The organism is Paenibacillus sp. E222, assembly GCF_013401555.1.
In the GTDB taxonomy this organism is placed as follows: Bacteria; Bacillota; Bacilli; order Paenibacillales; family Paenibacillaceae; genus Paenibacillus.
In genome coordinates, this window is sequence record NZ_CP058552.1 from 2364526 (window position 1) to 2479868 (window position 115343).

Consider the following 115343-nt stretch of genomic DNA (forward strand, 5'->3'; position numbering starts at 1 on the left):
TGCCACTTCTTCCGATGCTTTGGATGCTTCATTCGCCACATCAGCGGAAGCTTTTCTTACGGAGTCCATAACGTCATTACGTCCTTGGTTTACCGTTTTTGCAATATCAGAAGTTTTGGAAGAGACCGTTTTAGCCAGTTCGGAAGCTTTATCACCAACAACCGCTGCAACTTCTTTTGTGCGATCTGTTACGATCCCCACTTTCTCGGAAAGGTCACCACGCAATTCGCGTCCTGGTTTAGGGGCAAAGAGTAGTGCTGCAGCTGCTCCCAGCAAACCTCCGATGAAAATTCCTTTGGCGAAAGTGGAACCGCTTTGTACAGGATATTGTTCTTCTGCTTTATTCATGTCAAATCACTCCTTCTTTAATTTAAGAAACGGATACGAAACAACGAACACCTTGTTAACCGATCAGGCAGCCTGTCTGAATAGTCTGGACACAAGCCCTAGCAAAAAGACAAAGACTGCTGTACCAATGATGGCAGGAATTACGGCAAAGTTACCGATGACTGGTCCCCAGTTACCAAGCAAGAGTGCTCCCAGCCAGGCTCCGGCAAATCCGGCAACCATTGCACCGATAATTCCTCCAGGCATGTTATGACCGGCAAGTGCATCACCGATTACACCGATAATGATGGCCATCACAATGCTGATAATAATACCCCACATAACAACCGCCTCCTTGTGCTTGATGTAGGATGGTGTCTGTTCGCGTTTGCTTACTTCGTATATAAACGCCGTGCTTCAAGGTGAAACAATCAATGTAGGGAGAGATGTACTGGAAATTGTAGGATAATATAATTCAGACGGAACGTTGAATCCCTTTTATCATGCAGAAGATCCAAGTCAGTCCAGCAGCAAATCCGGCGAAAACATCGGTTGGAAAATGTACACCCAGCATGATACGGCTAAGGCCGACCAGGAATATAAATATGATTCCGCAAAGGACAGGCAGAGCAACGGCAGACTCACGTTGATGTCGTTCAATCGCCCAGATGACAAAGAGCATGCCATAAAACCCCATTGAGATCATCGCATGACCACTTGGAAAACTATATCCATGAACAACGAGCAGATGTTCCAGCTCAGGTCTGCTGCGCCTGAATATTTCCTTCAATAAGGTGTTGAGAATCCACATCATGGCAAAACTGCTGAGTAACGCATATCCATATATGAGGAAACGGGGACGGCGCTGCCACAAGAATAGAATGGAAAAACCGATGGCTGCGATGGCAGAAAGTCTGAAAGAACCGAGCGCAGTAATGAATGAGATGAAAGGCAGCAGATGAAGACGTGAATCCGAGTTCAGATAAAATAACTGCTGGATACGGTCATCCAATGAAAGGACAGCATCGGTACCCAGCAGTGCTCCCAGAGCCGCCAGCAAGAAGACGACCGAAACGCTGGCTATAATTCCGACACCAGCCCAACTGAACAGTGGACGTACCGAAGTTTTGCGAGCTAACCCGGAAGTGGGGTAATGCGTTTTGCGCAACATAAATGAATATCTCCTTCAGTGATGGTAGTGGGTAGATAAAGATCGATAAAGGATTACCCGAAATGTCTGTCGAAAAAACTGTAAAAACGTCGCTTTTGTACTATACTATTTAAGATATCCCATGCGGCGTCGTGACGCAAAGCAGAGATGAATTCGGGAGTATAAAGGAGAGAACTCGCATGGAGAGTGCCCTGTTAATTAAAGAATACCGTGCGGGCGTCATGGAATGCGCCCATTACGGACACATAAGCATTACGGATGAGAACGGAAATGTTGTATATTCAGCCGGAGACCCTCATTTTAGAGCGTTTACCCGTTCATCCGCCAAGCCTTTTCAGGCCATTCCGGGGATTCGTGCTGGTATTGCCGGGCATTATGGTCTGACAGCCCAGGAGATTGCGATTATGTCTTCCTCGCACCGATCTGAACCGATGCATATTCAGGTGCTGGAACAGATCGAAAGCAAAATAGGATTGGGTGAAGGGTGCTTGATTTGCGCACCGAGTTACCCCCTCAATGAAGAAAGCCGAAATGAATGGCTGCGATCTCAAGGAGAGAAGCGTCGTATCCTCCACAACTGCTCTGGTAAACATCTGGGCGTTCTCGCATACACTCAGATGAAACAGGCCGATTTGGGAAGTTATGCAGAGCCAGAACATCCGGTACAGCGCGAAATTCTGGAGACCATGGCCTATATGGCAGGGATTGAGCAGCAAGAGATTAAACTTGGGACGGATGGCTGCGGCTTTCCGGTATTTTCGTTGCCATTGTCGGCATTGTCCAACGCATATCTGAAGCTGGCTTGCCCGGATCTGATCGAGGACCCGTCTACACGCTCCGCGGTAGAGACCATCACTGGAGCCATGAACGAATATCCGTTAATGGTAGGAGGAACGAAGCGTGTGGATTCCGTGCTGCTAGAAGATAGCAACATTGTAGCTAAGGGGGGCTTCAAGGGTGTGTTTGGTTTTGCCCTGAAAAAGGAACGCCTCGGAATTACGTTCAAAGTGCTTGACGGTTCAGAAGAAGAATGGGCCAATATTGCCCAATCCATTCTGGAGCAGATTGGCTATAGCAATCGGAAAACCATTGAACGACTGGCAGAAGTATATCCACCTGACATTCGGAACGACGCTGGTAAAATCGTAGGGCGGGCAGAGATTGAATTCAAGCTTCACTCACCTGAAGAAAGCGTATAACCATAAGCAAGGGGCGTGATTAGAATTCCCGGACCACGGGTAAAGATGACATACCAACTGGTATTGATCTATAGAATTCTAAATATACACGCAAGAACTGCTGCGATAATGCGGCAGCTCTAAACTCTTGGAGGTGGATGAACATGATTAAAGTAGTGACATCGGAAGAAAGGCACACGTCGGATCGAGGTTGGATACACAGTGAATTCAGCTTTTCCTTTGCGGACTATGATGATCCAAGCAATGCCCATTTTGGCTGTCTTCTGGCTCATAATGACAACACACTGATGCCGCAGGAAGGCTTTAAGCGACATCCACATCATGACTTGGAGATTGTTAGTTATGTCATATCAGGTACATTGAAACATACGGATAGCATGGGAACGGAGCAATTGTTGGAAGCGGGAACGGTTCAGGTCATGAGTGCGGGTACCGGGGTAGAGCATTCAGAGACTAACCCGTCCGAGGATGAACCGGTACGTTTCCTACAGATGTGGTTCCTGCCATCCCAGCGCATGCTGAAGCCCTCGTATACCAATCGTCGTGTAGAGGCTGAGGAGCATCTGAACCGTCTTTGCCCGATTGTATCGGGACAAGGGGGAGAAGGAGCAGAGGGAGCATTGCCAATTTCACAGGATGTAACTTGCTATCTATCCCACCTGGAATCCGGTAAAAAATTAATGTACCCTCAACATGAAGATCGGCGTACACATCTCTTCCTGATTAGTGGCCATATCGAGATTGTATGTTCAGACGGCAACTTCAATCTCAAGCCGGGTGATGCTGCACGAATCCGCAAAAGCTGTGATCTGCAAATTACAGGTACAGGCAGCGAGACAGCTGAATTTGTATTGGTGGATTTGCCTTGACGAAAAAAAATAGCTGCAAAAGGACCTGTTCTCCACTGTGATGTGGAGAACAGGTCCTTTTTGTACAGCTTGTGGTAGCTGCCTTCATAAAGGAGCCACTCAACGTTCCATGGGCGATGCAGCCCTAGGACTTGCGGAGATTACCCAGTTCGGAAGCGACGGCTTCCACTTCAGAGATACTCAGATGTTCCTTGCTTAGGACCATTTCATACAGGTCAAACAAATCTTCATACTTCTCAAGTGGGAAAGACGAAGCCTGCATGGCAGCTCCACTGGCCATCCGCAGTTTCGTTTTGATTGCTTCAATCATATATTCCATGTTGGCTGCGCTTGCTTGCGTTAAATCCATCGTTATGTCCATCCCTTCCGTATCGGAAACTGTTGTCATTGTATCATGATTGGACAGGCTCAGGCCAATGCTTTTGCGGCGAAATCAAGCATCGGGTAAAATGAGGAATATAACCATAGAGCCTCAGCAGGAAGTACATGTGTAAAGGAGGTAAGAGATTGGCAGTATATAAGCGGGAATTGGTTCGTCATCAAAGTAGGGAAGCCCGCCAAAATGTGCAGGGAGAAGACTTGGTTTTATTTTTCAAGCACATCTATAAGCTTCATTCACCGGATGAAATTACCTTTGTCTGTATCGGTACGGACCGTTCCACCGGAGATGCACTGGGCCCACTGACAGGCAGTCTGCTGCAGGAGGCCGGAGTGAATCACGTTGTAGGGACTCTGGCTTCTCCTTGTGATGCGGATACGTTGGAGAGGAGGCTGGCGCTTGTCCCGTCACATCATGCCATCATTGCTATAGATGCTTGTCTGGGTCCAAAACAGGCAACAGGTACATACTATCTTGCGGAGCATCCACTTATTCCGGCAAAATCGGTTGGAGGCAAGCTGCCGCCAGTTGGTCATTACAGCGTGGCTGCTGTAGTGAATGCTAATGGACCGAGACCTTATTCCATTCTACAGATGACGTCACTTCATTTCGTTATGGGCATGTCCCGAACGATTGCAGAGGCGGTCGCCGAAGCAGTGAAATACAGATAAACGTTTCATTAATGGTATGCAGGCTTAATAATATACAACTTGAATTAATTTAATTCGCGCAGAGAGAGGGATTTATATGGAAAAAGTGATGTGTGACGGAACGACGATTTGTTATGCCGAACAGGGTAAGGGAGAAGCGCTCATTTTGCTCCACGGATACTGCGGCAGTTCATCCTACTGGGATGAAGTAGTGCCTGAGCTTGCACGCAGCTATCGTTGCATCGTACCCGATCTGCGTGGACATGGCAAAACGGACGCGCCTGTAGGTAGTTATACGATTGATCAGATGGGGAATGACGTATTGCAATTAATGGATGAGCTAAAGGTGGACAAGGCTGTCCTGCTTGGTCACTCCATGGGCGGATATATCGCACTTTCTATTGCACAGCGCCACCCAGAACGATTGAATGCCTTCGGCTTGATTCATTCCACAGCGTATCCGGATAGTGAGGAGGGTAAGGAAAAACGCCTTCGCGCAGTATCCACCATCCAGACGGAAGGCATTGTTCACTTTGTAGATGGGCTGGTTCCCGGTTTGTTTGCACCAGAACATGTAGAATCGCTATCGGCGCAAGTGACACGTGTGAAGGAAATTGGTTATCAGACTGCTCCGCAAGGGGCAACTGGAGCTGCACTGGCTATGAGGGAACGTCCGGACCGCCGTGATGTATTGTCGGCGACACCACTTCCTGTCCTGCTGGTTGCCGGAGAGAAGGATGCTGTCATTCCGCCGGAACGTACATTTACAAGTGACAAGCCACATATTACACAAGCCGTGATTCCTGGGGCAGGACATATGAGCATGTACGAAGCACCGGAAGAATTAATTCAGGTCATTACATCATTTTTGACGGGATTATCGAAGTGATTTTAAAGGAACATAAATAGAGTATCCGATGATTTCGCCTCCTTGGCGGAGCGCCGATACCTTGCTAAACCCCTGCAACGTTCGTTCCAGAACGGCAGGGGTTTTATTTGTTCAGGGACAGAGCATGGGAGAGCCATTAAACCATGTTTTGGCTTTTTGTCATGGCATGAATTAAAATGATGAGAATGGATCATGCAAGTCAAAGTGGAATGTACATGATCGAACGATGAGGGGGCACATAGCATGTTCAGGAAAGATTATCTGCTCCGCATGATGGAGGAAATGACAGAAGCGATCGGCAAAGTATTTACACTCAAACAACAGCGAAAACATACGGAGGCCCTGTCCGAACTGGACGAGCTGCTGCGCAGGCAGTTTGGACTGAATTTATCTCTGCTGAACTCACTGCCGGCTGAAGACGTCATTGAAATGTTCCGTTTTCGCGGCGTCATTGAAGTGGACAATCTGCAACACGCCGCCAGGCTGATCGAAGAAGAGGCGTACATTTATAATGAAAAGGCCAAAGTAGAGGGCATAGATGACCAGGAAAAAATGGAGTCAGAGGATGAAGCACTCATTCGTCTGATGAGATCACTTCATTTTTACCTGTACGCACTGAATCATGGGGCTAATCCGAAGCTGCTGGATGCACCAGGTCGTGTGGAGGGAATATTGGAGCAGACGAAACTATATGAACTTCCGGCACGAACGGAAAAGCAGCTTGCCTTGTATCGTGAACAGCAGGGGCGTTATGATCAGGCTGAGAACAGCTGGTACAGATTGCTTCAGGTAGATGACAACCATCCCATTCATTACCGGGGTGAGGTACAGGCTTTCTATGAAAGGTTAAGACAACTGGAAGATGAGCAATTGCAGCAAGGTGGTTTGCCTCGTGAGGAAGTGGAAGAGGGGCTTGCCGAGCTGAATCGATAAACCAATTGAATACGCCGTTAACTTGGAGAGGGAACGGAATTGTGGTATGGTAACGGTTGACCAAACCAAATCGAAAGTGAGATGTACCCCCGTGGATTCATTGCGAAAGCTTATACAAGACATCTTTGAACAGAATTCGCTGATTACAGCGACCTGGAGCCAGCTGCGCAGACGGGACAATGTCTCGTATACCAAAGTGCAAGTCAAGCCGGTAACGCTCAAGAATCAGCTTCATTATCAATTCGCATTTCATTATACCAACAAAGTGCTGCACGAGAATTTGACTCCGGCTGAAGCGGCAGAACGCATGACTTTGCTGTGCGAAGAGACGTTTCGTCAAGGATTGCTCTGTACGACAGACGCAGACTATCAAATTTTGATCAGCAAAAAATATAAAGTGTCCATCCTGACCAAGTCGGCTTCCAAGACGGCGGTGGACCTCTCGCATAATCGCAAAAAGCAATATGTGCTGGAAGATGGAGTTCCCGTTTCATTCCTGGTCGAGCTGGGGATTATGAGCGAGGAAGGCCGCGTTTTGGCTCGCAAGTACGACAAGTTCAGACAGATCAACCGTTTCCTCGAAATGGTGCAGGACGTTATCCCCCATTTGCCAGAGGGGCGCCCACTCACCATAGTTGATTTTGGCTGTGGAAAATCATATCTGACTTTTGCTTTGTACCACTATTTGTCCGTACAACAGCGCAGATCGCTCAACATTATTGGCCTCGACTTAAAAGCCGATGTGATTGAACACTGTAATGATCTGGCAAACAAATTGCATTACGGTGACCTGAAGTTCCTCGTTGGAGACATCGCTGACTACGACGAGCTGAATGAAGTGGATATGGTCGTAACGCTGCATGCCTGTGATACAGCAACCGATGCTGCTTTGGAGAAAGCTGTTCGTTGGGGCGCTTCGGTCATTTTATCTGTACCATGCTGTCAGCACGAGCTGTTTGACCAGATTGAATCCAACGTGATGAATCCGTTATTGTCACACGGTATTCTGAAGGAACGCTTCTCCGCTTTGGCAACGGATGCCATTCGTGCCAAGCTGCTCGATCTGATGGGTTACAAAACGCAGCTGCTTGAATTTATCGACATGGAGCATACGCCGAAAAATATTTTAATCCGCGCCGTACGAGGCCAGGCTGGGCAGACGGCTGACATGTGGAACGAATATACCGCATTCCGTGATTTCATTCACGCAGATCCTTATTTGGAGCGGGCTTGTGCGGACTTGCTCCCAGGTGGCGGCAAGCTGAAAGAAGCTGCGGCGAACCTTGGGATAGATGCAAACCAAGAGAATTCAAAAGGGGAATCGATCAAAGATGCCACCCAAGATGCTAGCCACTGTGATCACTGTTGAAAGGGATAATGAAGAGTGATGCATAATGTTTCACGGCAGAATGGTAAAAAGGATGAATGCATGATTAAGTTGCTAATCGTTTGAGACGATGCAGTTCGTCTGCCATCGCCGTTGATGGGACATACTGGTAAGAGGGTCCCGTGAAAATATATATAATGTGCCAAAGGCATGAAATCAGGCAGAAGACCCTATTGGGGCTTCTGTCTTTTTTGGTTTGAAATTAATTAAGAAGAATATGGAGACGAGAGAGAGAGGAGGGAGAAGCATGAAGGGGGCGAGATCAGATAAGAAGGATAAGTGGAGTAAGTTAGATAATACAAATAGGCTGGACAAGGTGGACAAAGCAAATCAAGGGATAGTGTTCTCCGGATTATCAGGTTCGGTATTAACGGCAGTTCTTGGTTTAATTTCAGTGGCTTTACTGTTGGCAGGATGTCTATGTAGGGGATTGTTTTATGCTACGGACGTATATCCCATGGTATGGATGGCATCAGGAAGTGTGCTTATTTGGTTTGTTTTGTTCATTATGTGCTTCAATGCACCGAAGGCTAGAGGACAGCTAGGGATCGCTCAGTGGTTGGAATACCTCAAACGACTATATGCTGCCATTATGCAGCATGCTCATTTCCGCTGGATGTTTTGGCCCCTGGCTATGGCCGTCTGGTTCGGCCTGCATGTATGGATAGGCTCTGTCAGCGTACAGGGAAGCATGGATGAGATGCTGCGCTGGAGCCTTCTGGCGATATTTGCGTTGCTAACCGTTACGTTGGCCGCACGCGCGAACGGAGCGCGATGGTTTGCCTGTGGCTGGCAATTGGCAGGCGGCTTGCTTGTGCTAAGCGGCGTGCTTGCCGCGTGCGGTGTGCTGCCGCTGCCTTACGGGGTCATGCGAACCGCTGACCCGGAGATCAGCTCCGCCGGAGCCCGGCTCGGCGGATTGCTGCAGTACCCCAATGCGTACGGTGCCGTTGTTGGCATGTACGCATTGGAGCGGCTGGCTGCCGCCGCGCGCGCCATAGCCCGGCCGTTGTCGGCCGGACGGCTCATCGCGGCAGTGCTGCCGCTCATGCCCGCGCAAGCCGCGCTCCTGCTGAGCGAGTCGCGCGGCGCTTGGCTGGCGACCGGCTGCGCCGCGCTCACCGCCTTCGCTTTGCAGCGGCGCGGTGCCCGCCTGCCGCTGCTGCTGGCCACGGCCGCGCCCCTGGCGTGCGCGGCCTGGCTCTACCGCCAGCTGGCTGCGGCCCAGCTGGCGCCTGCACCCGTGCCCGGCCTGCTGGCACTGGCCGGGACATGGGCAGCTGCGCTGCTCGGCACGCTGCTGCTGTGCCGTTTGTGGCACAGCGGCGCTCGTACGCGCACCGCTGCCCTTACGGCCACAGTGCTGGCGGGGATCACCGCCAGCACTGTGGCCGTGGCCTCCACCGCCGACCGCATGGCGGCTGGTGTCGGCACAGGGCTGTCCCGCCTTCAGATCTGGCGGGACGCCCTGAAGCTCTGGACCGAGGCCGCATGGCTGGGCCACGGGGGAGAGACATGGCGCAACATGTTTCGCGCCATCCAATCCTCGCCTTATGTCGGAGGCGAGGTCCACAACGGCTTCCTCGATCTGGCCCTCGATACAGGTGTGATCGGGTTGCTGCTCATCGCCGAATGGTTCCTTTCCACGCTGCGAACGATGTGGAGGCATGCACCTCAGCTGCTGCCCTCGGTTATTGTTTTTGGCCTCCATGGCGCTATGGACTTTGACTGGAGCTTCACCTTCCTATGGATGATGTTCATTTGGCTTGGAGGTTGGGCTCTCTCGTCTCCGACTTTACAGGAATCCGCGGCTGACCCAAAACGCCCTCGCTTTTTCCTCCCAATAAGCCCGTGGCCTCAACGGATATTGACCGGACTGTTCGTCATGTTTTGGCTTGGCGGCACAGTCTGGCTTGCTGGACAACAAGTGGCAGCAGAACAACAATATCGTTTAGCCCTGTCAAAAAATACAGAAGGTGCTGAACGAAAGATGCTGCTTACTGCGGCGTACAAGTTTAACCCCTACAGGCCGGATATCGCCATCTCCCTGTCCCGCACGCTTCCAGCGGAAAAGGCTGAATCCATATTGGTGCATAGCCTGTCCTTTTCCCCTGCTTCACCCCAACTCTACGGAGAGCTGGGGCGGTTGGCCGCTCAATCGGGTAGGGGGGAATCGGCTGGGAACTATTTTGAACATGGCCTGGCCCTGAATCGCTTTGACGCGTCCAGCCAGTCCCAAGCCTTGTACTGGATGGAACAGGCATCACGGAGGGAACTGGCGTCAGGGTATGCTGAACGAGGAAGACAGACCGCTGCTGCTGGAGTAAGGATGTACGAACGCTATAGACAATTGGCTCAAGAAGTGGCAGCAGGGGAGGAGAGAAATGATCGGCGTTTTGGGCTTGGAGAAGAAGCATTACGTTATGGGAATCATTTGCGGCTCCTTGCTTTTGGTCCACTTGCTTCAGAAGTGACCAGAAAAAGTCCCTGAATATCTGACCTCATTCAACGCGGATGGTGAACGAGATTTATGAAATCGAATGATTCAACATTTAACGGCATGAATGATATCGCGTGGGTTCAACGAAAGTATTGGTTTACGACGCAGTTCGGGTTTATTCAAAATCGACCAATATGCATATGCTGCACCATAAGTTGTTCGTCTACCTGTCCAGTACTCCCAACCTACAGGCGATATCCGCCAAACGCATTCTTAAAGGCAGCTTGCAGCGGTTCTACCTCCACACCCCATAGAGTCGCAATCTCAGCGCTGACATCCGCGTTCCACCATTCGCATAATTTTTTGCGATTATCCCGATTTTCTCCGATCCAGAGCAGATTGGCGATGACCTTCCCATAATATAATTCCTCCGCCTGCTTCATCAGCTCGGGAGAGATATATACCTTTAGCTTTTTGGCTGTTCGATACAGCTCCTTGCTGCATGCTCTTCGGATCCCTCGGGCAGAAGGCAGCTTCTGGCCTGGGGTGTTATGTTTGACCGGGGGAGTACCGGGTGCTGATTTAAATGACATTTTCTCACGCTCCTCTCCCGATACCATATGCAAACGGCTGCCTGCGGGACACTATACCAGACGGGTGAAGTAGCAACAGCTAGAGGCCTGTGATAAAATAGGGACGAACATCCATGGTGCGGAAGGGCACTGCCAATCAGGATGAAGAAAGAGGGTCGAGATGGACGTTATTCATAACATTGTCAATCAATTATTCGATTGGATTCAGAGTCTTGGATACTTTGGAATTATGCTTGGACTAATGCTTGAAGTTATTCCGAGTGAAATTGTACTGGCATATGGAGGTTTTCTCGTTTCACAAGGCCATATTAATTTTTTCGGTGCATTGATTTTTGGTACCGTGGGCGGTGTCATAGCCCAGCTATTTATTTACTGGATTGGCCGTTATGGCGGAAGACCTGTACTTGAACGCTACGGAAAATACATACTGATCCAGAAAAAGCACATCGACCATTCCGAAGAGTGGTTCCGCAAGTATGGGACAGGGGTCATTTTCACGGCGCGTTTTGTTCCGGTCGTAAGGCATGCCATATCGATTCCTGCCGGCATATCCAAAATGCATACGGGTCGATTTATTTTGCTGACAACCCTCGCTGTTATACCTTGGTCTGCATTGTTTATATATTTAGGGATGATACTTGGAGATCAATGGCAACATATCAACGAGAAAGCGGCACCTTATATTATGCCGATTCTGCTCGTTGCTCTCGCACTTATGATTATTTATGTACTTATTAAATGGATGAATGCTCGTAAAAAGAAGGGAAGTGTCTAGATATGGGGAAACCAAACTTGTCTCACAAATTCGGTAAAGGTCTGCCACCGAAAGATTTCATTGAGAGCATGACGAAGAACCAAAGTGAGTTTCAGGCAAACTACGACAACTTTGCGTGGCCAAGTGAGGATGATCGTGAATTTTTCGAAAGCCTGAATCACCGCGATGATTTGCGTGTGTTAATTTTGGCTGCTGACTGGTGTGGCGACGTGGTACGCAATGTTCCGGTCGTGTTCCAGGCGCTGGAAATCTCCGGCATTCCGACAGAAGTTCTTATTTTGGAAAATCATCCTGAAGTGATGGATGAGTTCCTTACGATGGGCGGACGCTCTGTCCCAGTCGTTATTTTTGCAGATACAGGCGGACATGTACTGGGCCAATGGGGACCTCGTCCGCAACATGTGCAGGAAGTTATGGTTGAATTCAAACGTAACAACCCGGACCGTGAAGCAGCAGATTATCAGGATAATTTGGCTGTTGCACGTCAAGAGATTGGGAAACGTTATGGGGAAGGAACCGAGTCCAATGCAGCTATTATTCGTGAGTTGCGTGAACTGATTTCGGGTTACTGAGCCGATATGCTTAACATTCGTACGTTTTCATTAGGACCGCTCCAGACCAATGCGTATCTGTTGCAGGGGGATGATCCAGGTAAAGCCGTAATCATTGACCCTGGAATGAATCCGGGCCCATTACTCAAAGCCATTCAGGACCTGGAGATCGAAGCGATCCTGCTCACTCACGCGCATTTTGATCATATGGGCGGTGTGGATGAAATTCGCAAATTGAAAGGCTGTCCTGTTTATTTGCATGACTTGGAGAGTGATTGGCTCACAACGCCAAAATTAAATGGTTCTTTGAACTGGCCGCAGGCTACCCCGCCGCTTTCAACAGATCCAGCTGAATATGCCATGGACGAAGGACAGACTTTGAACTTTATTGGTCATACGTTCAAAGTGTATCATACACCAGGACACTCCCCAGGCAGTGTAAGTCTGTTATGTGGTGACGATCTGTTTGCTGGTGATGTTCTGTTCCGTATGGGTGTGGGCAGAACCGATCTGACCGGAGGCCGTGAACGGGATCTGATCGATTCAATCCAGAACAAGTTATACACCTTCTCCGATGAGGTCAAAGTGTATCCAGGTCATGGTCCCAAAACGACAATTGGTTATGAGAAGAAAAACAATCCTTACGTCTCTGCAAGATGATCCGACAATTTATGTGAAGAAAGTCTGGACAAGTGACAACTTTTTCATTAGAATAGCAATTAGTTGTTACAAGCGTTAAAGCACCATCTAACTGAAGCAATAAAAAGAAACACCCTAACTTGCGAAGCACGCAGACTGTGGTCTATACCCGGTTTGCGTTCTTTTTTTGTTTTCGGCCTCTTTTTTATCAAAGTTACATCCCGTTTAGTCCTACATACAGATCGTTGACAAGTATCTACAGAAGATCGTCTAATGAGAGCGAGGAATTAGAAGTGGAGAAAAAGCGAGTGATTCAGTTGGGACAACGTGCCGAGAACCTGATCATTGAAGAAAACCGACGAGCAATGGAAAGTGGCAGAATAGAAGCAGTTACCCAGCGTCCTCAACTACATAAACACATGAATAATGAGATGAATCCAATCAAGGATCAACAGCAGAATATATGGAGAAGGCGTTTATTAAGCAACGGAGCCCGCAACCAACCGTGGTTCGACAAACTGCAAGATTACCGAAATGAAGTCTGATTGCCCGGGAAATTGTCGGCTTCAGCTTTTTTCTGGATTGAATTGAACGTTTCTGCAGAGCCTGTCGTAATAACATAAGACTGAGCGGAGAGCAGGTGATGATTCAGATGGAGGCAGCCGAACTGGAAGAGGTACAGAGAGCGATACAGGGGGATGACAGTGCACTGGCAGAACTGCTGCAGCGTCACTACTCCTTTGTGTATAAGTATCTTGTCAAAGTAACGATGGACCCCAACGTTGCTGAGGAGACGGTGCAGGATACGATGATTCGATGTATGGAAAATATTCATAGGTACGATGGCTCGTCTGCCTTTTCGTCATGGATGATTACGATTGCCACCCGTATATATATCGACAAGACTAGGCGCAGGCGAAGAGAACAGATCTGGTTGGAAGCCATTCGTAATCAGGCTGTACGCAAATTGCGATGGCAATTTGAGAGCCGCAATGAAGAATGGACAGATGTCATGGATGCCATGACAAGGTTAACCCCAGAACATCGTATTGCCGTCCTGCTGAAGCATTATTATGGCTATGGCTATGATGAAATTGGTGAAATGCTGGGTATTCCATCCGGAACGGCGAAGTCTCGAACGGCCTATGGTCTTCGTCAATTGAGAAAGGAGCTGGAAGAGCGTGAGCAGATCTGAAGAACAGGATGAACAAGAAATTTTGATGCGGATGCAACAGCAGATGAAAGTGCTCGATGATGCGTATGAGCCTGTAAATATACCTTCATTAGCCTCCATTGAAGCCCAAGTCAAGGAACGAAGACAAATGAGACGACGAGCCAATCGGATCGAAATGATCTTGTTCTGGATTGTGGGACTGTTCATTATCGCTTTTGGTGTCTTGTTATTCCATTCGGCTCCAGCTCTATATTTGGGTATCCAGGCGATTAGCTTGTGCGCAGCGATTGCCGTGGTAATAATCTGGTCAGGGCGACGTCGGAAGGAGACTCGTCATGAATGATCTGCATTATTCTTTAAATGAAATTCCTCTCATATGGCTTATTCTGATTGCCATTCTTTTGCTGATACAAGGAACATGGATCTTTCAGGATGCACGCAGGCGTGGCCGTTTCCCCTGGTTATGGGGATTGTGGGGCATCACGGGATTTCCCACACCATTGATCGTATATTGGTTCATTGTGGTGCGAGTAGACCGCAAGCCCCCTAAGCAAACATCGGGTAAATGATAGAATTTACGGAATGAAAAAAAGATTTTGCACAAATGTTTTGTTTAATTCTAGTAATCGTAGACATCGCTATTCTTTTCTAGTAGACTATACAAATAATAAAAAGATAGACTACCAGGAGGTTAGACGATGCTGCGATTAGGAGAGAAGGTTGTCATCGTCGCGGATGCGTTTGAGCAGAATCTTCCTGTGGGGGAATATGGTTTCATCATCGCTTATGACCGGAATCCGGACAATGCGTTCGATTACGTGCTTCGAGTGCCGCAGGTGAATCGGAACTTTTTTGTTCCATCCGGCGACGTCGATCTAGAAGAGGTTCTGCTGAAGCAGGAAGCTGAGCGGGTCGAGCGAGAAGCGTTGATAGATTACGCCCTTGCGACACACAATGAGAAACTGTTTCATCATCTGATGAACGGAGATTTTCAAGCTGTGGAAGAGGAAGAGGAAACCGCGAACGATGTTATGTCACAGGCGGATTTTATAAAGCAGGTTAACCTGCGTGCATGGATTTAGAGTTTTAAGAGTCGGCTGATGCCGGCTCTTTTTTGATTTTTCGGAATCCTATTTCAGCAGACCAAGTCATTATGTTCAGAATCGGTTCAGAGACAATTGATAAAATACCTTGCGATGTAGAAGGGATTGCACCCTTCAAATTATACATAACAAGGAAGGTAGATATGAAGATGAGAAGGAGCTTTCGCAACGGAAAAAAATTCGTGATGATGTTGTTGGCCTGTCTGGTGATTCTGGGAGGCAACCCGATCTTTCAGATATGGGATATAAACCGCTCTTACGCCTCTGGTGGCGAAGAGTGGACACTATTGGGGGAAGCCGGTTTCTCGGCTGGAGAAGCTTCTGCTCCCAAGCTGGCTGTGGATCAATTAGGAACAACATATGTTGCTTATTCAGATAGGGGTGCTAATTCTAAAGTAACGGTGATGAAGTATAGTGAGTCCGGTGATTGGCAACTGGTAGGTGATAGAGGCCTATCGGTTGGATCAGCAAGCGGAATCACACTCGTGCTGGATCAAGCAGGCACTCCATATATTGGATATCAGGATAGCGGCGTTAGTGGTAAGGCTACGGTCATGAAATATAGTGAATCAGACGGTTGGGAATTAGTAGGAGAGGCAGGCTTTACTCCAGACAGGGCAAACTACCCTTCGCTCGCGCTGGATCAGGCGGGTAATCCTTATATTGCTTTTAAGGATGGAGCCAGTGGGAAAGCAAACGTAATGAGATACATCGAGCCAACGGGCTGGGAGCTGGTGGGCAGTGCTGACTTCTCCGAAGGAGAAGCAATCTCTTCCTTTTCATTGGTTCTCGATCAGGCGGATACACCTTATGTGGCTTTTCAGGATGAAGCCTACAAAGCCACCGTCATGATGTACAGTTCCAACGAATGGAAGGTGGTAGGCCAAGCAGGCTTTTCAGGAGGGTACGCAACCTCCCCATTACTTGTGATGAATCCATCAGGTCAACCCTATATTGTGTTTCAAGATGATACGAATAAAATGACGGTCATGACATATCGTGATGAGATATCAAGTTGGGAGAGGGTAGGTCAAGCTGGTTTCTCCCCAGGTTCTGCAAATTCTCCTTCGCTGGTTATGGATCAGACGGGTACACCTTATGTGGCTTTCAAGGATAGCGCAAATGGAAGCAAAGCAACCGTAATGAGATACAGCGAGCAAAATGGCTGGGAGTTTGTCGGTCAAGCCGGTTTCTCTGCTGGGGTGGTGTCTACACCTTCACTCGCATTGGACCAAAAAGGTACGCCGTATGTTGTTTATCAAGATGCATTCAATAGTTCAAAGGCGACGGTGATGAGATTTGGAGCGAAAGCTTCGTACACAGTCTCCTATGATGGTAATGGAGCTCAGTTGGGTAATGTACCAGTGGATAATCAACAATACAATGATCAAGCGGGAGCAATCATTTTAGGTAATACAGGCAATTTAGAAAAATTAGGTTATACATTCGCTGGCTGGAATACGGAAGCAGATGGAAGCGGAACGAGCTATAACGCAGGTGAGACGTTAATCATGAGTGCTGCTCATGTAACGTTGTATGCGAAGTGGACGCCATCCACGTCCAATGAGGATGAAACAGGAAAGTGGGAAGTTATTGGCGATGCAGGTTTCTCAGAGGGAATGACTTTTGACCAGGATCTTGCCCTTGATGCCCATGGCACGCCGTATGTCGTATATCAAGATGTATCCAATGGCTTTAAAGCAACAGTCATGAAATATAGCGAAGTGAGTGGATGGTCGGCAGTCGGACAACCAGGTTTTACTGAGAGTTATGCAACAAAAAACAAAATAGCAATAGACCAGAATGGATCAATATACGTTGCTTTTAGTGATGTAAATCATGTTGGCAGTGCAACCGTCATGAAGTATACGGAGCAGGATGGCTGGGATTTTGTAGGTTCCCCAGGTTTCTCTCCAGCTAATTTATCGAGTCTTGATTTGCAACTCGATGCAAACGGTGTGCCGTATGTTGCCTTAAATAGCAGTTATCGCCTCACGGTTATGAAATATAATGACCAGTCTGGAGAGTGGACGTCCATCGGCAATACCGAAAATATTCTGGGAGGCGCGGGAGGAAGTATATTGGCTATAGGGCCAGACGGTATCCCTTACGTTGCATTAAGCGATAATAGTGGAGGATTCAGATTGTCTGTTATCAGATATAACGAAGCGGATGATTCTTGGTCCTTCGTTGGCAATCGTGCCTTTTCACAAGAAAACGTAGCTGAGTTTGCGCTTGCAGTAGATCAGAACGAAACGGTATATATTGCTTATACCACTGGATTCAACGGACAAAAGGCAACAGTTATGAAATATACTGGCTCCGGAACGTGGATAACGGTTGGGGATGCTGAGTTCTCTGACGGAGCGGCAAATTTCGTCTCGATGGTGCTTGATCAAGATGGAAGTCCGTATGTGGCATATATGGATTCAGCAAATATGAACAAAGCAACAGTTATGAAATATACCGAGGCGGATGGCTGGAATGCGATCGGTGGGACTGGTTTCTCAGAGGGAATTGCACAGAACACTACGTTGGAGATTGACGCAGCAGGGAACCTTTACGTTTCTTTCAAAGATGGAAGTAACGGTAACAAAGCTACAGTCATGTCCTATGCACAACCGAAGAGATATCAGATCACTTACAACAGTAACGGAGCTGCATCAGGAGACGTGCCCTCAGACAACCAGGCGTATAAGCAACAAACGCTGGCTACAATTTTGGGTAACACAGGCAACCTGGTGAGGACTGGATATGATTTTTCAGGCTGGAACACGGCAGCTGACGGCAGCGGAGTAAACTATAGTGTGGGCGATACGCTACTTATAGGCACCTCTAATGTGACATTGTTCGCGAAGTGGCTTGTGTCGAATAACGGCGGAACAAACCCTCCAGATGGTTCCGACAACTCCAATGGTGGAAATGGCGGTAACGGTTCAAATCCTGGTGGTGGCAGTACTTCTGGGCCTGCAAGCGGAGCGGCAGGTACAGCGTCTTCGGGAGGAGGGGCGGTTAATTCCGGTGTTTCGATCTTGGTAAACGGGAAGCCGGAAACGGCAGGAACCTTGAAAACGTCTAAAGTGAATGGACAGAATGTGTTGACTCTGGCAGTCGACGAACGGGCTATCATGCAAAAGCTAGATGTAGAAGGCATGAACGCTGTAGTTACACTCCCCGTAAACAGTAGTCACAAAGATCGGGTAATCGGTGAGCTGACAGGGCGATTGGTGAAGTTCATGGCAGACAAGGAAGCCGTACTTGTGTTGCAAACGGAAGCCGCTACCTATTCCTTGCCTTCCCGACTGGTGGAAATCAATACGCTGGCACAACAACTTGGTGCTGAAGATCACCTCAAGGATATAGTCCTCCATTTGGAGATCGCACCTGCTTCTGCTGAAACGATATATGCGGCGGAAACAGTTGCTCATCAAAATGGTTTTGCCTTGATTGGTCCGATTTTTGATTTCAACATAACGGCCACATATGAAGGCAGATCTGTAAGTGTGGACCGGTTTAACAATTACGTCGAACGAGCAATTACTTTATCTGGTGAGGTTGATCCTTCCAAGGTAACGACTGGAGTTGTGGTTGAGAAGGACGGCGGCGTGCGCCATGTTCCGACCAAAATCACGCAAGTCAATGGAGTTTATCATGCGCAAATCAACAGTTTGACGAATAGTGCGTATGGTCTCGTTTGGAATCCCCAGACATTCGTAGACGTAGCCGGACATTGGGCAGAAACAGAAGTGAATGATATGGGCTCAAGAATGGTTGTCCGTGGAATATCGGATACGATCTATAATCCGGACGCGAGCATAACTCGCTCTGAATTTGCGGCCGTGATCGTGCGTGCACTGGGGCTTCAAACAGGTGAAGAAAACGACCGATTCAGCGATGTAAACCCGAGTGACTGGTATGCAGATGTAGTAATTGCTGCTTCCAACCTGGGTCTGATCGACGGTTATAAAGATGGCACATTCCGGCCAACACAGAAGATTACCCGTGAAGAAGCGATGATGATCATTAATCGGACGATGAAGCTTACCGGCTTGGATCGTAAGCTGGATATCGACACCGGCCAAGATCTCTCCCGCTATATAGATATGGATATGGTCTCGTATTGGGCAAAAGAAGCTGTCGACTTCAGTCTTCAATCAGGGCTTGTATCTGGTCGGAGTAACGCGACCATTGCTCCAAAATCCATGATCACTCGGGCAGAGACTGCGGCGCTTATTCGTCGGTTATTGCAGCATTCGGGCTTGATCTAAAGAATAACTAGTAATGTATACAGCAAAAAAGGCAGAGCGAATTCGCACTGCCTTTTTGCCAATTTAGACTAGGAGCAATAATTAATACAGTGAATTCTTAATAGCGATGAGGTACGCAGGAAGGATATCATTGCTCAGATGTCTGAAAAATCACTGGAACCCTTTTTCTACGTAATAGAAGTCAGTACAGTCCTATGCATTGAATTGTCGAACTATCTCACCTATAATGAAAAAAGTTATCTTGGGACTTTAGCCCGTTAAACGAACGATTCGTTTTCGGCGGTTTCAGGAATTAGAACGAATGAAGGAGGCATCCGGAAATGAGTATTTCGAATAATGACGTTCAGCATGTGGCCAAGCTGGCCCGGCTTAATTTGACTGCGGAAGAAGAGCAGACCCTGACAGGACAGCTGAACGCGATTTTAAAATATGCTGAGAAGCTCAATGAACTGGATACAGAGAACATTGAGCCGACCACTCACGTGCTGCACGTCAGCAATGTGATGCGTGAAGATGAGACGAGGGAAAGTCTGTCGATTGAACAGGTCATGCGCAATGCACCAGAAGAAGAAGACGGGCAATTCAAAGTGCCTGCTGTAATGGAATAACGGATAACCGGAAGGAGGACGAATTACGTGAGTTTATTTGAACAATCGTTGCCGGAGATACATAACAAGCTGCACGCCAAGGAGCTGTCGGTCAGCGATCTGGTGAATCAGGCATATCAGAACATTGGTGAACGGGATGAAAAGGTTAAGGCTTTTCTGGCACTGGATGAAGAACAGGCACGTGCTCGTGCACGTCAACTGGATGATCGACTCGTCAGCGGTGAGGAGAAAGGTTTGCTTTTCGGTCTACCAGTCGGCATTAAGGACAACATCGTTACGAACGGACTGCGCACAACATGTGGCAGCCAGTTTCTGCGCAATTTCGACCCGGTGTATGATGCAACCGTTGTCGAGAAGCTGAAAGCGGCGGATACCGTGACGATCGGGAAGTTGAACATGGACGAATTCGCCATGGGCGGCTCCAATGAAAATTCAAGCTTCTACCCTGTACGTAACCCTTGGGCACTCGATCGTGTTCCAGGCGGCTCCAGTGGTGGATCTGCTGCGGCTGTTGCGGCAGGAGAAGCTTATTTCACATTGGGATCAGATACAGGTGGCTCCATCAGACAGCCTGCTTCCTATTGCGGCGTTGTCGGTTTGAAACCTACCTACGGACTCGTTTCCCGCTTTGGTCTGGTTGCATTCGCATCTTCCCTGGATCAGATTGGACCTTTGACGAAAAATGTCGAGGATTCTGCCTATGTGCTGCAAGCCATTGCTGGTTATGACGCCAAAGATTCGACATCCGCGAAAGTGGATATCCCGGATTACTTGAGCGGACTGACCGGGGATGTCAAAGGACTTCGTATTGCTGTTCCGAAGGAATACATTGGTGAAGGCGTTGATCCTCAAGTTAAAGAAACCGTCCTGTCTGCCCTGAAAGTCCTCGAAGGACTCGGCGCAACTTGGGAGGAAGTATCTCTTCCGCATACCGAATATGCGGTAGCTACGTATTATCTGCTCGCTTCCTCGGAAGCTTCTTCGAACCTGGCTCGTTTCGACGGCGTGCGTTATGGTGTTCGTGCAGACAATCCGGAGAACTTGCTGGATCTGTACCACCAGTCCCGTAGTCAAGGTTTTGGTCCCGAAGTGAAACGACGCATCATGCTTGGAACCTATGCGCTCAGCTCGGGATACTACGATGCGTATTATTTGAAAGCTCAGAAGGTGCGTACGTTGATCAAACAGGATTTCGACGACGTATTTGCCAAATATGACGTCATCATCGGACCAACAGCGCCAACAACGGCATTTAAACTTGGTTCCCAAGTCGATGATCCACTTACGATGTATCTCAACGACATTCTGACTATCCCTGTCAGCCTGGCTGGTGTACCTGCAGTCAGCATCCCATGTGGATTCTCGGATGGACTGCCTGTCGGCATGCAGATTATCGGTAAAGCCTTTGATGAAACCACCGTACTGCGCGTAGCGCATGCGTTTGAACAAAATACGGAATTCCACAAGCAGCGTCCGCAGCTGTAGACTGCCCGGAACGGAGGAATATAGAAATGTCCGCATCTAAATATGAAACGGTCGTTGGACTTGAAGTCCATGTCGAGTTGCATACAAACTCCAAAATCTTTTGCGGCTGCTCCACTGCCTTTGGAGCTCCGCCCAATACACATACTTGTCCGGTCTGTCTCGGACATCCAGGTGTATTGCCTGTATTGAATCGCCAGGCTGTAGATTACGCGATGAAAGCAGCCATGGCTCTTAACTGCACCATTGCTGATGTCAGCAAGTTTGACCGCAAAAACTACTTCTACCCCGATTCTCCAAAAGCTTATCAGATCTCACAATTCGATCAACCGATCGGTGAGAATGGCTGGATCGATATTGAAGTCAACGGTGAAACGAAGCGAATTGGCATTACACGTCTTCATCTGGAAGAAGATGCAGGGAAGCTTACCCACGTTGACGGCGGCTATGCTTCATTGGTTGATTTTAACCGTGTGGGTACTCCGCTCGTGGAGATTGTCTCTGAGCCGGAGATTTCTTCTCCGGAGGAAGCTCGTGCATATCTGGAGAAATTGCGTGCGATCATGCAGTACTGTGATGTATCCGACGTGAAGATGGAAGAAGGTTCACTGCGCTGTGATGCCAACATTAGTTTGCGTCCGCATGGACAGGAGAAGCTGGGAACGAGAGCCGAACTGAAAAACATGAACTCCTTCCGTGGTGTTCAGCGTGGTCTGGAATATGAACAATTCCGCCAAGCGGAAATTTTGGACGACGGCGGCGAAGTCGTTCAGGAAACTCGTCGCTGGGATGAGGCTCAGGGGAAAACACTGTCGATGCGTGGTAAAGAGCAAGCGCATGACTATCGTTATTTCCCAGATCCTGACTTGGTGAAGCTGCATATCGATGCAGCCTGGAAAGAACGGATCAGAGCTTCTATACCGGAGCTTCCGGATGAGCGTAAAGCACGTTATACCGCTGATTATGGACTGCCTAGTTATGATGCCGAGGTTATTACCTCATCCAAAGCGGTCGCTGATCTTTTTGAAGACAGTCTGAAATACACCAAGGATGCCAAAGCCGTATCCAACTGGATTATGGGTGATTTGCTTGGTTATTTGAATACCAGCAACCTTGAATTGAATCAGGTGCCGCTGACTGGCCAAGGTCTGGGTGAGATGATTGGACTGCTTGAAAAAGGTACAATTAACAGTAAAATCGCCAAAACGGTATTTAAGGAAATGCTCGAGAGCGGCAAGCTTCCACAGCAAATCGTTGAAGAAAAAGGTCTGGTCCAGATTAGTGACTCAGGTGCCATTCTTGCCATTGTGGAGCAGGTTGTTGCGAACAACCCGCAATCCGTGGAAGACTACAAAGCTGGTAAACAGAAGGCCATTGGTTTCCTCGTTGGTCAAGTCATGAAAGAAAGCAAAGGCAAAGCCAATCCGGGACTAGCCAATCAACTGCTTACAGAAGTACTGAACCGCTAATCCATCCGGTGAAGCCGGACAGAAAGAGGCTCGTCCCTGTGACAGCCTCTTTTTGTTAAGGGCATAAGTTTGATTGTATTGTCTTGGTTTCAGTGACATACAAAGGAGATGAGGAATGCATGAAGATTCAAACTTTGTCATTGAGTGATGTGGAGACCGTAGGTCAGCTCTGGCGACTGCAGCATGTAGCTTATCGGCTTGAAGCCGAAATCATCGGTTTTCAGGAAATTCCGCCTTTAATGGATACGATGGAGGCGCTGCAAAACTGTGGAGAGACCTTTTATGGCTATGTGGACACGGATGGCGAGTTGCTTGGTGCGGTCGCAGTGGATGAGGAAGAGATCAATACGTTGACGATCACACGTATGATGGTGCATCCCGATCATTTTCGTAAAGGAATTGCTGCTGCTTTGATGACGCATGTGTTTGAACAATATCCCGATCTTCCACGTTATATTGTTTCTACAGGAACATTGAACCAGCCAGCCGTGAAATTATATACCAAATTCGGCTTTAAGCCCGTGGATGTTGTACAGATTGCACCAGGAGTGGAATTAACGACATTTCATAAGAATAAAGATTAATGATGTGAACAACTTGGAGGAGGACTACCGGCTTTGGGCAATCCCTGGTTGATAGATGAGTGGCACATTTTATTGCGATTATTACTGGCTATGCTGCTTGGAGGGCTTGTAGGCCTGGAGCGGGAGCGTTCCAATCATGCTGCCGGTCTGCGTACCCATATTCTGGTATGCCTTGGATCTGCACTGATTATGATGTTGTCTGTTTATGGTTTTAAAGATTTTGCAAATGAACTAAACGTAAGGATTGATCCGGCACGTCTGGCTACAGCCGTTATTACCGGCGTTGGGTTTCTCGGAGCGGGCACGATTCTTTTTACCGGCAAGTCGATTACCGGTCTGACAACGGCAGCTTCCATATGGGTTGTGGCAGCCATCGGACTGGCAACAGGCGCGGGATTCTTTTTTGCTTCCATCGTGTCAACCGTCTTGGTATTGCTTAACCTCTGGGTATTCAACAAGTTGGAGCTTAGGTATATACGGGGAAACAAACTGCATGTCGTTACACTTCATACCTTATCTGAGCCCGGTTTTCTGGAACAGGTATCTTCATTTATGGAACAGGAAAAGATCAAAATCCGTAAAATAACGGTTAATGAGCAGGATTTGGCTTATGCAGAAATGATATCGGTTGAACGCAAAATTGAAATTGTGCTGCATGTCTACATGCCACATGAATTGAGTGCAGTGCATCTCGTATCCAAGTTAAGACAGTGGGAACATGTAACGAAAGTGTCGGTCGAATAAATGAATTAAACCCTCTGAGGCCTTTAGTGCCGGAGGGTTTTTGCTCATAACCATATTTCTTCCAGTTACTCTCCTGGCTCTTTAGGGTACTATCTAACCAAATGCATGAAGAGCGGGAATGTCAGCCCGGAAGAAAGGAGTCGTTTATGAAACGGAAACGTCAGTCGAACAATACTTCCAGCGGAACGCGCGGAAAACCTGTCCGAAATCGGACTCACAAGTTTATTGCCGGATTGCTAAGTGCGGTTATTCCGGGTCTAGGTCATATTTATCTCCGATTATACATGAGAGGTCTGACATTCATGATGCTTGTGCTTTTGGATCTGTCAGCACTCTTGTATTTCTCAACGATTGGAATACAGATTAATGTACCATTGCTTATCCTGCTGGCGTTGTTTATTCCGGTAATTTACTTTTACAATGTATTCGACGTATTGCAATCTGCGGACTGGGTGATGATGCGCAGGAGAAGAGCGGTCACCTACAACACCTCGGACAAGCCCATCCCTAGCGAACGTTCTGCAAGGGAAGCTATGATGGTGTGGGAGAGGGGCATTTCGTTTGGATTGCTTCTGATTGTAGGAGGATCGCTGCTGGTATTGTTCTTTCGCAAACCGCGTTGGTTTAAAGAGCTAATCGCTGTGTATGGTGGATATACTTTTGCTGTTCTGATGATCGCAGGAGGACTTATCGTTTTCGGACGGGAAATCTGGGTCATGCTTCGCAAGAAGAAAATCTAGTGCAAACTATTCAAGGAGGGATAGCCATGAACCGTAAAGTCCGGGTCGGCCGCTATACGGCTGCCGCCTTAATCGTAGCTGTCGGTGTGCTGTTGATTTTGGATAAACGGTGGGGAACGGACTATGTATATGAGATGGTCGATTGGTGGCCCCTCTTGCTCGTTGTGTTAGGTGTGGAATACATACTGTTGTTTTTAGTGACACGTGGAAGAGGGAATGCAGCTTCAGACAACCAAGGTGAGAAAATGAAAATGCGCTTCAGACCCGATGCGAAAGGCATCCTGACGTCTCTTTTACTGACGGCTTCAGTATTTATCGTCACAGAGCAGGATCATTACATGCATTTGTGGAACCGGGTGAGTCTTAATCTGGGAGCGGCATCCATGGACTATAGTCAGGCAGCAGGATATATGGAAGATAAGGGCACGATTCGGGTGCCTGTAGGTATGGATACATCGGACCTCGTTGTTGAGGGAGTGAACGGGGATATCTCGGTACAGCGGGGGGACACGGAAGAGATTGAGGTGCGCACGGTAGTTTGGGTGGATCAGACAACTGAAGTGCAGGCCAAAGCAGTGGCGGACGCTTCCTTTGTTGAGGCAGACGGGACAAAAGTGATTCATATCAAGACTACAGGCAAAACGTATGGAGAGAACGAGAAAACACAGCCGCGGATGAATATCACCATAACGATCCCGGATGATCGTCGTTTTAATCTCGATATTCGAACGTCCAATGGAGCCATATTGTTGAATCGTCCGGAGGCCATCAGTACCATTTTGGCTGAGACCGGAAATGGACGTATACGAATTACGAATGCCGTGGGTGATATTTCAGGTAAAACGCTGAATGGTGATGTCGTTGTGGCAAATGCGATCGGAAATGTGGACTTGAACAGTAATCGAGGGGACATGAAGGCTCGCGGGGTTTCTGGAAATGTGAACCTGACCACGCAAGTCGGAAGTATCAGCATCACGGACTCTGTTGGAGAGATCACAGCGGATACCCGAAACGGAAATATCAATGTAGACGGCGCAAGTTTGGCAGTCAAAGCTCAATCCCTCAATGGCAGCATAAGTATTGTATCCGCCAAAGTAGGCGGTGACTGGGACGTTTATAGCGCTGTAGGGGCTATTAACATTTTGATTCCGGAGCGGGGGGATTATAGCCTCAGTGGTTCCAGCAGTTATGGAGATCTGCAAACGGATCTGCCGTTTAAAGTGAAGAATAAAACGATTGAAGGCCAGCTTGGTGAAGGAGAGTATACGGTCAAAGTTGAGGGAAACAGCGACCTCACGATTGATCGTAATCCTGTAGTGCCTCCTGTTGGAACGAATTCACTGGATTCGGAAGGTACAGACGATAACTTGGAACAAATGACCGAAGACGGACAGAATTCCCAAGATGAAACGTCCGAAGTTCAGTGACTGGCGCGTTGACAATAAACTTGCAATCGCCGTACAATAAATATAAACTGGCAAGGTTACATGGCAGGAATAATGTAAACACGTTGTTCCAGCCAAGATCAACTCTGAATGAGAGAAACATGTAATCATACATTTTGTCTCTGCAGAGTAATGAAAGGTAAGGCGGTGGGTTTTATGGCAACACGTGTCCAACATGCGTTGGAGCATCTGAAAACGACCGGTGTCCGTATTACACCCCAGCGTCATGCCATATTGAACTATCTGATGGAATCCATGGGGCATCCGACAGCCGATGAAATTTACCGTGCGCTTGAACCCCAGTTTCCCAGTATGAGCGTGGCGACTGTATATAACAATTTGAAGATGTTTCTGGAAGCGGGCATGGTCCGGGAGTTGACATACGGAGATAACTCAAGTCGCTTCGATGCCAATGTGACGGATCATTACCATGTTATCTGTGATAAATGCGGCAAGATTGAAGATTTTAGTTATCCTTCGCTAAAAAGCGTTGAGCTCCAGGCGGAGTCAAGTACAGGATTTGAAGTACATGGTCACCGATTGGAAGTTTATGGCGTATGTAAAAGTTGCAGGGATTAAGAGAGTTGAATTACAATATTAACGTGTAGAATTCAGTTTGGATTCTTCACGTTTTTTGTTTTTAGGACGATAGAATGTATATAGTCTTAGCAGGTTAGATATTTCATGATTCAGCATGATTAACGGAGGTAGACGTTTGAGTAGAAAAAGCAGATATACACGTCAGAAGCGTCGTTCATTCTGGCCTGGATTTTTGGCTGCCTGTGTTGTTGCAGGCGGGGCTTATTGGCTAATAACGAATGTTTGGCTTAATCAGATTCATGAAGACCCCGACTGGATTGGTATGAATCAACCTATTTTTGTGGACGGACAATTGATGGACGGCGAGGCGTCAGGAACGGGAGATCAGCTTAAATTGCCCGTATCGGTGCTGCAAGAGGCGATCGATCCCGGAATACGTTATGAAGCTGACACAGGTGATATCATTATTGCAACACCGCAGCGAGTACTCCATATGAAGGAAGGCAGTACGAAGGCGGAACTTAATCATCGGGATTATCCCATGACGGTTAAACCTGAGGTGGTTGGGGGAGAAGCTTATATTCCGCTCAAACCATTGAAAGAAGTATATGGGATCGCTATACAGGAAGATGCTACAACGGGTGCGGTGCTGCTGATGCGTGGAGGTGACACCATTCAGTATGCGGAGATTAATACTTTGTCTTCCAAGGCGGACAAAACGGTTCCGTTGTACAAGCGTGGGGGAGAATCTTCTCCCATCATTGCTGATATGGAGCAGGACGCACGAGTAAGGGTATGGCAGACTGGTGATGACCAGAGCTTCGTTCAGTTGGATAATGGGTATGCCGGTTATGTGGCTAATAAGTATGTCACTCTTACGGAGAAAAAGAAACTGGACAAGCCCAAATTCACCCTGACTGCGGCGGAGAGAAAGTGGCAGAATAAACCGGTCAATCTGGTTTGGGAAGCTGTATACAATCGACAGCCTGATGTGTCTTCAATCGGCAAGATGCCTGGAGTCAATGTGGTCAGCCCCACATGGTTCCATATTACAGATGGACAAGGTAACGTAAAAAGCAAAGGGGATAAAGCATACGTCAACTGGGCTCACCGTTCCGGCATGGAAGTGTGGGGTCTGATGGATAACAGCTTTGATCCGGATATTACGAAAGAAGCCGTCGCCTCATATGAGACACGTACGCATATTATTGAGCAGATGCTGGAGTATGCACAGACTTATCATTTGGACGGCATTAACATTGACTTTGAGAACGTCTATACAGACGATGGACCGAATATCACTCAATTTGTTCGCGAAATCAAAGCGATGGCACGCATTCATGGCTTGATGCTCTCGGTTGATGTAACACCGAAATCGAACAGCGAGATGTGGTCCGCTTTTCTGGATCGTCGCTCGTTAGGCTCTTTTGCCGATTATATTGTCGTTATGGCGTATGACGAGCATTGGGCTGCGAGTCCAAAAGCCGGTTCGGTTGCCTCGCTTCCTTGGACCGAGTCTTCTATGAGACGGATCCTGGAAGAGGATGAAGTACCTTCGAACAAGTTGATTATGGCTGTGCCGCTATATACTCGAATTTGGACGGAAGAGACTAATGATCAAGGCGAAGTGAAAGTGTCTTCCAAAGCGGTAGGTATGAGCACTGTAACAGACCTGATCAAGGAAAAGAAACTCAAACCTGTTCTGGATAAACAAAGCGGACAGAATTATGTGGAATATTCGGAGGATGGGGCCACCAAGAAAATTTGGATAGAAGACGCCGTTTCGCTTCAGGCACGCGTTGATTTGGTTGCTTCGTTGAAATTGGGTGGAGTAGCTGCATGGAATCGAAGCTTCGCTGATGCATCGGCATGGGAAACGCTAAAACAGGCAGGATATTCGAAATGAAATAAACATGAAATAGCTTATTGAACTTATATATTAATAAATTTTTAAAAGTCTTTCTGAAATTCAAAAAAGGTCCGGTGAAGATACCGGGCCTTTTTTCTGTCTCTGGGCTTTGATGAAGTACATCTCTAGCTGTTGGAACTTATGCCATGATCTGTGTCGGAAGGGGAAGGGGATTGAGGTGTGGAATGCGCTTTCAGTTGTGAACTGGTTGTATTGGCTTGATTAGGGTCCAGGGTAAGGATGGTATGACAGAACATACAACGATCCGTCTTGCCGAGCATTTTGGTTAACTTGCCACATTCCGGACAGTCTACTTGTACTGCGCTTGTGGAAAGCATACCAGCCCAGAAATAAATGGCCAGACTAGCCATCATGGCAATCAGGCCGATGACGAGTCCCACAGCGGCAAATACTTTGCCCGCGTGTCCCCAGAACACAATTCCGGCAGTTCCCAGTACCATTAGGCCCATGCCTAGCATGGTCAGTAGTAGTCCCCAAGTGCGAAAAGCATTAATTTTTGCTGATTTAAAAATCATGAAAAATGCTCCTATCGTATGAGTAGTATCGGACCTGGATAAGAAGGAAACTTCAGTCTGCATGTAGAATTACATTATAACTGACTTGGCGCTTATCTGCCATGAATTGTATGGAGGGAATCGTGGAACTAAAGAACCTTGCTTTTTTGTCCGAACAGTCGGAAGAGACAGGGGCAGTTGGGGCTATCGCTTATTCCCACCCGGGAGATCGATTCCACGGCTCCCTAATCCAGGATTTTGAATTGCTCGTACTTGTTGTTCATAATACCGACCAGTTGATATCCAAGGTTGGACACTACAAATATGGTGATCTTCGTTATCAAATGATCTATGTCAGCCGTCATGAGCTGCAGTGCAGTGTAATTACGGGGGATAACAATAACATCATGCAGTGCCTGATTGAAGGTGAGATCATTTGGGAAGCGGATAACGCTTTGAGCGCTTTGCGAGAGGAACTATCTGCTTTTGGAACCGAATTACGTGAGCAAAAGCTGCTGCATGAATTCGCCAGTTTTTTGAGAATGTATGTGGAAGCCAAACGTTACATTCAAGAGGGCCATGTTGTTGATGCCTATTACAATGTGCTAGAAGCTCTGGGGAACTGGGCTAGAATTGTACTTATTGAACAGGGTATATACCCGGATCATGCCGTCTGGACACATGTGCAGAGTTTGGATCGCGCCTTGTGGAAGCTCTATCAGGAACTTACAGTAAGCTCGGAGACGCTGGAACAGAGAGTCGAGCTTGTGCTGCTTGCTTGTGAATTCTCAGTGATGTCCAAAATGAGTGATTGTTCCGGCTTGCTTCTGCGTGTGCTGGGAAGTCGAAGGGAGCCGTGGGGTATGGATGAACTTGTCCATCATCCACAGTTGAGATTTGTACGGGAGGATTTACCGCTTATCCTTCGTAAGCTGGTGTTTCGTTCTATAGTAAAAGAATCGGCAGGGTGGCCATCCTTTATAGGAGGAGATGGACGAGAAATCCGCTATTGGATTGAGGCCTAATTATTCGTGAAGCCTGACGTTATATGGATTATAAAGTGGGAGGGGAAACCTTCCTTTTTTGTTTGTTTAATAATTTATAAAAAGAGGTTGACTCTTATTCAGGAAATATGATACATTATATTTCGTTCCTCAAACGAGCTTATCGTCAACAAATGATAAATTCTGCATAGGGAATTAGTGAAGAACTAAAAGCTTCAAAAAAGAAATTAAAAAAAGTTCTTGACGAAAATAAACGAAATGTGATACATTATTTAAGTCGCCGCCGAAAAAACGGTTGAGACGAAAAAGAGTAACACAAATCGAGTTTGATCTTTGAAAACTGAACAACGAGTGAGTAACGATCTTGCTTGCAAGATCGACGCTGAGAAATCGGTACAAGCCTTCGGGCTGTATGCTTTCAAAGCAAAATAAATGAGATTTTTAATCTCGTCAGTTTCAAAATGAGCTTATCGCTCTTTTCAATACTTTATTGGAGAGTTTGATCCTGGCTCAGGACGAACGCTGGCGGCATGCCTAATACATGCAAGTCGAGCGGACTTGATGAGAAGCTTGCTTCTCTGATGGTTAGCGGCGGACGGGTGAGTAACACGTAGGCAACCTGCCCTCAAGCTTGGGACAACTACCGGAAACGGTAGCTAATACCGAATAGTTGTTTTCTTCTCCTGAAGGAAACTGGAAAGACGGAGCAATCTGTCACTTGGGGATGGGCCTGCGGCGCATTAGCTAGTTGGTGGGGTAATGGCTCACCAAGGCGACGATGCGTAGCCGACCTGAGAGGGTGATCGGCCACACTGGGACTGAGACACGGCCCAGACTCCTACGGGAGGCAGCAGTAGGGAATCTTCCGCAATGGGCGAAAGCCTGACGGAGCAATGCCGCGTGAGTGATGAAGGTTTTCGGATCGTAAAGCTCTGTTGCCAGGGAAGAACGCTTGGGAGAGTAACTGCTCTCAAGGTGACGGTACCTGAGAAGAAAGCCCCGGCTAACTACGTGCCAGCAGCCGCGGTAATACGTAGGGGGCAAGCGTTGTCCGGAATTATTGGGCGTAAAGCGCGCGCAGGCGGTCATTTAAGTCTGGTGTTTAATCCCGGGGCTCAACCCCGGATCGCACTGGAAACTGGGTGACTTGAGTGCAGAAGAGGAGAGTGGAATTCCACGTGTAGCGGTGAAATGCGTAGATATGTGGAGGAACACCAGTGGCGAAGGCGACTCTCTGGGCTGTAACTGACGCTGAGGCGCGAAAGCGTGGGGAGCAAACAGGATTAGATACCCTGGTAGTCCACGCCGTAAACGATGAGTGCTAGGTGTTAGGGGTTTCGATACCCTTGGTGCCGAAGTTAACACATTAAGCACTCCGCCTGGGGAGTACGGTCGCAAGACTGAAACTCAAAGGAATTGACGGGGACCCGCACAAGCAGTGGAGTATGTGGTTTAATTCGAAGCAACGCGAAGAACCTTACCAGGTCTTGACATCCCTCTGACCGGTACAGAGATGTACCTTTCCTTCGGGACAGAGGAGACAGGTGGTGCATGGTTGTCGTCAGCTCGTGTCGTGAGATGTTGGGTTAAGTCCCGCAACGAGCGCAACCCTTGATCTTAGTTGCCAGCATTTCGGATGGGCACTCTAAGGTGACTGCCGGTGACAAACCGGAGGAAGGTGGGGATGACGTCAAATCATCATGCCCCTTATGACCTGGGCTACACACGTACTACAATGGCCGGTACAACGGGCTGTGAAGCCGCGAGGTGGAACGAATCCTAAAAAGCCGGTCTCAGTTCGGATTGCAGGCTGCAACTCGCCTGCATGAAGTCGGAATTGCTAGTAATCGCGGATCAGCATGCCGCGGTGAATACGTTCCCGGGTCTTGTACACACCGCCCGTCACACCACGAGAGTTTATAACACCCGAAGTCGGTGGGGTAACCGCAAGGAGCCAGCCGCCGAAGGTGGGATAGATGATTGGGGTGAAGTCGTAACAAGGTAGCCGTATCGGAAGGTGCGGCTGGATCACCTCCTTTCTATGGAGAATCGTTTCTTGTAACGGAAACATTCAAATACAAAATCTAGCCAGGTCGGCTAGTTACTCACTCGTTGCTCAGTTTTGAGAGCTCAAACTCTCAAACAGCTTGCTTTTGCATGGAGCTTGTTCTTTGAAAACTAGATATCGAAACGAAATTTTGCGATTTAGAACATTCCTTTAAGCTGATCTTGTGTAAACAAGTGAAGTGTTTATAAGGTAGACTGCTATTGCGATGGTATCGAATGGGAAGCGACTTTTGGCTTTGGACGTAGTCCAAAACAAGCGGGGCGCGCCATCGAAACCGGAGCAACTGGTTAAGCTACTAAGAGCACACGGAGGATGCCTAGGCGCTAGGAGCCGATGAAGGACGTGGCGAACAACGAAACTGCCTCGGGGAGCTGTAAGCAAGCTTTGATCCGGGGGTGTCCGAATGGGGAAACCCAGCTGGGGTAATTTCCAGTTACTCATAACTGAATACATAGGTTATGTAGAGGCATACCAGGGGAACTGAAACATCTAAGTACCCTGAGGAAGAGAAAACAATAGTGATTCCGTCAGTAGCGGCGAGCGAACGCGGAGAAGCCCAAACCAGAGAGCTTGCTCTTTGGGGTTGTGGGACATCTCACATGGAGTTACAAAGGAGCCGGTTAAACGAAGAGGTCTGGAAAGGCCCGCCAAAGAAGGTAAAAGCCCTGTAGTTGAAAGCCTGCTCTCTCCGAGATGTATCCCGAGTAGTGCGGGGCACGTGAAACCCCGTATGAATCCGGCAGGACCATCTGCCAAGGCTAAATACTTCCTAGCGACCGATAGTGAAGCAGTACCGTGAGGGAAAGGTGAAAAGCACCCCGGAAGGGGAGTGAAATAGAACCTGAAACCGTGTGCTTACAAAAAGTCAGAGCCCGTTTTAGGGGTGATGGCGTGCCTTTTGTAGAATGAACCGGCGAGTTACGTTCCCGTGCAAGGTTAAGGTGAAGAGCCGGAGCCGCAGCGAAAGCGAGTCTGAATAGGGCGATGTAGTACGTGGACGTAGACCCGAAACCGGGTGATCTACCCCTGTCCAGGGTGAAGGTGCGGTAACACGCACTGGAGGCCCGAACCCACGCACGTTGAAAAGTGCGGGGATGAGGTGGGGGTAGCGGAGAAATTCCAATCGAACTCGGAGATAGCTGGTTCTCCCCGAAATAGCTTTAGGGCTAGCCTCGGAAAACAGAGTCGTGGAGGTAGAGCACTGATTGGGTGCGGGGCCCGCAAGGGTTACCAAGCTCAGTCAAACTCCGAATGCCATAGACTTACTTCCGGGAGTCAGACAGTGAGTGCTAAGATCCATTGTCAAAAGGGAAACAGCCCAGACCATCAGCTAAGGTCCCCAAGTGTGTGTTAAGTGGGAAAGGATGTGGAGTTGCACAGACAACCAGGATGTTGGCTTAGAAGCAGCCACCATTGAAAGAGTGCGTAATAGCTCACTGGTCGAGTGACTCTGCGCCGAAAATGTAACGGGGCTAAACACACCACCGAAGCTATGGCTTGATGCTTGCATCAGGGGTAGGGGAGCGTTGTATAAGGGTTGAAGGTGTACCGTAAGGAGCGCTGGACATTATACAAGTGAGAATGCCGGTATGAGTAACGAAAAGATCAGTGAGAATCTGATCCGCCGAAAGCCTAAGGGTTCCTGAGGAAGGCTCGTCCGCTCAGGGTAAGTCGGGACCTAAGGCGAGGCCGAAAGGCGTAGTCGAAGGACAACAGGTCGAAATTCCTGTACCACCGTAAGCCGTTATGAGCAATGGGGGGACGCAGCAGGGTAGTGACGCGGACTGATGGATGTCCGTCTAAGCAGTGAGGCTGATGTGTAGGCAAATCCGCACATCGTAAGGCTGGACTGTGATGGGGAGCGAAAATTATAGTAGCGAAGGTCATGATCTCACACTGCCAAGAAAAGCCTCTAGCCAGGTGATGGTGCCCGTACCGCAAACCGACACAGGTAGGCGAGAAGAGAATTCTAAGGCGCGCGGAAGAACTCTCGTTAAGGAACTCGGCAAAATGACCCCGTAACTTCGGGAGAAGGGGTGCCCCGGTAGTGTGAATAGCACGAGGGGGCCGCAGTGAAAAGGCCCAAGCGACTGTTTAGCAAAAACACAGGTCTGTGCGAAGCCGTAAGGCGAAGTATACGGGCTGACGCCTGCCCGGTGCTGGAAGGTTAAGGGGAGCGGTTAGGAGCAATCCGAAGCTGTGAACCGAAGCCCCAGTAAACGGCGGCCGTAACTATAACGGTCCTAAGGTAGCGAAATTCCTTGTCAGGTAAATTCTGACCCGCACGAATGGCGTAACGACTTGGGCGCTGTCTCAACGAGAGATCCGGTGAAATTTTAATACCTGTGAAGATGCAGGTTACCCGCGACAAGACGGAAAGACCCCATGGAGCTTTACTGCAGCTTGATATTGAATTTGGGTACGATCTGTACAGGATAGGTGGGAGCCTTTGAAGCGTGAGCGCCAGCTTGCGTGGAGGCACCGTTGGGATACCACCCTGATCGTATCTAGGTTCTAACCTGGTACCGTAATCCGGTGCGGGGACAGTGTCAGGTGGGCAGTTTGACTGGGGCGGTCGCCTCCTAAAGAGTAACGGAGGCGCCCAAAGGTTCCCTCAGAATGGTTGGAAATCATTCGAAGAGTGCAAAGGCATAAGGGAGCTTGACTGCGAGACCTACAAGTCGAGCAGGGACGAAAGTCGGGCTTAGTGATCCGGTGGTACCGCATGGAAGGGCCATCGCTCAACGGATAAAAGCTACCCTGGGGATAACAGGCTTATCTCCCCCAAGAGTCCACATCGACGGGGAGGTTTGGCACCTCGATGTCGGCTCATCGCATCCTGGGGCTGAAGTAGGTCCCAAGGGTTGGGCTGTTCGCCCATTAAAGCGGTACGCGAGCTGGGTTCAGAACGTCGTGAGACAGTTCGGTCCCTATCTGTCGTGGGCGTAGGAAATTTGAGAGGAGCTGTCCTTAGTACGAGAGGACCGGGATGGACGTACCGCTGGTGTACCAGTTGTTCCGCCAGGAGCACCGCTGGGTAGCTATGTACGGAAGGGATAAGCGCTGAAAGCATCTAAGCGTGAAGCCCCCCTCAAGATGAGATTTCCCAGTATGTAAGACCCCTTGAAGACGACGAGGTAGATAGGCTGGGGGTGGAAGTGCAGCAATGCATGGAGCTGACCAGTACTAATCGGTCGAGGGCTTATCCAAGATATGCAGGTTGTAAGTCGCAAATTTCGTTTCGGATCTAGTTTTCAGAGAATAATCTCTGAAGCATATTCCCTGATAGCTCAGTTGGTAGAGCACTCGACTGTTAATCGAGTTGTCACAGGTTCGAGCCCTGTTCGGGGAGCCATATGGAGAGGTGTCCGAGTTGGCCGAAGGAGCACGATTGGAAATCGTGTAGGCGCCACAAGCGTCTCGAGGGTTCGAATCCCTCTCTCTCCGCCATAGTAAGGCCCGTTGGTCAAGGGGTTAAGACACCTCCCTTTCACGGAGGTAACAGGGGTTCGAATCCCCTACGGGTCATATTTAACTTCAAAAAAGAAGTTGATTTTCACAGCAGTTTTATGATAAGATCATAAATGTGTTGTTCGGAGGCTTAGCTCAGCTGGGAGAGCATCTGCCTTACAAGCAGAGGGTCGGGGGTTCGAACCCCTCAGCCTCCACCATATAACTTTTATAACGACGCGGGGTGGAGCAGCCCGGTAGCTCGTCGGGCTCATAACCCGAAGGCCGCAGGTTCAAATCCTGCCCCCGCAATTGTTCTTTCTTTCAAGAAAGTGATCTGGAACCGTGGTGTAGTTGGCCTAACATGCCTGCCTGTCACGCAGGAGATCGCGGGTTCGAATCCCGTCGGTTCCGCCATTTAATCTTTACATGAGGAAGCTGTTCACTAAATCTGCTATATGGCACCGAACGCCCTAGATAAAGTGCAACGTTTCAGGATTAAACTTTATTTTGGCTCGGTAGCTCAGTCGGTAGAGCAGAGGACTGAAAATCCTCGTGTCGGCGGTTCGATTCCGTCCCGAGCCACCATTTATTACAACTTAATACGCCGGTGTAGCTCAACTGGTAGAGCAACTGACTTGTAATCAGTAGGTTGGGGGTTCAAGTCCTCTCGCCGGCACCACTTATGGAGGATTAGCGAAGTGGCCAAACGCATCAGACTGTAAATCTGCTCCCGTACGGGTTCGGTGGTTCGAATCCATCATCCTCCACCAGTTTTTAGGGGCATAGTTTAAAGGTAGAACAACGGTCTCCAAAACCGTTGGTGTGGGTTCAATTCCTGCTGCCCCTGCCAATTAACTTTTAAGAACATATTGTATTATGGCGATCGTGGCGAAGTGGTTAACGCACCGGTTTGTGGATCCGGCATTCGGGGGTTCAATTCCCCTCGATCGCCCCTTTGTTTTTTTTGGGGATTAGCCAAGCGGTAAGGCAACGGACTTTGACTCCGTCATGCATAGGTTCAAATCCTATATCCCCAGCCATTATGCGGACGTGGCTCAGCGGTAGAGCATCGCCTTGCCAAGGCGAGGGTCGCGGGTTCGATTCCCGTCGTCCGCTCCAAAATATGGCGCCATAGCCAAGTGGTAAGGCACAGCTCTGCAAAAGCTTTATCCCCAGTTCGAATCTGGGTGGCGCCTCCAGTATATTTTTTGTAAAAATATGATATGCCGGCGTGGCGGAATGGCAGACGCGCTCGACTCAAAATCGAGTGGGAAACCGTGGAGGTTCGAGTCCTCTCGCCGGTATTCAAGCAAGTAAGGAAAAGCTCATTAGATGCAAAATCTAATGAGCTTTTTTTATTTAGTGGATTAAAAGATGAAGTACGGCAGTTAAGCAACAAGGCTCCTGAATGGATTTCGTAGGTCACCACAACACCATTACTGCAAGGGAATCCAACATGATGTGCTTGGGCAAATGACATTCTGGTATCTCTAAACTGTAAGTACCGCTTTACCTGTAAGCTGGCAATCTATCAGATGCTGTGCAATTACTCAATTGCAATCCCTAATCTCTGCACTTGGATTATGGCTTATAGAAGGAGATGGAATTACTTTTGTTTACGTATTGACTCATAACTTGAATGAGTATATTGTAGATATATAAAGTCTCTAATATTGCCTCGTTTAATTATGGATATTGTAGCTCTTTTAAATTCATATAAAAGATGCTTATCAAAACAAAATAATATCCTTTTTTCGAAATTATATTTTATAAAAGAAATGGAGTGAAGCAACATGTCTGAAGAAAAACATGTATCCAAGCATTCTGAAATTCTATTTGATCTATCTGTATGGGAAGAAGCGTGGAGGAATCAGTCCACAACTTCAAAATACAATATGAAGAGCACGGCGTTTGACGCGACAGCAGCATTTGAACGATGGGCTAGAGAATATCATCAACAGTCGTTTACTGAAGAGGGAAAGAAGCGATCCGAACGCATCATAGGCTGGATTGAAAATCAGGGAGTGAGTTTTGACGGGGTATCGATATTAGACATTGGGGCAGCATCAGGCATCTTTACAATTCTTTTTGCAACCAAAGGAGCGAACGTTACAGCTGTAGAGCCCTCTGAACTTTTAGTTTCATTAATGAAGGAGACAATTCCTGTATCCCTTACATCCAGTATTGATATTGTTTCGGAACGATTCGAGGACATATCGATTCAGGATAAGGGTTGGGAGAAGAAATATGATTTTGCATTTGCATCCATGTGCCCGGCAATGTCGAATTGGGAAACGATTGAACAGGCCATCAGCACTGCCCGAAAGTATGTCTATATCAGCACGATAGCTGGACCGAGAGAGCACACACTAATAGATGAGCTTAAAGAGGTACTAGGTGTCTATCCATCATACAACGCGGGAGATATGGGGTATATACAACAGCTGCTGTACTTGAAAGATTATTCTTACACCACCTTAATCACTAAAGAAACAAGTTTCATTGAGATACCTGTTGAGGAAGTCGTCGATAAGCTTCAGGAATGGCTTACTACGCACGAACTACCAACGGATGAGGGTTCGCTTGCCCTGGCTGAACAATATATCAGAGACACTTACAAGGATGGTGTGGTTACATTTTCACGCGGAGGGAAGTTTGGTAAAATTCTGATTCAACTGGAGCAACCGAACATGAAAGTGGTACGTCCAAGAAAACAGTAGACCTGTTTCAGTAGTAATATTAATTTAGATGAAGTGTTAGGGGAGCAAAGGGAGCAGTTAAACTGCTCCCTTTTTTATGGTCAGATACAAAAAACTTATTCTTTGACTAAATAACAAACGTTCTTCTATAGATAGAAATAGTTATAACCCTCGTACTTTATCCCCAAAAGAGCCGCTTACTGTTTTATGGATAGATCAGGCTTCTGCTTACGCTCCCTATACTGTCCAGGCGTAATCCCTTCCCATTTTCGAAAAGAACGGATAAAGTTCTGCGGGTTGTTATAACGAAGCCGTGCGGCGATATCCTTGACCGTTAGCTCGCTTTCGTCGAGCCACTTTTTAGCTATACTAAAGCGGTACTTCGTCAGATACTCACTGAATGCACAGCCTGTCTCTTTGCGGAACACACTACTCAGATAGTTCGCATTGTAATGAAGTCTGGATGCGCATTCCTCCAACGTCAGATCTTTATCGTATTCTTGTTGAATGATGGCAATCATTTTCTCGGATATGTGCTGATATTGGGCGTACTGTCTTTCCTTCAGAATGAGAATGATCGGTATGATGATATGATTGTGAAACCATTGCTCAACCTCAGCTGCATACTGTAGAGCATGAAGTTCATTGAAAATAGATCCATGGCCTTTGGAGATCTGTCCCAGTCGTATACCGGATTCCTGCATCATCTGCAAAATATGTGTTAACAATCGGGTAAATGCTACCTGATATTCTTCCGGTGTACACTCCATGCCGAACAGCACTTCAAGCAACTGATGGAGATGAGATGAGGCTTGGGCTGCATCGGCATTTTGGATGGCCTGTATCAGCGTATACTCCAGTGATTCGGGATATGGCAGTGCCCAATGGGATGTACGATTATCAATCGCCTCAAATTGAAAGATGATGCCTGCTCCCAGTTTCATTCGATGCTTGAGCGCTTCACGGGCCTCCGTATAAGCTTGCGGGATCTGAAATAGCGAGGCGTGAGGCTGACTGAAGCCAATGCTTACTTGGAGACTAAGGATCTCACTGATCTGATGTTGTAGTTGTTCCGTTAACGTATGCAGATGTTGTGAAAAACGAACATGATCTTGCTCAGAGGTACCGATAATGGTAACGACAGCCTGATCATATACTATAGGAAGTAACTGTTGTTCGGCATAAACACTCTCCTCCAGTATGTTCTGAACGGCAAATAGCAACAGATCACGATCCTTGGCATGGTATTTGGTGTGATTCATAAGATCAGCCTGAACTGCAATGACGGCTATTTGTTGCCACTCTTGAAGCTGTGAACCATAACCATTCTCTCTGAGTGTGTCATGAAGAGTGGATGGAGCATTTTTGCCCAGTAGCAGGTTGATTAGAAAATGAGTGCGGATCTGCAACTTATATTGATTCAATTTGCTTTCAAGCTGGGATTGAGAAGCAGATAGCTGTGAAACGCCAGCTCTGATTTGCTCAAATTCATCCATATGAAGCGTAGAATTGGTTTCCAAGTTACCTCTGAATAAGCGTTTATCACCAAGTTGTACAAGCAGCCTCCGTATGGGTATAACCATTCTTCTCGAGCCTGCCCATGAGACCAAAAGTGAAAGCAGTAGCATAGCGACACTGATATACATGGTGTGCAGCCCAATCTGAACATACTCATGAGTAAGAATATTCGTAGGCGAAATGAGAATATATGTCCACCCTTTTAGAGAAGAATGCGTATAGGACAGCGAGTAACGGGTATCTGCAATACGTACCTCCCGTTGCCCTGAAGAGGCAGCAAATCCACGGATAGATAACAACTCGCTAAAATTGGAACCCGATTCGCTATCTTTTATTCCTGCTGCAGCCAATGGCTGACCAATATATTCGGGATCAGGGTGGACCATGATGCGATGTTCACGATTCAAAATGATTAGTCCGGCTGTAGAGCTGCCCGGTGAATCCTCTTCCAGTGGTTTTTGCAGTGAACATGCAGGAATTCCCGCAATCAGGGCAGCGTCAGAAGAAACATTTACATCGGGTATCGATCTGGCGAGTGCAATATGGTAGATGCAGCCTGAGTTCACTGGGCGCTCATTATTGTTAAACACAGATGATGGTGTAAGCTGCCAACCGGATGTGAGTGTGTTTGATAATAAGTCTTTCATAGGCAGCGCCATTGGAAAATCAGTATTCAGGTACAGGCCAGCATGATCGATGAGCCAATCCTGGGTCTGATTAACGAGCGTAATATCCATTAGAGGCTCCCATGATCTCATATTATTAAATTCGTTCTGTAGCTTCTCAGCAAACAAAGGCCCAGTGTCTTGGATCGATGATGATGAAGTTAGCGAACGGAGCGTGTCCGGTGACCGAACGGCCTGATCGAGCATATAGCTTACGGTTGCAAGTTTGTGCTCCACATTGGTTTGCATTTGGATTAGCAATTGTTTATTGGCTTGAGCACGATGCAGCTCTGATTGTTTTGAAGAATAGATAAAAGCGGCGATTCCCGTCAACAGAATGGGCAGGGTACTTAACAAGATTCCGAAGACTATCATTTTATGTAGATAGCTGAATGATCGCACAGGTCCACTCCTGACTTTTGGATTAGTAACACTTTCTATTTTAGTAAACGCTTACATGTAGAACAATCTAAATTTTGTTTATTTGGATAAAAAAGTAATAAAAATTCATGTGGAAATTAAGATTATGTAATCGTCTAAATCATATTAGAAGTCGTTATAGCTTTAATGGAAGGCATATTGGGAAACGTCAGTCGGGGGAGAACGTAGATAAGAGGTATGGACGTCATATTCACACTGGGGAATCGGCGTTGAAGAAGGGCAATAAGGGATATCTAAGGCTGTTACTCGGTACAGTGGTCAATGGTCTGATCCAGGGACAGTCAAAGGTCCAACCCGATCCCCGACCTGAGTCTAGGATGAAAAACCGTCCACGGTCTGTTTTGAAAAGTCGCCGTTTCCCCTAGAATAAGGACATAAGGTTAAACAAGAAACAAATGAACAAACAAACACACATACCAAAATTAATGAACCGAAAGGGTGGTGAACAACAATTATGAGATGGAATAAAGGAAATGGCTGGGCGATTGTACTGATTGCATTGGGTGCACTCCTCCTCTTCGGAAAGTTAACTCCTCTACTGGGACATTTAATGGGTTATCTGATTCCGATCCTGATGATTGCACTTGGATACTACGGAGTTAAACGAGGAAATGTACTGCTTGGATGGATTGTTCTCTTCATCGGTATCCTCTCATTGCTGGGTAAACTGGCCTGGCTGATCGGACCGATCATCGCGATCGGGTTAATCATCTTCGGATTCTCCATGTTGAGTAATAATCGCAGTCGTCGTGGCCGTTACTAAGCTTTCACGATCTTGAAAAGGAGGACAGAACAAAATGAGTGTATTTCGTCGAATGCGGGATATTACCGTAGCTACTTTAAACGAACATCTGGAGCAAAGTCAGGATCCAGTCAAACTGATTGATCAGTTTCTGGTCTCGACCCGCCAAGACATCGGTGAAGCCGAGAAGCTTCGTCATCAATATGCTAGCCATACCAGACAAATGAAACAACAAGCCGATCAGGCCGCAGGTATGGTACACAAACGGGAAGAACAAGCTTCCATGGCTCTGAAAGCAGGCGAGGAGCACTTAGCGAAACTTGCTTTGCAGGAGAAAATTCTCCATGAGGAAAAAATGGAACAATATAATGAATTGTACGCACAAAGCAATGCGGCTTTACAGGAACTGGACGAACAGATCGACCAACTGAAAGTGGAGTATCAAAATGTATACAGCAAACGCCAATATTACTACGCTCGTATGCAGACGATTCAGTTACAGCAACGAATGAATCAGAGAGGTCACTACAACGGTCAGAATGTACCCCGTATGTTCAACCGACTGGACGATCAGGTTTCGGATCTCGAATATGAGGCACAGAGTCTCCGGGATTTGCGGCGGATGAGTCAGGATGGGTCAGGAACGTCTGGCACCATGTCATCCTCTACGCTGGACAAGGAACTGGAACGGCTGAAACAAAAGCTGAACAATGACAGAAAGGAGTAGACACATGAATAAACTTTACCGCTCATCGCGCAATCGAATGCTGACAGGTTTGATCGGCGGCATCTCTGAAAATCTTGGATTTAGTTCCACGCTGCTGCGTATCATTTTCTTCATCAGTATTTTCGCTACGGGGGGTACATCATTGCTGATCTACTTCATCGCTGCATTGGTAGTGCCAAAAGAACCCTATCACGCTGATCCATACACTTATGGTGCTGATCACGTAAGAGGATACAAGTAAACGAAAGGAGTAAGCACATGAGCAAATTATATCGCTCAACGCGTGACCGGATGCTGACAGGATTATGTGGCGGGATATCCGAGTCGATCGGCATGGATTCAACCTTGCTGCGTATCATCTTCGTCATCAGTATCTTCGTAACTGGCGGCACGTCGTTGTTAATCTACTTCATCGCAGCACTGGTGGTGCCAAAAGAGCCATATCCACCTTATGATCCATACGGCTATGGTCCGGGCCCTGGCGCTGGTAGAGGATACAACAACTTTGATCACGAGCCGCCAAGAGGTCCTTTCCAAAACAACCGTAATCAAGGTCCTGGAAACTTCGGTCCTGGCCCAGGATACAACAGCAGACCTCAGTCTGGCCCACGTTCTTACGACAATAACGCCTACGGAGCAGGGGCACAGCAAGAAAGTGAACTTGATTCCATGATGAAAGATATTGAGAAAAAAGCATTGAAAAAAGAAGTTGAAGAGCTTCGCCAAAAATTATCTCGTTACGAGAAGGGAGAAAAGTAAAATGGGAGTATTTAAACGGATTAAGGATATGACTAAAGCGTCGGTAAACGATATGTTGGATAAAGTGGAAGACCCGATTGTAATGTTGAACCAGTACTTGCGTGACATGGAGGCTGAAATTCACGAGGCAGAGGTAACAGTTGCCAAACAAATGGCGAATGAGCGTCGCATGAAACAGCGTCTGGACGAAGCAGAGCGTACATCGGTACAACGTGAGTCTCAGGCAGAGGCTGCACTGGCTAATGGTCAGGAAGAAGTGGCCCGTAAATTGCTGGAAGAGAAAATCTACTTCGATCAAAAAATTACGGAATACAGAGAACTTCATGCTCAATCCGAAGCTCAAGCCAAAGATTTGCTGCAACAGCTGCATGACATGAAGGATGAGTTCTACAAAATGCGTAACAAACGTAATGAACTTGTATCCCGTGCACAAATGGCAAAAGCCAAAAAACAAATGTCCCAAATTAACAGCTTGCACTCCATCGAGAGTGGTGGCGCATCCCTTGGATTCCACCGCATGGAAGAGAAAATCATGCAAATGGAAGCGGAAGCTGATGTGATCCGCGCACCTTATCGTAACACACAATCTACGTACACTAATCCTGTAGATACAGAGAAGCAATTCAAAGTAGATCAACAGCTGCAAGCTCTGAAAAACAAAATCGGCAATGGTGCGAAGAATGAAACGGGCGGTACTTCAAAAGAATAACTGTTCGCTCAGCAGACAATATGATATTCTATAAATCGTGAATAAAGAACGGTTTCTAGAACAAAGGTTAAGCCATACAGGTGTTCAAAGCCTGATATGGCTTTTCCGTCGAATTGGGAAGATCAACTTACAGAGGAGGTGCGGCATAGATGAATAAGAAGGGTCAATGGCTTGCTGTTGTAATCATTGTCATCGGCATGCTGATGTTACTGAACCGAAGTATTAACCTGCTGACCGTCGCCGCACTGATTCTGTTAACGATAGGTATGGTACAAGTTCGTAAGGGTGACACACACAAAGGTTATCGCTTCCTAGGGATCGGTGCCGCTCTGTTGTTGCTTGATAATCTAATGATTGTATTTTTGATTGTACTGGCTTCACTCGCCTATTTTTATTCCAAAAACAAAAAGATTCATCTAGACGGGCATGTCATGCGCAAGCAAAATTTCATGGCTCGTTACTATTGGGATCAGGCTCCATGGACACTGCGTAGCATGAGCCTATGGCATGCCTTGGGTGAGGTTAACGCAGATCTGTCCCTCTCCATTCCGGAGGATAAACAAACGATTGTGCTTCTGCAAGGTATAATGGGAAATGTTCGTCTGACGCTGCCTGAAGATTATGGTGTTGAGATTGAGGCGACGGTACTCTTTGGACGGATAAGTGTTAATGGGGAACAGGATAGTGGCATGATGAACAAATTGGTATGGAGAACTCCTGGATATGAGTCCAGTGAACATAAAGCAAAATTTGTCATTTCTTATATTGTTGGCGACCTAAACATCAGTAATCCGTAATAAGTTAAATAGGTGTAGAAGGAGGAGACCCGGATGAAGACAAAACGACATACCGATATGGTAACCCGAAGTATGGGTGAAGGGATCCTCCTTGTTTTCATTGTGCTCATTGTAATCTTGTATGTATTGTATACATATGGTTATCTTGCTCCGTTTGCAGGGTGGAGGCATCTGATTCAATCGGGTCTGGCGTTACTGCTGCTCTTGGTCGGTATGGGTGCAGCCTTCGGCTTCTATCAGAGCTACCGGGTCAAACGAAGGCTTGAACTGTTGCGAGAAACGCTGCTGCAATGGGAAAAGGGGTCACTCTCACGTACTGTGCCGGATCTCGGCATTGATGATGTCGGCCGATTAAGTGAGCAGCTTGGACGCATCGGCAAAAAGTGGGAAGATCAGGTCTCTTCTCTGCAAAGGCTGTCTACGAATAACGCGCAGTTGGCTGAACAGGCCAGAATAACGGCCATTGTGGAGGAACGACAAAGGCTGGCACGAGAATTGCATGATGCGGTATCACAGCAGCTATTTGCCATTTCCATGACCGCAACAGCGGTTGGACGAAGAATGGAAAAGGATTTTGCACGTGCCCAGCGGCAGGTGGCCCTAATTGAAGAGATGGCGTCTGTAGCTCAGTCTGAGATGCGGGCGTTACTATTGCATTTGCGACCTGTCTATCTGGAGGGTAAACATCTCGAGCAAGGTTTGCGCGATCTTGTGATGGAGTTGAAAACAAAAGTACCTATGGACATCGTACTCGAAATGGATGAAGACATTCATTTGATCAAAGGCATTGAGAATCATCTGTTCCGTATCATTCAGGAAGCGATGTCTAATACATTACGTCATGCGAAGGCGGAAAAGATGGAGATTCGACTTCAGCGCCGGATGGATGCCATTCGGGTACTGATTCGCGATGATGGTCAGGGATTTGATCTTGACGATCAGAAACAGGCCTCGTACGGTCTGGCCAATATGCGTGAACGTGTGACTGAAATTGGAGGAGCCATTCAATTTGTAACGGCGCCAGGCAAAGGAACACGAATTGAGATTACAATACCTTTGATGAACGATGAAAGCGAGGAAGAACATGTCAATGGAGACGGGAATAGAAACGGAGACGGAAGCGGAAACGTCGATCAAAGTGTTGCTCGTGGATGATCATGAAATGGTACGTATTGGCCTCGCTGCGGTGCTGGATACCGAAGATGGCATTGAAGTGGTGGGGGAAGCGGGCAGCGGTGAGGAAGGCATTCGGCTGGCACAGGAGTATAAACCTGATGTTGTCCTGATGGATCTCGTTATGGAAGGAATGGACGGGATTGAAGCCACCCGGCAGCTGCTTAAAATGTATCCGGAATGCAAGGTCATTGTGCTGACCAGTTATCTGGATGATGAAAAAATGTATCCGGTTATTGAGGCAGGGGCATTCAGTTACCTGCTGAAAACATCCAGAGCCAATGAGGTGGCAGATGCAATACGTGCTGCCGCTCGGGGGCAATCGGTTCTGGAATCACAAGTGGCGTCCAAAATGATGAATCGTTTCCGACAGCCGCAGGCAGTGGCACCGGCTCATGATGAATTGACTGATCGGGAGATGGATGTACTTCGGTTAGTCGCTAAAGGCAAGTCGAACCAGGACATCGCAGATGACCTGATTATTGGGATCAAGACGGTCAAATTCCATGTCACAAACATACTAGCAAAATTGGGCGTGGATGACCGTACACAGGCAGCCATCTATGCTTATAAGAATGGACTTGCGGAATAGAAAAAGAAGCGTGTGATGGTTTAGGCATGCACTATTGGTTTGTTGAATAGATAAGTGAAGTTAAGAAATCGGGGGGAGCACAATTTGAAAGTTTGTTCTGCCCATAAGATGATATAAGGTCCGATCAGCCATGAAGATGGTGGATAGGGCTTTTTTTGTATGCCAAAAAGAAGTTTAGCAAATGAGTAATGGGGGCATGCTGTTGATAGATTCATAGAATGCAAGAAAGAGCGGAGGATTCGAATGTTAAATCGATGGATGACAGCAGGCATACTCGCATTGGCAATCATTATACTTATAGGCATGACTCATGTGTACGCTGAGAAGACGGAATCCGAAGCAGGCAAGCTGGAACAATTGATGAAGACCGCAGATACAGCAATCGATCATGTGGAGCGTTTAGTCATTAAATGGCAAGGCGAAGGCCGTGGAGATGCAAAAGAGCAGGCGGAGCTGCTCGCTCATCGGCTGGGATTACAGCAGCCTGAACGCGTTGTACAGACGGGGCATGATGTGTATCGCAGTGAGATGGCTGCTGATGCTCAGCATGCAGGCATTCTGGTCAATGTTGTCGTGACGGGGGAAAAGGAATACTACACGATCATCCAATTATCAGGCAATGAACATACGGACCAACGTTTATTGATCACATTACATGAACAAGTATCCAAGTTGCTTAACGATTCGGGAATGAAAGCAACTTGGAATTTCGCTGTGCAGGGCACAGGTGCAACTGAAGAAAGTGGCGCCAGCAGTCAATTGCAGCAAATCGAGGAACAGCTGTCTGGAGATATGAATATGCAAGCGATAGAACGTTATACGGATAACAGCACTGCCAGCGTGTCATATGAGGCATCGGATCTGCCCATAGCGATTAAGAGCGGTACGCATCTCTTGAACATGCAGCTTGCAGTCCATAAGGATGACGAAAAGGGGACTAATCGAGTTACAGTAGGTTTCCCGGTGATCACGATTGAATATTAATGCAATATTCAAGCAGATTTATAAGTCTGATCATGAATTTTTATAGATGAAATTTCCATGAAATGTGGAAAAATATTGATAACATTTCTCAGGAAAATTAGTGCAACCCCTGGGGCTTTTATGCTAAAATGGCATCACATCCAAGAAGGAAATTTGCTGGTAATTGACGGTTGTATGTTGCGTATATAACACCATTACATAGCTCGGGGAGAGTGTGGAGATATCTTCCCGGAAAGAAAGAGGAGCCCATGGTCGAAAAACAAATGCAAGATGAAGTGCAGACACCAGGTGCAGTATTTTTCATTTTTGGAGCAACGGGTGATTTGGCCCGCCGGAAGCTGTTTCCGGCGATCTACAGTCTCTACCGCGAAGGCAAGTTAGCCGAAGACTTTGCGGTTATTGGTGTAGCGCGTCGTCCGAGGTCACCAGAAGAATTCCGGGAAGATATCTATGAATCCATTAAGGAGTTCTGCCGCTATCCGGCGGGGGAACCCGAAGAGTGGAACGCTTTTGTCGAACATTTTGAGTATAAATCACTAGATATCAATAACGTGGACGGTTTCAAAGAATTACGTGAGCAGACAGAGAGTCTAGAAGCGAAGTTTAACACACCGGGTAACCGGCTGTTCTATCTGGCGCTGGCACCTGAGCTCTTCGGCAGCGTCTCCTATAGTTTGCGTGATGGTGGAATGCTGGAGAGCCGCGGGTGGAATCGACTTGTAATTGAGAAGCCATTTGGATATGATCTGCAATCTGCGGAGCATCTGAATGAGCAGATCCGTGAAGTATTCCGTGAGGAAGAGATTTATCGGATTGACCACTATCTTGGCAAGGAAATGGTGCAGAATATCGAAGTCATTCGCTTTGGTAATGCCTTTTTCGAGCCGCTTTGGAACAATAAACATATTGCCAACGTTCAGATTACTCTGGGTGAGACGGTTGGTGTGGAAGAACGTGGTGGATACTACGATCATTCGGGAGCATTGCGCGATATGGGACAGAACCATATGCTGCAGATGCTGACGATGATTGCCATGGAGCCGCCAAGCCGTCTATTCCCGGAGGACATTCGGGATGAGAAGGTTAAGGTACTGCGTTCTCTGCGTGCTTTTACCTCTAATGAAGAAGTAAGCACTAACGTTGTGCGCGGGCAGTATACGGAAGGGGAGTATCGTGGTAAGCAGCTTCCCGGTTATCGTCAGGAGGACAAGGTTGATCCTGAATCCAATACGGAGACTTACTTTGCCGCACGTGTATTTGTAGATAATTTCCGCTGGGCAGGTGTGCCATTCTATATTCGGACAGGCAAGCGCCTTCCGGTGAAAACGACCGAGATTGTGGTTGAATTCAAATCCATGCCGAGTAACGTTTATCTGGGGAAAAAGTATAAACTGGAGCCAAATTTGCTCGTCATTCGGGTAAACCCGATGGAAGGAATTTATATTAAAATCAATGCCAAGAAGCCGGGTTCAGACTCCGAGATTCAGCCGCTGGCGATGGACTTCTGTCAGAGCTGCATGATTGGAATCAACTCGCCGGAGGCGTATGAACGTCTGCTGCATGATGCAGCAGAAGGAGACTCCACCTACTTTACCCGTTGGGATGAAGTGGCTACAGCATGGTCCTTCGTTGACCGGATTGCGGCGGCTTGGGCGGAAAATCACGGAGAGCTGCACACGTATCCGGCAGGTACGTGGGGTCCTGAAGCAACAGGCAAACTGCTGGAGCAGGACGGCTTCCACTGGTGGCCGGTGAATGGTCAGGACGAAGACAGTGTCGTCTGGCAAGTGAACAATTAATCATGGGCGTATCACTCATGAGTGGCAAGGATTTTGATTAGAGCGAAGTTATTTTAATGTATTGAGATGGGGCTTGCTCCTTTTATAAATAAGACTTGGGAAGAACGCAGCGATGCGATCTTTTCAGGTCTTTTTTTGCGGTGGAGAAGGTGGGGTGTAAAAATGTGCATATAATAAAATAAGTTATTGACAAAAAGTAAGTATATAACTTATACTCAATCAAGAGTTAAAGAGATTACGCAAAGATATACGGAACCCGATGACGAATCGGAAACGTACATCATTCATGAGATAAAATGTGAACCCGGTGAAGGGGTTACGAAATACATTCATGAGGAAAAAATTTTAGCATAATATCTTTAATCTAAGAATACTATTTTGTATATATTGAATGGAGGAAAAGAAAATGTTGGATGTTGGATTGTTGTTGATTCGTTTGGTGATTGGATTGTCGTTCATGGCGCACGGGGCTCAGAAATTGTTTGGATGGTTCGGGGGATACGGAATCAAGGGAACGGGCGGCTGGTTTGAATCAATGGGAATGAAGCCCGGCGCATTGGTAGCGCTGCTGGCAGGGCTGGCTGAATTCGGCGGTGGATTGCTGCTGGCTCTGGGTCTGCTCACACCGGTAGGCGGCATTCTGATTGCTCTGACTATGGTTATTGCCATTGTGAAGGTTCATGGTGCGAATGGATACTGGTCCACGCAAAACGGATTTGAATATAACCTTGCGATCCTGGTGATTGGTGTAGCAATAGCTTTGATAGGTGGAGGACAATATGCTCTGGACGCATTGATTTTCTAAGAGCGGCACGCGAAATGAATAATGAGTACCTGGACGCCATAAAGATGGCGGAAGGGTGCTCTTTTTTTGCAATCCGAAAAGAGAAGAATCTCTGCTGTACGTAATCGGTTATTTTCGGTAAAGATTATGGTACAATAGGAAAGTTGGATACTAAATCAGGTCTACGGCATGAATGGAAGCACAATGCTTAGGGAGGATGAACTCCGTTGTAAATGTGTAAAATTAACATAGGATGCTTAATTGCCTAATATGCGAAAATGCGAATGTACAATCAACCGGCATAGCCGGATTGCATAAAGATTGAATGGTAGACCGGCCTCGCCGGATTAACGTGAATGAACGGACGAAAGGGATAGAATCTATGAGCAAAGCTGCAGATAACATTCTTCAACAGGAAGTGGACAAACGCCGGACGTTTGCCATTATCTCTCACCCGGATGCGGGTAAAACGACATTGACCGAGAAACTGTTGCTGTTCGGGGGCGCGATTCGTCTTGCCGGTACAGTCAAAGCTCGGAAAGCAAGCAAACATGCAACAAGTGACTGGATGGAAATTGAGAAACAGCGGGGAATCTCGGTAACTTCTTCCGTAATGCAGTTTGATTACCTGGGTCATCGCATCAACATCTTGGATACACCGGGTCACCAAGACTTCAGTGAAGATACGTATCGTACACTGACCGCTGCCGATAGCGCAGTCATGTTGATTGACGTGGCCAAAGGTGTCGAGGCACAGACCATTAAATTGTTCCAGGTTTGTGCGAAGCGTGGTATTCCGATCTTTACGTTCATCAACAAGCTGGACCGTGAAGGACAAAGCCCGTTTGATCTGATGGAAGAACTCGAAAACGTACTGGGGATTCGCTCCGTACCGATGAACTGGCCGATTGGTACAGGTCGTGAGCTATGCGGTGTGTACGATCGGATGAAAAATCAAGTGGAATTGTTCCAAGGGGACGATCACTCGACAATTAAAGTACAAAAAGTAGATGGATACGAAGATCCAATCATTCGTGAGATGGCAGGAGATTATCTGCATGATCAGCTGTGTCAAGATCTAGAGCTTCTGGATGTTGCAGGAGACCAGTTCGACATGGAGAAGGTACAACGCGGTGAACTAACCCCCGTATTCTTCGGTAGTGCCATCAATAACTTTGGCGTGCAGACGTTCCTTGAGAACTTCCTGCAGCTCGCACCGAAACCGGAACCACGTCGCAGTACAGCAGGTGAGATTGAGCCAACGAATGAGAAATTCAGCGGTTATGTCTTCAAAATCCAGGCAAACATGAACCCGGCACACCGGGATCGTATTGCATTCCTGCGGATTGTGTCTGGTAAGTTCCAACGTGGTATGAGCGTGAAGCATAATCGTGTGGGCAAAGAAATCAAACTGTCGCAGCCTCAGCAATTCCTGGCACAGGATCGGGATATTGTAGAAGAGGCTTACGCAGGCGATATTATTGGTCTGTTTGATCCGGGTATCTTCCGGATTGGCGATTCATTGAGCCAAGGCAGCGAGGTTATTTTTGACGAACTGCCAACGTTCTCACCAGAGATTTTTGCCAAAGTTACGGTTAAAAATGCATTGAAACATAAACAATATCAAAAAGGGATTGACCAGTTGACCGAGGAAGGGACGATTCAGGTGTTCAACACCGTTAGCTTCGACGAGACTTTGCTCGGCGTCGTGGGTCAGCTCCAATTCGAGGTATTTGAATACCGGATGAAGGGCGAGTACGGGGTAGACGTGCAGCTCCAGCGCATGCCTTATCAATTTGCTCGCTGGATCGTGGACGAGAATCTGGACCCAAGTAAATTTCGGATCAACTCCGCTCTGGTGAAAGATAAAAAGGGCAATTATGTTGTCCTATTCGAAAATGAATACGCGATGAGAACCGCAATGGACAAAAATCCAACGGCGAAATTCCTGGAGACAGCTCCTTAAGCCGTTTCTTCCTAAAATAGTAAAGACAGCAGAAACAAATGACCTAAATCCCTGATCAGAGGGGTTTAGGTCATTTTTGTTGCTCCCAGCTTTTATATCTCATTAAGAATTCCGTCGCCTAGGCGAAAAGGGAAAATAACATTAGTCATCATTCAGTCTGCTCTCAGCAGCAACGGACGAGGATATCTTCGATCTGTTTGATCAGGTAGCTGAAATCATTGTAGTTGTATGATGATATTACATGCTTGAAGGAAATAGATCAGCCTTGTTAATCGGAGAGTCAGCTTCTAGTGATTAGTTACTGCCGTCTCGGGAAGCTGCATGTATATACACAAACAAGGTACAGCCTCCTGAGTTATGCTCAGTGACTGTACCTTGTTTGGTTGGGGGACCTAATTAGTCTGCGGGGGATGTAACTGCCTTGCTCTTTGGAGCAGGGCACCATCCAGACCAATGAGCCAAATCTTTTTTTGCAGACAGAACAACGTGATGATGGTACCTTTCCCTCCAAGGCTTCAGTTATCTGATGGGTTGAACGGGAATGGTGTGCAGATGCTCCTGCGCGATTTGAATTAATTCTTCCTGCTTCGCAGGTTCCGTGTTCTTCCAGATCATTTCGAAAATGGCACCAAGTCCGGGTAATGCTGCTTCCGGTCCATCTACAGAACCTTCGATCATCTCCCGGAGCTGATCATCACTTTTATCATGAACCTTATGAACAATCGCTTCACGCAGGCTTAATGTAATGGGCATCGCAAGTCCCTCCTCGTATATTCGGCTGCTCTAATACTGTTCCCTGGGAAGCGTGAGCGCATTCAAGTTTATTGGGCTTTGTGGTATACTACGAAGGATATTTAAGTAAACACTGACCCTTAATTGAAAAATGGACTACCAATAGATGCGTAATGCTGAAGTGCAGCGGGAGGTTAGACCCTAATGGCAAAAAAACAATATGCCGTCATTGGCATGGGACGGTTCGGATCAAGTGTAGCCAATGCCCTGAGCGGCATGGGATTCGACGTATTGGCAATTGATGCGGACGAGCAGCGGACTCAGGAAATGTCCAATATTGTGACTCATGCCGTATCGGCAGATTCGACGGACGAAGAAGCGCTGCGTGCGCTGGGCATACGGAATTTTGATGTCGTCGTTGTGGCGATTGGTGAAGACATTCAGTCGAGTATTCTCACGACCCTTATTCTGAAAGATATGGGTGTACCTGTTCTGATTGTAAAAGCACAAAATGAGCTTCATGGTAAAGTATTGCAGAAGATCGGTGCAGACAAGGTTATTTATCCTGAGCGGGATATGGGACTGCGTGTAGCCCATCATCTGACATCTCCAAACATTCTCGATTACATCGAGTTATCTGAGGATTACAGCATTTTGGAGATGAGAGCGTCTGAGCAAATGATCGGTAAAAATCTGCTGGAGCTAAATATTCGTGCACGTTTCGGTTGCAACGTGATGGCGATTCGCAGTGGGAATTCGATGAATATCTCTCCGTATGCGGAGGATCGGATTGCGGACGGGGATGTGCTGATCATCGTTGGTCACAAGGACCATTTGACGAAAATGGAGCTTGCGTATCCAAAGTGATAAGTATAATGACGGGATAAATGGAGCAATCTTTAGTCGGAAAATTTCAATTCGTCATGTAACATGTTGATAAAAAATCCCGCAGACGGAAGGATGGAAAGATGGATATTGTATCACCGCAAAATACACGTGTGAAGGAATGGGCACAGCTGCTGGAGAAAAAACACCGTACCCGTCAACATAAATATATTATTGAAGGCATTCATCTCGTAGAGGAAGCACTGCGCGCCGGGGCGGATCTGGAATGCATTGTTTACGATGGGGAGCAGGGTGTACCCAAGGAACTGGCTGGACTGGAGGCTCCACTTCAGCGCGTGGAATGGATTAGTGTATCCCCTGCGGTTATCGCCAAGTGTACGGATACGATGACACCCCAACCTGTTTTTGCCATTGTACATAAAGGTCGCGAGCTGCTTCAAAGTCTGTTGTCTTCTGCCAAGGGGTTTGTTGTGGTATTGGACAATGTTCAGGACCCGGGTAATGTGGGAACGATCATTCGCAGTGCGGATGCAGCGGGAGCGGCAGGTGTTGTACTCGGTGCTGGTTGTGCCGATGTCTATAATCCGAAAACGATCCGTTCAACGATGGGATCATTGTTTCATCTGCCAATCGTAGAAGGTCCGTTGGAATCGTTGCTGCCTGAAGCAAAGGCTGCGGGCGTAAAGTTGGTTAGTACGTCTTTGCAAGCGGAGTATTCGTGCTACAGTTATGATTTTACACAATCAGTATGGCTTGTGATCGGTAATGAGGGCAAGGGCATATCGGAATCTACTGCACAACTGGTGGACGATGCAATTACGATTCCGATGCAGGGACAGGCAGAGTCACTTAACGCGGCGATGGCGGCCACGATTTTGCTGTTTGAAGCGATGAGGCAGCGGATGGTTTAGCAGATGAATAATATACTTCATGTTTATATGAGGTAAGAGATATAAGCTTATTCCAACTCGAACGATGAGTGAGGAATGGGCTTTTTTGGTATGGCCCGGTGAAAGTTGAAATAAATAAATCGAACGATATGGAGCTGGTATGCCAATATATAGTGTAAGGAGGAAGGGGATGGATGATGAGTGAGGCAGAAAGGTACATAAAACTTGTGGAATTAACCCGGGCTGGTGATTACGAAGCATATGGGGAGTTATATGAGCTAACGGTGATGGATGTGTATCGCACTGTCCGTTTTCTGATTCGTGACTCATCTGACGCGGAAGATCTGGTACAGGAAATTTATATTCAGGCATACAGGTCCTTGGAGCGTTACGATTCGGAGAGAGCGTTTCGTCCCTGGTTAATGGGTGTGACGATGCGGCAGGTCCGAAGTTACCGGCGGAGACGATTGACGCAATTTCGTTTTAGCAAGCGGATGGAAAAGTCTGATACGGGGCTGGAGTATGATTTTTCCGGTGACTTAATCAACAAGTTGGCAAATCGTCCTCTGCTTGAGCAGGTACACCGATTGCCGTACAAGCTCCAGCAGGCCATCACTCTTCACTATTTGAACGAGTACACGCAAGAAGAGATTTCATGCATATTGGAAATTCCAATAGGAACGGTGAAATCGCGTATTCATGCGGCATTAACCAAGCTGAGGCAGAATCAGAAGTTGAACCTAGGTATTCGGGGAAAGGTGGAGGATTTGCATGAATCTCGATGAACAGCTGCGAACAGCCTACCAGGAAGAGACCAAAAACTGGACAATTTCTGATAGAACAAAACATAAAATCTTAAATGCTGTTCGACGTGAATCACGTCTCAAAAGACATCGGAAAAAATGGCTGGTTACTGTTCTGCTGGCTGCTGTGCTCATCATTCCTACTGGAGCCTATGCGGGGTATTCCTACTTGGCTAACGAAATGTATGGTTCACAGGAAAATATATCAGCGGTGGGTGGAACATCGGAGGATTATATGAGACTGGAAGCGAAGCTGCAGACAGCCAAAAAACATTTAAGTGAAGAGGAATTTATTCAATTTATGGATCTGATGAAGCAAATGGGGCAAATGGCTTTGAAGTATGCGGATCAACAGGGAGAGATGCACCCCGAGCAATGGAGTGTCACAGAACAGACGGAGTTTAATCGTCTTACTGCAGAACTGGAACCATTTTTCGAAAAGCTGGAAGCAGCAAGTGTAGACTCTCCCAAAGAACCTATGGACCAGGAGCAATTTTGGAAGGAACAGCTGGCAATGGCAGAGACGAAGTTTTCTGAGGAGCAGTACACCGAGTTCAAATCGTTATATGAACAGATGAAGCAGTATGAATCCTTAGTGTCGGATCAGGATGGGAACATCCATGAAGAACGATTGTCTGCGGAGCAGAAGGAAGAACTGAAGCAGGTACGTGAGCGCATTTTCCCCTTCTTGGAGAAGTTGGGTCTTGATGTTCGTAAACCGGGTGAGTAGCTTAGGTAGTGTTCAGGAGCTAAGGAGCGAAAGGGTGTCATTCCTTTTGCTCCTTTTCATTTTGTAGAAATGATTTCGTAGATAATCTTCTTATCTGCCTTGCACATTCAGCCGATACTGATGCGGAGTGGTGCCTGTTGCCTTGCGGAAAACTTTGCAAAAATAAGATGGGCTGGACATGCCTACACGGTGGCCTATTTCCGGAACAGTATGTGTGGTACTTGTGAGTAACACACAAGCATGACGAATACGAGTGGCCTGGGCGTAAGCAACGATGGTCGTGCCGGTAGCTTTTTTAAATATATGGGACAAATGATAAGGCGATAGATGCAGTGTATCTGCGATATCCTCCAGACGAAACGCTTCATTGTAGTGCTCTTCAATCCACTGCATGACAGTTTCGGCATGAGGGTGCAGAACGGGAGAGCCCGTTTGGAGCGTAGTAGAGCTGGGATACTGCCTGTCCTTCCAAAGGTAGCGAAGCTGTGCGAGAAGTCCAAGTAAAAAGAGTCGTGTATCCTCTTCCGCTTCATGTGGAAGTAATGTAGGCAGAATATCGGCAAATTGCTCCATCATCTGAACCAGTGGGGATGAAGTGGAAAGACAGATCGGTTGAAGCGGAGATCTTTGCTCGAGAAGGTCCATTGTAAAACGATTCGATACGGCAAATAGTCGAGAGTACGAGTTCAGCAGGTGCTGCTCATACATCAGGACACTGCGAATAAAGGGATGTTCTTTCGTGACTTGAATCTGGATCTGATGCAGCTGAAAAGGGCGGAATATCATCAGTGTACCCGGTTCAAGGGGGAATGCCTGCCCCTCGGTTATGAGTTGTCCATATCCATCATGGATATACGTGATCTCCATCTGTGAATGAGCGTGAAAAACCTCTCGGAACGCAGTCGTTGAGGTGCGATGGCATACCAGATTAAATTGATCCTCGGTGATTATGGGCATTAGGAATGCCTCCCCTTCAAAAGCGCAATATGGTTTCATTTTATCACAAGATGAACGCATAAAAGCGCTTTATTATTGTGTATTGTGAAGGGAATAAGGGAGGTATGCATTCATGTTAAATGTGGCCATTATTGGAGCAGGCGCAATCAGTGCAGCGCACATTACAGCGTATTTGGCATTTCCTGAACGATGCAAGATCGTAGCTGTGGTGGATATGTACGCGGAAAAAGCACAGAAACGAATTAACGAATACGGATTGGAGGGAGCGCAAGCTGTTACCGATTATCATGAATTGCTGGATCAAAACATTGACTTGGTTTCCGTATGTACCCCACCGTATACCCATGCACCGATCACATGTGATTTTCTGCATGCAGGTACACATGTGCTTGTCGAAAAACCAATGGCCTCTTCTTTACAAGAGGCGGATATGATGCTGGAAGCGGCGCAAAAAAGTGGTAAGTTGCTCTCGGTTGTGGCACAGAATCGTTTTACGACACCGATGATGAAACTAAAATATGTGCTGGACAGCAAACTTATGGGTCCCATTGTCCACGTACAGGTCGATTCATTCTGGTGGCGGGGCCATAATTATTATGATCTGTGGTGGCGTGGCACATGGGAAAAGGAAGGCGGAGGCTGTACACTTAATCATGCGGTCCATCATATTGATGCGATGCTTTGGATGATGGGTCCTCCGGTGGAATTACAGGCCATGATGGCGAATACGGCACATGATAATGCTGAAGTAGAGGATATTTCCATGGCAATGCTTCGTTTCCAAGAAGGAGCACTTGGTATGATTACCAGTTCAGTGGTACACCACGGAGAGGAGCAGCAGTTGATTTTTCAGGGTAAAGAGGCCAGGGTATCTGCGCCTTGGAAGGTCGTTGCTTCTACGGCACGAACGAATGGATTCCCAGAACCCAATCCAGATCTGGAACAGCAGATTCAGAAACTCGCTGACGACTTAGTGGATGTTATTCATGTGGGGCATGCTGGGCAAGTGGAGAATGTGCTAAACGCCATTGAGACAGAATCACCCCTTCTGGTGGATGGGAAGAGTGGTCGGAATACACTGGAACTCATTGTAGGCATCTATAAATCGGCCAGTACGGGGGAGAAGGTTACTTTTCCACTAAAGGCGGAGGATGCTTTCTATACAAGGGAAGGGATTATGCAACATGCGGTGCATTTTTATGAGAAAAAGACAGCCGTGGAGAACTTTGAGGATGTGGATATTACGTTAGGGAGAAAGTTGGAGTCTTAGTTAAATAACAAAAAAAGAGGCCAGTTCCACAGATATTGTGAGATCTGGCTTCATTTTATTGGAATCTTATTTATAAAACAAAATTAATACACTCGTTGGTTTCATCTATTTAATTTTGCGATGGCTTCTCTATTTAACCCTAAGAAGGTTATCTCATGGCCAAGGCAGAATCCGACGTAACTACGACATATTGGCAGGAAGTCATGCAGAAGCTGGAAAATAAATTGACAGAAATGAAAAAACATTGGAGATAAATATCCTCATTTTGCTGGTGATGATGGGAAGTATAATAACATCAACACCGATTAGAGGGTTTTAAGTTTCTGGACGGGTATGCTATGGATTATGTACAATATGACAGGAGAGGAAATCTACCGGCATATGGCATGGTCGTGGGATGAAACTTTGGAGCAATGGTTTATAAGACCAATCCCAGATCTTCATCACGATGTTGGCTTCCAGTCATTGGCATCAATGCGGAGAAGATGATGCATTGGATTGAAGACCACTACATAGATGAAATCAAATAAGATCATATGGTAAACAATATCCACTTATCCAAGTCTTATGCTTCCCGTATCTTTCAGCAAGAAACAGGAAGCAGTATTACGGACTAGGTCACAGCCCTAAGACTTAAGCAGGCTGATATCCTAAGCTGGAAACGACTACTCTGTCCGTTCAAGAGGTGGGCAGGCGGTATTCCGCAATGGATCTTATTTCGTTCAATTATTTCGCAAATCGACGGGAACAACTCCCGTACAGTATCGGCAACATTTTGAACACAGCAGCAGACATTAAATCACATGAGGGTAACTGCTGATGTTATTAAAAGTAGCGTCAGTACATTATCGTGATGAAATTTAAAGTGCTATTTTAAAATCACAATGTTTCGGAAATTAAAGTGAAAATGAAGTGTCGCCTCTTAATAGAATGAGAACCTATTCTTTACTCAAAAGTACGTGCTACAGCCACTTATCGGCCCACCGTTCGACGGCGCTTAAAGCGCGCCCCAGCTCTGTGCCTTTGCGGGACAACATATATTCTGTCCGAACAGGGCGTTCCGTAACCACATGACGTACGACCAGTCCCTCTTCCTCCAGTTCCTTCATCCGTTCATTAAGTACCCGTTTGCTCAGGTCCGGAATATAAGCGTGAATTTCACTGAATCGTTTGGGTTCTTCCATCAATGTATGAATAATGAGGGCTACCCATTTCCGGCCAATGATCTGATAAGACTGTTCCACCTTTTCGCATATTTGCTTGGCATTCTCATCATCGCTCATAATAGTACTCCTTTGATTTAGTTATGCTTATTATAGCACTAGTATACTTATTGTAACCTGAGTGTCCACAAGCCATATGTGTAAAATGTCACATACCAATTGTTCTTAATGTTACCACATAAAGCGTTAACATTAAATAAAAACCCTATAAACACTGGTGTTCACAGGTTAGACACGATTGTTGACGAATTGTGACGACAGGTGTAAGATGGGTAACGTCAATTCAATTGGTTACAATTTATAACCTTGATTAAGGTTGTGGAGAGAAGGAATGTTCCATGTTTAATTCAGGTCAGATACACAAGCGGAGGTAAGGCGGGGAACTCCCCCACTAATTCCGTCTTTTGTCATGCTTGGATTTGAACATTTTGCATCATCATATACTATACTGCACAGATCACAGGAGGCACTCCAATGGACGCAATGACATTTGTCCTCTTCGGGGCAACAGGCGATTTAGCCAAACGTAAGATTTACCCTGCATTATATAATTTGTACATTGATTCGAAAATGCCGAAATCCTTCTCCGTTATCGGTCTTGGACGGCGTGAATTGTCGGATGCTGACTTCCAGGCGAATGTTGAAAAGTCACTGCACACCTTCTCCCGTCAAACACCGGAGGAAGAAGCTCAGGTTCGCGACTTCATTGGAGCTTTCCGTTATTGTTCTTTAAATAATACGAAGCTTGAAGATTACACCAAATTGCTGGAACTGGTTCAGAAGCGTGAACAAGAGCTCAACATTCCTGAAAATCGCATGTTCTACATGTCGGTTGCACCGGAATTCTTTGAACCAATCGCACTGAATATTCAAGAAAGCGGCTTGGGTAACACCAAAGGCTGGAAGAAACTTATCATCGAAAAACCATTCGGACACGATCTGCAATCTGCACGTGAACTGAATGAGAAACTCAGCAATACCTTTGCGGAAGAAGAAATTTACCGTATTGACCATTTCCTTGGTAAACCGATGGTTCAAAATATTGAAACCCTCACTTATGCCAATCCGGTCATTCAGGCTTTGTGGTCCAACCGTTACATTGCCAACGTACAGATTACGGCAAGTGAAACGGTTGGTGTTGAAGAACGTGCCGCATATTATGACCAAAGCGGTGCCCTTCGTGACATGTTCCAAAACCATATGCTTCAATTGCTGATGATGATTGGTTTGCATTTGCCAAAACGCTGCACACCGGAAGAAATTCAATTCAAAAAGCAGAAGATCGCTGAGGCTCTTCGTCCATTGACGAAAGAGAATATTGCTTCCGAAGTCGTTCGTGCCCAATATGGAGCAGGCGAACTGCAAGGTGCTTCTGTTGTTGGATATCTGGACGAGCCTGACATTCCAGCTGGTTCTCAGAATGAGACATATGTTGCCGCAAGACTGTGGATCGATGATCCATTCTGGAGCGAGGTTCCATTTTACATTCGTACAGGCAAACGCCTGGCTGAAAAATCAACCAGAATTGTTGTTGAATTCAAGGCTCCACTGAAAACAGGTCATGAATCCGAAAATACAACAGAGCCTAACTTGCTCACGATCGAAATTGGTCCAAAAGAAAGCATCTCGCTTCAATTAAATGCGAAAAACCCACTCAACCAAGGCGAAGTGGAAGCAATGCATATGACCTTCAACTCAGGTGAACGCAACATTCCGGAAGCTTACGAAAACCTGATCTTTGACGCGATGCGTGGAGATTCTACATTCTTTGCTCACTGGAACGAAGTTGAACTGGCTTGGCAATGGGTACAGCCGATCTTGGAGGCATTCCAGGATGGCAGTGTGCCACTCGATACGTACAGCGCTGGTTCGCAAGGACCGGAGTCAGCAGATCGATTGGTTGCAGAGAACGGCTACCGTTGGTGGTAAAAGTAGTGTAAGGGCAGCATCAGAGAAGAGAGCACTACAGTCTGTTCTGCTCGATAAATATACAAATTTTTATGAAATACACCGTTCCAATTTTGCATAAGTCCTTCCGGTAATACCCGGAAGGCCGCGAAAATTTTTAAATATAGATGGCCGACGCACTTGATTTGCCTAAGTAGCGACGTAGTGTAGGGGACGGAATCGATTCTGTAGAAGCGAAGCTAAAAGCTTTCTGGAAGAAAGCTACTCCGGAAGCATATGCTTCGCCTTTGTATCCAAATTTCATCAATTTAAAGGTTGATGAAAAGAAATTTGGATACAACAGCGATCGAAAGAACGATCCGTAACCGGAACGGTTGCAGCGAAACGGGAATGTAGTCTGGTGCTCTGCAACAAAGATGAAATTTAAACATTGTTCATAACAGGAGGAACTAGCAATGAAACTTGGACTTATTGGATTAGGTAAAATGGGATTGAACCTGGGTAGAAACCTGATTGACCACAAACATGAAGTGGTTGCTTTTGACCTTAACGCTGAAGCTGTGAATGAAATGAAAGAATACGGCGCAACAGGCGTATCTTCTTATGCGGAAATGGTGGCTTCCCTTGAATCCCCACGTGTATTGTGGATCATGGTTCCTCATAACGTGGTTGACGCTGTATTGGCTGAAGTAAGCCCACTGTTGTCCAAAGGCGACATCATCATCGAAGCGGGTAACTCGCACTACAAAGAATCCATCCGTCGTTACGAGGAAATGAAAACTAAAGGCATTCACTACATGGATGCTGGTACATCCGGCGGTATGGAAGGCGCACGTAATGGCGCATGTTACATGATCGGTGGCGATCCTGAAGCTTGGGCAGTAGTTGAGCCAGCGTTCAAGGATACTTCCGTTGAAAATGGTTACCTGTATGCAGGTAAAGCAGGTAGCGGTCACTTCCTGAAAATGGTCCACAATGGTATCGAGTATGGTATGATGGCTTCCATCGGTGAAGGCTTCGACGTATTGGAGAAAAGCGGCTTCGATTTCGACTTCGAACAAGTTGCTCGTGTATGGAACAACGGTTCCGTTATCCGTTCTTGGTTGATGGAATTGACAGAGCGTGCATTCTCCAAAGATGCTAACCTGGATGAAATCAAAGGGGTTATGCATTCTTCCGGTGAAGGACGTTGGACGGTTGAAACAGCATTTGACCTGCAAACTGCTACACCGGTTATCGCGTTGTCCCTGTTGATGCGTTACCGCTCCCTGGAAACAGACACGTTCACAGGTAAAGTTGTCGCAGCATTGCGTAATGAATTTGGCGGTCACGCTGTAGAAAAAAATTAAATCATATATAACTGTTAACATATACGGATAATCGGGTAATGATGAGTATAGTTGTTTACAAAATTCATCAAGTGGAGGGAACATATCATGAAATTTTTCTTAGATACAGGTAATGTTGAAGAAATCAAACGGATCGAACGTCTTGGTCTGGTGGATGGAGTCACGACCAACCCGTCTTTGATTGCCAAAGAAGGTCGCGTATTTAAAGAAGTGATTCAGGAGATCTGTGGCGTTGTTAAAGGCCCGGTCAGTGCTGAAGTGATCGGACTGAAAGCCGAGGATATGTTGAAGGAAGCTTATGAAATTGCAGAGTGGGCACCGAATGTAGTGATTAAACTACCGATGACCGAAGATGGACTCTATGCTTGTCATGAACTGACGCAAAAAGGAATTAAAACCAATGTAACGCTGATCTTCTCCGCAGCACAGGGCCTGATGGCGGCGAAAGCTGGCGCAACGTACATCAGTCCATTTGTTGGCCGTCTGGATGATATTGCGGTGGATGGCATGAAGCTGATTCGCGATCTACGTCTCATTCTCGATACGTATGATTTGCCTTCCGAAATTATTGCAGCAAGCATCCGTAATATCAAACACGTGGAAGATGCAGCGCTTTCCGGTGCGCATATCGCAACCATTCCAGGTTCACTCCTGCCAACATTGTGGAAACACCCGCTGACAGACAGCGGCATTGAGCGCTTCCTGAAAGATTGGGAGTCCGTTCCGAAATAATGTGGACAGTAGTCTGATTCCTCAGACCTGTGTTCCATTTAAAAGCCTTTCGTCGTGCAGATAACATCTGCTGGCGGAAGGTTTTTTTTGTTGGATGTGATGATATCCACGTACGAGCAGGTGCTGTCCTTCTTTTTCGGGACAACGGTGCATAAGGATAGTTATATAGCCTATAGCTCATCCCGCAGGGGAGGGACGCCCGATGATGAGAAGACGATGGCGAAGCCGAAGACGCCGCAAGCCGCCAAGTGGCAGGCGCAAAATGTGGTTGATTATTTTATTGGTAACAGCATTTTGTTTGATGCAGGGTTTTGCCTATGTCGATAAGAAAATGAAACCGCCCATCATGCATCTGGCCAAAATCAGAGTGAAGCAGATTGCAACGGAAGCGATCAACAAGGCGATTACAGCGCAGGTTTCCGAAGGTAAATCCACCGAAGGGCTGATTGACTGGAAAACCGATACGGCTGGGAAAGTGTCCGGATTTATGCTGAATTATGATGAGCACATGCGGATCACTGCGAGTACGATGAACATCGTGCAATCCACTTTGCAGAACGTGCATATGTTAAAAGAAAAAATTCCGCTGGGGCAGGCGTTGGGCAGTCCGGTACTGGCATCCTTTGGTCCAAGTATACCGGTTCGTATTGAGCCTCAGGGAGCCGTCAAGGTGGATCTGAACACCCGTCAGCAGAATGCCGGTATAAACATGATTCTGGTTGAAGTGTACATTCACATCATTGCCGAAGTGGCGGTAGTGGTGCCCTTTGACATGGAACCTGAGACCGTCGATACGGAAATTCCGATATCTTACCTGTTAGTGGTCGGGGATGTGCCGATGTACTACTATGATAATCAGGGCAAGCCGGTGGGTAGCAACGGCAGCAATGCACCTGCAATTGCACTGCCATCGAGTCAGGCGGGTGTTTCGAGTGGTCATGGAAGAACGCCAAATGGAACCTCTCCCAATCAGCAGCAGGCTCCAGCAAACGGTCTGAACGGAAATGGACTGGAGGTTGAGCCGGATTTGTCTGATCCAAATGAGGGATTGCAGCTTGACGTGGATGGGAACCATTAATGAGTCCAAAGCAAATATCGAACAAAAAACGGGGCCTCTATGAATAGAGGTCCCGCTTTACATTAAAAATCATCACAATACTAAAGAGATACTTATTATCCCTCATCCAATTTAATTGTTTTGCCTTCAGTTGCCTTTGGCTTTTTTCTGTTTGCGTTCTTCCTGTTCCCAATGCTTCAGATGAGGGTATGGGTCGAACGACCATTCATTCAGCCCGCTGTCGCGATAAATGCCATAGTGCAGGTGAGGCGGAAACTTGCCTTGTGTACCTGGTTTTCCATACCCTGAACTGCCCACCCAGCCCAAAACCTGACCAGGGGTAACCACTTCGCCGATATGGGCGTTTTTGTCAAAGCCGGATAGATGAGCGTAATAGTGGTAATGGTTGTTCAGATCGCGAATGCCAATACGCCAGCCACCAAACGGATTCCAGCCTTTGATTTCAACGACACCGTAACAGGTACTGCGTACAGGCAGGCCATGCGGTGCAAAAATATCCGTGCCTTCGTGAATACGGTACCCACCCCAGCTGCGTTTGGTCCCCCAGGTACTACGGTACGAATAGTTGGTTCCGAGAGGGACGGGAAAAGCGTGACCAAAGAGATCGAGGCTGTCAAAATGCTCATATAATTTCGCAAATTGCTGAATACGCTGCACCGCCCGGGAGTTATGATAATATTCCCACAGAGCGATATTGAAGTCCTCCTGCTTGGTCCCATATTTCTGAATAATGGAAGCCATGCTGTAAAGTACGTCGAGGTCATTATTGGCATCTGCAACACCATCACCAGAACCATCTCGACCATACCCGTTGAAAAAGATAATGGAACCCGGGTGTTGATCCGTCTCATCCGGATTGAGCCAGCCTCTCCAGGCTGGAGGGGTCATGAATATACCGGTCAGCCGATCCGGATGTTTACGATCTTTTGGATGTGCACGCGAGATGGTTCGTTCATATTGATCAATTGCTGCGAGCCTGTACCATGGAATTTGGGTCATCTGACCAATGCTTTCATATAGATGCCGGCGCGAAGCGAAAATGTCCGCTGGTTTTTGCTCTACAGCCTGAGGTTTGGAATCAGCGGCGGTAGGTTCACCGTAAACATCAACAGGCAAGAATGGGAGAAGCAGTGTGCCTGCAAGCAATGTTTTGATCCAAAAGGAATACGTTAACCGCGATGTAAAGCGATCTTGCACAGGGAAGCAGCCCCCTTTCCAATAAGATGATGCACATGGTGCCCGGTGAACCAAGCTATAACCTAGCGTTCTTCAAAAGTCTTCATTTTATCCACCATGAATGAGATGTGACAAATGGGGGTTTTTCCAGCGCTTTCATGGTATAATATGTTCCGAGCAACAGCCTAACTTCAGTAGAAAGAAGGTTTATGCATTGGCTAAACGTGTTAAAGAACCGAAACCGGACTGGATTCGGATCAAATTGACAACCGGCGATAACTATCAGGAAATGAAAACGATGATGCGTTCCAAAACGCTGCATACAGTATGTGAGGAAGCACGGTGCCCGAATATTTACGAGTGTTGGGCCAATCGGACGGCTACTTTTATGATTTTGGGCGACATTTGCACACGGGCATGCCGTTTTTGTGCGGTAAATACCGGCTTGCCAACGGAACTTGATTTACAGGAACCAGAACGCGTGGCAGAAGCGGCAGAACAGATGAATCTGCAGCACTGCGTAATTACGAGCGTGGCGCGTGACGACCTGAAGGATGGAGGAGCGACGATCTTTGCGGAGACAGTGAAGGCCGTTCGTCGTCGTTTGCCTTTATGCAGTGTAGAAGTGCTGATTCCGGACTTTTTGGGTGACCGGGATTCCTTGCAGATTGTAATGGATGCCAAACCGGACATCCTGAATCATAACATCGAGACTGTAGAGCGATTATCGGACAAAGTCCGTGCCAAGGCCAAATACAAGCGTTCACTCGAACTGCTTGCTCGTGCCAAGGAAATGCAGCCAAATATTCCAACGAAATCGAGCATCATGCTTGGTGTGGGTGAGGAATATCATGAAATTTTGCAAACGATGGATGATCTGCGCGCTGTGGATTGTGACATTATGACGATTGGTCAATACTTGCAGCCATCCGAGAAACATCTGTTTGTAGAGAAGTATTATCCGCCAGAAGAGTTCGCATCATTGAAGCAGGAAGGACTGAAGCGTGGATTCAGCCACGTCGAATCCGGACCTATGGTCCGCAGCTCTTACCATGCGCATGAACAAGTAAAATCTGCTGCGAAAAATGCTGAACAGGCGGCATCTCACGCATGATGGAGGATACAGGATTGGAAGAAGAAAAAGGTTCAGAAGAGATTCAAGAATCGGTTCAGGAGCCAGTACAGGACAAACCCAAAGAACCGGTTATTGTTCAAATCGGCGGAAAAAATTATGAAATCGTGCAGAACCATAAAGAAGGCTGGAATCCTGAAGTTTTCCGTGACCGTTACAGCGAAGTGTTGGAACGGTACGATTACATTATTGGGGACTGGGGTTACAGCCAGCTGCGTTTGAAAGGTTTTTACCGGGACAACCATCCCAAAGCTACGAAGGATTCCACGATCTCCAGCATGGTGGACTATATCAATGAATACTGCAACTTTGGCTGTGCATACTTTGTGCTTCAGAAGAGCAAAGATCAGCCTCAAGCCAAAGCAAAAAGCGGTTCCTGAGAAGGACCGCTTTTTTGTTGCGTGTATTTAGTCCAAAAAAGCTGTGCGAACCCTGTTCCAAAACGGATAAGGCCGGAAACGGGCAAAACTGACCTTATGACGGGCCACTTGGCAGCGTACCGATATGAGATCTTCCACCATAATGTTTACGTGGTCAATGGTAAGCAACAACCGCTGATCCTTGCGTGAGAAGATATCACAGTGATGGTGCTTGGGCAAAATAACCGGTGAACCCAGCGTCCGATAGACGCGGTTATTGATTGAAGCAATCTCGGCGATCTGAATAGCCTCGATCGTTGGATGCACCATGGCGCCGCCAAGCGCCTTGTTGTATGCCGTACTGCCTGAAGGGGTCGATACACAGATGCCGTCTCCCCGGAACATCTCAAACGTCACGTCATTAATGTCAACCTGAGCAACGACTGTACCGTCTACACCTTTTAACGTAAATTCATTCAGTGCGATATAGGAGGTATTGCCCGACTTTTTACGAATCTCAAGCTCCAGCAGTGGATACTCCACAATTCGTGGTTTGAGTCGTTCCGGGTCGCCTTTGCCGCTCATCAATCGAACCAATTCACGTAATTCTTCCTTCTTCCAATCGGCATAAAAGCCGAGATGGCCTGTATGAACCCCAACAAAAGCAATATCCGGGATGCGGTCGATGAAATTGTGAAATGCTTGCAGCATCGTACCATCGCCTCCGATGGAGATGACAATCTCCGGCGATTCTGCATCCAGCTTAAACCCTTCCTCTTTGGCCAGCGCATGAAACTGCTGACTGAGATCAATCGATAACTGGTCTCCGCGGTCTTGAACATAGTATCTCAAGATGAAAGCTCCTTTGTGGTCATTATACTACCGATGATAATCAATTCCAGGGAAGAACACAACGTTGGATTGATATTCAGTTGAATATAAAGTCACAGGATGGCTTATTTTTTCATACGTCGAGGTAAGAAAAAGGGACTCATCAGAGAAAGCATCAGCAATAAAAGCAATACGCCCCCAAATATACCTATTCCCGAAAAAAGGATCTGTCCCCAATCTGGTGTATACGAAAATAATTCTGGCTTGGCACCCGTTTGGAACAATACAGGCCATTCTGAACCACCCATCATCGGCAGCCATAACAAAAGTACAAGTATGGGTGCAATGAGAGCGTGAATTGCTCTGGCAAACAGAAAGGGGCCGTACCTCATCGGTGTGTTGCTCAGGACACTCATAATCTGGGCATGAACGGATAATCCCCCCCAGGAGAGGACGAAGGCAGCAGCAGCGGCTTTGTAGACGAGCGGAATGGATATGCCAGCCCCTCCTGCTTCTTTGGCTCCCAAAGTGACTTCAAATAACCCGCCTACGAGGCTGTGGGATAAGGCTGGGGGGTATCCCATGTATAGAAGCATTTGTTCCGTAATGGCATATAATGCGCCTAACCATCCGGTTTGTACGAGTAACTCCATCATAACGGAGAAGAATACAACTAACCCTCCTACGATAATAATAAGGCGAAGGGATGAGGAGACAGCCTGGTGCAACAATTCACCAAATGCCCGTCCGTCAGCTTTCCTTGCCTCGTGCATGGCATAAATGGCTCGGACTAGTCTGCTTCTGTGTACCTCTTCAGATGCGGAGGGAGAGTTGATAATCGACGTTTTATCCTTTACGGAGACACTGCCATGGAACCGCATGAGCAGGCCCACAAGAAATGCGGCACCATAATGTGATGTGACCAGTATGGGAGCAATAGCTACATTATGAAAAAAACCGACCGATACGGCTCCAATCATAAAGATGGGATCGGATGATGTGGTGAAAGCAACGAGGCGTTCACCTTCTTCCCGAGTAACCAATTTTTGCTCCCACAACTGTGCAGTCAATTTGGCCCCAGTGGGATAACCGGAAGCGCAACTGACGGCAAACACAAAGCCACCGCTTCCGGGAACGCGAAATAGCGGACGCATCAATGGATTTAAGAGTGTACCCAAAAAATGAACAATGCCGAAGCCAAGAAGCAGCTCGGAAAGCACAAGAAAGGGAAAAAGGGAGGGGAAAAGCACGTCCCACCAAATGGATAGTCCACGTACACCAGCATGCCAGGTTTCCGCAGGAAACAGCACCATCAACACACACAGGATCAGGAGAGCTAGTGGGATCAGGACTTGGGTGATTCGTTGTGAAGCGGCCATGAATTCTTCTCCTTTATTTTTGGAATGGTGAGTGTGCAGCGGATCGCTGGTGCTTTTGCCATCAATATATGAGACAAAGCGGACAAACAGTACAAATTAATGTTTAGAAAGCGCTTGCAAAAGTGGCTGTGTTTTTAAGAGATGTATGCTAAAATGATAAAAACGCCTGAACGTCACCTAATTACCTAGAAGGTGGAATTAAATCGGATGGAGTGATGATTATGAGTCTTGTCACCGGAATCCTGGTTTGTGCTTTTGTTTATGTTATACGTGCCTCGCTTGTGCGCTCTGAAGAAGAGGACTGGCGAAGTTACTGATGAAATATTTGGTGCGCCAAACCTCTTGTTTGGCGCTTTTTTTGTGCCTTCAGTCTGAGATAGACCTGTGTGAGTCATGGCTATGTGGGACCATAACCCTTTCATGTTATATAGGACTTTTGGTTTTTTTTTGATAGAATGAAGACAAGGCGCTCGTGGCCTGTTCTTCATTCTCCTTTCATAATTAAGCATGGGAGTGTAATATATTTCAAAATTCGACATCTGAAAGGAGGGGAAAGCGGAATGAATCCTAGTTTGAGCATCTACGACAATCTTGGTGGAGAGGCAGGCGTTCGCGCACTGGTTGAAGCTTTTTATCCGATTGTTCAGCAGAATGAGAAGCTGGCTCCTCTTTTTCCGAAGGATATTCAGCCGGTAATTGACAAGCAATACATGTTTTTGTCTCAGTTCTTCGGTGGTCCTGCATTGTTTTCCGAGGCTTTTGGTCATCCGATGATGCGTGCCCGCCATATGCATTTTGAAGTGACGGTTGAACGGGCAGAAGCCTGGCTTGCATGTATGGATCAGGCGTTGACACAGGTCGGTGTGGAAGAGCCATTGCATTCTTTCGTCCTGCAGCGATTGTCGGGGCCAGCACATCATTTTGTGAATACACCTTAGTTCCGATTATAAGCTTTTGGGAGAGGGATGGAATGAGTGGAATTAGAGCCTCTGTATAAGGTAAAAGTGAAGTGTCATTATTGCGAGATCGAGTATGATACCTCACGTGTAAGACCAAGCTTGAAACGGCCATACCGGACGGATTCCGATTTTTGCGCTTATTACAAGCTGGAGAATCCGGATTTCTATGTTGTACGAATCTGTCCGGCGTGTGGATTCGCTTCGACGGAAAATTCAACGGAACAATTGAACGATAAACAGCGCAAGGCTTTCAAGGAGCAGATCGGCAATCGTTGGGTGAAACGAGACTATAGCGGAGCGCGGACACTGGAGCAGGCGATGGATTCATACAAGCTTGGACTGCTGTGCGCGCAGGTTATTCAGGAGAAAGATCGTGTCGTTGCAGGTCTGCTGCATCATATTGCCTGGCTGTATCGTTACATGGAGGATCATATTCAGGAAAACCGTTTTCTTGAATTTAGCCTTGAGGCTTACGTAAAGGTTTTTGAACGGGAAGGTACTGGCGGGAATGAAGCCAAGCTGTTGTATCTGCTGGGAGAGTTGAACCGCAGGGTAGGTCGATTCCATGAGGCTGTAAAATGGTTCGGCAGGGTCATTCATGACAAGCGCATTAGCGATGCTGCCATGATTCGTGCTTCGCGGGAGCAATGGGCATTGCTGCGGGAACAGATGATCTCGAGTAAGTTGGAGTTGCCGGCTGAGATGATTGAAGCAGACAAAGAGGCTGCGAAACGCAGCCCCATTTGATAAGTGAGAGTTGTTCTTTAATTGCGGACAGGACGACTGGATAGCAGGTAATCACTATCGTTGTCGATCACAGTCATGCTGGCATTACAACAAGGAAAGACCAGCAATTTCTTTTTGCCTTCGCGAATGCGTACAAGCTCCTTCGGTTTGAGCGGCAGCAGTACATTGTTTGCATGGCAGTACGGACATTGCTGTACATAAATGTCCCCCATTACAATATCGTAAGGCCAGCTGTTCTCAAAGGGAATCATTCTTGCTCGCCTTCCGTAGAGGCAGGTTTAGCCGCTTCTTCTTTGGCCAATTCGGCGATTTTCTGCATCAGGATATGCTGCGGCATATGCATCAGATGTTCGAGGGGAACACCCAGAGATTCTGCTAATTTGACGGCTGTGTCAGCCGAGACTTGTAAAGGTTTCATACGATTACCTCCTAAAATAGCTTAAACTATTTCTCTAGTATAGAGATATAGCGCTTATAAAACCAGTTCTAATTCAAGGTTAATTATCCATTCTACTGAGAGAGGTGCCTTATTTAAATGAAAACACCATTACAACCCGTCTGGGATCTGGAGTCCATTTTTAGTGGAGGTTCTGCCTCCGAGTCGTTTGCTGCGTATTTGATTGAGCTGGAGCAGGATGTACGCAAGCTGCAAGCCCTTTTGAAAGAAACACCTGCACCCAAGTCACTGGCAGAAACAAATGCGTTTGATCCGATTCTGGAACTGCTGCAGAGCTGTTATATCCGAATTTCGGAAGGGTCCGCATTTGTGTCCTGTCTTTCTTCACAAAACCAAAAGGATAAAAAGGCAGTTCAGCTTCAGGGCACCATTAGTTCTCTTGGCGCGATGTTGAACAGCAGCAAGTCCCAATTCGATAATACGCTTAGCCAGACGACAGACTCTGTATGGGAAGCATGGATTGCTCGGGAAGATATTCAGCCGCTTGCCTTTGTACTGAACGAGAGCCGCACACAGGCTCGTGAGAAACTGTCACCTGAGCTTGAAGGTCTTGCGCTGGATCTCGGCGTAGATGGTTACCATGGGTGGGGCAAATTCTATAACACCATTGTAAGCAAGGTTAACATTCCATTTGAACAAAATGGTGAAACGGTGATGTTGTCCGCAGGTCAGGCTGCCAATAAGCTGAGCGACAGTGACCGGAATGTCCGCGAGACTGTATTCGCTAATTGGGAACAGGCTTGGACGGATGTCGAAGACTTCTGCGCAGATACATTAAACCATCTTGCCGGTTTCCGTCTCAAATTGTATGAGAAGCGCGGCTGGGATGACATTCTTAAGGAACCTTTGGCGATCAACCGGATGTCGCGTCAGACGCTTGATACGATGTGGGACGTAATTAACGGTGCCAAACCTGCGTTGGTTCGATATTTGGAGCGCAAGGCGAAACTGCTTGGTGTAGAGAAACTCAGCTGGAGTGACGTTGATGCACCCGTAGGCAAGTCGGGTGGAAAAGTCACCTATGACGAGGCAGCCATCAATATTGTTGATCAATTCGCCAAGTTCAGTCCCAAACTTTCCAAGTTTGCAGAGATGGCTTTTGAGAAACGTTGGATCGAAGCAGAGGACCGTCCTGGCAAGCGTCCAGGGGGATTCTGTACGTCCTTGCCACTCAGCAAAGCAACACGTATTTTCATGACCTTCTCTGGGACGCCGTCGAATGTGTCGACACTTGCCCATGAACTTGGTCACGGATATCATCAGCACATTATGGAAGAACTGCCGGCCTTGAATCAACGCTATGCCATGAATGTAGCGGAGACGGCATCTACCTTTGCCGAGCTGATTGTAGCGGATGCATTGGTTCAGGGAGCAACGGATGAGCAGGAGAAGCTTGCTCTGCTTGAAGACAAGATTCAACGAAGCGTTGCGTTCTTCATGAATATTCACGCCCGTTTCCTGTTCGAAAATCGATTTTATGAGCAACGCAAACAAGGTTTGGTGAATGCAGATGAGTTGTCCAAACTGATGGTGGAAGCACAGCAAGAAGCGTTCTGTGGTGCGCTTGCATCGGATCATCCGCATTTCTGGGCATCCAAGCTGCATTTCTATCTGACAGGTGTACCATTCTACAACTTCCCGTATACGTTCGGATATATGTTCAGTGCAGGCATCTACGCCAAAGCGCAGGAGGAAGGCACGGCATTTGCCGATAAATACGATGATTTGCTGCGGGATACGGGCCGAATGACGGTTGAGGAACTGGCTCAGAAACATCTGGGTACAGATCTCACACAACCGGATTTCTGGCAAAATGCTGCGAACCTGGTCATTGCCGATATTGATCAATTTCTTGAGATGACAGAATCCGCAAAATAGTATTCCTATATATGAAATGTGGCTGCAATCCTGTGTAAATGCACACGGGGTTGCGGCCTTTTTTTGTGTTTCTAAAAGTTAGACACCCGCTAAATAATTTGTCGCAATTGAGAGAAATAACTCGCTAAAAGGACGCAAAATGGCAATTAATTGTGCAAATTATAGTTATAATTACCCAAGTTTGTTTTTCTTTGTTGAATGACCACATATGTTGTCATATAATGAGTCGTAAGTCCTTGTTTTGTAGGATGAAGTGCATAAAGGAGGAGCGTTATGGTAAAAATTGACCAGCTTTCATTAGCACGACAGTTGGATCTGGTGTTCAAAGAGCTTGATCATGAATTATCAGGGTTAGATTCAGGTGTAGTTTTTGTGCAAATACGAAATAATGTAATTGGGAAGTTTGGGATTCGACATAATCCGATAACCGGACGTGACGGTCAAATGGAAGTGGAGGACGGTGGATTAAATGAAAACCAGCGCTCTTCTTTCCGCGCAATGGCACTGGAGACTTTGAAATTCAAGCGAAATTGGACTCATGGAGAAATTGCATATGATTTTACAGTAAGACAAGGCATGATTCTGGTTGATGCCACGATGGAGTCCAACTATAATATGGCGAACATGATGATTCGTTATCCAAGAACCAATACATACATGGATTCAGGCATGGAGTCGTCTTCATAATTGCGATGAGCACACAGGAAAGCGGCACTTCCGAAGAAGGCCGCTTTTTGCTCTTGCATATACGAGCACAAATTACGAGCTTACGAACGACCCGATAATTGCTGCTCAGCGATTTGGACCAGACGTTTAGTGATGTAACCACCCAGAGAACCTGTCTCACGGGAAGTGTAGTTACCGTAGTAACCGTCTTGGGGAATTGTTACACCCAGCTCTTGTGCAGCTTCAATTTTCAATTGTTGCAAAGCTGCAGTTGCTTGAGGAACAACCAGATTGTTTGAAGAATTTCTGCTTCCTTGGTTTTGACCTCCGTACATGTGTGTCACCTCCTTATGGCTTGGTGATGTTAGTATGGTTAGAGAATGAGGAAATATGCATGATATGGCGTAAGGTAAAATTTGGACAAAAGAGAAGAGATATAACATGAAAAAAGCCGACCCAGTATGGATCGACTACGTAAAATAAAAGGAAAACAATAGGGGCTATGTCCCATAGAAGGCGTCTGAGAGTACAAGATTACTACTCGGTTGGCGGAACAATCTCAATACGTGTAAAAAGTTCAACGGGCTGTTCAGGTTCCAGACGGATTAGTCCCGTTTGCTCGTCTGTTAAATTCAAATTAGGTGCATCAGGAAGCCATGTGTAGGGTTCAATGCATAGAAATTGACCGGATTCGCCCTTGGTAAAGAGGACCCAATGTTTGAAATATGCTTCATCTGCTGAATATTTCAGCAAATATCCATCCTGTCTGCGCAAATGAGCTACAGCTGGTTGACCTTCGGCAGCTTTCAAAATGGTATCCCAGTTGCGTCCTTGCATGTTCATGCCTTCGTTCAAAGAGGACCATTCTCCGAGAGAGTCAATCTCACCTGTAGGCAGTTGTTCTTCATTCTGAGCGTAAATTCCCGACACAGGAAGTTGAAGCGTCCATTCGGCAGGTTTGCCGTCAAGCAGAAACCATGTATGATATCCCATTCCAAAAGGAGCAGGAGTGGAGCTCAGATTGGTCACACGCAGACGCTGGCTTAACACCGCGTTTTGTAATCTGAACGTCATCTCAAGCTTCAAAGGAATTGGAAATTGAGCCATCCAATGCTCTTCATTTTCAGTTAATAATTCCGTTGTAATTGCACAGCCATCTTCATCTTCTTCGATGTCGCTGACACACCAGGACTGGCTGCGGTGGAGACCGTGAATATGGTTGTCATTGGCCGTATTCTGATCGAATTGGTAATGAACTCCCTCATATTCGAATTGTCCTCGATGAATGCGGCCTGGCGGAACAAGAAGCGGAACGCCGAAGTGATACGGCTTCTGCAAATAAAAGGCAAGTTCATCTTCTTCCGGACTGCGAACGACATCGCGGCCCTGCACCAGATCGCGAATCGAGATAATATTATTTCCAAGACGCGGCAGCAGGGTAATCTCCAATTCACGGCTATGTAGGATATACGTGTCGTAACCATTCCATTGGCCTTTGGTCACTTGTTTCATATCGATGCTCCTTTTCCCACTTGAAATCTGTCTGCCAACGGCCATTCCGATCTGCCGTTGCAGGCGTGTCATTGTGTACATGCCACTTATCCCATCAGCATGCTGAATGAATGCTGGTGATTAAGATAAGCAATTCCATCATAACAGATTTCTGTGAAGTGGGTAAAAAAAGCTATTCCCATTTTGACATTCTGCTCCCTGCGGATTAAGATGGTATTCTGAACGATGGTTTTATCCACTGAATGATAATCAAAGCGATGACAGGGACAAGTAAGCCAAGAGAACTCTCCCCAGAAAGCCGGTGGGTGATGTGAACCGGTGTGAACTCTTTACCGAATGGACCCTTGAGTGCTGATTTGAACGGGCGGTGTCTGAAGCTTGGGCAACCCTTAGTAGAATCGGACGTATACTCCACGTTACGGAGAAATGAAGGCATTTCTTCTACATGATCTAATCAGGTCTAAAGGTATGGAGAAATGCGAATAAGGGTGGCACCACGGTCTCACGTCCCTTGCGGATGTGGGGCCTTTTTGCGTTCGCTGAGAATAGGAACAAACCAATAGGGAGGCGTTATGTGAAATGAAAACAGTACTTTCGGGAATTCAGCCGAGTGGCAAGCTCACATTGGGCAACTACATCGGAGCAATTAAAAACTTTGTGAAATTGCAGCATGACTACCAATGTCACTTTATGGTGGTTGATCTTCACGCTGTAACGGTAGCTCAAGAGCCAGCAGCGCTGCGTGAACAGTCTGAGGCGGTAGCTGCATTGTTCATCGCAGCTGGAATCGATCCTACGAAATCCAATGTGTTTCTGCAATCCCATGTACCGCAGCATGCTGAATTGGGCTGGTTGATGACTACACTGACTTCGATGGGTGAGCTCGAACGCATGACTCAGTTCAAGGACAAATCATCCGGTAAAGATTCCGTTGGCGCCGGACTGTTTGTCTATCCTTCATTAATGGCTGCTGATATTTTGCTGTATAATGCTGATCTTGTGCCTGTAGGCGAGGACCAAAAGCAGCATCTGGAACTCACACGCGATCTGGCAGGACGCTTTAACCACCGTTACGGTGAGTATTTCACGATTCCAGACCCTTATATTCCACAGGTGGGTGCTCGTGTAATGTCACTGGACGATGCAACTTCCAAAATGAGCAAAAGTAATCCCAATGCGGGCAGCTACATTGCCTTGCTTGATCCGCCAGATGTCATCCGCAAAAAAATTAGCCGTGCCACAACCGACTCCGGTCGTGAAGTTGTATATGATCCGGCAAACAAACCTGAAGTCAGCAATCTGATGAGTATCTACGCTGAATGCGCAGGTCTGACATTGAACGAAGTCGCGGAACGTTATGAAGGCAAAATGTACGGTCCGTTCAAAAAAGAACTGGCTGAAGTGGTGGTATCCGTTATTGAACCTTTACAGGAACGGTATCGTGAGATTCGAGAGTCTGGCGAATTGGCCGACATCCTGGAAACTTCAGCTCGTCGGGCAGAAGCGGTGGCTTCCCAGACCCTTAATGCGGTTAAAGAACGTATGGGGTTTGTTCCTAGACGTACGTTGAAATAGGGCGAGGCAAATAGCTTAAAGTAGATGAATTGTTCACATCATAAAGAGGAGCCCTGTGGCTCCTCTTTATTTCGTACTACCTATGAAGTAAAGTTTACCGGGTCAAGAGGCTGTTTCCGAGGTGGTACGTGCTTCACGACGCTCTTTCTTTGCGCGAATAACAAATCCCCAGCCGATGTTGGCAATGGACACGACAAACAGCAGCGTGGCCAACCAGCCGGAGTATGAGATCATGATCGCCGTAACCGCTAACAACATAATCGAAGAGAATGCAAACCATAGCGATAAACCTTTGCTCATTGGGAAAAACCTCCATATAGAAATTAGATAAAATTCCGTATAACCTGAAGCGCACGAGCCATAATAATCTTGCAAGCTTGCAATTACATTACAGACACAGATTGAAGGGAGATTTTAAATATGGCTCAAGGATCTCGTTCTAACAACTTGGTGGTACCTCAAGCAAACTCAGCATTGCAACAACTGAAAATTGAAGCTGCACAAGAACTGGGTGTAACTATCCCACAAGACGGTTACTACGGTAACTACACTTCCCGTGAGACAGGATCTCTGGGTGGGTACATCACCAAACGTCTGGTACAAATCGCTGAGCAGTCTCTGGCTGGGTCTGGCAAATAATTTATCATAACCAAAGAGCAACAAGCAGAAAGCCCGGAGCGGAAACGCTCCGGGCTTTCTCGCGCATGCGTTCCTATGTCTGATTGTGCCCTTCCATGCACCTTTCGTCAAGAGCGTGCGGATAAAAGTTTTTTATCCATTTTCTCATCGCTCAACCAGCCGACATAGGTATCAATCGTTTCAAAATTTCGATCCATAACAACTACAGCGACAAATGGATACTGTTTGCGGTGTCGATAACGTACATCGGCCCAGCGAACCTTGTACCCTGCTGGTAGTTCTTCGACCTCAGCGACAGCATAGGAGGTGAAGTACAGAAATGCAGTGACTTCAGGAGATTTGCGCGAGGCGGCAACAGCCGCGTGAGTGGACGATGAAGCATGGAGATTCCAGGTTAGGACGGAATGATCCATTTTGCCAATTTCATAACTGCCATCTTCATGTCTTTTCACCACATGCCATCGATTCCAGGATATCGTGGGGATCACCATGTAATGAGCCTCAGAATTATTTTTGTCCAGTCGCTTCACCTGTCTAACAGCCATAGCACGTGCTATGGTCCGCCATACATAATACAAGCCAATCAAAATATACAGTGAAACAAAGAGTGGAGCAGGGGCGATTAGATCAAAAGCCCATAACAAAATGGCCAGCACATGTGTGGTAAACAGAAACGGATCAAAAATATGAATGATGTTCCAGGCAATCCAGCGTTCTGTAAAAGGTCGTGCAGCCTGGGTTCCATAGGTATTGAACAAATCGGTAAAAACGTGAACGCCTACGGCGACAGCAGTCCAGGCCGCGACGTGTCCAATAGCGACACCTGGGAAGATCAATGCAATGACCCCAGTAATGAGCAGAACCCATAACAGAAGAAATGGCAGTGAGTGGGACATGCCCCGGTGATTCCGGATGTAAAGCGAGTTACTTTTGAGACGTAACGCAGTATCGATGTCAGGAGCCTGCGAGCCTGCAATAGTGCCAACCATGACCGCAGCTGCGAGCATGGGACTCGTCGCGACAACAGGATCGACATAAGCCAGACCGGCCAAACCAATCCCCATGACAAAATGTGTAGAAGTATCCATAAACGTCTCCTTTGTGTGGTGTATCGTTAATGCGAGTTGCTTCTCTATCTAGGTGATACCCATATATAGTGTATATTATCCGTCTAGCGAGAAGCAAAACATCCTAAATTCCAAAGATATGACAAGAACCTGCTCAATTGACAGCAATTGTACGAGCATTGTCAAACTCTTTTTCCTTTTCCTGTGATAAACTTTATATCGGAGGCAGAGAGAGAAACCTCCATAAGATCAAGAACAAGAAGAAGGGGGATTCACAAGTGTGGACAATCCATTGAGATACCAAGCTTCTTCCGATTCGGCAACACGATCTGCGCCTCCGATGAATTCAGGGACGTGGAAAGATTTTATCCATATTACGAAACCGGGCATTCTTCGAACCAACCTTATTGCGGTTTTTGGCGGCTTTTGGCTTGCATCCCAGTGGGACGTCAACTACGGCAAAATGCTGTTAACCTTGCTTGGAACGGTACTGATTATGGCTTCTTCTTGTGTATTTAACAATTACTTTGACCGTGAACTGGATCTCAAAATGGAACGTACCCGCAACAGGTCCTTACCTACAGGACGTTTAACACCCAAAGTTGTTCTATCCTATGCCATTATTTTGGGTGTGTTTGGATTATCCGTACTCTTTTCCTTTTCCGGGGCACTTGCCGGATTATGCGGCATTTTTGGCATGTTTGTCTATGTGATTATGTACACCCTTTGGTTAAAGCGTTCGTCGACATGGAGTACATCCATTGGCGGTTTGTCTGGTGCAATGCCGCCAGTCATCGGGTATGTCGCAGTAACCGGACGTATGGATCTTGGTGCATGGCTGCTTCTGGCCATGTTGTTCCTATGGCAGCCTCCACACTTCTGGGCGCTCGCGATCCGCAGGGTGGAAGATTATCGGGCTGGCGGATTTCCACTATTACCCGTTGTGAAGGGTATTGAACGGACCAAGCTTCAGATGATTCCTTATCTGGTTTTGCAAATCTTTGTCCCGGTCCTCATGTATGCTTACGGGTTCGCAGGAATTTTCTATCTTACCGTTTCACTGATACTTTCCGTGCTGTGGCTGTACTACGCACTGAAAGGCTTTCGTGCACAAGATACAGATGCCTGGGCCAAAAAAGTATTCCTTTACTCCATTAACTATCTATCCTTGAGTTTTATACTGATGATTCTGGATACAGTGCACAAGTAAGCAGCATGTCATGCTGTAATAAACATTAGATGGGCATGGGTCCATGGAACAGCTACAATAACATGGGAGCCCATGGCAGGTTGGGTTCTACGTATACATATGCATCACAGTGGTATGGGAATGAGGAAATGTCATTAAAAACACGATTCAGAGTTCATGAATGTGATCGAAAACCGTTAAAACCTTAATGTATGCGTATTCATATGATCTGATATCGGAAGGGACGATAATGATGCTGAAAAAGTATAAATGGACATGGATGCTGCTAGGGCTTGCGCTGATCATGGCGGTGTATTTAATGTGGGGCACCGTTTTTGCCAGCAAGGAAAAGTTACCCGAAATTCGGGAGATTCAATCCTTTTCGATGGAAAATGTGGATGGAAGCACAGTATCACTGGATGATACCAAAGGCAAGGTACGTTTGTTCTACTTTTATTTCACCAGTTGTCCGGATGTGTGCCCCATTACGACGTTTACGTTATCCCAGGTGCAGGATCTGTTGAAAGAGGACGATACCTTTGGCAAGGATGCCTCATTTGTGTCCATCTCGTTTGATCCGAAAGTGGATACCAAGGAGAAGATTAAGGAATTTGCAGATCGATTCCACGCGGATTATGATGGCTGGTACTTCCTGCGGGGGGATATGGATCAAACGAAGCAGCTCGCCAAGGAATCGTTCCAGATCCTCATTGAGGGTGAGAACAAGGACGATTTTGCCCATATGAACATGATTGGATTGGTGGATCGGAATAATCAATTGCGCAAGGTATACAATGCGTTTAATACAGAGGATGTTGAACCAGCAGTCATTGCGGAAGACATTCGCAATCTGATCAAGGAATAAAGATGCATTCATAATAATTTTCGCCAAATAAAGAGGCTGCTTCCTGGGTTGAATGGATACCCCGGCGAGCAGCCTCTTACGGTTTAGAACGATGGAAATTCAGGATATTGGATATACGATTCCAATCCGGCTTTCTCCAGCTGAGCGATGATGTATTCATCGGGAGTTCCCTCCACACCCGCATAACCGCGTCGTGTATACATCTGCACTGCGTCCGGGAAGGCATCTCGCAGCATACCCCTGATTTTTTTGCCCGAACTGTCATTATCCATAAATAAGTAGACCTCATCGTAACCAACCTGTTTGCGCAGCGACTCAAGCTTAAGGGAATTCAGTGTTCCAAACGTGCACAAAATGTTGATTTCGGGTCCTACAAGTCGTTTGAGTTTGCTGCGGTCATTTTTACCTTCCACAATGACATGAATAGGCATCATATTCACCTCTTGATCGAGAGCTTATGTCGACATTCCCCGGGAAATGTTGCAGCGAAAATCGACTGGATTATATAAAATGGACCTTCTGATTTTTACACGAGCGACTACACTGACAGAAACATCTTTGATTGCTAACTTCTTTTCCACATCAGAAATGAATGTCTAAGCAGCAGTGGCCGTTCCGATTACGGATCGTCCATTCCTAATGAGGATAGTTAAGAAGAAATCCGTAGATGAAGAAGTCACTTCGTTCGTGTGTAAATATCAGTCCATTTTATATAGTTTAGCTGTAAATGGGGGAATGATGCAAAGCCAAGAAAAATACAAGCCTTTCGGTTGTCAAAGGGGTTGGATATAGAACATCCTGATAAGGTCAACTCAGTATGCTTTTAGGATCAGACAGGGAAGCTTCCCGTCTGGCTGTGAAGTAAGGGAGCAGCATAATGCCGATCATCAATAATACAAAGGCAATGAAATACGGCGATAAACCCACACGAAGCTGTCCTGCTGTGATTGGGCCGATGAAAGAACCGATGGAGGTAGCAATGGATTGTAAAGAGAAGATACGACCCAGCTTGTTTCCGCCGCTTAAATGAATAAAGAGTGTTGCCATGGCTGGGAAAATAATGCCTTTGGACATCCCCAGAACGAAAAGCACGGAAGACAACGGAATTTGTGGTATCGCCGCCATAACAAAGAAACATAAAGACATCAGCAGCACGCCTGCAATCAACCGCAGTTTGGGGGAATAACGGTTGAGAAATAGCATGCTCAGAGTAAATAGTGCTCCAACACTGATAATGGAAAACAAAAGACCGGTAGACATCATGGACGAATGTCCGCCTCCACGCAGAGGCAGTTCAAAAAAAAGAATTCCTTGAGCACAAGCAATAACAAGGGGCAGAGCAAAGTATCGCCAGGATACGGGCAGGAATTTTCTTTTTTCTCCAGCCAGGTTGCTAGGCATGGCGGGCTCGGTCACTTTTTCGTGCTGAACCTCAGCGAGGCCTTTGGGCATGGATAACCATGCGATAACACCTGACAGAATGAGCAGATAACCGAGACTTGCAAAGGTGGCGGAAAATCCTAAAGCTCCGACGATCAATGCGCCTGCGGCGGGGGACACCACGGATGCCAGCGTATGTACGACGCCATGACCTGACATATACTTGCCTTGCTTAATTGGATCGCTTGATAGTTGCGCTAGCAGTGCGAGACAGGCCGGAGACAGAAAAGCAAGTACAAACCCGCTGACGGAGCGCAGGGCGAGCAGCTGCCATGGCGTATGGATTTGAGCCTGGATTAGCAAAATGATGCCTGCACCCAGCAAACTGAATACAATGTAACGACGGCTGCCATGTTTGTCGATTTGGGTTCCGGCAATCAGATTGCCTGGGAGATGAGTCAAGGAATAGATGCCCATCATCCAGCCGATGAAGGTCGGGGCCGCCCCGAGCGAGATAGCGAAAGGGGTCAAGATTGGATACTGCGCGTGCAGATCAAAAACAGCAAGGAACAAAAATAGATATAGCCAGATGGCCGTTTTCACATAAGCCCCTCCTTGTTAAGCGATGCATATTCAATTACTGGTCATGATGTGTTCCCCGTTCCTTGGACAGAACCTCATGGTACTACTTGTACGCCCGGCGGGACGAACTTAGACCGTTTATTTTTACATAGGAGGGCTTAGCTGACAGCAGCTTCGGAAATCATGTATAATATTCGGGAAGTGTTAATAATCAACTCTAATACGGAAGGTGTAGTCATGAACATAGAAGTAATTAAAGAGTTTGTGATGCAGAACTGGCTGGTGATTGTGGTTGCGTTGATCATTTTGTTCTTTGTTCTGAACGTGGTCAAAACCGTATTGAAATGGGCGATTGCCATCATCATTATTGCGGCTCTACTGATATACAGCGGCATCTCCATTGATCAGATCAAACAGACAGTTACTGACGTTCAATCGAGTACGATGGACACATTGAAGAAGGAAGCGACCAGCATGATGCTCAAAGAAGCTTCCAAAGCAACATACACCAAGGGACAGGATGGAGCATTTACCATCACAAGCCCCAATGTGGAGATTAAGGGTAGAACGAATTCGGATAAAGTCGATGTTACATTCCGGGGGATCTCAGTGGGTGAATGGAAGGTCGACAATGAAACGATACGAACTTTTGTCAAACAGGCACAGGAGAACGGAACAGCACCGTCTTCGTAGTAAAGGAGGAATGGATACGTGCTGCAAAGTTGGCTGGATAGTCTGAAAGAATTCAACGGCATAACGATTATGCTGCTGCTGATTGTGGCTGCTTCATTGCTTCAGGGGTGGTCCAGAGGTGCTTCGCGTTCGGCAGGAAGACTCTTTGGATTCCTCATGGATGGCATTATGGCGGTCATTGGTATTCTGTTATCCATCGGTTTAACCTTATGGCTTGCGCCATATGTTCAGCAATGGTTGTCTGTGCATGCGGCAGACATGCCGAACCGTGAATTGAACCGATGGGAGCAGATGTATTATACACTGATTACGGCCATTGCTGATTTTCCGCTGATGCGGTTTGCCGTGTTGTTTGTAATTAGTTATGGCTTCATCCGATTGGTTCTCGGATTGCTCTCTTCCCTTATTTTCAGCAGAAGATACAGTGCAGCAGAGCAAGAGAGCAGACCAAAAGGATTTTTCAGCCGCTTTACGGGTGCTGTGATTGGTACAGTTATTGGCTCCGTCCGCGGGATGATTGTGATTGCCGTGTTGTTCATGATTGTCAGTCTCTATCCGGGCAGCATGTTTAGTCGCTATGTAGAGGCTTCGCCCATTTATATGCAAGGGGCCAAATCGGTTATAGAGCCATTATCAGGTACTTTCATCAAAGACAAGCTGCCTGTATTTACGCAAGCCGTGCAAAAGGAACTTGGCGCGATCCTGCAACGCAAATATGAAGTCATTGACCATAACATTCCGGCGGATATTGAATCTGCGGCAAAAGAAATTGTGAAAGGTCAAACGACAGATGAAGCCAAAGCCAGGGCATTATATGACTGGGTAGGTTCTCGCATTCAATATGACTATGGCAAAGTGGATGACTATGAGCAAAAGGGCATATGGCACGAGCAGACGCCACAGAATACATTTGATACACGTCAAGGCGTATGTATCGATTACGCTCGTCTATATGCGGTTATGGCTCGTTCACAGGGGCTGGAAGTCAAAGTGGTTACAGGTCTTGGTTATAACGGGCAGGGTGGATATGGTCCGCATGCCTGGAATGAAATATATTTGAGTGATTCGGAAAGCTGGGTTCCGCTTGACCCTACTTGGGCAATCAGTGGCGATTGGTTCAATCCTCCTAACTTTGCCGATACCCATCTGAAAGATCAATCAGCTTAACATTACGCCGGACATGGGTCCGGGAGATGACGACGTTGCCAGGTTATCATGCCGAGGCTGTAAAGTCTGGACGGTATGCATCAAGTCATGAAAGAGGTAGGATGAATGAACAATCATTCAAAAGAGAAGGACGAACTTACGGACAAGCGGCGCTTCAGTTACCGAATGAACGTATTTTTCTTCGCTTCCTTTATTATTTTTAGCGTTATTATTGTACGGCTGGCATTTTTGCAATTCGTGGAAGGGCCTGAGCTCAGTCAGGAGGAAGCGAGCAACATTACCAAAGATGTACCGCTCGCTCCCGTGAGAGGAACGATCTATGATTCCACGGGCGAGGTCAAGCTGGCTTACTCCAAGCCAATTCAATCCTTGTATCTGACCTTATACAAAAATTATGGAGATGTAGATGGCAAACCCAATCCGAATATAGCGGAAGTGGAGGACATCGCCACCCGGCTGCATGATGTTTTTGAGCAGTATAAGAAAAAGGATTCCGAGGCCCTTACGGTCGATAACATCTTAGAAGCCATGGACCTCAATTCGCGTAAAGCGAACGGGTTCATGCCACGTCTGATCAAGAGTGACCTGTCCGATGAGGAAGTGGCTTATTTCTTGCAGCACAAGGATGAATTCAAGGGAATTCAGATTGTAGAGGAAAGTGTGCGTTATTATGATCCGGATACGGTAGCCGTTCAGACGATTGGTTATCTCAAAAAGTTCAAAAGCTCCAAATCGTTGAAAAAGTACCAAGAGATTGATGAGGCCAATAAAAAGCAAACGGACCCAGGGCTTGTATACACCGAGAATGAGTTTGTTGGCTTTGATGGACTGGAACTGCAATATCAGGATGTTCTGCGGGGCAAAAGCGGTTATAACTCCGTGGACGTTGACTTACGGAACTTGCCTGAAGGTGTAGCAGGCTCTACCCCACCCCAAAAAGGGTATGACCTGATTTCAACCATTAACAAAAATGTTCAGGTGAAAACGGAACAAGCGATACTGGATCAACTAAGCTGGCTGCATACACATCAGGTCTCCGGTAAGCTGCATCCCAATGCAAAAACAGGTTTTGCAGTCGCAATGGAAGTGGACACAGGGAAAATCGTTGCTGCTGCCAGTATGCCGGATTACGACACGAATGTGTGGAGAACTGGCGGTATAAGTACGGAAGATTACGATAGAATAAAATATATTTATCAAAATGGTACCATTCGTGGATTCCCGCCAGACGATTCAGGTAAACGGGCGGAATCGGTTGTATTGCTTGGTTCCACAATCAAACCACTTAGTGTATTAATTGGTTTGAAGGAAGGTTTCTTCACGACCAATTCCGTTTATTCGGACAGAGGATCTACGACATTTGGGGGGGACAACCGCAGAGTACAGAACTCTTCCGGTCACGTATATGGTCTGCTGACTCCTCATGATGCGATTCGTCATTCTTCCAACGTTTTCATGATTGATGAAATCGGCAAGAAGCTGTACTCCAAGTATGGCGCCAAGGGTATTGGCGTATGGGATAAGTACATGGAGCAATTCGGTCTTGGTGTGTCTACAGGAGTAGACTTGCCTAATGAGAAGTATGGTCTCAAAGAATATGAGAATGAATTGGAGAGTTCTTTAACACGTCTGGTATATGCTTCCTTTGGACAACAAGGGAAATATACAACGATGCAGCTGGCACAGTATGCTACGATGCTAGCGAATAAAGGAAAACGAATGCAGCCACAATTAGTCAGTGAGTTCCGTGATTCGGAAGGCAATGTGGTTGAGAAAATGAAACCGAAGGTGCTCAGCACAGTCGATTTTAATGATGCTTACTGGAATGAAGTACAGCGAGGCATGGCAACCGAAGTAACGGCGTTTAGTGGATTCCCTTATGACTTTGCCAGAAAAACAGGTACATCCACACAGTTAGTCGGAGGCAAATTGGTGGATAACGGGGTATTTATTGCTTACGCTCCACGCAACAATCCGAAGCTGGCTGTGGCTGTGGTCATCCCGGAAGGGGGCTTCGGCTCGAACAGTGCGGCTCCCGTAGCACGTGCGATCTTCGACGCGTATGACGAGGAGTTCGGTCTGGACGGTGTACCGAAAAAAAATCCGTAGTTCATTTATTTTAAGGCTGAATTAATATACTCCCAATAGTAGACATTATTAAATGGTCTACTCTTTGGGAGTATTTTTCATTTTAATTATGATATGTTCATGATTGAGTGAGATAGAATTAGATTATTCGTATACATGTTTTTTTAGTCATGGTTGAGATTATAAAGGATAAATGGTATAATATTCTTGTAATTACAAATTTGAATTTATTCGCAGAAGGAGTGTTCAGAATGAAAAAAAGTAAGATTCTATTAACTGGGTTAACTAGTGTTGTTTTTCTGTCGTTGGCCTCTCCTATTTTTGCTGATACTACTAATAACCTTGATTCAACTTTTAATGTTCCAGTAAGCAAAGATGTTATAAGTACTGTAAAACAAAATGACTTAATACAGGCCATGGGAACGACAAAAAACTATGCTTGGGGAGAGCTCAGCACAGATATTTATTTATCAGGAACAATGAAAATAACAACTTCGCCAGATAAAGCGCATGAAGGTATGAGAGGTAGTGTTTATGTAACTATATATAAACGAGGTGAACCCCAAGCAGTGCACTCATTTACATTGATGGATGGTGGTCTAGTAAATAATAATATTACTCTCAAAGGATATTATGGGTACCATTATATTGATGTTGTCTCAATGGAGACACCTATGTGGAAGGGAACTTACAATGTTACCTACTAGATAAAAAAATCGTTTAAACGGCTCAGTCCTATTCTACTAGGATGAGGCCGTTTTTTTGTGCGTCACGCATGCGTATAGAGCTAGAGGGTGCAAGTCCTCTATGGGGGTTGGTAATTGCCAAGCATTAGCCAAGAGCAAAATCTTCTATGTCAATATAGTATGTATGTTGTGTTTATACGGTGAGAAAGTATTAGGAATAGTTTAACGAAATTCTATTACATTTTATGAGAATATTTTAACTGAAATGCTTAAAGTTAGCCGGGTCGTACTGTTCTTGTTTGTTCGACAATGCATAAATACGTACCCAGTTGTTAGTTTGCTAAGGGACGTATCGCCATAATGGCTCCTTCCTTCTTTGCGTTTACGGATATCTAATTCTTTAACAACAACTAATGAAAGGAGAATTGGAGCATTAAATAAAAAAAATATTGCGTAACGTTACGCAATATTATATTATAAAATCATCCAGTAAAAACTGGAAATAATTCAGAGTGAGGTTTCCGAATATGGATGAATCAGTATACAAAGTACAAAGTTGGTTGAATTACACTTATGTTCACACTCCAGGTTTCGAACCAATTAATCAGGATGGGATTACAGGATGGAGTACTGTGAAGGCACTCATCCGAGCTTTGCAAGTTGAAATTGGAGTAGCACCTGATGGAGACTTTGGGCCCGGTACACTAGCTAAATGTCCTACGATCTCTTCGAACACAACTAATGAAAATCTGATTTTGATTCTACAAGGTGGACTGTATTGTAAGGGTTATAATCCTATCGGTTTTGATGGACAATTTGGTACTGGCACACAAAAAGCTGTTGCGTCTCTCCAAGCTGATGCAGGCTTACCCATGCCTACTGACGGTATTGCCACTCCTGTTATCCTAAAAGCCATTTTGAATATGGATGCGTTTGTCAATATGGGCGATGCAAAAATCAGGTCGATCCAACAATATTTGAATAACAAGTACTTTACTTATCTTGGACCTAAGCTCGGATTGATTCCTTGTGACGGTATTTATTCAAGTAAAACAAATCGAGCAGTCATTTATGGTTTACAGGTAGAACAAGGTAACACAAATCCAGATGGTGTTTTTGGTCCAACTACACTATCCTTGTGTCCAACACTGAATATTGGTAATACCAAAACAAATTTTATCGTTCTATTTCAATATGCTCTATATGTAAATGATTATAAGACTGTTCAATTTAACGGAGTTTATGACCAAACTTTGAAGAGTATTGTAACAGAATTTCAACGCTTCTCTGCTCTAGGTGCAGATGGCATTGCAGGTAAACAAACTTGGGCTTCCCTATTAGTAAGCACAGGGGATAGAAATCGAAAAGGAACGGCTTGTGACTGTGTAACGGAAATTACGCGTGCAAGGGCTCAGACATTGAAAGCAAACGGTTATACAACTATTGGTCGATACATCATTGGGGGAGACTGGAAAAGGTTGAAACCTAGAGAGCTTGATGTAATATTTGAAGCAGGCCTTAAAGTTTTTCCAATCTTCCAGACCTCAGGAAACAATGCCAAATACTTTAGAGAATCTCAGGGTAAAAAAGATGCTATTAGCGCTATGGAAGCAGCTGAACAATATGGATTTAAGAAAGACACCATTATCTACTTTGCCGTGGATTATGATGCTGTAGATCATGAAGTAACATCTAATATACTCCCTCATTTCAAAGGTATTTATGATAAAATCCAGGCACTCGGAGGGAAATATCGAGTAGGTATTTATGGACCACGCAATGTGTGCAGTCGTGTTGCTGCAGTTGGCTATGCGGTAACAAGTTTTGTTTGTGATATGTCTACAGGCTTTAGTGGAAACCTAGGTTATCCACTTCCAAAGAACTGGGCGTTTGATCAAATTTCAACGATTTCGATTGGTAGTGGGGATGGAAAAATTGAGATAGATAACAATATTGCTTCTGGCCGAGACACTGGAGTTAGTTCTGTTGATCCTGGAGTAACAGATAAGTATCTCAATGCTCAAAATGAACTCTTCTTCGAACAACTAGACAAAATTTTCGATTTGGCGATGGAGTACTCATCTAATAATGTTTATCGCTCGAACCAACTAGTACTACAATTCTATAGACACCGTAATTATGACGGAATTCTTTGGGATTTAACGGCGAATCCAATTGATGAAAAATTCATTGACTTTGTTAAGTCGAAAATTGCTGATTCCCAACTTGAGGTGATGTACGATCTAGATTCAAAAATTGTAATGGATGTACCACATATGATTGCTACAACCCATGGCTATACCGTACTGGTTGATAATTCTATAGTTGCTGAACTTGCTGGTTGGGCAGGAGATTTGATTACAGCTGCAGGAGACGTAAATGGAGGCGTACAACGGAATAAATATGCTTCTCCTTATGAGGCAGCTATTAACATTATTGGATCTTCCGTAAACGACTCCACCTTTGATTTTGATGATTTATTGGCGGATGTTGATGCCGTTTATCTTGCTAATCAATTAAATAACAATCCTTCTGCAAAGATTAATACTGTTATTAGAAACCGTTTTTCAGTAGCCACTCCACTTCGTGATAAGTTAAGCTACTTTGTTACAAATAAATTTGGTACTCTGGATAACTTACAAACTCAGGCAGAGTACATTTTAATTACCGATACTCCCGTTACGTATGCCCTTACTAGAGCAGCTTTTAAATCTAATTTTAAAAATACGTATGGAGACTCCATTTCATATACGGATGCGGAGGGGAAAGAGATTGCAAGAGGTTTCAGAGACGTGATTTCTCGCTTGATGAATTAACTTAACGCTGGGCACACAGCTATGCGGTATCTCTTTTACTGTACTTGGGAATATAAATAAATATAAAGCCTCAAACATAAGAAATTATAAATGTTTGGGGCTTTATACTTTGTTATTTGAGGTTTAGAGTAAGTTTTCCTTTATAGGTATCAAAACTAACTGTCTCTCTCGTCCATTCTGGAGCAGAGTAATTAAAAATATCTTCTTGGGAAAGATATAAGTCGTGTGGTTCTTCTATATTAACTTCCTTAGTCGTTAACTCAGTTAAGAATAAACCCCAAAATTTTGTTTGGTAGACACTATACTGTGTAATGCCTTGGTCTAATATATTAGCCCGATGTTCAACTATAACTTCACCATAATTTCCAGGAGCATTTAGATATTCGTAACTGTATGAATTAAATAATGGAGTTAATGAATTTTTAATCAGAAGAAGAAAAGAAAAAATAATTAAAATAACAAACAGAACTAGCTTTCTTCCTTTACTTTTGTAGACCAGCCCAAAAAATAAAATTATGTGTACTACAATAGGAATTATAAAGTTACTTTTTTTAAATATGGTAATATCATAATTTATGGTAGAAGAAAATAACCAAATTATATCTATAAATACTATCATTAAAATAAAAATATTTCGAAATTTCACGATAGAATTGTTCATGTTTATACCCAATCCTTTCGCTTCAGCGCCTAATGAGGCCATTTCTAATTGTCACAATATACATAACCAGATATCCCTGACGGAACTGGGTCGCCATCATACGACATTTGCTTTGAAGAAACGTTTGGGCATTTGGAACTGGATAAGGTGGTTTCCGATCGCGGAAAAAGTAAGGGTTATATGGTAACGTCTGTATACCCGTAAATGAAATGTCAGATAGAACGGCCTATTAATGAAGATCACCTCTGGCGTACTCTTCTGCTCATTATCCTACTAAAGCGTTTCGAGCTGCTATGGTAGACCGTGGCAAAAATTTCTCCTGTTACGGGGAACCCGGAACAAACGTACGACGTTTCAGTATAATTTTACCATCCAACTACTGCAAAAATCCGTCGATTTTCTGCTCTTTAATCATCTTTTTAATTCCTAACAAACAACATTAAAACCCCAAATAAAACACAACGTATCATAACAATATGTTATATAATGTAAAAAAACAATCATCTGAAAGAGGAGAATCTTTTGATATCAATATTGTAACCCTGAAAATCGAAACATATCATTCGTTTAATGGGTAAAAAATATACTCCTATGGAAATTTAACCCTTAACATAGGAACACATATTTGATGCAATGGATACACCAAGTACAGAAACGGTATTCAATTAAAAAAGGGGGGCCTTTATCTTATGTTAATGTATGAGAATCAATTTTCTGCAAACGGCTCCAATCTGTTCCCATTAGATGTAAAGCAACATATTATGGGGATCATAGATGCAAGTCCAACATCTCAAATTCATTTTCATGTAACAACTGAAATTCCTAATGTATATGTTTATCTCATCGAACACAATTCGTCAGAAGAGTATTCTCTTTTCCATGTTTTTTCGTGTGATCAAATTGGTGAAGATTATTCCTATCAATGTTTTTCTATCGACCAAATCCAAAGAATGCACGAATTGGTTTTACAGGCTAATCTTACTTAGCCTTTTTTTCCTTTATTATACGTTCGTATTCTTCTTCAATGGTCTTAGATAACAGTTCAGTTGCTGTCATATTCAGCTTTTTTGCAGCTGTAGCGAGTTGCTTTTTTATATACACAGGAACGTCATAATGGAATTTAACCTTATTTCCATATGCCATGGTCCACTCTCCTATTTCATAATTTCTTGGTATTTATTTTCGATAATTCGAATCAATAATTGAGTCGCTGATATCTCTTGTAACGCAGCAGCCTCAATTAGCTTTTCTTTAATTTCAGGCTGGAACTCATAGGGTAATTTCAACTTAGGTTCTACCATACGGCCGTCTAATGTCTTTTCAGCATCCAGAGCAAGTTTTACTAAAGCATCTAAGGACGAATCATTAGAAGCTTGCCTTCCATACTTGGGCAATACGCGTAATAAGTAATTTTTCAGCGCCTTTTGATTTTCCTTCGGTATTTCTATACCAAGATGCTCATCAATAATTTTAATATTACATTCAACAATAGATCCAAATAAATTGATACTATACTTCATATTTATCCTCCTTAGCTATGTATATTGTATAGCGTTTTGTAACCCCTCACAATATAATCATGCCTTTTTCTGTGAATAATTTTCATTTGAGATTGAACTCATACTTAGCAATTCGGAAAGAATAGCATTGTCTTTAGCTCTATGATTAGCTATTAAACTATGTTTAGAAAAAACAACTAGTTGTAATTAGGCTAAAGAAAGGAGTTTTTTTACTTATAGATATACAGATTGTTATTCTCGGAAACGTTGGATTCCCGATTACTCTTTCTCTAATGCCTCTTTAATAAACAACTGAATAGATTAGTGCGTGTCTCACAATTCGCTGAAGAACAGTTTTCACAGCCCTATCACACCTGCAGCGTCACTTCCCCTTGTCCTCCGACACGCCTGCGAAGAACTACCTAGCTTGTAACGAAGATTCGGCAAAGTTTGCCCTTTAGAGTTCTCAGACACGCCCTAAACATTTTTTAAATATATAAATGAGTGGATTCACTTTCAATAAACTGTAAAACACAAAAAAGACAAGTGAATCCTTGTGTTTAAAAGTAGTCATCACAAAACTTTTCCCGATTGTCTTATACCCATATCTTACCCAACATTTTGCCATACGCATTTTTTTTGGAGTTAATAGTATTTGTTTACGAAAATGTAACCAAAAATTGAAAGACGTGACAGCTAACCTTTGGTAGACTTGGTTGAGTAAGGACTCAATATCGGATTGAACACGTGCACAATGCAGATAGAACATTATTTTTATAGAGGAACGGGAGAGACTTGAAAATATGTTTAACCGATTGAAGAAGAAACCCATGGCTGAGGGAGACACGCCAGTCAACAATCCGTCTAGTGTAAGAATGAATATGTTTTTTTTCGCTGCGTTTGTGATATTCAGTATCCTCATCTTCAGGTTGGCCTTTGTGCAATTTGTCGAGGGACCTGAACTTACGTATATGGAGACCAGCCGCAATACCAAAGATATTCCGCTCGCCCCTGTTCGTGGGCCAATCTATGATGCGACAGGTAAAGTCGCACTGGCCTATTCGGAGCCTGTGCAGTCTCTCTATGTATTGTTGTATGAGGATTATCGAAATGATGACCGCAAACAGGAAGCGCAGGAACTTGCTGATGAACTGGCGGCTGTATTTAAACAGTTTAATCCGGGGGACAAAGAACAACCCGATGCAGAAGAGATCATGAAGCGACTGGATCTGGATTATCAGAAGACTTTTGGGTATGTACCAAGGTTGGTTAAATCCGATTTAACAACCAAAGAGATTGCCTATTTTATGGAGAAAAAAGCAGAGTTTCCAGGCATTATGGTCCTTGAGGAAAATGTCCGAAGATACGATCCAGATGGGGTAGCCGTTCAAGTGATTGGATATACAAGAGAATTCAAACGAGTGCCAACTACGTTGAAGCAATATAAAACGATCTTGGAATCTAATTCAACTCAGCGTGACCCAGGTCTTGTATATAATCAGGAAGAGAAGGTTGGCTTTGATGGATTGGAGCTCCAATATCAAGAAGAGCTTCGGGGACGAAGCGGCTACCAGTCCATTGATATTGATGCACGCAATTTGCCAGACGGAACGATGAATCTGACCCCACCTGAAAAGGGGTATAGTCTAATTACAACCATTAACAAGGAAATTCAGATGGTTGCACAACAAGCCATTACAGATGAATTGAGGAAGTTGCCTAATGCCATTACAGGATATGCTGTGGCAATGGAAATCGATACAGGTAACGTAGTAGCGATGGCCAGCATGCCGGATTATGATCCAAATGATAAATGGGATTACGACAAAATAAAATATGTATTCCGCAACGGAACCGCGGAGTCTTTCCCTCCCAATGAATCGGGTAAAAAGGCTGAATCCGTTGTTTTGTTGGGTTCTGTTATTAAGCCACTTAGTGTACTAATTGGATTGAAAGAGGGTCTGTTCAGTACAGGCCAAACCTACTATGACCAAGGGTACGCTACTTTAGGGAAAGACGGGAGAAAGGTTAGGAATTCACACTCAGCATTTAACGGCTCTATTACGGCGAGAAGAGCAATTGAGAAATCTTCCAATGCTTTTATGATCGATATGGTGGGCAAGGGGCTTTATAACAAATATGGTGCGACCAAGGGTGTAAAAGTGTGGGACGAACATATGAAAGAGTTTGGTTTAGGCGTGTCTACAGGAGTGGATTTGCCGAAAGAGTATCTAGGTACACTAGAATACAATAGTGATAATGACGAATCAGGTTTGACAAGGCTAGCGTTTGCTTCATTTGGACAGCAAGCAAAGTATACAACGCTTCAACTTGCGCAATATACCACGATGCTTGCCAATAAGGGCAAACGGATGGAGCCTCATTTAGTAAAGGAAATCCGTGACGCCGAGGGCAATGTGGTCAAGAAAATCAAACCAAAAGTGTTAAACGAGGTTGATTTTGCCGATGCATACTGGAATGAAGTGCATAAGGGTATGGTCACCAAAGTAAGTTCGTTTGACGGTTTCCCCTACGATTATGCGAGAAAAACAGGAACCTCGGAGCAGGGAACAGGGCCGAACAAGAAGGAAAACGGTGTATTTATCGCATTTGCACCACGGGATAATCCCAAGCTGGCTATAGCTGTTGTTGTACCCGAAGGTGGCTTTGGCTCGGTCAGTGCATCTCCAATTGCACGTAAAATTTTCGATGCTTACGATGAAGTGTATGGCCTCGATGGGACCCCAAAAGGGAAGAAAGATCAGGGGAAAGATACGGAGTAACGTGAATGAAGCAGCGCAAAAGAAAAAGAACAGAAGATAAGTGGAAAAGAAAACAGGCTGATTAAATCGCCAATATACTCTTTTGGACAGGCATGGGAAATTATCCCTTGCCTTTTTATTTTTCATCGGCTAAAATTTGCACAAGGGAAACATTATTAGACGAGTATAAGTTTTGATACCTTGTACAACAAAATTAGGCATGGACAATTATGTTAGGAGAGGGAAAGGGGCGATTGGAATTGTTGATGGTGAAGATGAGGAGCATACAGAGAGGATTAATGACGCTGGCAGCTGTTGTTCTGGTTATTGTGCTAACAGCATGCTCAGGTTCAGCGGAAACAGGAGTCAGTGAAGGGAAGGTACAAGTCACAGCCACAACAGGCATGATTGCGGATGTAGCACGTGAGGTCGGCGGGGCATATGTTGATGTGACCGGGCTGATGGGCCCAGGGGTTGATCCTCACTTGTACAAGGCTTCGCAGGGAGATATTCGGAAGCTGGAGCAAGCAAAGGTCATTTTCTATAACGGATTGCATCTTGAAGGCAAAATGACAGACATCTTGGAGAAAATGTCCAAGAGCAAAATAGTAACGGCTGTCTCGGAGAACATTCCGGTGGAGGAATTGCGTTCAGGAAAAGATACAGGCGGAACGGAATACGATCCACATGTCTGGTTTGACGTCAGCCACTGGATGCATGCCGCAGAGGCGGTGCGCGATACACTTGTGGAAGCAGACCCGGAACATGCAGAAGAGTACAAGACCCAGGCAGAGCAATATTTAATGAAACTGGAGGCATTGGATTCCGAGGTGCGGGAAAAAATCCAGGAGATACCGGAAGCCAGCCGGGTATTGGTTACGGCGCATGATGCCTTTGGATACTTCGGCCAAGCTTATGACATGAAAGTAATGGGGCTTCAAGGAATCAGTACAGCAGCAGAGTATGGTGCGAGGGATGTCAGTGAGTTGCGAGATTACCTTGTAGAAAACAATATCAAAGCGGTATTTGTAGAATCCAGCGTACCAGCAAAAGCGATGGAAGCAATTATTGCCGGGGCAGCCGAAAAAGGACATACCGTAAGCATTGGTGGTGAACTGTTCTCGGATGCGATGGGTGCTGAGGGAACAGAAGAAGGAACGTATATCGGTATGATCCGCCATAACACTCAGACAATTGTAGAAGCATTAAAATGATAAACGATATAAAGAGAGGAGTGGACAGAGAATGAGCGATACCATTTTATCCGAAAAATCTCAACTACAGCCCAATGCCAACCATCTGAAGGGAACACAGCCTACATCAGCTCCTCTTAGTGTGCGGGATCTGGCGGTGGCTTACCATAAAAAGCCGGTGCTTAGTGGAGTATCTTTTGACATCCCGGAAGGTCAGCTGATTGGTATCCTTGGTCCAAACGGGGCTGGGAAATCCACCTTGATTAAAGCCGTTCTGGGACTAGTGCCCAAAATGCACGGCGAGGTTAAAATTTTTGGCCAGTCCTACCGAGAACAGCGTCGCCGCATCGGCTACGTACCACAGCGTGAATCTGTTGATTGGGATTTCCCGACTCACGCACTTGATGTTGTCATGATGGGGCGTTATGGACATCTGGGCTGGTTCCGCCGTCCAGGCAAAAAAGAACGGGATCTGGCAGCTCACTGCCTGGAGCAAGTGGGCATGGGTGATTATATGTACCGCCAGATCAGTCAGCTGTCCGGCGGACAGCAGCAGCGTGTCTTTCTGGCACGGGCACTGGTACAGGATGCGGAATTGTACTTTATGGATGAGCCGTTTGCAGGTGTGGATGCCACAACGGAAAAAGCTATCATTTCACTGTTGGAACAGTTGAAGAAGCAAGGAAAGACCGTACTGGTTGTTCACCATGATCTGGCGACAGTGGAGGAATATTTCGACCATGTGTTACTGCTTAATGGACGGCTGGTTGCAGGTGGACCCACGAATGAAGTATTTGTACCAGATACTTTGCAAGAAACGTACGGAGGCCGGATCGCGATGATTGGAAGCCGGTCGGAGAAAGGCCAGGTGTAGTGCATGTGGAACTGGATAGTAGCCATCTTGTCCGATCCCAATACACGCTGGATATTGCTTGGCTGCTTGTTACTCGGATTCAGTAGTGGAATTATTGGCTCTTTCACATTTTTGCGTCGTCAGAGTCTCATGGGAGATACGCTGGCTCATGCAGCTCTGCCAGGAATTTGTATCGCGTTTATGTTGACTGAAACCAAATCAGTAGGATTATTTCTGTTCGGTGCGCTCGTGGCTGGAATCATTGCAACCTTCGGTATTTCGTGGATCACACGGTATTCCCGGATCAAGCAGGATGCGGCGATGGGGATTGTGCTGACTGTATTTTTCGGTATTGGCGTAGTGATGCTTACCCGGATTCAGCATGGTGCAAGCGGAAGTCAGAGTGGACTGGATAAATATTTGTTTGGTCAGGCCGCATCCATGGTGATGACGGATGTGTATGTTATGGGCGGTGTCTGTGTTGTATTATTGATCGCTTGTCTGGCATGGTTCAAGGAATTCAAGCTGGTGAGTTTTGACCCGGGATTCGCACGCGGCATGGGACTGCCCGTTGGCATGCTGGAACAACTGATTCTGCTATTGACCGTTATTGCGGTTGTTGCAGGAATTCAGGCGGTAGGTGTGGTGCTTGTCGCCGCTTTGCTGGTGACCCCTGCGGCAGCAGCTCGCTGCTGGACGGACTCGCTCTCGCTTATGGTACTGTTGGCCGGCATATTTGGAGCACTGAGCGGTGCGACAGGTACAATCTTCAGTACCTTGGTGCCTAATCTGCCGACAGGGCCTGTAACGGTACTGGCAGCGACAGTGCTATTTGCGGGTTCCGCATTGCTTGCTCCACGACGTGGACTGCTGGCACGGCGCTTGCGAAGTATACAGGCTAAATCCGCTTATTTGAGAGAAGAGCATGCCACGCTCCAGACACTCTCTGCACAGCGGGCACAGCAGGAACGGGGTGAGTTATAATGGCAACGTTTTGGATTATATTGACGGCGATCCTGGTATCCTCCGCCTGCGCCATTCTTGGCTGTTTTCTCATATTAAGGCGGATGGCCCTGGTTGGTGATGCGATAAGTCATGCCGTTCTTCCGGGTATTGTGATTGCTTTCCTGTGGAGCGGCTCACGTGATTCGTTATGGATGCTGCTCGGCGCAACGGTATTTGGATTACTGACGGTGTTCTTCATTCAAAGCTTGCAGGCTGGTGGACTATCATCGGATGCTTCCATCGGAATAGTGTTTACGGCACTCTTCGCAGTGGGTGTCATTCTGATCAGTCTGAATGCACAGCATATCGATCTGGATCTGGACTGCGTGCTGTTCGGTGAGATCGCCTATGTCCAGTGGGATACCCTAACGCTTGGAGGGACGGATGTAGGCCCAAGGGCGGTCTGGATGCTGGGCATCACCTTGCTGGTCATCCTCCTTGTCATCGGTTTGTTCTACAAGCAGTTCAAGTTGTGTGCTTTTGATCCGGCGTTGGCTGCGGCTTGTGGCATTCCGGTGGTACTGTTCCACTATCTGCTTATGGGGCTCGTTTCCATGACATCGGTGGCTTCATTTGAAAGTGTAGGGTCCATCCTCGTGGTAGGCATGCTGATTGTACCTGCAGCGACGGCGTACTTACTCACGGATCGATTGGGCAAAATGATTCTGTACAGCGTGCTCGTAGGAGCGGCTTCCTCGGTTGGAGGTTACATCATGGCTTATGCGCTGGATGCTTCCATTGCAGGTTGCATGGTAGCCGTAGCAGGAATTCTGTTTGTTCTGGCCCTGCTGCTGTCTCCAAAGCATGGTATTGTCTTCCGTTATGCTCGTCGCAAATTCGCGGCACGTTAATGGATAAAAAAGTAGCAGCCGCCTGCATTGCAGGCGGTTTTTTCATGGATACAGGTAAGTTTTATCTTATACCAGACTTTTACACGAATTGGAACAGTCGCCTGTTACTATGTTGCAAAGGTTCGCCCGCTTCGCGGGTTACTTTGTTGCAGGCAGACGATCTGTGGTAAAATGTCGTTAGCTGTGACGTCCGGAGCATCCGCCTACGCGGATGCCGGGCGATCTTTTTGTGAGAGTATGTTGAATAGATATAAAGAGCATATAAGTTGAACTGGAGATACATTGAAAAACGGAGTGGACAGAAGGGACCTGAAGAAGCGATTACTTGGTTTTATAAATTTTGTTTTTCCAAACAGGTATATTGGGTTTTATAAATAACAGGCGTAGTGGAGGGAACGGAATCGATCTGAAGAAGCGAAGCGTTCGCCTTTGTATCCAAATTACAACTATTAGAAAGTTGGTTCAAGAAAATTTGGATACAACAGCGATCGGAAGACGATCCGTCCCCGTAACGTTCACCCTGCAGACCCTTAGGAATACCAATGTTGTAGCTATAAAGGAAATATATAAAATCAAAGATAACAGCGATCGAAAGGTTTTCTGGCCACTTAGTGTCTAGATGTATATCCATGAGTTCAACTTGGAGAGAGACAACTGAGGAGGAAATACGGCATGAGTGAACTAAAATACAAATTGCTTGCATTGGATATGGATGGAACGCTGCTTAACGATAATCATGAAATCACACAGGAAACCGCCAAATGGATTCAGATTGCCATTCGTCGAGGAGTGCATGTGTGCCTTTCGACAGGAAGAGCTGTTTTTCATGCGATGCCTTATGCGGTACAGCTTGGGCTTGAGACCCCGATGATAACGGTCAATGGCAGTGAAGTCTGGAAAGCTCCGCATGATCTGCACATGCGTCATCTGATGGACCCGGCATTGATCCGCAAAATGCAGGAGATTGGCGAAAAATATAATAGCTGGTACTGGGCATACTCCGTGGAAGAGCTGTTCAACCGTGATCGCTGGACGGACAATATTGAAGGTCTGGAATGGCTGAAATTCGGATTCAATACTGAAGTGGATGAAGTGCGTCACCAGATTATGATGGAGCTGCAGCAAATGGGCGGCTTGCAAATGACGAACTCCTCACCTGTTAATATTGAGATTAACCCTGGTGGAGTATCCAAAGCTAGCGGTGTAGCTGAAGTCTGCAAGCTGCTGGGCATAGAGATGTCCGAAGTGGTTGCTGTTGGAGACAGCTTGAATGATCTGGCTGTTATTGAAGCTGTGGGTCTTGGTGTTGCCATGGGCAACGCGCAGGAGCAGGTGAAGGAAGCGGCTGACCTGATCGTAGCGAGCAACAACGAAGATGGCATTGTCGAAGTCATCCGTGATTATATTTTGAAGGGGGAATAACCTTTGCTCGCAACCGTTGGCTGGATTTTAATTGTACTGCTGTTTGCGGTGGGGATGGCTGGAACGGTATATCCCATACTGCCTGGTGCTATAGCGATTTTCTTCGCGTTTCTGGTCTATGGCTGGTTCTTCAGCTTTGATCCGTTTGGTGTATGGTTCTGGATTATTCAGATTTTGATCGTAGTGGTACTGTTTGTGGCTGATTATGTCGTCAGTGCCTGGGGTGTGAAGAAATTCGGCGGTTCCAAATTATCGACGACTCTCAGTACAATTGGTGTCATCATTGGCCCATTCGTCATTCCGGCCTTCGGACTCGTACTGGGGCCATTTATCGGTGCGTTTATCGGGGAACTGATCGGAGGGTCTTCACCTGCGAAAGCTTCTAAAGTCGGATTTGGTTCCGTGGTGGGGCTATTTACTAGCACCGTTATGAAAATTATTTTGCAAATCGTCATGATTGTTCTGTTTATTATCTGGGTGGTAAGATTCGCATAGACGTTAGGGAACGGCTTCATCTGGATGCACGTCGGTGTGGGGGAAAGAAGGGGAATTGGCTTGTCTAAGAAGGAAACATTCATTAGGGGTACGCTCATCTTGGCGGCAGCTGCGCTGATTGCGAGGGTACTCGGATTGGTTCAACGGGTGCCGCTGGAGCATATCCTCGGCGATATCGGTAACGCATCGTTTACCATCTCCAATACGGTATATTTAATGCTATTAACTGTAGCTACAGCAGGCATACCAAGTACACTGAGTAAAATGGTGTCGGAACGATATGCGCTGGGGCGCGCAGGTGAAGCACAACAAATCTACCGTGCAGCCCTGATCTTTGCGGCTGTAGCCGGGGTAATCATGTCTGCTTTATTGTGGTTCGCAGCACCTTATTATGCGACGTACGTATCCAAAGTACCGGAATCGGTGAGCGCCATTCGGGCCTTGGCACCAGCGCTGCTGCTCTTCCCAGCCATCGCAATGATGCGTGGATATTTCCAGGGTCGCGGCAATATGACAGCAGGCGGCATTTCACAGATTGTGGAGCAGTTTGCACGTGTAGGTACAGCGATTATCGTGGCGTTTGTGATGCTGCAATGGAATTATGATGATCAAACCATTGCGGCAGGGGCTTCATTTGGGGGCGTATTCGGAAGTATTGGCGCTTTTGCTGTCATGTTGTACTTCACCTTGAAGCTTCGCAAAAATGACCGTGCTGCGCAATTGAATTATGAGCGTGCGGAGCAATTGCCCATGCGGGGCATTTACAGTGATATTTTCAAACTTTCGATTCCAATCGTATTATCTTCACTCGCTGTTCCGGCAATTAACTTTATCGATTCATCGTTGGTAGTTCCACTGCTTAGCGGACGAATCGGACTGGAAGAAGCGACAGGAGTTCTTGCCATTCTTGGTGCCAAGGCCCAAAGTATTGCAGGCATTCCTCCGATTCTGGCTATCGCACTGAGTCAGTCGCTTGTGCCCGTCATTTCGGCAGCTTTTGCACGCAAGGATGAAGTTCATCTGAAAAATCAGGTGACGCTTGCTTTGCGCATTTCGATTCTGACAGGAATGCCAATCGTTATCGCTCTATGTGCGGCGGCATATTCCGTTAATGGTTTGCTGTTTACCAGCCCAGACGGAACACCGATCATTACATTGCTGACGTTCGGTACCATTTTCCAAATTACAATGATGACCACCAACTCCATTTTGCTTGGGGTAGGTAAACCACGGATTACAATGATCAGTGTAGCTGCGGGTATTGTGGTCAAACTCATAGCGAGTTTAATCCTGGCTCCGATTTTTGGCATCTACGGCATCATTATTGCGACAGCATTGTGTTTCCTGGTTATTACGTACCTCAATCTGCGGGTACTTCGAAAAATTGTTGATTTCTCGATCATGGGTGATCGCTGGAAAGGATTTATCATTACCGTACTGCTTGCAGCAGGTGTTGGTTTTGCGGCGAACTGGGCTGGCAACTCCATCTTTGATCTATTCCTGCCAGCACGTGTATCTTACCTTGTGACCTGTCTGTTTGTGGGGGCGCTTGTGGTTGTCGTGTACCTGGTGCTCATGGTTGTTCTACGTGTACTTCGACAAGACGAGCTGGGCAGTTACCCTCGTATTTTGCAAAAAATACTCCGCCCACTTATGCGTCTACAACGTGGAGCCGGGCAGCGTGGATAATCGATTTAACACACAATACACACTTCGTTATATTTGTTGAAAAATAAGTACAAGCTCTGTCTGCTTTCATAGCGGACAGGGCTTTTTTGTAAAATCTATATAAAGGTAGTCCATTATAGACTTCTAGACATTCCCTGGTAAGGCTCTATCCTTAATGCGTTAAGGTTTTGGCATCATGGGCCAATGCCGTTTTCAGCATGCCATACCGATGCTCATGACTCATCTCAAACAGCCAGGGGCGGCGCGGGATCGTGAGATGACCGAGGCAATCGCGATTTTGCAGCCAATCCTGCCTGGTAATCGGTTCATACGGAGTATCACCCCATACGGCCAGCAATTCTGGACTATATAACCGTTGTCCTTCCGCTAACCATTCTTGGTGCAGCAGCTCGTGACTATAGAGCTCAGCTTCTCCGGCTTCATCTTTATGTGCGGTGAACAGACCAGGCCAGTATTCAGCACGTGAGCCACGGTGGGGAACCGAGCGTGCAAACTCCAATACTTGTGTGTACACTTGTTCCACTCCAAACAGCATCGCATATAAGCCCTTGCCAAACATTATCCGCTCATCCAGCTTGCCAAAATGTTCAATAACCCGGCCTGCAAGACCTTTTTCCCGTCCGAGTGGAAATACGATATGATTCAGCCCAGCCAGATTATGCAGATGAAATGCGGGTTTGGACAGCACTTGTTTTTGAAAATAGGGATGCTGCACGACCCGGCTCTCAATATAGTTCTGCTCATTAATAATTAAGGCCACACTAAGCAGCGAGCTGCATCGCTCCAGCCAAAATCGTTCCCAAAATGGCGTCATGAACGCCGATACATGAAAATGGGACAACAAATGGAAACAGCTCCGGCCGATCCGCCGGCTATTCATATATAACAGAAGCTGGGGATAAGCATCCTGGAAAATGAGGGCATTGCATCGCTCCAGTAGTCGATACATGTGCTCACGGTCTGTTTGATTTTGCAGATTATGCATAAGGTCACTCTGAAGATCGGTCATGTGATATCCGCCGTTGCGGGATACCATATGGGCCAGCAGGGCCCAATGCAGCTCTGGATACTGTTCGTAACATTCCAGGTATGCTGCTGTGCGAGTGATGTTACTCCGGTTGTTTTCCTGCGTTAATGTTTTGATCTCTTCCAGAATAATGCAGTCCTCTTCACAGACCAGTGCACTGAGCGTATTTCGGGCAAAAGAACTTTCGTTTCCAGGCAATAGGCGCTCCACATCAGCTTGTAAGGTAGCAGCCATGTCAGAGTCCCAAGCCATATCACGCAAAGGATGACGAAGCTGTGCAGAGGCCTGCCAAGCCGCCTGTTTACCCCTCCATACTTCACGGGCGGCACCTGGGATGGACCGGACCATCTGCAATATCGACCCGTGATGGGCAGATTCGGAGGAATCCGTTTTAACGGAAGTCATGACATGACCTCCTTTCCTGATAATCTGATTATTGTTTTAGTTTAACAAGCTGTTGATATCAGTATGCGCCGAATATTTGACTTCCACTCCGCAATTTGCTTCACTAAGAGGATAAGACAAGGTATAGAAAGGAAGATGTTGTGATGGAAAAGATTACATCGAAATCGGAATTTGATGTGGCAATCCAATCTCCGCGTTTGACTGTAGCTGTATTTAAGGCAGATTGGTGTGGTGATTGCAAGTACATCGATCCGTTTATGCCTGAAGTTGAAGAGAAGTTTGCTCGTGAGCTGAAGTTGATTGAGGTCGACGTAGATCAGGTGGGTACAGTGAGCGAAGAGCAAAATATTCTGGGTATCCCCAGCTTTGTAGCTTACACGGATGGCCGGGAACTCGTTCGTTATGTGAACAAACTGCGCAAGTCGAGAGAAGAGATTGAGCAATTCCTGCAGCGTGCAGTTGAGGTGTATAACACGATTCATAAATAAAGCATGACAGGTTCACCATGTTAAAGGTTATAATTAAAGGAACGCCATTTCTCTTGAAATAGGGAAGTGGCGTTTGTATTTTTAACATTTTTCGGGGAAGCTAATGACGTACATAGCCTTGATCAATGGAGGGTCAACTTTTCGACAGACGTTAACATTTTGTCACAAAGCGCGGGCGTCAATGACACATTTATCCGGTATAATGAATTTAGTTGTGAAATAAGTGTCAAAGTACCGAATCAAGCGGAGGATGTAGTTCTTCGCCATCTTAAACCAACAGCGGGTGAGAAAAAAATTGAAGCACTTAACCTTGTTTAAATGGTTAACCGTATTAACCTGTCTTGTCATGTTTCTGGCCACATTTGGCGGAGGCGTTGTAACCCGAACGGAATCGGGCCTCGGCTGCGGTGCAGAATGGCCTTTATGTAACGGAAAACTTGTGCCTGCACACACGGTTGCCTCACTTATTGAATTTTCCCATCGCGCCGTTAGCGCACTGGCAGGACTGTTGTCCATAGCCTCTTTTGTAGCATTTTTGCGGTTTGGCAAATCACGCCGTGATCTGCAGTTGTTTTCATTGTTAACGCTGATATTTGTGATTGTCCAGGGAATCATGGGGGCTTTTGCCGTCGTATTCTCCCAATCTTCCGCAGTCATGGCACTGCATTTCGGGTTTGCCTTAATCGCTTTTGCCAGCTCCTTGATGATGGCGCTTGGTATTCGGCAGGAGGCTCGCCATGGTGGATTGGAACGACTGAATCGATATCCGCGAGTCAGCAAAGGGTTCCGAAATCTGGTATGGTTTTCCACGATCTATACGTACCTCGTGGTATATACTGGAGCATTTGTGAGCCATACGGATTCTGCTGGAGGCTGTTCAGGCTTTCCGCTCTGTAACGGGCAGATTATTCCTGAGCTCTCGGGAGGCGTAGCTGTTGCTTTTGCTCACCGGGTGGCGGCTGTTTCATTAGTAATCGTCATTGCAATTCTCGGCCATTTTGCGTATCGCAAACATCCGGATAACACGGAATTAAGAGCGCTCGGCGTCATTTCTGTTGTACTGGTTTTATTGCAAGTGGTCATTGGTTTTGGACTGATGCTCACGATGAACCGTCCGGAAGTGTATATGTTCGTGGCGCTGGCGCATATGCTGGATATTGCCATTTTGTTCGGCGTATTAACTTATATGAGTTTCCTGGTGTATAAGCTGCATCGGCCCGTTAACCGGTTCTAATCTATATCCGAATTATTGTAGTTCAGGGGATGAATCCAGTGAAGTTCACCATCCGATGATGTACATCATTGGACAGGTGAACTTTGTTTGATGTCAGGCGTGTCAGGGCACCCTATTGTAAGCAGCGGTCATACGTTTACTCTGATTCCGATTTTGTTTAATATGATGAATTATTATTATTATTATTTTATGATCTGCAGAGTGGAAAGAGGAGGCTATATATGCTGCGAACGTTGCTGGGTGAAAAGCCACGTAAGAACGAAGGCATACTTAAGGACGCGATGGAGGCGATGGCGGATACGCTTGAGCTATTTCAGCGACAGATGCATGTGGACCATGATCCTACCCATGATTTTCGTAAACTGTATATATGGACCCAGGGACTGATCTCTTCGCTGGATGAACTGGAGCAAAGCTGTTTTGCAGCTTCCCATTTCCGTCAGAAAGTCAAAGCGGGCTCTACGGATGATATGACATTACCAGAAAAAGCAGAGTATGCCCGTTACGTCTATTTCTATAAGGATGGCTTCATCCGATGTTTTGCCATTCTGGATAAGTTAGGTACAGTGTTGAATGAAATGTTTGAGCTGAACACAACCAATGTTAAAACACATTATTCTTACTTTACCGTATTAAGACAGTTCGGATATGACAAGCAGCATTATGTTCTTGCCAACGAACTCATCCAGATTAAAGATTCCTACCGTGAGCCAATGAGCAAATTACGTAAACGACGAAACATGGAGATTCATTACATGAATTCCGAAATGCAGGATGATCTGTGGCAGCTACACCAAACTTTGCAGGGGAAAGTGAAGCTGGAGGACCTGGATCAGCATCTTTTGGAACTCCGCGAGGGCGTAGACATGGTATGTAAGACGTTAAAAGCAGCGTACGGCTACATCAACAAGAAGTGGCATAAGCAGGGAGTGGCTCAACCGCCAAAGTGATTTGAATTGTAATATTTGCCTTTGACAAATCGGAATACTTGGATTATACTGAGTTCCTGATTGACAGTTAGATGGAATTAACATTTATGACATTAACATTATAACTACTACTGAACTTATAAATTAAATATTTCTTATCGAGAGCGGCGGAGGGACAGGCCCGATGAAGCCCGGCAACCGATTTATAACTGCATGACAGCTGTGTCATACTTTATAGATGTTAGGTGCTAATTCCTACAAAATGGTGCAGGGCACGATTTTGGCAGATGAGAAGGTATAATCTTTCACGTGAAGAGCCCTTTTTGTTTCTGCAAAAGGGCTCTTTTTTTGTACGATGAAGGGGAGTTTTCCTTTCATTCGGGTAAAGATACATGTAGGCAGTGGGAAGGAGCAGTAATTTTGATTGAATTAAAAGGTTTAACCAAGACGTACGGTAAAGGTTCAAAAAGTACGACGGCCTTATCGGAACTAAATTTGAATATCCGCAAGGGTGAAATATTTGGAGTTATCGGTCATTCCGGTGCAGGCAAGAGTACATTGATCCGTTGTATCAATTTGCTCGAACGCCCCACGGCAGGCGAGGTTTGGGTTGATGGTATCAACCTAACCGATCTCAATAAGTCCGATTTGCAACAACAACGGCGTAAGATCGGCATGATTTTTCAACACTTTAATCTGTTATCCTCAGCTACGGTATATGATAATGTGGCTTTTCCTTTGAAGCTCGTTAATACGCCCAAGGCTGCCATTGATCGGAAAGTGAAGGAAATGCTCGCATTGGTTGGGCTGGAGGACCACAGCAATAAATATCCGGCCCAGCTGTCAGGCGGACAGAAGCAAAGGGTCGGTATTGCGAGAGCACTCGCGAGTGATCCGAACGTGCTGTTGTGTGATGAGGCCACATCGGCACTTGATCCCCAGACAACCGATTCGATTCTGAAGTTATTGCTGGATATCAATGAAAAGTACAACCTCACGATTGTGCTAATCACCCATGAGATGCACGTGATCCAGAATATCTGTGATCAGGTGGCGGTTATCCATCAGGGAGGCATCGTGGAGCAAGGGCCGGTGACGGAAGTATTCCTCAAGCCACAGCATGCCATTACGCGTGACTTTATAATGCGGGACCATGAGGTTGGAATTGCATTGGAAGAGACCGCTCTGGCGAGTGCAGATGTCTCATTACAGACGGACGGAGCTTCTAAGCTTGTGAAAATATCCTTCCTGGGCAATAAAACCTATGAGGCGATTTTGTCCAGAACGGTTCGTAAAACAGGAGTGGATTTCGCCATTTTGCAAGGCACCATTTCAACCATCAAACAAGTTCCCTATGGACAGCTGACCGTTCGGTTCGAGGGACAGTCAGATGAGATTAATCTCACCATTAAAGAGTTAGTGGATCAGGGACTTGATGTGGAGGTGCTTCGTTAAATGGATTTTTCAACGGTACGTTGGGAAGAAATCGGTAAGGCTTCGATTGAAACACTGCAAATCCTGGGAGCATCGGGCTTGTTCACGATCATCATTGGTCTGCCGCTAGGCGTATTGCTGTTTATGACGGCAAGGTCGGCTTCGATCCAGTCCCAAGTGGTGTACACGATATTATCGTTCATTGTAAACATTCTGCGCTCAGTGCCATTTATCATTTTGATTGTTGCACTCATTCCGTTTACGCGTTCACTGGTCGGCACAGCTACAGGAGTGCTGGGTGTCATACCACCGCTCGTCATTGCCGCAGCTCCATACTTTGCCCGATTGGTGGAAACTACACTGCGTGAAGTGGATCGTGGCGTCATTGAAGCGGCACAGGCGATGGGCGCTTCAACCGGACAGATTGTACGGCGCGTACTTCTGCCAGAGGCATTGCCGGGTCTGTTAGCCGGGATCACCATTACAATCGTTACCCTTGTTTCCTACACGGCGATGGCGGGAATGGTTGGTGGTGGAGGTCTGGGAACATTGGCAATCAACTATGGATACTTCCGTTATCAGTATGAAATTATGATTATATCCGTTGTATTTATGGTCATTCTGGTGCAAGTGCTTCAGATGGCTGGCGATCGTTTGGTTAAATGGTTCACCAGGAAATAACACATATATAGCATTTGCCTGATTCGGTATCGACTTGGTGCAAAATGCAAAAAAAATTTATTGGAGAAGGGGTTTTACACATGAAAAAATGGTCTTTTGCTCTACTTAGCATTATGCTGATCGCGGTTCTTGCGGCTTGCGGAAACAACAAGGATTCCGACAGCGGCGCTGACAATGCTGGAGGCGCACCGCGCACCGTAGAATTGAAAGTGGGAGCATCACCAACACCACATGCTGAAATTTTGGAAAGCATCAAGCCTGAACTTGAAGCTGAAGGCATTCGCTTGCAAATCGTGACTTTCAATGATTATGTTCAACCTAACCAACAGCTTGAAGATAAACAACTGGATGCGAACTTTTTCCAACACCAGCCTTACCTGGATACAGAGAACAAAGAACGTGGTTTCCACCTCGTTGCTGTAACACCTGTGCATGTTGAGCCATTTGCTGGCTATTCCAAAAAAATTAAATCATTGGATGAGTTGAAAGACGGCGCAAAAGTAGCCATTCCTAATGACCCATCAAACGGCGGTCGTGGACTGTTGTTGCTTGCAAAAGAAGGACTTATCACGCTGAAAGACAACACAAATATCACTTCTACGATTCAGGATATTACAGCTAATCCGAAAAACCTGAATATCATCGAGCTGGATGCAGCCATGATGCCTCGTCAACTGGATGAAGCAGACCTGGTATTCATCAACGCCAACTACGCGCTGGAAGCCAATCTGAACCCAGAGAAGGATGCGCTGTTGATTGAGGACCTGCAAGGTAACCCTTATGCAAACATCCTCGTATCTCGTGAAGATAACAAAGATGCAGATGCTATCCAAAAACTGGCTGCAGCTCTGCATTCCGAAGAAGTTAAAACATTCATCAAAGATCGTTATCAAGGTGCTGTAGAACCTGCGTTTTAAGCTGAACGATTAAGCTGAAAATACATTGTATACTCGGCTCCACATGTTATGGAACTACTAAAGAAAGCCCTGCATTCTCTTTATGGAGAATACGGGGCTTTTTGTTGTGTACATCATATTAAAGAGTGCTTCGATGTAAGAGCACTTTAAGTACGTTACTTATAAGCTTTAATGTTTATTCGGATTCGGATCAGTATCCGAACGTCCATCTGTCTGTTGGCTATCAGAATGTGTGGACTCCTGTCCAGCAGCATGCTGTTGGTAAGCTTCTTCAGCAGGAGAAAGCGAACTCTGATCTTCTGGGTCAGCATCCTTTTTGCGGCCGGTCAGCTTGCGACGAATCCATCCGAATGCACCAACAATAGCGGCCACGATGACAAACCATCCTTTTTTGAGCAAAAGCAATAATCCAACTTTCTTAGCTACAGCTACACCAGCACCACCGAGAATCAGACTGGTCAGGCCGAGTTCTGATTTTTTGTCTATCGATGCATCAAACTCTTCATAGGTGTTTCCTTTGGTCACGTTGAGTTGGTTAAGCACGGAGCTTTCAAACTGTTTACGGTTTTCTTCAAAATTGGCACTATCCGTAACAAGGATAACACCGATGTATCCCTCGCGGGTGAGTACATTCACATTGTAATTGACGAGTTTTTCCCGCTCTGCATCCTCAAGGCCAAGAGAATAGATCAATTGATGTTTGGTGCTGTCATAGGCGGGCTCAATCTCCCACCCAGTGATAAACAGCTGATTTTCGGGTGATGTTTTCTCATTTTGTTCTTCTGTTCCTCTTTTGTAGCTATCGAGCAGTTCATCGGCGTCCAGATCGTCTTTCTCACTGTCGTCGACATGACCGGTATCGTTATATTCAAAGATCACATACCAGTTAGAGTTTTCGCCGGCGCCATAGATACTTCCAATTTCCGTTCCATTGGGGAAGGAGTCGGTGTCCTCCAGAAACCTTTGGGTGTTAGCTGCATCGAGATAGGATAGGTTTTCGGCTACGGTTAATGTTGCTTTGTTATCAAGTACTACGTTTGAAGGCCCGTCAATCCATTGATAATCTTCGGTGGAGCTATTGCTTTCACTTTCTGCAGATACTGTGGTCGAGTATGGACCTTGAAATGAGGCGATAAGCAAAATTGTGAGTAGAGAGGCTAACCATCTTTTCATTTACGCTATATTCCTTTCGAAGGTGTCATGCAATGTTGTCATTTACATGAACATATGTATTGTGTCGTTATATTCATAAGAAAATAAGGACTTATCGACATTAACATAGGCATCCGGACCAGACAAGGGAATTCTGGAGATAAAGGGTAAATTTTACTCCGAAAGACCTAATTCATTTTATTTTAGTTGTTTGAAAGCTGAGTATTTAGTCCTTAATTTACACTCTTTTGCAAATGGTACAGATTGGTGGGAAACGCGAGTTGTGGGGGGATGATAAATCTTTTATACTGGATGAGTGACTGCTCTTTGAAGAGGGGGATGAACGTGAAGGGAAAGATTGCCCTCATAACGGGAAGTGCCAAAGGTCTTGGTAAAATGACGGCCCTCAGTCTGGCGGATCAGGGTTGCCATATTGCGCTGAATTACGTACATAGTCGTACGGAAGCTGAGGCGTTAGAGGCTCAGATCGTAGCCAAGGGTGTGCGGTGTATTGCCGTCCAGGCCGATATTTCCAAGACAGAAGAGATCACCATGCTGGTTGCAACGGTTGAAGAGAAACTGGGCAGCATTGATATTCTCGTGAACAACGCGGGTCCTTTTGTCCGTGAACGTCGACTGTTTGCCGAGTATTCCGTAGATGAGGTTCAGATGCTTGTGCAAGGAAACCTGCTTGGACCGATGTTGCTGGATCAGCGTGTATTGCCGGAGATGCGGCGCAAGCAGTGGGGACGAATTATCCACTTTGGCTTCAGTCATGCGGGAGAAGCGAGGTCATGGCCTCATCGGGCGGTTTATGCAGCTGCGAAGGTAGGTCTGGTTTCATTTACAAAGACACTTGCTGTGGAGGAAGCTCCCTACGGCATTACGGTTAATATGGTCTGTCCAGGTGATATTCGCGGTGCTAACAAAGAGAAAACGATTGATGAGATGGCAGGTATAACCGACGAGGAAACGCCGAGAGGACGTCCTGGAAGCGGTGAAGATATTGCGCGGGTGATTACTTATCTGTGTCTGGATCATTCCGATTTTATAACCGGTAACATTATGGATGTATCTGGAGGACTTGATCCGATTCGTCCTAACATACAGCGTGAGGATGCATAGCACAAAAAAAGAGCCCTCCGCTTCAGGTGAAGCGAAAGGCTCTTGAGGTTTATTTCGTGAAGGATTGATTAGAATACTTGTACGACTTCTTCGACACCGTCAACTTCTTCAAGAAGGGCACGTTCAATCCCGGCTTTTAAGGTAATGGTGGAGCTTGGGCAGCTGCCGCAGGCACCGACCAGTTTCAGCTTAACGATGCCATCCTCTACGTCGACCAGTTCCACGTCACCGCCATCGCGTTGCAGGAACGGACGAAGTTTGTCAAGCACGTCAGATACCTCATCATACATGGTGCTTTGTGCGTTTTCGCTCATTTTTTTTCAACTCCTTTCCTCACTATATTATATTACAAATGGCCATAAATTAAAATGGTCAAACAAAGCAGGTGAACCTACATGAGACCGATTATTGAATTTTGTGCCAATAATATGCATTTTGGCACAGATGAAGTCATGGATCAACTGGAAGAAAATCCAGACTATGATGTGATAGAATACGGCTGCCTCAGCAATTGCGGCCAATGTTACATGACTCCATTTGCACTGGTGAATGGCGAGTTAGTCATCACTGATAAAGTGGAGGATTTATATAACGCCATTTTGGCCAAAATTGCCGAAGCCGATGCCTGGGATGAGTTGGATCTCGATTAACCGAGATGACGCTTGGACATCCAGAGCACGCCGCTTTTTAAAATACGTGGCACACGTCCCATCATGGACGTCTTGCCCATCAGCCCAAATCCAGCCTTCTTGCCGAGTGCACCGAGTGTGCCACGAAGCTTGAGCGGCTGCGGATTGGGCTTTTCGCCTTTCCAGAGGGCATGCTGAATATGGGCGATTTGTTCACCCTGTACTTCGGCAGCCTGACCGCTTGGTGCATAAGGCACGCTGGCGCAATCACCTACTACATAGACATCGGTATATTCCGGAATTTGATAATATTCGTTCAGTACGACACGACCTTGTGGATCCTTGGTCACATCGAGATCCTGTACGACTTTTACGGGCTGAATTCCGGCAGTCCAGACTACCGCATCCGTTAGAATTTCTTCATCTCGGTTGAAAATGGCGTTTGGTTCAAGTCGGGAAATGGCAATATGCCCACGTGTCTCGACCTGATGTTCGCCGAACCATTCATGAACATAAGCAGACAAGCGCTGCGGAAAAGCGGATAATACACGTTCACCACGGTCCAGGATGCTGATGTTCAGGTCCGGTCTGCTCTCACGAAGCTCGGCAGCCATCTCGACGCCGCTCAATCCACCGCCGACGATATGCACATTACCGTAAGCTTTAACTTCGTTAAGACGAAGGTAGGTTTCCCGTGTTTTGCTGAAGCTTTGAATTGTACAGCTATATTCCTCGGCTCCCGGCGTATTGTGGAATCGGTCTGTACATCCAAGTCCAATTACGAGCTTGTCATACTCCAACGGGTCCTGGCCTTCAAATTCAATCTGACGCTGTTCCAAGTCGATCGAAGTTACTTCTCCGTAACGATAAGTGACTTTGTCACTAACTGGAAATTGGATACGCAGGTCATAATCGGATACGGTCCCTGCGGCGAGTGCGTAATATTCAGTTTTCAATCCTTGGAAGGGACTGCGGTCCACCAACACGATTTGTGTATCTGACGGGATCTTGCCTTCCAGAAGTTCCTTGATGATCGTGAGGCCACCGTAGCCGCCTCCGAGAATGACGAAATTTTTCATGACTCGGCTTCCTTTCTGCATCAGTCCCGTGTGAACGGGGCTGTAACCTGTGGAGCAGCTATGCAATAACATAGCTGCTCCTGTTTTTTAATCTGGATTTGAAATAATTGAAAATAGGCATTTAAAATTACAGATATGCTTCAGCAATCTGCACCACTCCATGCCAAACGCTCCCGGGTAGAATGAAAGTCGCTTATGGGAATGATGCTCATGCTACATGTTATTCGTACACTTGAATTTCATTGTAGAACGTATCACGTTCTACCGGAATGCGTCCAGCACCCTTAATTAACCAAATAAGCTCTTTGCGGGTAAGTCCTTCAGGCGTTAGTGCACCTGCTGCATGACTAATCCGTTCGCGAACGATTGTGCCGTGTGCATCCGAAGCGCCGAATCCCAGAGCGACTTGAGTCAGCTGTGGACCAATGTTGATGAAGTAGGCTTTGATATGATCAATGTTATCCAGCATCAGACGGCTGATCGCAATCGTTTTGAGATCCTCGTATGCAGAGTTACGACGCATGATGCTGGCGTTTTTGCTTTTCGGCTGCATGGAAAGCGGGATAAAGACCATAAATCCATTGGTTTCATCTTGCAATTCACGAATCTGTACCATATGGTTGACACGATCTTCATAGGACTCAATGGATCCATAAAGCATCGTGGTATGGGTGCGCATGCCCAGATGATGAGCAGTACGGTGCACTTCCAGATAACGGTCAACGTTCGCTTTGTTTACGCGCATTTTTTTGCGGTATTCATCGGACAGGATCTCAGCGCCGCCACCAGTCAGTGATTTCAGACCTGCTTTTTGCAGTTCTTGTAGTACTTCCTTGATGCTCAGTCCGCTGATGCGAGTGAAGAAATCAATCTCGGCCGCTGTGTAGGCTTTCAGCGTAACGTCCGGATATTTCTCGTTTAAAGCACGCAAGGAATCGACATAATATTGAAAAGGAACATGGTTGTTATGTCCGCCTACAATATGGAACTCGCGTACACCTGGGTGAATATGCTGTTCTACGTAATCAATCATTTCCTGACCGGACAACGTGTAAGAGCCTTCTTCGCCCTGATCTTTGCGGAAGTTACAGAAAGCGCAGTGAGCTTCACATACGTTAGTAAAATAAAGGCTCATGTTTTCAATAAAATAAACTTTCTTGCCATTCTTACGCAGGTTGGCCTCATTGGC

Annotated in this window: 109 protein-coding genes, 15 tRNA genes, 2 rRNA genes, 1 riboswitch and 1 other annotated feature (2 of these 128 only partly in view); of the genes, 97 read left to right on the plus strand and 29 right to left on the minus strand. The window is 46.3% G+C overall.

The features are described 5' to 3' along the window. The 3 genes from HW560_RS10440 to HW560_RS10450 form a co-directional block, all read right to left on the minus strand. A protein-coding gene (locus tag HW560_RS10440) for a YtxH domain-containing protein (RefSeq protein WP_090904722.1) crosses the window boundary here: on the minus strand, window positions 1–348 show its 5' portion. The gene continues 60 nt to the left of window position 1, outside the view; 348 of the gene's 408 nt are visible here — the first part of the coding sequence; it begins with the start codon at window positions 346–348; the stop codon falls past the left edge of the window. Window positions 349–411: 63 nt separating this feature from the next. Next, window positions 412–669: a GlsB/YeaQ/YmgE family stress response membrane protein gene (locus HW560_RS10445; protein WP_090904723.1), complete on the minus strand. Its 258-nt coding sequence runs from the start codon at window positions 667–669 to the stop codon at window positions 412–414. A gap of 133 nt (window positions 670–802) precedes the next feature. Further along, window positions 803–1498, minus strand: a complete 696-nt coding sequence (locus HW560_RS10450; protein WP_179262997.1) for a phosphatase PAP2 family protein — start codon at window positions 1496–1498, stop codon at window positions 803–805. A gap of 179 nt (window positions 1499–1677) precedes the next feature. Between HW560_RS10450 and HW560_RS10455 the strand changes: the two genes are divergently transcribed. Further along, window positions 1678–2697 carry an asparaginase gene (locus HW560_RS10455; RefSeq protein WP_179262999.1) on the plus strand — a complete coding sequence of 340 codons (1020 nt, stop codon included), beginning with the start codon at window positions 1678–1680 and terminating at the stop codon, window positions 2695–2697. Window positions 2698–2840: 143 nt separating this feature from the next. Then, window positions 2841–3566 (plus strand): pirin family protein, encoded by a 726-nt coding sequence (locus tag HW560_RS10460; protein ID WP_179263001.1) that lies wholly within the window; start codon window positions 2841–2843, stop codon window positions 3564–3566. A gap of 124 nt (window positions 3567–3690) precedes the next feature. On the opposite strand, the gene HW560_RS10465 is transcribed toward HW560_RS10460, so the two are convergent. Next, entirely contained in the window at window positions 3691–3915 is a 225-nt protein-coding gene (locus HW560_RS10465) for a DUF1128 domain-containing protein (RefSeq protein ID WP_090904727.1), read from the minus strand. Between the two features lie 158 nt (window positions 3916–4073). Between HW560_RS10465 and yyaC the strand changes: the two genes are divergently transcribed. The 5 genes from yyaC to HW560_RS10490 all read left to right on the plus strand — a co-directional run bounded on the left by yyaC (window position 4074) and on the right by HW560_RS10490 (window position 10295). Continuing rightward, window positions 4074–4616 (plus strand): spore protease YyaC, encoded by a 543-nt coding sequence (yyaC, locus tag HW560_RS10470; protein ID WP_257031836.1) that lies wholly within the window; start codon window positions 4074–4076, stop codon window positions 4614–4616. Window positions 4617–4692: 76 nt separating this feature from the next. Continuing rightward, window positions 4693–5484, plus strand: a complete 792-nt coding sequence (locus HW560_RS10475) for an alpha/beta fold hydrolase (protein ID WP_090904729.1) — start codon at window positions 4693–4695, stop codon at window positions 5482–5484. Between the two features lie 243 nt (window positions 5485–5727). Beyond that, window positions 5728–6417, plus strand: a complete 690-nt coding sequence (locus tag HW560_RS10480) for a DUF6483 family protein (RefSeq protein WP_090904730.1) — start codon at window positions 5728–5730, stop codon at window positions 6415–6417. A gap of 91 nt (window positions 6418–6508) precedes the next feature. Continuing rightward, the gene (locus HW560_RS10485) at window positions 6509–7786 is read left to right on the plus strand and encodes a class I SAM-dependent methyltransferase (RefSeq protein ID WP_090904765.1); all 1278 of its coding nucleotides are present in this window, start codon (window positions 6509–6511) and stop codon (window positions 7784–7786) included. Between the two features lie 265 nt (window positions 7787–8051). Further along, window positions 8052–10295 (plus strand): O-antigen ligase family protein, encoded by a 2244-nt coding sequence (locus HW560_RS10490; RefSeq protein ID WP_179263005.1) that lies wholly within the window; start codon window positions 8052–8054, stop codon window positions 10293–10295. A 194-nt stretch (window positions 10296–10489) separates the two neighbouring features. Here the strand turns inward: HW560_RS10490 and HW560_RS10495 are convergent, their stop codons facing one another. Beyond that, on the minus strand, window positions 10490–10837 hold the full coding sequence (locus HW560_RS10495) for a dehydrogenase (RefSeq protein WP_090904732.1): 348 nt from the start codon (window positions 10835–10837) through the stop codon (window positions 10490–10492). 160 nt (window positions 10838–10997) lie between these two features. Between HW560_RS10495 and HW560_RS10500 the strand changes: the two genes are divergently transcribed. The 18 genes from HW560_RS10500 (at window position 10998) to HW560_RS10585 (ending at window position 28865) form a co-directional block, all read left to right on the plus strand. Beyond that, complete coding sequence (locus HW560_RS10500) at window positions 10998–11612, plus strand: undecaprenyl phosphate transporter UptA (RefSeq protein ID WP_062329994.1); 615 nt, start codon at window positions 10998–11000, stop codon at window positions 11610–11612. A gap of 2 nt (window positions 11613–11614) precedes the next feature. Continuing rightward, window positions 11615–12184, plus strand: a complete 570-nt coding sequence (locus HW560_RS10505) for a thioredoxin family protein (RefSeq protein ID WP_179263007.1) — start codon at window positions 11615–11617, stop codon at window positions 12182–12184. A gap of 6 nt (window positions 12185–12190) precedes the next feature. Then, complete coding sequence (locus HW560_RS10510) at window positions 12191–12823, plus strand: MBL fold metallo-hydrolase (protein WP_090904734.1); 633 nt, start codon at window positions 12191–12193, stop codon at window positions 12821–12823. 272 nt (window positions 12824–13095) lie between these two features. After that, window positions 13096–13347 carry a hypothetical protein gene (locus HW560_RS10515; protein ID WP_143067095.1) on the plus strand — a complete coding sequence of 84 codons (252 nt, stop codon included), beginning with the start codon at window positions 13096–13098 and terminating at the stop codon, window positions 13345–13347. Window positions 13348–13445: 98 nt separating this feature from the next. Further along, window positions 13446–13997: an RNA polymerase sigma factor SigY gene (sigY, locus tag HW560_RS10520; RefSeq protein ID WP_256222510.1), complete on the plus strand. Its 552-nt coding sequence runs from the start codon at window positions 13446–13448 to the stop codon at window positions 13995–13997. Next, entirely contained in the window at window positions 13984–14319 is a 336-nt protein-coding gene (locus HW560_RS10525; RefSeq protein ID WP_090904736.1) for a YxlC family protein, read from the plus strand. Before sigY ends, HW560_RS10525 begins: the two co-directional genes overlap by 14 nt. After that, window positions 14312–14545, plus strand: coding sequence for a hypothetical protein (locus tag HW560_RS10530; RefSeq protein ID WP_090904737.1), 234 nt, complete (start codon window positions 14312–14314; stop codon window positions 14543–14545). Before HW560_RS10525 ends, HW560_RS10530 begins: the two co-directional genes overlap by 8 nt. A gap of 129 nt (window positions 14546–14674) precedes the next feature. Next, window positions 14675–15058, plus strand: coding sequence for a hypothetical protein (locus HW560_RS10535; RefSeq protein WP_024631336.1), 384 nt, complete (start codon window positions 14675–14677; stop codon window positions 15056–15058). 164 nt (window positions 15059–15222) lie between these two features. Continuing rightward, window positions 15223–19347, plus strand: coding sequence for an S-layer homology domain-containing protein (locus tag HW560_RS10540; protein ID WP_179263009.1), 4125 nt, complete (start codon window positions 15223–15225; stop codon window positions 19345–19347). A 320-nt stretch (window positions 19348–19667) separates the two neighbouring features. After that, entirely contained in the window at window positions 19668–19955 is a 288-nt protein-coding gene (gene gatC, locus HW560_RS10545; protein WP_090904739.1) for an Asp-tRNA(Asn)/Glu-tRNA(Gln) amidotransferase subunit GatC, read from the plus strand. Window positions 19956–19982: 27 nt separating this feature from the next. After that, window positions 19983–21440, plus strand: coding sequence for an Asp-tRNA(Asn)/Glu-tRNA(Gln) amidotransferase subunit GatA (gene gatA, locus HW560_RS10550; RefSeq protein ID WP_090904740.1), 1458 nt, complete (start codon window positions 19983–19985; stop codon window positions 21438–21440). Window positions 21441–21466: 26 nt separating this feature from the next. Continuing rightward, window positions 21467–22906, plus strand: a complete 1440-nt coding sequence (gene gatB, locus HW560_RS10555; RefSeq protein ID WP_090904741.1) for an Asp-tRNA(Asn)/Glu-tRNA(Gln) amidotransferase subunit GatB — start codon at window positions 21467–21469, stop codon at window positions 22904–22906. A 119-nt stretch (window positions 22907–23025) separates the two neighbouring features. Next, window positions 23026–23490, plus strand: coding sequence for a GNAT family N-acetyltransferase (locus HW560_RS10560; RefSeq protein ID WP_090904742.1), 465 nt, complete (start codon window positions 23026–23028; stop codon window positions 23488–23490). 33 nt (window positions 23491–23523) lie between these two features. Next, window positions 23524–24234, plus strand: a complete 711-nt coding sequence (locus HW560_RS10565; RefSeq protein ID WP_090904743.1) for an MgtC/SapB family protein — start codon at window positions 23524–23526, stop codon at window positions 24232–24234. Between the two features lie 146 nt (window positions 24235–24380). Next, window positions 24381–24974 (plus strand): hypothetical protein, encoded by a 594-nt coding sequence (locus HW560_RS10570; protein WP_090904744.1) that lies wholly within the window; start codon window positions 24381–24383, stop codon window positions 24972–24974. Window positions 24975–25000: 26 nt separating this feature from the next. Then, window positions 25001–26401, plus strand: coding sequence for a DUF4097 family beta strand repeat-containing protein (locus HW560_RS10575; protein ID WP_090904745.1), 1401 nt, complete (start codon window positions 25001–25003; stop codon window positions 26399–26401). 174 nt (window positions 26402–26575) lie between these two features. Further along, window positions 26576–26998: a peroxide-responsive transcriptional repressor PerR gene (gene perR, locus HW560_RS10580; RefSeq protein WP_024631328.1), complete on the plus strand. Its 423-nt coding sequence runs from the start codon at window positions 26576–26578 to the stop codon at window positions 26996–26998. 136 nt (window positions 26999–27134) lie between these two features. Further along, window positions 27135–28865 carry a glycosyl hydrolase family 18 protein gene (locus HW560_RS10585; protein WP_090904746.1) on the plus strand — a complete coding sequence of 577 codons (1731 nt, stop codon included), beginning with the start codon at window positions 27135–27137 and terminating at the stop codon, window positions 28863–28865. Between the two features lie 128 nt (window positions 28866–28993). Here the strand turns inward: HW560_RS10585 and HW560_RS10590 are convergent, their stop codons facing one another. Continuing rightward, window positions 28994–29404, minus strand: a complete 411-nt coding sequence (locus HW560_RS10590) for a YgzB family protein (protein WP_090904747.1) — start codon at window positions 29402–29404, stop codon at window positions 28994–28996. 122 nt (window positions 29405–29526) lie between these two features. On the opposite strand from HW560_RS10590, the gene HW560_RS10595 reads away from it, so the two are divergent. The 19 genes from HW560_RS10595 to HW560_RS10685 all read left to right on the plus strand — a co-directional run bounded on the left by HW560_RS10595 (window position 29527) and on the right by HW560_RS10685 (window position 38628). After that, the gene (locus tag HW560_RS10595; protein ID WP_244192998.1) at window positions 29527–30408 is read left to right on the plus strand and encodes a nucleotidyltransferase-like protein; all 882 of its coding nucleotides are present in this window, start codon (window positions 29527–29529) and stop codon (window positions 30406–30408) included. 466 nt (window positions 30409–30874) lie between these two features. Continuing rightward, window positions 30875–32426, plus strand: a 16S ribosomal RNA gene (locus tag HW560_RS10600). A gap of 314 nt (window positions 32427–32740) precedes the next feature. Next, window positions 32741–35665 (plus strand): 23S ribosomal RNA (locus HW560_RS10605). Together the 16S and 23S rRNA genes with 15 tRNA genes alongside form the textbook arrangement of a ribosomal RNA operon. 69 nt (window positions 35666–35734) lie before the next feature. Continuing rightward, window positions 35735–35810 (plus strand) — tRNA-Asn (locus HW560_RS10610). Window positions 35811–35813: 3 nt separating this feature from the next. Then, window positions 35814–35905 (plus strand) — tRNA-Ser (locus HW560_RS10615). A 6-nt stretch (window positions 35906–35911) separates the two neighbouring features. Continuing rightward, a tRNA-Glu gene (locus tag HW560_RS10620) sits at window positions 35912–35983 on the plus strand. A gap of 67 nt (window positions 35984–36050) precedes the next feature. Continuing rightward, a tRNA-Val gene (locus tag HW560_RS10625) sits at window positions 36051–36126 on the plus strand. Between the two features lie 17 nt (window positions 36127–36143). Further along, window positions 36144–36217: transfer RNA gene (locus HW560_RS10630), tRNA-Met, on the plus strand. 27 nt (window positions 36218–36244) lie between these two features. Then, window positions 36245–36322, plus strand: a tRNA-Asp gene (locus HW560_RS10635). 95 nt (window positions 36323–36417) lie between these two features. Then, a tRNA-Phe gene (locus tag HW560_RS10640) sits at window positions 36418–36493 on the plus strand. Between the two features lie 18 nt (window positions 36494–36511). Then, window positions 36512–36587: transfer RNA gene (locus tag HW560_RS10645), tRNA-Thr, on the plus strand. Window positions 36588–36592: 5 nt separating this feature from the next. Beyond that, window positions 36593–36678: transfer RNA gene (locus tag HW560_RS10650), tRNA-Tyr, on the plus strand. Between the two features lie 6 nt (window positions 36679–36684). Beyond that, a tRNA-Trp gene (locus tag HW560_RS10655) sits at window positions 36685–36758 on the plus strand. 29 nt (window positions 36759–36787) lie between these two features. Further along, window positions 36788–36860 (plus strand) — tRNA-His (locus HW560_RS10660). 13 nt (window positions 36861–36873) lie between these two features. Beyond that, a tRNA-Gln gene (locus tag HW560_RS10665) sits at window positions 36874–36948 on the plus strand. 4 nt (window positions 36949–36952) lie between these two features. Further along, window positions 36953–37027, plus strand: a tRNA-Gly gene (locus tag HW560_RS10670). A 6-nt stretch (window positions 37028–37033) separates the two neighbouring features. Then, window positions 37034–37107, plus strand: a tRNA-Cys gene (locus tag HW560_RS10675). A gap of 26 nt (window positions 37108–37133) precedes the next feature. Continuing rightward, a tRNA-Leu gene (locus HW560_RS10680) sits at window positions 37134–37212 on the plus strand. 489 nt (window positions 37213–37701) lie between these two features. Then, complete coding sequence (locus tag HW560_RS10685; RefSeq protein ID WP_179263011.1) at window positions 37702–38628, plus strand: class I SAM-dependent methyltransferase; 927 nt, start codon at window positions 37702–37704, stop codon at window positions 38626–38628. A gap of 176 nt (window positions 38629–38804) precedes the next feature. Here HW560_RS10685 and HW560_RS10690 read toward each other — a convergent pair whose 3' ends face one another. Next, on the minus strand, window positions 38805–41192 hold the full coding sequence (locus HW560_RS10690; RefSeq protein WP_179263013.1) for a PDC sensor domain-containing protein: 2388 nt from the start codon (window positions 41190–41192) through the stop codon (window positions 38805–38807). Window positions 41193–41685: 493 nt separating this feature from the next. Here HW560_RS10690 and HW560_RS10695 point away from each other — a divergent pair, with 493 nt between their 5' ends. The 12 genes from HW560_RS10695 to HW560_RS10750 all read left to right on the plus strand — a co-directional run bounded on the left by HW560_RS10695 (window position 41686) and on the right by HW560_RS10750 (window position 52263). Next, window positions 41686–41994, plus strand: coding sequence for a LiaF transmembrane domain-containing protein (locus HW560_RS10695; RefSeq protein ID WP_024634156.1), 309 nt, complete (start codon window positions 41686–41688; stop codon window positions 41992–41994). Window positions 41995–42028: 34 nt separating this feature from the next. Then, window positions 42029–42700, plus strand: a complete 672-nt coding sequence (locus HW560_RS10700; RefSeq protein ID WP_090904565.1) for a PspA/IM30 family protein — start codon at window positions 42029–42031, stop codon at window positions 42698–42700. Between the two features lie 4 nt (window positions 42701–42704). Continuing rightward, window positions 42705–42941, plus strand: a complete 237-nt coding sequence (locus HW560_RS10705; protein ID WP_063566169.1) for a PspC domain-containing protein — start codon at window positions 42705–42707, stop codon at window positions 42939–42941. A 17-nt stretch (window positions 42942–42958) separates the two neighbouring features. After that, window positions 42959–43459 (plus strand): PspC domain-containing protein, encoded by a 501-nt coding sequence (locus HW560_RS10710; protein ID WP_090904564.1) that lies wholly within the window; start codon window positions 42959–42961, stop codon window positions 43457–43459. A 1-nt stretch (window position 43460) separates the two neighbouring features. Continuing rightward, window positions 43461–44168: a PspA/IM30 family protein gene (locus tag HW560_RS10715; RefSeq protein ID WP_024634152.1), complete on the plus strand. Its 708-nt coding sequence runs from the start codon at window positions 43461–43463 to the stop codon at window positions 44166–44168. Window positions 44169–44317: 149 nt separating this feature from the next. Next, window positions 44318–44965 carry a cell wall-active antibiotics response protein LiaF gene (gene liaF, locus HW560_RS10720; protein WP_090904563.1) on the plus strand — a complete coding sequence of 216 codons (648 nt, stop codon included), beginning with the start codon at window positions 44318–44320 and terminating at the stop codon, window positions 44963–44965. A gap of 33 nt (window positions 44966–44998) precedes the next feature. Further along, window positions 44999–46120 carry a sensor histidine kinase gene (locus HW560_RS10725; protein ID WP_090904562.1) on the plus strand — a complete coding sequence of 374 codons (1122 nt, stop codon included), beginning with the start codon at window positions 44999–45001 and terminating at the stop codon, window positions 46118–46120. After that, window positions 46056–46730 carry a response regulator transcription factor gene (locus HW560_RS10730; protein WP_090904561.1) on the plus strand — a complete coding sequence of 225 codons (675 nt, stop codon included), beginning with the start codon at window positions 46056–46058 and terminating at the stop codon, window positions 46728–46730. The genes HW560_RS10725 and HW560_RS10730 overlap by 65 nt, the downstream gene beginning before the upstream one ends. 243 nt (window positions 46731–46973) lie before the next feature. Continuing rightward, window positions 46974–47714, plus strand: a complete 741-nt coding sequence (locus tag HW560_RS10735) for a YwmB family TATA-box binding protein (RefSeq protein ID WP_090904560.1) — start codon at window positions 46974–46976, stop codon at window positions 47712–47714. A gap of 248 nt (window positions 47715–47962) precedes the next feature. After that, entirely contained in the window at window positions 47963–49513 is a 1551-nt protein-coding gene (gene zwf, locus HW560_RS10740) for a glucose-6-phosphate dehydrogenase (RefSeq protein WP_090904559.1), read from the plus strand. Window positions 49514–49919: 406 nt separating this feature from the next. Continuing rightward, complete coding sequence (locus HW560_RS10745) at window positions 49920–50318, plus strand: DoxX family protein (RefSeq protein WP_179263015.1); 399 nt, start codon at window positions 49920–49922, stop codon at window positions 50316–50318. Between the two features lie 361 nt (window positions 50319–50679). Beyond that, on the plus strand, window positions 50680–52263 hold the full coding sequence (locus tag HW560_RS10750) for a peptide chain release factor 3 (RefSeq protein ID WP_090904557.1): 1584 nt from the start codon (window positions 50680–50682) through the stop codon (window positions 52261–52263). 519 nt (window positions 52264–52782) lie between these two features. Here HW560_RS10750 and sspI read toward each other — a convergent pair. Beyond that, window positions 52783–53016 (minus strand): small acid-soluble spore protein SspI, encoded by a 234-nt coding sequence (gene sspI, locus HW560_RS10755; protein ID WP_062324046.1) that lies wholly within the window; start codon window positions 53014–53016, stop codon window positions 52783–52785. A 183-nt stretch (window positions 53017–53199) separates the two neighbouring features. Here sspI and HW560_RS10760 point away from each other — a divergent pair, with 183 nt between their 5' ends. The 4 genes from HW560_RS10760 (at window position 53200) to HW560_RS10775 (ending at window position 56264) form a co-directional block, all read left to right on the plus strand. Continuing rightward, window positions 53200–53862 (plus strand): potassium channel family protein, encoded by a 663-nt coding sequence (locus HW560_RS10760; RefSeq protein WP_090904556.1) that lies wholly within the window; start codon window positions 53200–53202, stop codon window positions 53860–53862. Between the two features lie 101 nt (window positions 53863–53963). Continuing rightward, the gene (locus HW560_RS10765) at window positions 53964–54752 is read left to right on the plus strand and encodes a TrmH family RNA methyltransferase (protein WP_179263017.1); all 789 of its coding nucleotides are present in this window, start codon (window positions 53964–53966) and stop codon (window positions 54750–54752) included. A 173-nt stretch (window positions 54753–54925) separates the two neighbouring features. Continuing rightward, window positions 54926–55516, plus strand: coding sequence for a sigma-70 family RNA polymerase sigma factor (locus tag HW560_RS10770; RefSeq protein ID WP_111620069.1), 591 nt, complete (start codon window positions 54926–54928; stop codon window positions 55514–55516). Then, a complete protein-coding gene (locus HW560_RS10775; protein ID WP_179263019.1) occupies window positions 55503–56264 on the plus strand; it encodes a DUF3600 domain-containing protein in 762 nt (253 codons plus the stop codon). Before HW560_RS10770 ends, HW560_RS10775 begins: the two co-directional genes overlap by 14 nt. 90 nt (window positions 56265–56354) lie before the next feature. Here HW560_RS10775 and HW560_RS10780 read toward each other — a convergent pair whose 3' ends face one another. Then, window positions 56355–57221, minus strand: coding sequence for an AraC family transcriptional regulator (locus HW560_RS10780; protein ID WP_179263021.1), 867 nt, complete (start codon window positions 57219–57221; stop codon window positions 56355–56357). A 112-nt stretch (window positions 57222–57333) separates the two neighbouring features. Between HW560_RS10780 and HW560_RS10785 the strand changes: the two genes are divergently transcribed. Beyond that, on the plus strand, window positions 57334–58491 hold the full coding sequence (locus HW560_RS10785; RefSeq protein WP_179263023.1) for a Gfo/Idh/MocA family protein: 1158 nt from the start codon (window positions 57334–57336) through the stop codon (window positions 58489–58491). Between the two features lie 962 nt (window positions 58492–59453). Here HW560_RS10785 and HW560_RS10790 read toward each other — a convergent pair. After that, on the minus strand, window positions 59454–59774 hold the full coding sequence (locus HW560_RS10790) for a winged helix-turn-helix transcriptional regulator (protein WP_024632671.1): 321 nt from the start codon (window positions 59772–59774) through the stop codon (window positions 59454–59456). A 414-nt stretch (window positions 59775–60188) separates the two neighbouring features. On the opposite strand from HW560_RS10790, the gene zwf (HW560_RS10795) reads away from it, so the two are divergent. The 4 genes from zwf (HW560_RS10795) to yunB all read left to right on the plus strand — a co-directional run bounded on the left by zwf (HW560_RS10795) (window position 60189) and on the right by yunB (window position 64781). Beyond that, the gene (gene zwf / locus HW560_RS10795) at window positions 60189–61643 is read left to right on the plus strand and encodes a glucose-6-phosphate dehydrogenase (RefSeq protein ID WP_090904551.1); all 1455 of its coding nucleotides are present in this window, start codon (window positions 60189–60191) and stop codon (window positions 61641–61643) included. 434 nt (window positions 61644–62077) lie between these two features. Then, window positions 62078–62971, plus strand: a complete 894-nt coding sequence (gene gnd, locus HW560_RS10800) for a phosphogluconate dehydrogenase (NAD(+)-dependent, decarboxylating) (protein ID WP_179263025.1) — start codon at window positions 62078–62080, stop codon at window positions 62969–62971. Window positions 62972–63058: 87 nt separating this feature from the next. Continuing rightward, window positions 63059–63703 (plus strand): fructose-6-phosphate aldolase, encoded by a 645-nt coding sequence (gene fsa, locus HW560_RS10805; protein ID WP_024632668.1) that lies wholly within the window; start codon window positions 63059–63061, stop codon window positions 63701–63703. 202 nt (window positions 63704–63905) lie between these two features. Then, window positions 63906–64781 carry a sporulation protein YunB gene (yunB, locus tag HW560_RS10810; RefSeq protein WP_179263027.1) on the plus strand — a complete coding sequence of 292 codons (876 nt, stop codon included), beginning with the start codon at window positions 63906–63908 and terminating at the stop codon, window positions 64779–64781. 126 nt (window positions 64782–64907) lie between these two features. Here yunB and HW560_RS10815 read toward each other — a convergent pair whose 3' ends face one another. Next, window positions 64908–65978: a M23 family metallopeptidase gene (locus HW560_RS10815; RefSeq protein WP_179263029.1), complete on the minus strand. Its 1071-nt coding sequence runs from the start codon at window positions 65976–65978 to the stop codon at window positions 64908–64910. A 193-nt stretch (window positions 65979–66171) separates the two neighbouring features. On the opposite strand from HW560_RS10815, the gene lipA reads away from it, so the two are divergent. Together lipA and HW560_RS10825 are read left to right on the plus strand one after the other, a co-directional pair. Further along, window positions 66172–67071 (plus strand): lipoyl synthase, encoded by a 900-nt coding sequence (gene lipA / locus HW560_RS10820; protein WP_110002376.1) that lies wholly within the window; start codon window positions 66172–66174, stop codon window positions 67069–67071. Next, on the plus strand, window positions 67068–67469 hold the full coding sequence (locus HW560_RS10825) for a YutD family protein (protein WP_256222489.1): 402 nt from the start codon (window positions 67068–67070) through the stop codon (window positions 67467–67469). The genes lipA and HW560_RS10825 overlap by 4 nt, the downstream gene beginning before the upstream one ends. Window positions 67470–67496: 27 nt before the next feature. Here HW560_RS10825 and HW560_RS10830 read toward each other — a convergent pair whose 3' ends face one another. Continuing rightward, the gene (locus HW560_RS10830; RefSeq protein ID WP_090904546.1) at window positions 67497–68300 is read right to left on the minus strand and encodes an NAD kinase; all 804 of its coding nucleotides are present in this window, start codon (window positions 68298–68300) and stop codon (window positions 67497–67499) included. Between the two features lie 104 nt (window positions 68301–68404). After that, window positions 68405–69658, minus strand: a complete 1254-nt coding sequence (gene ylbJ, locus HW560_RS10835) for a sporulation integral membrane protein YlbJ (RefSeq protein WP_179263031.1) — start codon at window positions 69656–69658, stop codon at window positions 68405–68407. A 560-nt stretch (window positions 69659–70218) separates the two neighbouring features. On the opposite strand from ylbJ, the gene HW560_RS10840 reads away from it, so the two are divergent. Both HW560_RS10840 and HW560_RS10845 read left to right on the plus strand, forming a co-directional pair. Next, complete coding sequence (locus tag HW560_RS10840; RefSeq protein ID WP_179263033.1) at window positions 70219–70596, plus strand: globin domain-containing protein; 378 nt, start codon at window positions 70219–70221, stop codon at window positions 70594–70596. A 36-nt stretch (window positions 70597–70632) separates the two neighbouring features. After that, window positions 70633–71364 (plus strand): DUF2225 domain-containing protein, encoded by a 732-nt coding sequence (locus HW560_RS10845; RefSeq protein WP_179263035.1) that lies wholly within the window; start codon window positions 70633–70635, stop codon window positions 71362–71364. A 17-nt stretch (window positions 71365–71381) separates the two neighbouring features. Here HW560_RS10845 and HW560_RS10850 read toward each other — a convergent pair whose 3' ends face one another. Together HW560_RS10850 and HW560_RS10855 are read right to left on the minus strand one after the other, a co-directional pair. Next, complete coding sequence (locus tag HW560_RS10850) at window positions 71382–71615, minus strand: hypothetical protein (RefSeq protein WP_063566143.1); 234 nt, start codon at window positions 71613–71615, stop codon at window positions 71382–71384. Beyond that, window positions 71612–71782, minus strand: coding sequence for a YycC family protein (locus tag HW560_RS10855; RefSeq protein ID WP_064506463.1), 171 nt, complete (start codon window positions 71780–71782; stop codon window positions 71612–71614). Before HW560_RS10855 ends, HW560_RS10850 begins: the two co-directional genes overlap by 4 nt. Before the next feature lie 117 nt (window positions 71783–71899). Between HW560_RS10855 and HW560_RS10860 the strand changes: the two genes are divergently transcribed. Both HW560_RS10860 and HW560_RS10865 read left to right on the plus strand, forming a co-directional pair. Then, window positions 71900–73699, plus strand: coding sequence for a M3 family oligoendopeptidase (locus HW560_RS10860; protein ID WP_179263037.1), 1800 nt, complete (start codon window positions 71900–71902; stop codon window positions 73697–73699). Window positions 73700–73972: 273 nt separating this feature from the next. Beyond that, on the plus strand, window positions 73973–74386 hold the full coding sequence (locus HW560_RS10865) for an O-methyltransferase (protein ID WP_179263039.1): 414 nt from the start codon (window positions 73973–73975) through the stop codon (window positions 74384–74386). An 80-nt stretch (window positions 74387–74466) separates the two neighbouring features. On the opposite strand, the gene HW560_RS10870 is transcribed toward HW560_RS10865, so the two are convergent. Together HW560_RS10870 and HW560_RS10875 are read right to left on the minus strand one after the other, a co-directional pair. Beyond that, entirely contained in the window at window positions 74467–74700 is a 234-nt protein-coding gene (locus HW560_RS10870; RefSeq protein ID WP_076290933.1) for an alpha/beta-type small acid-soluble spore protein, read from the minus strand. 202 nt (window positions 74701–74902) lie between these two features. Continuing rightward, window positions 74903–75877: an aldose 1-epimerase gene (locus tag HW560_RS10875; protein WP_179265771.1), complete on the minus strand. Its 975-nt coding sequence runs from the start codon at window positions 75875–75877 to the stop codon at window positions 74903–74905. Window positions 75878–76125: 248 nt separating this feature from the next. After that, window positions 76126–76392 (plus strand) — a binding site (T-box leader). A gap of 64 nt (window positions 76393–76456) precedes the next feature. On the opposite strand from HW560_RS10875, the gene trpS reads away from it, so the two are divergent. Further along, the gene (gene trpS, locus HW560_RS10880) at window positions 76457–77452 is read left to right on the plus strand and encodes a tryptophan--tRNA ligase (protein WP_179263041.1); all 996 of its coding nucleotides are present in this window, start codon (window positions 76457–76459) and stop codon (window positions 77450–77452) included. A gap of 102 nt (window positions 77453–77554) precedes the next feature. Here trpS and HW560_RS10885 read toward each other — a convergent pair whose 3' ends face one another. Continuing rightward, a complete protein-coding gene (locus HW560_RS10885) occupies window positions 77555–77752 on the minus strand; it encodes a hypothetical protein (protein WP_090904539.1) in 198 nt (65 codons plus the stop codon). A gap of 120 nt (window positions 77753–77872) precedes the next feature. Between HW560_RS10885 and HW560_RS10890 the strand changes: the two genes are divergently transcribed. Continuing rightward, on the plus strand, window positions 77873–78091 hold the full coding sequence (locus tag HW560_RS10890) for an alpha/beta-type small acid-soluble spore protein (protein WP_017692386.1): 219 nt from the start codon (window positions 77873–77875) through the stop codon (window positions 78089–78091). 107 nt (window positions 78092–78198) lie between these two features. Here HW560_RS10890 and HW560_RS10895 read toward each other — a convergent pair whose 3' ends face one another. Beyond that, the gene (locus tag HW560_RS10895) at window positions 78199–79179 is read right to left on the minus strand and encodes a metal-dependent hydrolase (protein ID WP_179263043.1); all 981 of its coding nucleotides are present in this window, start codon (window positions 79177–79179) and stop codon (window positions 78199–78201) included. A 259-nt stretch (window positions 79180–79438) separates the two neighbouring features. Between HW560_RS10895 and cyoE the strand changes: the two genes are divergently transcribed. After that, window positions 79439–80368, plus strand: a complete 930-nt coding sequence (cyoE, locus tag HW560_RS10900; RefSeq protein ID WP_179263045.1) for a heme o synthase — start codon at window positions 79439–79441, stop codon at window positions 80366–80368. A gap of 232 nt (window positions 80369–80600) precedes the next feature. Further along, on the plus strand, window positions 80601–81212 hold the full coding sequence (locus tag HW560_RS10905; RefSeq protein ID WP_179265772.1) for an SCO family protein: 612 nt from the start codon (window positions 80601–80603) through the stop codon (window positions 81210–81212). Window positions 81213–81295: 83 nt separating this feature from the next. On the opposite strand, the gene HW560_RS10910 is transcribed toward HW560_RS10905, so the two are convergent. Together HW560_RS10910 and HW560_RS10915 are read right to left on the minus strand one after the other, a co-directional pair. Next, the gene (locus tag HW560_RS10910; RefSeq protein ID WP_179265773.1) at window positions 81296–81643 is read right to left on the minus strand and encodes a toprim domain-containing protein; all 348 of its coding nucleotides are present in this window, start codon (window positions 81641–81643) and stop codon (window positions 81296–81298) included. A 376-nt stretch (window positions 81644–82019) separates the two neighbouring features. Then, a complete protein-coding gene (locus HW560_RS10915) occupies window positions 82020–83195 on the minus strand; it encodes an MFS transporter (protein ID WP_179263047.1) in 1176 nt (391 codons plus the stop codon). Between the two features lie 216 nt (window positions 83196–83411). On the opposite strand from HW560_RS10915, the gene HW560_RS10920 reads away from it, so the two are divergent. From HW560_RS10920 to HW560_RS10940, 5 genes are all read left to right on the plus strand, one after another. Next, a complete protein-coding gene (locus tag HW560_RS10920; RefSeq protein WP_090904588.1) occupies window positions 83412–83867 on the plus strand; it encodes an ATPase in 456 nt (151 codons plus the stop codon). 69 nt (window positions 83868–83936) lie between these two features. Further along, window positions 83937–85034, plus strand: a complete 1098-nt coding sequence (locus HW560_RS10925) for a transglutaminase domain-containing protein (protein ID WP_371129201.1) — start codon at window positions 83937–83939, stop codon at window positions 85032–85034. Between the two features lie 105 nt (window positions 85035–85139). Beyond that, window positions 85140–87143, plus strand: coding sequence for a peptidoglycan D,D-transpeptidase FtsI family protein (locus tag HW560_RS10930; RefSeq protein WP_179263049.1), 2004 nt, complete (start codon window positions 85140–85142; stop codon window positions 87141–87143). 230 nt (window positions 87144–87373) lie between these two features. Then, window positions 87374–87829, plus strand: coding sequence for a hypothetical protein (locus tag HW560_RS10935; RefSeq protein WP_179263051.1), 456 nt, complete (start codon window positions 87374–87376; stop codon window positions 87827–87829). A gap of 506 nt (window positions 87830–88335) precedes the next feature. Continuing rightward, the gene (locus HW560_RS10940) at window positions 88336–90624 is read left to right on the plus strand and encodes a glycoside hydrolase domain-containing protein (protein ID WP_179263053.1); all 2289 of its coding nucleotides are present in this window, start codon (window positions 88336–88338) and stop codon (window positions 90622–90624) included. A gap of 112 nt (window positions 90625–90736) precedes the next feature. Here the strand turns inward: HW560_RS10940 and HW560_RS10945 are convergent, their stop codons facing one another. After that, the gene (locus HW560_RS10945) at window positions 90737–91285 is read right to left on the minus strand and encodes a hypothetical protein (RefSeq protein WP_179263055.1); all 549 of its coding nucleotides are present in this window, start codon (window positions 91283–91285) and stop codon (window positions 90737–90739) included. A 689-nt stretch (window positions 91286–91974) separates the two neighbouring features. Between HW560_RS10945 and HW560_RS10950 the strand changes: the two genes are divergently transcribed. Then, window positions 91975–92271 (plus strand): hypothetical protein, encoded by a 297-nt coding sequence (locus HW560_RS10950; protein WP_179263057.1) that lies wholly within the window; start codon window positions 91975–91977, stop codon window positions 92269–92271. Here the strand turns inward: HW560_RS10950 and HW560_RS10955 are convergent. After that, complete coding sequence (locus HW560_RS10955) at window positions 92264–92428, minus strand: hypothetical protein (protein ID WP_162842474.1); 165 nt, start codon at window positions 92426–92428, stop codon at window positions 92264–92266. The two genes, HW560_RS10950 and HW560_RS10955, sit on opposite strands and share 8 nt — an antisense overlap. An 11-nt stretch (window positions 92429–92439) precedes the next feature. Then, window positions 92440–92805 (minus strand): hypothetical protein, encoded by a 366-nt coding sequence (locus tag HW560_RS10960; RefSeq protein WP_179263059.1) that lies wholly within the window; start codon window positions 92803–92805, stop codon window positions 92440–92442. Between the two features lie 782 nt (window positions 92806–93587). Between HW560_RS10960 and HW560_RS10965 the strand changes: the two genes are divergently transcribed. The 8 genes from HW560_RS10965 to HW560_RS11000 all read left to right on the plus strand — a co-directional run bounded on the left by HW560_RS10965 (window position 93588) and on the right by HW560_RS11000 (window position 103054). After that, window positions 93588–95567: a peptidoglycan D,D-transpeptidase FtsI family protein gene (locus HW560_RS10965; protein ID WP_179263061.1), complete on the plus strand. Its 1980-nt coding sequence runs from the start codon at window positions 93588–93590 to the stop codon at window positions 95565–95567. A 245-nt stretch (window positions 95568–95812) separates the two neighbouring features. Beyond that, window positions 95813–96760: a metal ABC transporter solute-binding protein, Zn/Mn family gene (locus HW560_RS10970; protein ID WP_179265774.1), complete on the plus strand. Its 948-nt coding sequence runs from the start codon at window positions 95813–95815 to the stop codon at window positions 96758–96760. Window positions 96761–96791: 31 nt separating this feature from the next. After that, window positions 96792–97613 carry a metal ABC transporter ATP-binding protein gene (locus HW560_RS10975; protein WP_257031841.1) on the plus strand — a complete coding sequence of 274 codons (822 nt, stop codon included), beginning with the start codon at window positions 96792–96794 and terminating at the stop codon, window positions 97611–97613. Between the two features lie 3 nt (window positions 97614–97616). After that, entirely contained in the window at window positions 97617–98576 is a 960-nt protein-coding gene (locus HW560_RS10980) for a metal ABC transporter permease (protein ID WP_090904531.1), read from the plus strand. Continuing rightward, window positions 98576–99448: a metal ABC transporter permease gene (locus HW560_RS10985; protein WP_179263063.1), complete on the plus strand. Its 873-nt coding sequence runs from the start codon at window positions 98576–98578 to the stop codon at window positions 99446–99448. Before HW560_RS10980 ends, HW560_RS10985 begins: the two co-directional genes overlap by 1 nt. A 672-nt stretch (window positions 99449–100120) precedes the next feature. After that, window positions 100121–100870 (plus strand): Cof-type HAD-IIB family hydrolase, encoded by a 750-nt coding sequence (locus HW560_RS10990; RefSeq protein WP_090904528.1) that lies wholly within the window; start codon window positions 100121–100123, stop codon window positions 100868–100870. 54 nt (window positions 100871–100924) lie between these two features. Beyond that, window positions 100925–101365: a DUF456 domain-containing protein gene (locus tag HW560_RS10995; protein WP_090904586.1), complete on the plus strand. Its 441-nt coding sequence runs from the start codon at window positions 100925–100927 to the stop codon at window positions 101363–101365. Window positions 101366–101425: 60 nt separating this feature from the next. Then, complete coding sequence (locus HW560_RS11000) at window positions 101426–103054, plus strand: putative polysaccharide biosynthesis protein (protein WP_090904527.1); 1629 nt, start codon at window positions 101426–101428, stop codon at window positions 103052–103054. 151 nt (window positions 103055–103205) lie between these two features. Here HW560_RS11000 and HW560_RS11005 read toward each other — a convergent pair whose 3' ends face one another. After that, on the minus strand, window positions 103206–104486 hold the full coding sequence (locus HW560_RS11005) for a DUF2515 family protein (protein ID WP_179263065.1): 1281 nt from the start codon (window positions 104484–104486) through the stop codon (window positions 103206–103208). A 143-nt stretch (window positions 104487–104629) separates the two neighbouring features. On the opposite strand from HW560_RS11005, the gene HW560_RS11010 reads away from it, so the two are divergent. The 6 genes from HW560_RS11010 (at window position 104630) to HW560_RS11035 (ending at window position 110169) form a co-directional block, all read left to right on the plus strand. Further along, the gene (locus HW560_RS11010; protein WP_179263067.1) at window positions 104630–104974 is read left to right on the plus strand and encodes a thioredoxin family protein; all 345 of its coding nucleotides are present in this window, start codon (window positions 104630–104632) and stop codon (window positions 104972–104974) included. Between the two features lie 295 nt (window positions 104975–105269). Continuing rightward, entirely contained in the window at window positions 105270–106208 is a 939-nt protein-coding gene (locus HW560_RS11015) for a COX15/CtaA family protein (RefSeq protein ID WP_063566122.1), read from the plus strand. Between the two features lie 221 nt (window positions 106209–106429). Beyond that, the gene (locus HW560_RS11020) at window positions 106430–107158 is read left to right on the plus strand and encodes a Cthe_2314 family HEPN domain-containing protein (RefSeq protein ID WP_179263069.1); all 729 of its coding nucleotides are present in this window, start codon (window positions 106430–106432) and stop codon (window positions 107156–107158) included. 131 nt (window positions 107159–107289) lie between these two features. Next, window positions 107290–107431: riboswitch (SAM riboswitch) on the plus strand. Window positions 107432–107557: 126 nt separating this feature from the next. After that, the gene (locus tag HW560_RS11025) at window positions 107558–108592 is read left to right on the plus strand and encodes a methionine ABC transporter ATP-binding protein (RefSeq protein WP_179263071.1); all 1035 of its coding nucleotides are present in this window, start codon (window positions 107558–107560) and stop codon (window positions 108590–108592) included. Next, window positions 108593–109252, plus strand: a complete 660-nt coding sequence (locus HW560_RS11030) for a methionine ABC transporter permease (RefSeq protein WP_090904523.1) — start codon at window positions 108593–108595, stop codon at window positions 109250–109252. A gap of 80 nt (window positions 109253–109332) precedes the next feature. Continuing rightward, complete coding sequence (locus HW560_RS11035) at window positions 109333–110169, plus strand: MetQ/NlpA family ABC transporter substrate-binding protein (RefSeq protein ID WP_072735490.1); 837 nt, start codon at window positions 109333–109335, stop codon at window positions 110167–110169. A 168-nt stretch (window positions 110170–110337) separates the two neighbouring features. Here HW560_RS11035 and HW560_RS11040 read toward each other — a convergent pair whose 3' ends face one another. Further along, the gene (locus tag HW560_RS11040) at window positions 110338–111342 is read right to left on the minus strand and encodes a DUF2167 domain-containing protein (RefSeq protein ID WP_179263073.1); all 1005 of its coding nucleotides are present in this window, start codon (window positions 111340–111342) and stop codon (window positions 110338–110340) included. Window positions 111343–111666: 324 nt separating this feature from the next. Here HW560_RS11040 and HW560_RS11045 point away from each other — a divergent pair, with 324 nt between their 5' ends. Beyond that, complete coding sequence (locus tag HW560_RS11045; RefSeq protein ID WP_090904521.1) at window positions 111667–112446, plus strand: SDR family oxidoreductase; 780 nt, start codon at window positions 111667–111669, stop codon at window positions 112444–112446. Window positions 112447–112514: 68 nt separating this feature from the next. Here the strand turns inward: HW560_RS11045 and HW560_RS11050 are convergent, their stop codons facing one another. Further along, a complete protein-coding gene (locus HW560_RS11050) occupies window positions 112515–112760 on the minus strand; it encodes a NifU family protein (RefSeq protein ID WP_062324083.1) in 246 nt (81 codons plus the stop codon). 81 nt (window positions 112761–112841) lie between these two features. Here HW560_RS11050 and HW560_RS11055 point away from each other — a divergent pair, with 81 nt between their 5' ends. Continuing rightward, complete coding sequence (locus HW560_RS11055) at window positions 112842–113096, plus strand: YuzB family protein (RefSeq protein ID WP_063566116.1); 255 nt, start codon at window positions 112842–112844, stop codon at window positions 113094–113096. Here the strand turns inward: HW560_RS11055 and HW560_RS11060 are convergent. Then, complete coding sequence (locus tag HW560_RS11060; RefSeq protein ID WP_076290910.1) at window positions 113093–114154, minus strand: NAD(P)/FAD-dependent oxidoreductase; 1062 nt, start codon at window positions 114152–114154, stop codon at window positions 113093–113095. The genes HW560_RS11055 and HW560_RS11060 overlap by 4 nt on opposite strands. Before the next feature lie 220 nt (window positions 114155–114374). Further along, window positions 114375–115343, minus strand: partial view of an aminofutalosine synthase MqnE gene (gene mqnE, locus HW560_RS11065; RefSeq protein ID WP_090904520.1) — the 3' portion only. Its footprint extends 138 nt past the window's final position; only the last 969 of its 1107 coding nucleotides appear in the window; the start codon falls outside the window, past its right edge; its stop codon occupies window positions 114375–114377.

What these genes read in the sequence shown, in the direction of transcription:
- HW560_RS10445 (WP_090904723.1), bottom strand. Translation starts at nt 669, where the DNA reads ATGTGGGGTATTATTATCAGCATTGTGATGGCCATCATTATCGGTGTA.
- HW560_RS10450 (WP_179262997.1), bottom strand. Translation starts at nt 1,498, where the DNA reads ATGTTGCGCAAAACGCATTACCCCACTTCCGGGTTAGCTCGCAAAACT.
- HW560_RS10455 (WP_179262999.1), top strand. Translation starts at nt 1,678, where the DNA reads ATGGAGAGTGCCCTGTTAATTAAAGAATACCGTGCGGGCGTCATGGAA.
- HW560_RS10460 (WP_179263001.1), top strand. Translation starts at nt 2,841, where the DNA reads ATGATTAAAGTAGTGACATCGGAAGAAAGGCACACGTCGGATCGAGGT.
- HW560_RS10465 (WP_090904727.1), bottom strand. Translation starts at nt 3,915, where the DNA reads ATGGATTTAACGCAAGCAAGCGCAGCCAACATGGAATATATGATTGAA.
- HW560_RS10475 (WP_090904729.1), top strand. Translation starts at nt 4,693, where the DNA reads ATGGAAAAAGTGATGTGTGACGGAACGACGATTTGTTATGCCGAACAG.
- HW560_RS10480 (WP_090904730.1), top strand. Translation starts at nt 5,728, where the DNA reads ATGTTCAGGAAAGATTATCTGCTCCGCATGATGGAGGAAATGACAGAA.
- HW560_RS10490 (WP_179263005.1), top strand. Translation starts at nt 8,052, where the DNA reads ATGAAGGGGGCGAGATCAGATAAGAAGGATAAGTGGAGTAAGTTAGAT.
- HW560_RS10495 (WP_090904732.1), bottom strand. Translation starts at nt 10,837, where the DNA reads ATGTCATTTAAATCAGCACCCGGTACTCCCCCGGTCAAACATAACACC.
- HW560_RS10500 (WP_062329994.1), top strand. Translation starts at nt 10,998, where the DNA reads ATGGACGTTATTCATAACATTGTCAATCAATTATTCGATTGGATTCAG.
- HW560_RS10505 (WP_179263007.1), top strand. Translation starts at nt 11,615, where the DNA reads ATGGGGAAACCAAACTTGTCTCACAAATTCGGTAAAGGTCTGCCACCG.
- HW560_RS10510 (WP_090904734.1), top strand. Translation starts at nt 12,191, where the DNA reads ATGCTTAACATTCGTACGTTTTCATTAGGACCGCTCCAGACCAATGCG.
- sigY (WP_256222510.1), top strand. Translation starts at nt 13,446, where the DNA reads ATGATTCAGATGGAGGCAGCCGAACTGGAAGAGGTACAGAGAGCGATA.
- HW560_RS10530 (WP_090904737.1), top strand. Translation starts at nt 14,312, where the DNA reads ATGAATGATCTGCATTATTCTTTAAATGAAATTCCTCTCATATGGCTT.
- HW560_RS10535 (WP_024631336.1), top strand. Translation starts at nt 14,675, where the DNA reads ATGCTGCGATTAGGAGAGAAGGTTGTCATCGTCGCGGATGCGTTTGAG.
- HW560_RS10540 (WP_179263009.1), top strand. Translation starts at nt 15,223, where the DNA reads ATGAAGATGAGAAGGAGCTTTCGCAACGGAAAAAAATTCGTGATGATG.
- gatC (WP_090904739.1), top strand. Translation starts at nt 19,668, where the DNA reads ATGAGTATTTCGAATAATGACGTTCAGCATGTGGCCAAGCTGGCCCGG.
- gatB (WP_090904741.1), top strand. Translation starts at nt 21,467, where the DNA reads ATGTCCGCATCTAAATATGAAACGGTCGTTGGACTTGAAGTCCATGTC.
- HW560_RS10560 (WP_090904742.1), top strand. Translation starts at nt 23,026, where the DNA reads ATGAAGATTCAAACTTTGTCATTGAGTGATGTGGAGACCGTAGGTCAG.
- HW560_RS10570 (WP_090904744.1), top strand. Translation starts at nt 24,381, where the DNA reads ATGAAACGGAAACGTCAGTCGAACAATACTTCCAGCGGAACGCGCGGA.
- HW560_RS10575 (WP_090904745.1), top strand. Translation starts at nt 25,001, where the DNA reads ATGAACCGTAAAGTCCGGGTCGGCCGCTATACGGCTGCCGCCTTAATC.
- perR (WP_024631328.1), top strand. Translation starts at nt 26,576, where the DNA reads ATGGCAACACGTGTCCAACATGCGTTGGAGCATCTGAAAACGACCGGT.
- HW560_RS10590 (WP_090904747.1), bottom strand. Translation starts at nt 29,404, where the DNA reads ATGATTTTTAAATCAGCAAAAATTAATGCTTTTCGCACTTGGGGACTA.
- HW560_RS10685 (WP_179263011.1), top strand. Translation starts at nt 37,702, where the DNA reads ATGTCTGAAGAAAAACATGTATCCAAGCATTCTGAAATTCTATTTGAT.
- HW560_RS10695 (WP_024634156.1), top strand. Translation starts at nt 41,686, where the DNA reads ATGAGATGGAATAAAGGAAATGGCTGGGCGATTGTACTGATTGCATTG.
- HW560_RS10700 (WP_090904565.1), top strand. Translation starts at nt 42,029, where the DNA reads ATGAGTGTATTTCGTCGAATGCGGGATATTACCGTAGCTACTTTAAAC.
- HW560_RS10705 (WP_063566169.1), top strand. Translation starts at nt 42,705, where the DNA reads ATGAATAAACTTTACCGCTCATCGCGCAATCGAATGCTGACAGGTTTG.
- HW560_RS10710 (WP_090904564.1), top strand. Translation starts at nt 42,959, where the DNA reads ATGAGCAAATTATATCGCTCAACGCGTGACCGGATGCTGACAGGATTA.
- HW560_RS10715 (WP_024634152.1), top strand. Translation starts at nt 43,461, where the DNA reads ATGGGAGTATTTAAACGGATTAAGGATATGACTAAAGCGTCGGTAAAC.
- liaF (WP_090904563.1), top strand. Translation starts at nt 44,318, where the DNA reads ATGAATAAGAAGGGTCAATGGCTTGCTGTTGTAATCATTGTCATCGGC.
- HW560_RS10725 (WP_090904562.1), top strand. Translation starts at nt 44,999, where the DNA reads ATGAAGACAAAACGACATACCGATATGGTAACCCGAAGTATGGGTGAA.
- HW560_RS10730 (WP_090904561.1), top strand. Translation starts at nt 46,056, where the DNA reads ATGGAGACGGGAATAGAAACGGAGACGGAAGCGGAAACGTCGATCAAA.
- HW560_RS10735 (WP_090904560.1), top strand. Translation starts at nt 46,974, where the DNA reads ATGTTAAATCGATGGATGACAGCAGGCATACTCGCATTGGCAATCATT.
- zwf (WP_090904559.1), top strand. Translation starts at nt 47,963, where the DNA reads ATGGTCGAAAAACAAATGCAAGATGAAGTGCAGACACCAGGTGCAGTA.
- HW560_RS10745 (WP_179263015.1), top strand. Translation starts at nt 49,920, where the DNA reads ATGTTGGATGTTGGATTGTTGTTGATTCGTTTGGTGATTGGATTGTCG.
- HW560_RS10750 (WP_090904557.1), top strand. Translation starts at nt 50,680, where the DNA reads ATGAGCAAAGCTGCAGATAACATTCTTCAACAGGAAGTGGACAAACGC.
- sspI (WP_062324046.1), bottom strand. Translation starts at nt 53,016, where the DNA reads ATGCCCATTACATTAAGCCTGCGTGAAGCGATTGTTCATAAGGTTCAT.
- HW560_RS10760 (WP_090904556.1), top strand. Translation starts at nt 53,200, where the DNA reads ATGGCAAAAAAACAATATGCCGTCATTGGCATGGGACGGTTCGGATCA.
- HW560_RS10765 (WP_179263017.1), top strand. Translation starts at nt 53,964, where the DNA reads ATGGATATTGTATCACCGCAAAATACACGTGTGAAGGAATGGGCACAG.
- HW560_RS10770 (WP_111620069.1), top strand. Translation starts at nt 54,926, where the DNA reads ATGATGAGTGAGGCAGAAAGGTACATAAAACTTGTGGAATTAACCCGG.
- HW560_RS10775 (WP_179263019.1), top strand. Translation starts at nt 55,503, where the DNA reads ATGAATCTCGATGAACAGCTGCGAACAGCCTACCAGGAAGAGACCAAA.
- HW560_RS10780 (WP_179263021.1), bottom strand. Translation starts at nt 57,221, where the DNA reads ATGCCCATAATCACCGAGGATCAATTTAATCTGGTATGCCATCGCACC.
- HW560_RS10785 (WP_179263023.1), top strand. Translation starts at nt 57,334, where the DNA reads ATGTTAAATGTGGCCATTATTGGAGCAGGCGCAATCAGTGCAGCGCAC.
- HW560_RS10790 (WP_024632671.1), bottom strand. Translation starts at nt 59,774, where the DNA reads ATGAGCGATGATGAGAATGCCAAGCAAATATGCGAAAAGGTGGAACAG.
- zwf (WP_090904551.1), top strand. Translation starts at nt 60,189, where the DNA reads ATGGACGCAATGACATTTGTCCTCTTCGGGGCAACAGGCGATTTAGCC.
- gnd (WP_179263025.1), top strand. Translation starts at nt 62,078, where the DNA reads ATGAAACTTGGACTTATTGGATTAGGTAAAATGGGATTGAACCTGGGT.
- fsa (WP_024632668.1), top strand. Translation starts at nt 63,059, where the DNA reads ATGAAATTTTTCTTAGATACAGGTAATGTTGAAGAAATCAAACGGATC.
- yunB (WP_179263027.1), top strand. Translation starts at nt 63,906, where the DNA reads ATGATGAGAAGACGATGGCGAAGCCGAAGACGCCGCAAGCCGCCAAGT.
- HW560_RS10825 (WP_256222489.1), top strand. Translation starts at nt 67,068, where the DNA reads ATGATGGAGGATACAGGATTGGAAGAAGAAAAAGGTTCAGAAGAGATT.
- ylbJ (WP_179263031.1), bottom strand. Translation starts at nt 69,658, where the DNA reads ATGGCCGCTTCACAACGAATCACCCAAGTCCTGATCCCACTAGCTCTC.
- HW560_RS10840 (WP_179263033.1), top strand. Translation starts at nt 70,219, where the DNA reads ATGAATCCTAGTTTGAGCATCTACGACAATCTTGGTGGAGAGGCAGGC.
- HW560_RS10850 (WP_063566143.1), bottom strand. Translation starts at nt 71,615, where the DNA reads ATGATTCCCTTTGAGAACAGCTGGCCTTACGATATTGTAATGGGGGAC.
- HW560_RS10855 (WP_064506463.1), bottom strand. Translation starts at nt 71,782, where the DNA reads ATGAAACCTTTACAAGTCTCGGCTGACACAGCCGTCAAATTAGCAGAA.
- HW560_RS10860 (WP_179263037.1), top strand. Translation starts at nt 71,900, where the DNA reads ATGAAAACACCATTACAACCCGTCTGGGATCTGGAGTCCATTTTTAGT.
- HW560_RS10865 (WP_179263039.1), top strand. Translation starts at nt 73,973, where the DNA reads ATGGTAAAAATTGACCAGCTTTCATTAGCACGACAGTTGGATCTGGTG.
- HW560_RS10870 (WP_076290933.1), bottom strand. Translation starts at nt 74,700, where the DNA reads ATGTACGGAGGTCAAAACCAAGGAAGCAGAAATTCTTCAAACAATCTG.
- HW560_RS10875 (WP_179265771.1), bottom strand. Translation starts at nt 75,877, where the DNA reads ATGAAACAAGTGACCAAAGGCCAATGGAATGGTTACGACACGTATATC.
- trpS (WP_179263041.1), top strand. Translation starts at nt 76,457, where the DNA reads ATGAAAACAGTACTTTCGGGAATTCAGCCGAGTGGCAAGCTCACATTG.
- HW560_RS10885 (WP_090904539.1), bottom strand. Translation starts at nt 77,752, where the DNA reads ATGAGCAAAGGTTTATCGCTATGGTTTGCATTCTCTTCGATTATGTTG.
- HW560_RS10890 (WP_017692386.1), top strand. Translation starts at nt 77,873, where the DNA reads ATGGCTCAAGGATCTCGTTCTAACAACTTGGTGGTACCTCAAGCAAAC.
- HW560_RS10895 (WP_179263043.1), bottom strand. Translation starts at nt 79,179, where the DNA reads ATGGATACTTCTACACATTTTGTCATGGGGATTGGTTTGGCCGGTCTG.
- HW560_RS10905 (WP_179265772.1), top strand. Translation starts at nt 80,601, where the DNA reads ATGCTGAAAAAGTATAAATGGACATGGATGCTGCTAGGGCTTGCGCTG.
- HW560_RS10910 (WP_179265773.1), bottom strand. Translation starts at nt 81,643, where the DNA reads ATGCCTATTCATGTCATTGTGGAAGGTAAAAATGACCGCAGCAAACTC.
- HW560_RS10920 (WP_090904588.1), top strand. Translation starts at nt 83,412, where the DNA reads ATGAACATAGAAGTAATTAAAGAGTTTGTGATGCAGAACTGGCTGGTG.
- HW560_RS10925 (WP_371129201.1), top strand. Translation starts at nt 83,937, where the DNA reads ATGCTGCTGCTGATTGTGGCTGCTTCATTGCTTCAGGGGTGGTCCAGA.
- HW560_RS10930 (WP_179263049.1), top strand. Translation starts at nt 85,140, where the DNA reads ATGAACAATCATTCAAAAGAGAAGGACGAACTTACGGACAAGCGGCGC.
- HW560_RS10935 (WP_179263051.1), top strand. Translation starts at nt 87,374, where the DNA reads ATGAAAAAAAGTAAGATTCTATTAACTGGGTTAACTAGTGTTGTTTTT.
- HW560_RS10940 (WP_179263053.1), top strand. Translation starts at nt 88,336, where the DNA reads ATGGATGAATCAGTATACAAAGTACAAAGTTGGTTGAATTACACTTAT.
- HW560_RS10945 (WP_179263055.1), bottom strand. Translation starts at nt 91,285, where the DNA reads ATGAACAATTCTATCGTGAAATTTCGAAATATTTTTATTTTAATGATA.
- HW560_RS10950 (WP_179263057.1), top strand. Translation starts at nt 91,975, where the DNA reads ATGTTAATGTATGAGAATCAATTTTCTGCAAACGGCTCCAATCTGTTC.
- HW560_RS10955 (WP_162842474.1), bottom strand. Translation starts at nt 92,428, where the DNA reads ATGGCATATGGAAATAAGGTTAAATTCCATTATGACGTTCCTGTGTAT.
- HW560_RS10960 (WP_179263059.1), bottom strand. Translation starts at nt 92,805, where the DNA reads ATGAAGTATAGTATCAATTTATTTGGATCTATTGTTGAATGTAATATT.
- HW560_RS10965 (WP_179263061.1), top strand. Translation starts at nt 93,588, where the DNA reads ATGTTTAACCGATTGAAGAAGAAACCCATGGCTGAGGGAGACACGCCA.
- HW560_RS10970 (WP_179265774.1), top strand. Translation starts at nt 95,813, where the DNA reads ATGGTGAAGATGAGGAGCATACAGAGAGGATTAATGACGCTGGCAGCT.
- HW560_RS10975 (WP_257031841.1), top strand. Translation starts at nt 96,792, where the DNA reads ATGAGCGATACCATTTTATCCGAAAAATCTCAACTACAGCCCAATGCC.
- HW560_RS10980 (WP_090904531.1), top strand. Translation starts at nt 97,617, where the DNA reads ATGTGGAACTGGATAGTAGCCATCTTGTCCGATCCCAATACACGCTGG.
- HW560_RS10985 (WP_179263063.1), top strand. Translation starts at nt 98,576, where the DNA reads ATGGCAACGTTTTGGATTATATTGACGGCGATCCTGGTATCCTCCGCC.
- HW560_RS10990 (WP_090904528.1), top strand. Translation starts at nt 100,121, where the DNA reads ATGAGTGAACTAAAATACAAATTGCTTGCATTGGATATGGATGGAACG.
- HW560_RS10995 (WP_090904586.1), top strand. Translation starts at nt 100,925, where the DNA reads ATGGCTGGAACGGTATATCCCATACTGCCTGGTGCTATAGCGATTTTC.
- HW560_RS11005 (WP_179263065.1), bottom strand. Translation starts at nt 104,486, where the DNA reads ATGACTTCCGTTAAAACGGATTCCTCCGAATCTGCCCATCACGGGTCG.
- HW560_RS11010 (WP_179263067.1), top strand. Translation starts at nt 104,630, where the DNA reads ATGGAAAAGATTACATCGAAATCGGAATTTGATGTGGCAATCCAATCT.
- HW560_RS11020 (WP_179263069.1), top strand. Translation starts at nt 106,430, where the DNA reads ATGCTGCGAACGTTGCTGGGTGAAAAGCCACGTAAGAACGAAGGCATA.
- HW560_RS11030 (WP_090904523.1), top strand. Translation starts at nt 108,593, where the DNA reads ATGGATTTTTCAACGGTACGTTGGGAAGAAATCGGTAAGGCTTCGATT.
- HW560_RS11035 (WP_072735490.1), top strand. Translation starts at nt 109,333, where the DNA reads ATGAAAAAATGGTCTTTTGCTCTACTTAGCATTATGCTGATCGCGGTT.
- HW560_RS11040 (WP_179263073.1), bottom strand. Translation starts at nt 111,342, where the DNA reads ATGAAAAGATGGTTAGCCTCTCTACTCACAATTTTGCTTATCGCCTCA.
- HW560_RS11050 (WP_062324083.1), bottom strand. Translation starts at nt 112,760, where the DNA reads ATGAGCGAAAACGCACAAAGCACCATGTATGATGAGGTATCTGACGTG.
- HW560_RS11055 (WP_063566116.1), top strand. Translation starts at nt 112,842, where the DNA reads ATGAGACCGATTATTGAATTTTGTGCCAATAATATGCATTTTGGCACA.
- HW560_RS11060 (WP_076290910.1), bottom strand. Translation starts at nt 114,154, where the DNA reads ATGAAAAATTTCGTCATTCTCGGAGGCGGCTACGGTGGCCTCACGATC.